Source organism: Mesobacillus zeae, from assembly GCF_003570705.1.
Lineage (GTDB): Bacteria > Bacillota > Bacilli > Bacillales > Cytobacillaceae > Mesobacillus_C > Mesobacillus_C zeae.
This window is the reverse complement of sequence record NZ_QWVT01000008.1, coordinates 345168-445025: the sequence shown is the minus strand read 5'-3', so window position 1 is coordinate 445025 and position 99858 is coordinate 345168. Positions and strand designations below refer to the sequence as shown.

The following is a 99858-nucleotide window of genomic DNA, read 5'->3' as shown; positions in this document are numbered from 1 at the left end:
TCTAATGCTGGTAGTGTTCCCTAAATCGACTAGTAATCTTTCAGTCCGTCCATTTGCTCTAAAATAAGCATGGATCATTACTACCAATCTATCGTTCCCCATGTACGGCCACTATCTGAATCCATTTGTCCTTTATCAGTTTCTTCTCCTTCCCATGTTGTACCAGGTTTATCTTGTGGTGGTGTCCATGTGCCATGACTTGTGTTATTGCCGGAAGTTCTCCCGTTATTTGAAGATCTTCCTGAGCTTGTCTTAGGGGAACTTCCATTTTGATAGTTGTTATTACCTGAACTTTTCGGAAGAGAGGAACCGGTATTATTATTGGATATTGAACTGTTTGAGTGTGATCCTGAGGATGAAGAATTTGTATCAGATTGAGCTTCCTGGGATTGCTTTTGAACTTCTGTCGCTATTCTTTCAGCTTCTTCTTTTTCAGTTAAATATTGATCAACTTTATTTATCAACGTTGAAAGATTTCTTTTTGCTTTCTCTTGCCGAATTTCATTAACCAGGTTTTTAACCTTATTAAATTCACCACGATTTACCTCGGATTTGACCTCTTTATAATCGGCCCCAGCAAATAATTGATTTACTTTATTGGTAGCCTCTTCAATCTTTTTTACTTGTAACTTTGCATTGTCAACTATTTTTTGCTGCACTGCTACAAATTGAGGTTTAACTTCTTTCAGCTTAACAATTTTTTTATCTACCTCGTCGAAACGGGCATTGTCTACAACTGCACCTTTATCATCAAATAGATTTTTCGTTAAGTTTTGAAGCTCTACCATATTGGTTACATGTCCAAAATCCATGAGTGTAGTATTTAATTTTGCTGCAAGGTCTGCATTGAATTTTTTTCCTTCTTGTTTCTCAAGATCTTTTTTTATAGCATCAATTTTTTCTTGGGATGTTCCTTCTGCTAGAAGCTTTTTTTGCTTATCACGATATAATTTGTTTACTTTTTCTTGTATTTTATTTATCGTAGCTCCTTGCTTTTGATAAGCTTCAATCCTAGCTTGTTTATCTGCTTTCACTTTTTGGTTATAGGCGATGGCACTACTAGCACCGATTCCAACTACTGCTATAACTGTAATAAGCCAGAATTTTTTCTTTTTCATAAGTCACCCTCCTAAATATGGGGTATTATTCCTATAAAGTAATTATATCTTTCTTTTCCAGCACTTTATACCATACGTTATCATGTTCACAATTATTTAATTAAGAGGGTTGCTCCAGAAGAAAGGCAATTGGTCATCTTTGTGGTAAAATTGCAAATTAAATTTATACAATTTTAAGAAGTGGCCAGAAATACGACCCTAAAATACATGCGGCAGCTTGCGGAATAAAGTGGAATGAAGTATATGAATTAGAAGAAAAACAAGAGCCTGTATTATTGAGCTAACTGTACAGTTCCAAGAAGAAAAAGCTACACCCTCGATAGTTGAACAAAGGGTTATTCTCTTTTTGTAGCCAGTTTTAACTGATAAATTTTTTTCTTTATAGATCCCATTATTATCAAATATTGATAACTTCTCTTTGAATATTCCCCGAACCAATTAACTGTCTTCTATTTGTTAATTGGTCCTTTACTTATGTCTTCAAAAAATCAATTAACTTCTTTTATTACTTTTGAATTCAGTGTAAATATTACTGAAATGACCACGATTAAGATTCCACATAAAAGCATTATGTTTGAGATTGTTAGGTTCAAGACAAGAGCCAATGAAACAAAAGCGTAAGAGAGAGGAACAAGTCCATTAGACGAGGCATTAATAAGGCTCATCACTCTTCCCATTTTTTCTTCATCACTTTGCTCTTGAATAGTTGAGATGAGTGAAACATTAATAATGGATGAAAGTACACCCATCATTGAAAGCAAGACAATGCCTTGCCAAAGGAATCCGATTTGACCAAGTAGGGACAGGAGAATTCCGAGTAAAGTTATCATTACTAGGATGATCAATCCCCTTTTCTTTCTTAAGTTAAGTATCCCGACAATTATTGCCCCAACGAGCATCCCTCCTTGGTAAGAACTCTGTAAGAAGCTTAAATCTAAAGCCACTCCATGAATCACTTTATCCACTATGAGAGGTATGCCCATAAGTAGAGGACCAAAAAAGAAAAAGTTTATAATAACTAGAATAAAGAGCATATTTTTTAGAAAGGGCATCTTCCAAACATAGGTTAATCCTTCTCTTAATTTCTCTTTTGTCGAACCCTTTTTTTGTGGAATTGTATTTACATCTTCTTTTATTAAAAACGAGAGAATGAAAGTCATAGTCAAGAAGATAGCGATGATTGAAAACAAAAGGCTAAAAGATCCAACAGTAAGCACCCACCCACCAATCATTGGTCCAGAAAACATAGCAATTTGATTTGAACTCTGTATAAATGAATTTGATCGTGTAAGTACATCCTTTGAAACTAGGGATGGAAGTAGTGATGTGTTAGCTGGAGAAAAGAATGCATCTAGAACACCAAACAATAATGCGAAGCAAATTAGCGGCCATAATTCGAGAATACTCATTTGAAGAAAAAAGATCATAACCACAACCAATATACATCTTATTAGGCTTGAAACAAGCATGATTTGAGACCTTTTATAACGGTCAGCCCACACCCCGCCAATAGTCATAAAGATTACACGTGGAATCATAGTCACCATCATTACAATCCCCAGAGCACTTTCTTTATTTAGAACTGTGATGATATACCATTGCTCAGCAAACAAATAAGTAGATAACGCTAAATAAGATGTTGTACTCGATAGCCATAAAAAAACAAATGCCCGATTTTTTAACAAACTTGAAGAAACAACGTCATTCTTCGTTTCTATTAACGCTTGGTCTCTACTCAATAGAATTCCCTCCCTCAAAATCATTACTTGTTTTTAAAAAGAGGCTCTTCGATTTGAAAAGCAGTGGTCATTAAATAGTAATTTTGCTTCTCTATATCAGTATCTTTTTCTTCAAGTTTTTCTAAGAGCTCTCTATACTTACGCGTAAATTCCTGAAATTTTTCTTTACTTACTTTAAATTCTTTTTGAATAGAGAGTTTAGGCCATTCTTCTACATTTGATGAATTTAATTCAAAGGAATTATCAGGAGCTGTTAACACTCTTGTTTTAGCATGATCAATCACTTCTAAGTATGATTGTCTAGTAGCGTCTTTTGATTCCACATAATTTAATAAATGATTCGCCGGAATGAACCCCCTAGCTACAGCTTGGTAAAACTTTAATATATTTCCTCCTCGCTCTTCTTTTCTTACGAGCTGAATGATTTTGTGTTTCTCCAGTTCACGAAGATGATAAAGAATTTTTGCTCTAGATAAGTTAAGCTCTTGAGCAAGCATTTGGCCTGTATGGGGCTGTTCGACCAAAAAAATCAACATTTTAGTACGTAAGGGATCACTAATAACCTTTAACTGTTCATAACTTTCAATAATGAATATCGACTTTTGCTGCACAACTCATTCTCCTTTTTAACCGGTTAATATTTATTAACTATAGTTCGAAATTTAAAAAATGTAAATAAAAATAATCCATTTTGAGAACAAAATGGATTATTTTCTTAGTTTACAATTTCCATAAAAAGTTTAATTTCGCTCTCTTCAACTAAACTGCGCCGTTAGCACAAGAAGAAAGCTACCAAAAATGGCATATGGATTTTAAACTCAAGCACCTGTTAGTTGAATATCAATTTATTTATTCTTGATACCATCTTTCATTAAACTCAAGTTTTAAAGCATTACCAAAATATTTTCCAAATTTAATAAACCCTCTTCCTCTTGCAGTAATTACGTTTCCGTCCTTCACAACTAATTCTTCTGAATAATTTTCTTTTTCAAAGATGCCTGAACTCTCCATATTTTCCGGAGTCATTCCAACCGTATATTTTTTTCCCTTTAAGATTCCTGCTTTTGCTAATAAAAATGGAGAACTTGATATACTTGCAATAATTGTTTCCTCTTTAGCAACTTTCCTAATAAAGTTAATAATTTTGTCTTCATTTGTTAATGAAAAAATATCCATACATCCTGTTAATAATAGACTATCAATTTCATCAAAATTAACTTCATCTACTGTTGTATCTGTTACTACTGATAAACCAGACTCACCTTTTATAGGTTGATTATTTACCCCGATTGTAACTATTGGTTTATTTCCTTGCATTAATATAGATAATGCAACACTAAGTTCGTACTCGCTGAATTGCGGATATAATAAAACTGCTGTTTTTTTCATCATAATTATTCCTCCATTTACAATAATAAGATAAATGAATCCTTATTCAACTATTCTGCCTAATAGTAAAATAGGAACCGATCACCGGCTCCCAAACGTTATATAACTATCGCACCCAGTTCGTAATATAAGGTTAGCCAGATTTTTCTGGTTGACCTTTTTGTTTATGGTCTTATTATTACGGTAGTCGGGGTAGAACGTCGCACCCGTGGAACTCGATTCCGTCAGCTAAACTGTTCACCCCCTACTTGTATAAACATGTTTCAGGCTGGTTGGGACCATGATCCCGTTTAACAAGCGAAGCTGTGACACTGCAAGGAGAATAAGGGGTACCGGGCAAATTTAAAAATTAGGAGATGATTGTAGTGAATCCAGTCGTTGGTCTGGATATTTCTAAAGGGGAAAGTCAGGTTCAAGCTTTTGTCGATAAAGGCAAACCATTCCGTAAGAGCTTCAAAGTTACTCATACTCTTCAGGGTCTTGCTTTCCTTGTAGAGTTTCTAGAGGTAGTACAAAAAGAATCAGGTCTAAAACCTCCGGTTATTCTTGAAGCAACTGGACACTATCAAACAGCAGTAGTTCAATATTTAGAGGAACGTGGGTATTTATTAATTATTATTAACCCTTTAATTTCCTACAAGGCGAAAAGTTCAAGTTTAAGGAAAGTAAAGACTGATGCCGTGGATGCTTACCACCTCTGCGAGTTGTTTTACAAGGAAGAGTTAGAGCCGTATAAAAAGCGAGGGGTTCATCTTTTAAACCTTCGTAACCTTACAAGACAACACGAGAATATTACAGGAGTGATGATTCAGACAAAGCTTCAGTTCCAGGCTATTCTAGATCAAGTATTCCCTGAATATCGAGGAGTGTTCGGTGATTTATATTCTGTGGTATCACTCTTAACGTTAAAGGAGTTTCCGTCATCTGAAGACATATTAGAGGCTAGTGATGAAACACTATCAAATAGGATCAATGAATTATGTAAAAGTCGCTCAATCAGATGGGCCAATGAAAAAGCCTTACAACTAAAAGAGGCGGCAGCTCGCAATCCCTTTGAAAAGACAGTCTATCAGAGTCATATCTTAAGCTTAAGTATGTATATTAACATTATTCTTCAATACAAAGAGCACCTATCCACGTTGGAGTCTGAGATAGATGCCCTCGCTAAAGAAGTTGAAGAATATAATATTATCAAATCTATCCCTGGTATCGGTGAAAAGATCGCGGCAACGATCATTTCTGAAATTGGGGAGATAGATCGATTTACTGACCCTAAAAAGCTGGTGGCTTTCGCTGGAGTAGACCCTAGTGTTTTCGAATCTGGCAAGTTTACTGCCACCAAAAACCGAATCACAAAAAGAGGATCTAGCAGGCTTCGTCACGCCTTATATATGGCTGTTCGTTGTGCTATACGTGATTGTCGCAAGAGCAAAACAAGCGATGAGATCATTCCTTGAAATAAGAAATTACGAGAGTTCTATGATAAGAAACGCGAGGAAGGAAAACCATTTAAAGTAGCTGTAATTGCTTGTGTAAATAAGCTCTTACACTGGATATTTGCCTTATTAAGAAACAGAACAACTTTCCAAGATATAGCATAGAAACAACACCTAACTAAATAACGAAAAACCTTCCAGTTCAGAGAGAATAAGAAGGTTATTTGGTATACCCTTTTTTAGTATAGCACGATGGATTTCGAGATTTTAATGAAAAATATTGACAAACTATTAGCTGGTTTAGCTGAAGAAGAATTAAAGATTTTATGTATTTAATTCAAGAAACGTTCAGTGTCATTAATATTCGATACTCATTTGTCACAAAGCCATTTTTCCTGAAAAATAACTCAGGTTTACCTTTGCCTCTCGCGGTTGATAAATATGCCAAATCGACTTTTCTCTGTATAAGGATATTCCCTAAATATTTTAGTAAACTCGTACCAACCCCGTTTTGTTGAATATTATTTAGAACACAGATTTCATTTATGTAAAAGTTTTTGCTATCAGCCCATTGCTCTTCATTTCCAACTAAAAAGCCAATCATTTGTTTATTAGAATTAAAATAACCTATTCCTATATAGCCAGGAGTCTTACTTATATCTAACAATCGTTTGTAAGATGTTTGAAAACTCCAAGGTTCGTTCCAAGGGTTGGAGCTAAAAACATTGGTGAAAATGTTTGATGCTTCTTCTAATTCTTTTTCTGACAATACTCGAATTGTATTCTGCATTAATAATCCTCCTTCCAATCAACCCTATCACAAATTTTTGTTTAACATACTAACTATTGAATTAGCTGGTTTAGTGAATGAAGAAAGGCTGCCAAACTGACAGCTTGATCTGGAACTCTTGCACCTGTTAGTTGACTAAGATTTAAACAATCCTTGCTCTTTCCATTGGTCGAAATACTTTTGATAACCCATTTCCCCAGCAGTCATAGTGTATTGCGTATCTTCCAATTTAAAAGTATGAGATCCCGACAAGGCTTCATAAGTCGGATTCCCTTTTACATCCCCGAAAAGCATTTCGAATGTATTTACATCCACTGATTGTGTTGTTCCATCCTCATAGGTTTCAAGAAGAATGAAATCAACCTCTCCCTGATCTGTATGCCCCTTAAACATCAAGCCTGCTTCATTTAATGACAAATATAATTGATTCATATTCAACCTCTACTCTCTCTGGAAAATTTATTACCTTATTGCACTAAACTCCCCGATAGTTGCATAAAGAAAAAGCTGCCTTAAAGACAGCTCTGGTAAGCTAAGTTTAAGTATATCTTTTCACAAACTTAAGTGATTTTGCTAATAAAGTGTGATGTATTTAAATCTTTTTTTCAGTTTTAACGCTTATTCATTTGAGCTAATTTTATGATATAAAGATGATTTTACATACTAAAAACACGAGTGATTGAATGATAAGGTTGAACAAGTTAATTTTTATGAGAAGCTCTTATAATTCAAACTTCAATTAATACTTTACCTTCATAATTACGACTTTCAACTAGTTTATGAGCAAGTGCTATATCACTTAAATTGAATACCCGTGCAACAGGAAGAGTTACTTTCTTCGCAACAAATAGCTCCAAAACTTTTTCTGCAACAGGTGCTAATCGCTCTGGATAGTGCTTTCTCGTTGTCCCTAAGCTAAAGCCTTTAATATTCCTACAACTACTATGGACATCGCTTGTTTTAAAAGTACCAGCTTTTCCACTACTATTCCCAATTTGAACAAGTGTTCCATACAATGCTAAGCACTCTAAGCTTTTACCGGTAACTTCACCAGCAACCGAGTCAAAGATAATATTAGCACCAAAATTATTTGTTTCTTTTAATACTTCCTCTACAAATGTATCGTAGGTACAAACAACATTGGCTCCTAATGTTTTCACATAATTTTCTTTATCTAAATTTCCAACAGTTCCAATAATTTTTTGAACACCAGCTAATTTTGCTAATTGTACGAGCATTGAACCTACACCACCAGCAGCACTATGTATTACAATAGTATCAGGTTTTTGGACTTGACCGATTTCGTAAAGAACCATATAGGATAAAATAGAAACCGTTGGCATTGATGCAGCTTGTTCAAATGATAGGCTATCAGGAATTTTAAAAACTAATTGTTCATTTGCTACTACATATTCTGCATAGGCACCATCTTTCGGGAAAGCAATTACCCGTTCTCCTTTCGAAAAGTTTGATTTAGGAGAGACCTCTTCAATTGTTCCTGCGACATCCAACCCAAGCATTAAAGGAAAATTACCTTTCCCTTTATTCCCTCTACGTTTTTTAATATCTGCATAGTTAACACTCGTATATGCTACTTTTATCAACACTTCATTTTTCCCTATTTTCGGAAAAGCAACATCTGTATATGTAAGGACACTAGCATCACCAAATTCATTTTGAATTACTGCTTTCATTCTCTCTCTCCCTTCTAATCATTTCAAGCCTATCACATTTCTTTTAATTAGAAAATTTAATCAATTTTACCGAAGGTTATAAGTTTATCTAATCAGTTAATCCCTATTTTTATTAGATATTTCTTGTAATGAGCTAGAATCCTTTGTTACCAGCTGCCCCAATAGTACTATAAAAATATCAAAACACGGTTAAGAAAACTAACTTTTTTAACATAAGCACCCCATTAGTTGGAAAAATTTAAAGGTTTTTCAATAAACTATTTAATTTAACCAAAGCTTCATTTACTTCTTTTCTTAGTTGCTGTTCGGATATTTCAAAGGCAGTTTCTTGTCCTGGAAGACATTCGTGCCAATAACAATCAACTGCTTCAAAACTCCGTTTAAGATTTCGAATAATGTGTGCCCATTCTTTCTGTTTCATTTTTAAAAGTAATTAGATACTCACGTTCAAAATCATCAACTGTGATTACTTCGTTTATAAAATCCTCCATTAAGTCCGGTTGAATATAAACTTAAGCTTCTTAAGAAAATTGTCTAGTTTAGTGTTGACAATCCAATTATAGAATTCACCCCCTTGAGGTAGTGAACGGAATAATTGATCAAGATGGAAAAATTATAAGTTACAGTAATAAAAATATTGGGATAGTAACTGGTTTGGTTTCAAATTGTTTTGTATTAGATGTTGATAATCTTGCAACATTAACAAAACTAGAAAAAATGGGAGATTTACCTTTAACTTGGAGGGTTCGTTCAAACAGAGGAGTTCATCTTTATTTTAAATACAACAACACTATTCCTTCTACGAAGTTATGGGATAGCATAGATATTCTATCCGATAATAAACAAGTAGTAGCTCCACCCTCTATTCACCCAAGTGGTACTGTATACCAACCATCTCCGACATTGTCAACGCATGATCGGTTGCTGTACCTCGCTTATACTTACGTGCTAAACCTTTTCGCAAAATAAAAATCCCCTTCCGCATATTTAATAGCGTAGGGGACAAACAGTAACGGTTTTAGCCGACTATACAAACGGTTTTATTCGCCAGTCTCACACGGTCTTTCCTTAGACCGGCCGAAAACCGTGCGGGAGAGCGGCTCAATCAGCGCACTCAATCACCGGTTCCCTTGCGGGAGTAAGAATTTTGGCGGGACTGCGTGGGAATCGAACCCACCTGACCTGGCACGCAGGTCACAAGCGGTTTTGAAGACCGTGGAGGACACCAGTACCCCATTCAGCCCCGTGTTTAGGACTTCTTTATTATACTCTATTTTTGTTTTTTTTCAAGGTGTTGTCTTTAGTTCCTTTAAACACGTTGCTTGTCTTATAATGGAGGGTGATACTATAATAGATTAAGATAATAGTTTGGGTTGGGTGAATGCTATGCTGGATGGTTGGTTTTTGGTATTTATTTTGTTCTGGGTGGTTGTGATGGCGGGGCTTTTCGCGATTGGCGGTTTCTTTATGTTCCGCAAATTTTTGAAAAAGCTTCCGAAAGAGGACGGCCGGTCGGATATGGACTGGGAAGAGCATTATGTGCAGGAGACGCGAGAGCTTTGGCCTGCTGAGGAGAAGGCTTTCCTTGAGGACCTTGTAAGCCCGGTTCCCGAATTGTTCCGTGATGTGGCGCGGCATAAAATTGCCGGGAAAATTGGTGAACTTGCACTGAAGGAAAAAGCTTCGTCCATTACACAGGATTTGGTCATTCGCGGTTATATTCTGGCTACACCTAAACGCGATCACAAGTTCCTTCGCAAGAAGCTTGCTGAAAGCCAGATCAATATCGCACCATATGAACATTTATTCTAGGCTGCCGTTATCCGGCAGCCTTTTGCTTTTCTTTGAAAGAGATAGGAAAACTCCCCGAACCATATGCCCGGGGAGCCCTTATCCTATACCATCTCAGGATTTTTGTATTTGCCAAGGTCGTGCTTGAGCTTTGTGTATTGCCTATACATAGCAATTCTCCACGGCACAATCATGCCAAATGCCAGGATCCAGAACATGCCGCTCAGTTCGCCGACATCAATGCTGTGGCTAAGCAACGATTTACCGACAAGCCTTACTATAAGCAATCCGACAAGAATGAACACAAAGGCTTTTGACCTTTTCAGATAAATGTCGCCTTCGCGGATTTCAAACTTTGACGTCTTGATCAACAGGATGGAGAAAATCATTCCGACTCCGGCAGCTTCAACCACTTCCATGAACGTCACATGAAACATCGGGAACAGGAACATCAGCGCCCCCGTGCTCATAAAAATTGGCGGCAGGATAATTTTTTTCACTGAGGCCGGTTTCTTGGCAGCCTTCATACGTACAAACATGACAAAGGTACCCATGAATACGGCGCCTATTGTGGATAACAGAACATAATTCATTCTTTCAACCTTCTTAAATGAGATTTACATGGTTACTAAAATAAATGAAGCGGAAAATACTCCCGCCTGTTACCCCTTTATAGTACACGATTGATAGTATCTAACACGACCGCTTCGCCGAACGGCTTAACGATAAAGTCCTTTGCCCCCGCCTCAATCGCTTCCACTATGATCTTTTGGTGCCCCATGGCCGAGCACATAATGATTTTGGATTCAGGAAATTCCTCCCTGATTGCTTTTACAGCTTCAAGGCCGCCCATTTCAGGCATCGTAATGTCCATTGTCACAAGGTCTGGCTTTAACTCACGGTACAGGCCTATGGCAATCCTGCCATTGTCGGCTTCACCGGCTATTTCATGACCCGCCTGCTTCAGGATATTGCTCAAGGTGATTCTCATAAATTTTGCATCGTCTACAATCAATATTCTGGCCATCCCAGTATCCCCCTGACAAACACAGCAAAAATAATAAGGTATAAATCCCCTTCCCAGCCATGGCCAAAAGCACATACTTAATCAAATGATAACTTATCAGGTCAAGAGCTGGCAATTGGGAAATTTTTAATGCGCAAGCCCCCAGAAAAATTCCAGATGGCACGAACCACTATATCGTATTAAAAACCAGTGAAACCGCCAAACAGCATTGTAAAGAATGAAATGATGGTATTCATCCAGTTAAAGAACAACATAATCCCCATCAGGATCATTAAATAGCCGCCAACTTTCATGATCACGACATTGTTCTTGCGAATCCAGTTCATCTTGCCAATAAAGAACGAAAGGACGAAGAATGGAATCGCAAATCCAAGCGTATAAGCTAGCATGTAAACCATACCGGATCCAGGGTTGGAACCTGCAAGCAGGATGACCGAACCGAGGATAGGACCGGTACAGGGTGTCCAGCCTGCAGCAAACGCCATACCAATCAAGATAGAACCTATGTATCCCGACGGACGGTTTTTAAATTCAATCCGTTTGTCAGACATCAGCCATTCAGGCTTCACGACACCTACTACCATCAGACCGAATAAGATAATGAAGATGGCACCAATCTGGCGGATGATATCATTGTACTCACTGAAAAACTGTCCGATGAATGAAGTGGTAAATCCAAGCGCAACAAATATCAATGAAAACCCTAAAAGGAAAAAAAGTGTATGCAGCATGCTGCGTCTTTGAAGCATTGCGTTTTCGCTTTTAATTTCGCCGACTGACATCCCGGTAATATAGGAAAGGAATGCAGGATAGAGTGGCAGGCAGCACGGCGAGATAAAGCTGAGGAACCCGGCGCCAAGGGCAATGAACACGTTAACATCAGTCATTGTAACAACTCCTGTATTTACATCAATTCGTTATCATTCTAACAAAACTCTAACAGAAAAGATATGAAATAGACTGTGAACAAATCAATACTTATTCCCTTTAATTAATTTATTAAACTTACAAAAAGGTTAATCATAAAAATTGTCAATGTCGGAATATTTCTTTTGAATATTTTGGTTGATTCTATTATACTAAACAGGACCTTTGAAATATTTCCTATTTTTTAAATTAGTTTACATATATGTGTATATTATAACAGAGGAAGGAATCGAGTTTTGTGTCTAAACAAGAATTGGTCACCCTAATCGAAAAAAAACGGGCAGAACTCATCCGTGTTGCGTCCATGTATGGATTTACATCGACGCAAGCGATCCACTATAGCCAGGAGCTCGATAGTCTCCTGAATGAGTATAACCGTTCATATCTTCAACAAAGCTTTTCTGTACACTAAAAACCAGCTAAAGGCCAAAGCTTTTAGCTGGTTTTTCATATATATAGAACTTTAATGAACAGCATCCTCAAGCATGGCACCCATTCCGTTCTGTAGCAGAAACATCTTGTGGTACAACCCTTTTGCCTGAAGAAGCTCTTGATGCGTCCCCCGCTCAATGATTTCCCCCTGATGGAGGACAAGGATCAAATCAGCATCCTGGATAGTCGAGAGGCGGTGGGCAATGGCAATCGTTGTTCTCCCTTTTCGCATCTTCGACAGTGCTTCCTGAATGCTTTCCTCGGTTTGCGTATCAATATTGGCAGTCGCTTCATCAAGGACGAGGATTTTCGGATTTGCCGCGATTGTCCTTGCAAATGCGACGAGCTGGCGCTGGCCGCTCGAGAAAGTCGAACCTCTTTCCACCACTAGGCTGTCATACTTGCCATCAAGCTCGTTAATAAAATGATCAGCCTGCACAAACCTTGCTGCGTCCTCTATCTCCTCATCTGTCAGTTCCTCATTATACAGCCGGATATTGTCTCTGACGGTTCCGTAAAACAGGAAAGGATCCTGCAAGACAAGCCCCATTTTTGTGCGAAGTTCTTCATGGGGATATTTTTTCAGGGATATGCCGTCAATCAAAATCTCTCCTCTGTCATACTCATAAAAACGCATAAGCAAATTAATGATTGAACTCTTCCCACTCCCGGTATGCCCGACAAGGGCCACCGTCTCTCCAGGCTGGGCTGTGAAGGAAATGTTTTTCAGCACATTCCTTTTACCATCATACGAAAATGTCACATCCTGGACTTCGATTTTGCCATTCTTTATTCCCGCTTGTGAATTTAGCTCCTGCGGCGGGGCAAGCTCGGTATTATCAAGAAGCATGAATACTCGAGAAGCTGAAACGATCGCTTGCTGATACATCGAAAGCCGCATCATCATATTGTTCACAGGCTCAAAAAAGCGGTCAAGGTAATTGATGAACGCATATAGAACACCGATTTCAACAGGGCTATCAAAAGAAGCCACGCCAAAATAGCCGAGTACAAGAATTAAAGCAAATGTATACACAAGGTCGACTGCCGGCCGCAGGAGCAGTCCGTCTGCCTTGATGTTCTTCATGCCTGCCTGATAATGCTGTTCATTGATATCCCCAAACTCCTTACGGAAGCGCTCCTCCTGACGAAATACCTGGATGATGCCCATCCCCTGGATCGATTCACTGAGCTTTGCATTAAGTTGGCTCAGCCGTTCGCGCATATCCTGGTAAAAACGGGAACTGACTTTCCTGTAAGTATTCATGATGAACATAATCAACGGGAGAACTAGCAAGCAGAACAAAGCTAGCTTTATGTCAAGGATGAACATAGCTACAAAAATGCCGACAAGCAGAAAGCCGCTCTGGATGAATGTCGCGATGACCGTGACAAACATATCCTTGATGGCTTCCGTATCGTTGGTCACCCTCGAGACAATTGAGCCGGCAGGTGTTTTGTCAAAGTATTTCAGACCGAGCGACTGCACTTTGGAAAAAACTTCTACACGAAGCTGCTGGATGATTTTCAGGGCGATCTCTTGAAAGGTGAAAAGCTGAAAATAAGAAACAAACATATTAAGTACCGCAATACCAAGATATCCGCATGCAAGGAGCAAAAGAGGCTGCAGCGGAAAAGTGTTTGCCGCCAAATAGTCATCAATGAAAATTTTGACGAGGATCGGACCGGTTACATCCCCGATTGTCGCGAGCAGCAGGAACAGAAATGCCAGAAGTATTTTTTTTATATGAGGCTTGGAGTAGGACAGCAGCCGCTTTACGACTTTCCGCTGCTGCCTGCTGTCAAGAGCCGTGATTTCTTCCATTCAATCATCCCCCTCTCTCGACGAGTTCTTCAAGCTGCTGCCGCAAAAACATGTCTCGGTACCAGCCGTCCGCTTTCATTAACTGTTCATGGCTGCCCCGCTCGCCAATTTTTCCTTCATCAAGCACGAGGATCAGATCAGCATGTGCAATAGCGCTCAGCCGGTGAGCAGTAATGATGGTCGTCTTTCCTTTCCTGTTCTCCTTCAATGCCGAAAGGATGCTTTCTTCTGTCTTTGCATCAACCGCTGACAGGGAATCATCAAGGATCAATATTTCTGGATCTAGAATAACGGCCCGTGCAATGGAAATCCGCTGCTTTTGCCCACCGGATAATGATACGCCCCTTTCCCCGACAACGGTATCATAGCCGTTTGAGAACTGAAGAATATCCTCATTCACCATGGCCGTTTCCGCCGCTTTTTCTATATCTTCGCTTGAGGCACCAGGCCGACCGAAAGAGATATTTTTTCCGACTGTCGCCGAGAACAGAAAGTGGTCCTGGGGAACATAGCCGATTGATTCCCGCAGCCGGTCCATCTTGTATTGCGGCAGCTTTTTGCCGCCGATCTTAATTTCACCCTCATAGCCTTCAAACTCCCTGATCAATAGCTTCAGCAAAGTTGTTTTTCCCGCTCCCGTCTTCCCGGCAATGCCGAGTGTCCCTCCTTGTTCAAGGGTGAAGCGAATTTGTTCAAGGACAGGTTTCTCTTCGCCTGGAAAAGTAAAGCGCTCCACGTTGTATTCGATCTTACCTCGCGGAGCGATATCGATGGCATCCTTGCTGTCTTCGATATCAACCTTTTCGCTAAGCAGGAGTGACACACGCTCATAAGACGCCCTGCCCCGCTCGACGATATTGAAGAACCAGCCAAACGCAAGCATGGGCCAGATAAGGAGTCCCAGATATGCGGTAAAAGAAACGAGCTCCCCAATTGTCAGTTCGCCTGCTAGGACTAATTTCGATCCAAACACAATCGCCAGAAAAAAAGACACACCGATGATGATTGATATCGTTGGATCGAACAAAGAATCAATTTTGGCAACCCGCATGTTTTTCTCCACAACTTCTCCCGAAAGTCTCCGAAAATCCTCAATATCCTCTTTCTCCTGGCCAAAGGTCCTAATGACTTTAATTCCAGCAATGCTTTCCTGTGTCTTGTCATTCAAGGCGGAAAAAGCTTCCTGTGCCACCCTGAAACGGAAATGGAGCATTTTTCCATACCAGCCTGTCAGCAGCGCCATCAGCGGCATGGGGATCAAGGTAATCAGCGTAAGCTTCCAGCTGATCGTGACTGCCATTGCCACAATGACGAATCCTCCTATGGAAAGGGAGTCAAAAAACGTCAGAACTCCTGCCCCTGCTGTCATCTGGATAGCCTGAAGGTCGTTTGTTGCATGTGCCATCAAATCCCCTGTCCGCCTCTTCTGGTAAAAAGCCTGTGACATTTCGGTAAAATGGCTGAACAGCCTGTTGCGCAGCAGCCGTGAAAGCTTGACCGCCGATCCAAAAATCAAAATGCGCCACACATAGCGAAGTCCGTACATGACAAGGCCGGAAACTATCAGCACGCCAATCCATTTCAGCAAGGCCATCCCAGTCAGTGTCCGTCCCTGAATGCCATCGACGACAATCCCGATTACTTTTGGGGGAACAAGCTGAAGCAGGGCAACAAGGATCAGCAGGAAAATTCCTGATATGTATGCCTTACGTTCCTGTTTAAAAAACCACATCAAATCAAGATAAACCTTCATTTATTTCTTCCCCCAGTACCTGACATAACAGTTTTTCCCTTACCTATTCTTTATTGAGGGCAAACCTTCCCATGTAAACCATCTCCCATGTCCATCGGTTTTTCCGATAGTCCGGGCGACTTCTTTCCCACTAATATAGGAATCAAGATGAAGATTCCGGTCCTGTATGTTGTTATATATGTGGAATATATCCCTCTCCTTTCCAATCTCACTAACTGTTTCAAGCAAGCCAATCTTTGATTTCAACGACATTTGGTTGGCAACGTGCGTATGAAATACACAAAGTGCCTCATCCTTAGGCACCTCTCTGGAAATTTCAAGAAGCAGTTCCACCCCATTCCCTTCAATCAATTTCAATTCGTGCTCCTGGACAATCTTCGCTGCCTGTTTGAATAACTTTCGCCTCTCTTGGTGTTCCGGCCATATGAGCGATTCTAGCCAAAGTTCATCTTCATCCGACGAGAAATCATTCACGCGGAGATCAACGCCTATTCTTGACGCAACCTGCGGGGTGCTCATTCCAAGAATGGGCCTTCCTTCCCCTTTTATTTCGGAAGTAATCATGACATTTGAGGATGGATTTCCATAAGTCTCTCCACAATCATAAGAGTACTTGTATTGATCAAACAAAAGCTGAAACCCTGCGCTTGTTCCAATCTCAATCAGTGCCAAAGGCTGGTCTATCAGTGACTGGATATAGCAGAATATAGGGTAAAGATATGAACACCGCCTTACCTCATTTGTCTGGACTAGCTTTGTCTGTAGAATCGTCCTGACATCTCCTTCATTTTTCATGCAAAATTGTTTAAAATGATGGAACGCTTGGCCGTCAGGTGTCCGCGGATTTTCGGTTAGGCTGCCAAAGTACTCTCTTAGTGGGCTTTCTGAACCTTTCTGCAAAAGGAAATGGACAGAACCAAATAGTAAATTTGGAACAGGCTGGCCTCTTCGGGCAGACGAAGCAAACTGGAGCATTTCCCTGTCAGCGGATATATCGATGGAAAGCCGTTCATATAAAGGGCTAGAACCTTTACATTCAATTTCCGCAAAGTTCCTAAACGTTTCCGACAATTTGCTAATATTCATTTTCTACCTCAACATAATTAAGTTTAGAATTTTCACAATTTTATTTTAACACAAATCCCCAATAATTGTTATTTACGCACAAAAAAATGAAGCCGCACACATTTCTGCTGCTGCTTCATTCATTGTATTTATTGTATCCTGCTCTTTGTCCTGTCAGGCTTGCTTCTTGGTTTTCGCTCCATTGCTCTTTTTTGGGGTGCAATCAAATAGGTGCCCAATTCATGAGCGAGTTGTTCCTCAGATTTATATTGAATAAGCTTCACCACCTTTTCAATAGTATGGTTTCACAAAGGTGCCTTCTGCATTCAATAGTACACTCACACCCATAGTTGCCAAAAGCCCTGTTATTGCTTAGTTCTCCTATACCTTCAGCTTTTTCCTGTAAACAATTCAAGTATTAAATCTTGATGACAGCATATTACGATACGGGCAAAAAAGTCAGAATTGCACGGGGCTTTATCAGCTCCTACCACTAGATGCAGTCTTCCATACTCATGTTTTCTTTTGTATCCTCCGAGATATCAAAATAAAGTCGGAATCCCCTGCCCGTTTTCCCTGAAAAAGAAGCAAGGGAAAAGAACGTGGCATTGATCCTTTGGAGCTGGCTGTTAAAGAAAGTGAACTTCTTTCCCTCTTTAAGCTCAAAATTTTTAATAAAAAGGTGCATCTCCATTGCTGTTCCGAAAGTTTTCTCCCTAAAAATCACATTGGTATTTTGGTCGATAAATTCTATCCTGAACATGGTAACACCTCCACATGAATCCATATTAAATGGAATCGGGGGACAGCAGCGGCTCTAATTGTGACTATTCAAGGACAATCCAAATTTATGGAAGGCAAAAGAAAAAGCACCCATCGGCTGGGTGCTTGTCCTCTTTATTTCATCTGCTTGTTCATTGCCTGCATCATCTGATTGATTTTCTTCTGGGATGGTTTCATTCCCATCTGCATCATCATCATCTTAAGCATTTGTTCGTTAATTGGCGGATTTTTCTTCAGATAGCTCATCATATATTTACGAGCAATGAAAAATCCTAGCGCTACACCGACAAGAAGTGCCAGTATACCAACTAGAATGAGTTGCCACATACAATATTTCCTCCTTCATGTTGTCTACATACAGTGTACTAAACCACTCGTTATTATACAATATTCTCAAATTTTTTGCCTGTCTTTTAGACAAATTTTCTTTCTTTAATTGGTTTTAGCCAGCCATACTTGTTAGATTCGAGGTCAACTGCCAAAAAAGAAGTCTCACACTTCCTCAACACCTCGAAAAAAATGGTCTCAGCATCGACATTCCCTGCAGACTCCACTTTTAATACACGTTCGTCCACCATCAGACCAGCGGTGCTTTCCGACTTCTTTTTTTCCAGATAGTAAACACCCCGGTCCGCCCTGAATCCGTTCATTTTCGAAAGCTGCTGGTGAAGCAGCTGGTGGACTCTAAGGACAGGAACAGGCCTTGTTATATAATTAATCTGTTTTTCGAGGATTACTTTCATTTCCCCTTTTGATTCTCTAAAATCTTTGAATAAATGATAAAACATTTGCTCCCTGCCAAAATAATGGGCCGCAAATTCATCTTTTATTAGGTAAAGCTGATAGGATCTCATGCTGATCCCCTCCTCTTTAGACAGCTATTATGGCTATTATAAAAAATGACAGGCTTTATCGTTGTCTAAAGCTGTTGAAAAAATAAACTATTTTTGTCATATTTAAACTTTTCTTACTATTAGTATAAATGTGTTTGAATGCTGTGTCACGGGAAATAATTGATTGCGAGGAAATTGTCAACAGTTTTTTATGTCCTTTAAAGGGAATAATAAGCTTTATTCACCCAAAGGGGAAAGGAATGGTCTTATGACAAATATGTTATACATTACTGCGAATCCCAAAACACCCGCTGAATCTTTCAGCCTCTCGGTTGGGGAAGAATTTTTAAAAGCCTACCGTGAGAGTCACCCTGATGATGATATCACTGTACTTGATCTTTACAGTCTAGATATCCCCTATATCGATACCGATGTATTCAATGGCTGGGGTAAGCTGCAGCAAGGAAAAGCATACGAGGAGCTTAGCGATAGTGAAAAGAACAAGACAGAGGCGATCAGCCGGCTTACCGACCAATTTGTGAACGCAGACAAGTATGTATTCGTAACACCCATGTGGAACCTTGCTTCACCTCCGATGCTTAAGGCGTATATTGACTGCATCGCGATTGCTGGAAAAACGTTCAAGTATACAGCTGAAGGCCCTGTTGGCCTCCTTACAGAGAAGAAAGCCTTGCACATTCAATCAAGGGGCGGATATTATTCTGACGGGCCAGGTGCTGATTTTGAATTTGGCGACAGATACCTTCGCGCCATTTTGACATTCCTGGGTATACCGACGATTGAAACCATTGCAATCGAAGGGATGGCTGCGGAGCCTGACAAAGCAGAGCTAATCAAGGAAGAAGCGATCCGGAAGGCGCGGGAGCATGCAAATAAATTTTAAATTACAAACGCTAAAAAGGCCGGTACTTATTGTATCGGCTTTTTTGCGCCTTTAGGATTGTGCATATTTTTTGGGGAATGATTTTTTCCAAGAAACTCACAAAGTTAAGACCAATGATCTTTTCCACTAAACATGGTACTCAAATCAGTGGGTAGGAATGGCCTGGGTTGATATATCGGGTTTGTTGGTTGATAAAGTACGATGTTTGGCTTATACATCATCTCGGCTTGTCGAGATCGTTGGTCGAAATATCATGTTTGTTGGTCGACATCACGATTCTGCTGCGACTAAAATCAGCAGCTGAACTCCCTTCCAGGCCGCGATGCACCGTTTCTACAGGTGACTTCATCAAATTAGACGCACTTCAAGCTCAAACCAATTTAAAACGCGGTTATAAAAACAGGAAACGACCTGCCTTATGCAAAGCCAATCACAAATCATCATTCTCTCCACAAAAAAGAAGAACAGGCTAGGCCTGCTCTCCTTTATTTATAGATTTATTACAGCATTGCTTTTACACGGGCAACGACATTTTCAACTGTAAAGCCGAATTCTGCCATGATTTTTTCGCCAGGAGCAGATGCGCCGAAGTGATCGATTGCAATGACTTCGCCTTCATCGCCTACATAACGGTGCCAGCCTAGAGAAGCGGCCATTTCGATGCCTAGGCGTTTCTTAACAGACTTAGGAAGTACTGATTCTTTGTATTCCTTGGACTGTGCTTCAAAACGATCCCATGCCGGCATGCTGATAACCGAAACGTGAATTCCTTCTGCTGCCAATGCTTCCTGTGCCTTAACAGCAAGGCCTACCTCTGAACCTGCTGCAAGCAGAAGTGCATCTGCTGTTTCTTTGCCAGTTGGGGAAATTACGTATGCTCCTTTGGAAACACCTTCGTACGCATTCTTGTCAGTACCTTTGATTGTTGGCAAGTTTTGGCGTGTCAGCACCAAAGCTGTTGGTTTGTTTGTTGACTCAATTGCGACTCTCCAAGCAGCAGCCGTTTCATTGCCATCTGCCGGGCGGATGACGGAAAGGTTTGGCATAGCGCGCAATGCCGGAAGCTGTTCGATTGGTTCATGTGTCGGGCCGTCTTCGCCGACTGCAATACTGTCATGCGTGAAGACGTAAGTCACAGGAAGACCCATCAAAGCAGCCAGACGGATCGCAGGGCGCAGATAGTCGGAGAATACGAAGAATGTACCTCCAAACACCTTGACGCCGCCGTGCAGAGCCATACCATTCATAGCAGCACCCATTGCAAATTCACGAACGCCGAACCAGATGTTCCGGCCTTCATATTGTCCTGGGAAGAAGTCACCGCTTCCTTTGATCATTGTTTTGTTGGAACCAGCAAGGTCTGCCGATCCTCCCACAAAAAATGGAACGGATTGGGCTGCTGCATTCAGCGCTTCACCAGAGGAAGCACGGCTTGCAAGGCTTTTTCCTTCTTCGTATACAGGCAGGCTTTGTTCCCATCCTTCAGGAAGTTCACCTTTGATAGAAGCTTCCAATTGAGCTGCAAGCTCAGGGAAGTCTTTCTTGTAGCCTTCAAAAAGTTCGTTCCACTCTTTTTCAGTTCCCTGGCCTTTTTCAACGATTTGCGTATTGAAGTGACTGTAAACTTCCTCAGGTACATGGAAGTCTTCTTCGAATGTCCACTTATAGGCTTGTTTTGTAAGCTTAAGTTCATCTGCGCCAAGCGGAGCGCCATGGACATCAGATTTACCAGCAAGGTTAGGTGAGCCGTATCCGATAACTGTTTTTACTTCAATCATCGTTGGGCGGTTCAGGTCGGACTTTGCTTCTTCGATTGCTTTTGCAATCTCATCAAGGTTGTTGCCGTCTTCTACACGGATATATTGCCATCCATAAGCTTTGAAACGGTCAGCGACACTCTCGGAGAATGACTTATTAAGCTCCCCATCCAGTGAGATGTCATTTGAATCATACATAACGACAAGGCGGCCTAATTGCAAGTGAGCGGCAAGTGAAGCAGCTTCGGCAGAAACGCCTTCCATCAGGTCACCGTCTCCACAAATGCTGTATGTAAAATGGTTGATGACTTCATACTTATCTTTATTATAGACAGAAGCCATATGGCGCTCTGCCATCGCCATGCCAACAGCCATTGCAACACCTTGGCCAAGAGGACCTGTTGTTGCTTCGACGCCGACAGTGTGCCCGAATTCTGGATGTCCAGGCGTTTTGCTACCCCATTGGCGGAATTGCTTTAGATCGTCAACAGAAAGTCCATAGCCTGAAAGATGAAGAAGGCTGTAGAGGAGCATTGATCCATGTCCTGCCGACAGGACAAAGCGGTCACGGTTAAACCAATCGGGATTTTTAGGGTTATGGTTCATGAAACGAGTCCATAAAGTATACGCCATTGGTGCAGCCCCCATCGGCATCCCCGGGTGGCCGGAATTAGCTTTTTCAATCGCATCGATTGACAGTGTACGGATGCTGTCAATGGAAAGTGCGTCAATTTTATCAAACATGTAATACATCCTTTCTATATTGAGCTGACTACAACATTAATATTATAGTGACAACAAATGATATACAACACAATGTACCTAAGGGCAACAAAAAATGCAAGCTTGTTTTATATTTTGACACAAAACAAGCACTCTATTCAGTGAAAAATCAATACTTTTTTTCATCCTCCGGTGTCTAAAGGAGAAAACAAAAACAAAAAAAAGGATACATACAGCCATGTATTCCTTGATTTTCACCCAAATTTAATGTAGGTCGTTTTTATCTTTATAGCGTTTTAGTTTTTCAGGTGTCACATCATTGCCAAGCGGATCGACCACGGTAACTCCTTTTAGCGTGTTCAGCATGGAAGAACGAAACGACTGAAGGTACTCTGCTCGCAGCTTCGTCTGCTCTTTCGCTTCATCTTCGGTCAGCTTGGACTGTTTTGCCTTATTAGCCAGTTCGTTGATTCTGGCAATCTTATGTTTTGGCAGCATGGCAAGGCTCCTTTCCAAAGTATGTTGGACACATGACATCATACTAGAGTTCCGGCATTATTTCAAGAACCAGGCATAGCCATTTCGACAGCAAAAAGGAGGGCAACGGACAAGTCTATACATCGTCCTGCTGTTCCTCCTCGTATTCTTTGAAACGGCGGTGAACCGTTGCTTTTGAAACATTGTAGCCAAACCCCCGTAGCGTGGCGGCTATTTCAGCAAATGTCAGTCCATTGCTTCGGAGTCGGACGATTTCCCGGATAGGAGCTTCCTTCCGCTCCCTGCCTGCATGTTCTCCCTGGTTCTTTAAATTCTGTTGGGGTTTGTACCCTTGCTTGACGGCACGGCGCATTCCTCGCTTGATCTTTATATTGTGCAATTTACGCTGATATTCCTCTACCATCGATATGATTTGGAGAACCATAGAATCCGCCTCGGAAAGCTGAAGCTCACCGCGGCTGGAAATGCTGTAAAGTTTAACACTTTCCTTCAGGATGCAGTGCAGCAGTGCAACCCTTGCATTGCCGCGACCCAGCCGGGTCTCATCCTGAATAAGCACTGCCTCAACACCATCATCCTTGATCATGGTAAGAAGGTCAAGAATCCCGTCTCTTTCAAGGTCATATCCGCTCGCCTGTTCCCTAATGGTTTTCGCTACCTCGAACCCGTAAGATGCGGCAAGGGCGGATAATTCTTCCTCCTGACGTTCCAGCGAAGATTCCTGCGTTTCCTTTGTCGTGCTGACACGGCAATAAATCACTGCCTTCATGCTGATCTCTCCTGATTTTCTCAATTGTGTATGCTGTCATTCCGAGCTGGCAACCTGCCCTTTATATCTGTCTGCCGCTACCGGAACAACTAGTTTGTCTCCTGTGCGAATGATCCCTCCGGCAATGCCGTTCTTTCTTTCAATCACTTTGATAAACTCGGTAGTTGTTAGACTCTGCCCTTCGGAATATTCCTGTGCAATGGCCCATAGTGTTTCCCCTTGTTTTACCGTAACGGTTATGTACTCATCTTTTTGGCCGGCCTGGGCAGCAAAAACGATGAAAAAAAACATGCTGACTGCTAAAAGTATAATGGCATAGGTGTAAGTTTCCCATATTTTCTTCATAAAAAACACCCTCTTTTCGAATATATGTTCGCATTACCTTAATTCCATTATAGAGCGAACACTTGTTTCGTGTCAACCTGTTTATTCGAACTTATGTTTGTACCATACGAACATACGTGTTATAATGAACGAAAGAAAATAGACGAGGTGCTGAATTATGGCAAAGCTATCGAAACGGCAGCAGGACATCCTTGAATTCATAAAAAAAGAAGTAAAGAAAAAAGGCTACCCGCCTTCCGTCCGGGAAATCGGCGAAGCAGTCGGACTGGCATCAAGTTCAACAGTCCATGGACATCTTGCCAGGCTTGAGAGCAAAGGATTGATTAGACGGGATCCGACAAAACCAAGGGCGATCGAAATCCTTGACCTCCAGCAGGAATCACATATCCCTAAATATAATGTCATTAATGTGCCTGTGGTCGGTAAAGTAACGGCAGGCCAGCCGATTACAGCGATTGAAAATGTTGAAGAGTACTTTCCGCTCCCGGATAGGCTGGTCCCTTCCGACGAACAGGTTTTCATGCTTGAAGTCATGGGGGACAGCATGATTGAAGCCGGCATTCTCGATGGGGATTATGTTATCGTCAAGCAGCAAAAAACGGCAAACAACGGGGAAATTGTAGTTGCAATGACAGAGGAAGACGAAGCGACTGTCAAAAGGTTTTTCAAGGAAAAAGAGTTCGTCCGGCTCCAGCCGGAAAATCCGACGATGGACCCCATCATTCTACGAAATGTATCCATCTTGGGAAAAGTTATCGGCGTATATCGCCATATGCACTAATTTATCAGGGGAATATTGGAAGCAAAAGAAAGCAAGCATACTCCTGCTTGCTTTCTTTATTTGTCAGGGTTGGGAAACTTTTCTATAAAAAGTTATCTTTGCAATAACAATAGACAAATTATGAAAATTCTGTGAATTATCCTATACTATTATAGGAGTATTTTTTATATAATGGTAACACATCAAGATTTAACCTGAAGTCGCTCCAACCAATAAATCGACTTTAGGAGTGTGAGAAAATGCTGACGAATATTATTTGCGCTTTTCTGATTGGCTCAATTGTCGGATTGGCTGGCCACGTTCGCAAAAGGGGGAAAATTGTCAAGCCCAGAAAAACAAAGCAATATATATACCTGGGCTTTCTAGAGGATGTGCTGATGGCAGCGTTAGCAGCTGTCCTGCTAGTCCTTGCAGCTGATGCAGACTCGGCTCTCAGGGTCGTACTTCTATCTGTAACAGCTGGTTTTGGGGGAGATGCCGTTCTCAGGGGTATCGAATTGTTAAAGACAGGGGCTGCGCCGCCACCCCCTAATGATCAGGTAAATGAAGAAAGCAAAAAAAAACATGCACAGTAATGTTGATACCCCCCGAGAAGATTGCTTCTTCCTTCAAGCAGCTTCTAACGTGCTTGATTTTCTTTTGTCTCCAATCCGCACAACGGCTTTGGCCCTTCAATCTTTCTCTCATTGGATGCACGCTTTCCGCCCCAGCATACCCTGCATGATCACCAGTTGCCATTCCCGCATTGTCCCAAAGTTTAAAGACGAGTAAAACAGGGTAATAAATAATAACTAACCCTGCATATTCTAAACATGACAGCAAGAAGGAGGAGTAATAAATGGAATCATTAGCATGGATTATCCCAACTGTCCTTGGTGTTTCGTTCGCAGCAACACTTTGGGCGATCACAAAAAAACCTGGATACATCATTTCAAAGAAACGCAACCGTTCAACGGACTAACTACAACCATCGTCCCCCATCATGTATTTCTCATTCAATCCCATCATCAATGGAATATAGTAATAAGCCCCCCCGGGCTTCCGGGGGGGTATCATGTACATCAAACAAGCTTTATATCAAGTATATTACGCATATATCATGCTACCAATCTCGCAGACATCTAATCAATTACTCAAATCTTTATTAACTTGATTCTGCAGTCTTTGCTGTTTAGATTTTCTAAAATGTAATAATTCGTATACACATGGGATAACAATGAGTGTTAACAGCGTTGCCGCAGACAGCCCGCCAATTACAACTACTGCTAAACTCCGGGAAACGAGGTTTCCAGTTTCTGCTTCTTTCATTAACAGTGGAAGCATTGCACAGATTGTTGCTACCGCTGTCATTAGGATTGGACGCATTCTTCTTACAGATGCTTCCTTTATTGCATCCCGAATGCTCATTGTCTTTTCATTATGCTTTACTCGATCCAATAAAACAATTGCGTTTGTTACGACTATCCCTATAAGCATTAATGCCCCAAGTAAAACAGTTACATCAACGGATATTCCACTGACCAAGAGCCCCAATATTGAACCAATTGCAGCGAGCGGGAGAGAAAAAAGTATAGAAATTGGCGCCCTGAACCCTTTAAATGTAACAACTAAAATCAAGAATACTATGCCAATCGACACAAGCATCGTAATGAATAAATCATTAAAATCTTCAGCCTGTTGAACACTGGCCCCTCCTACATGGACGTCAACGTTGTCGGGGAAGTCAATTCCTTTCATCTTCTCGCCGCCAAAAATGGCCGACTTTATCCTGGAATTTATTTCCGAAAGCTTTGTTGGATCCACTTTTGCCGTTACTTGCAAGTATGGATCTCCATCCTTATGAAACTGAGTTGTTGAAGCTTGTTCACTTCTTAATTTAGCGACTTGGGCTATTGGTGTACTGCCCGATTGAGTCATGACTGGTATTGCTTTTAGATCCTCAGGCGTTTCTGTATTCATTACTGGCTCAAGTATAATTTCAGTCTGCTTGTTATCAAGGGTGATATTACCGATTGGTGTTTTATTTAACATAACGCCCAGTTGTGATGCTACTTGTCCAGTGTTTCCTTTCGACGGGTCAACAAGAAAAGAATATACTGTTTTCTTTTCATCCTGGTTAGTTGAAACCCTTTCAATACCTTCTATATTCCGAATTTTATCCTTAATTTGATTTGTCGCTGTTTCAAGGTCTTTTAAATCATCACCAATCACATCAATTGTGATGTTCGTATCTGTAAAACCTATAAATGAAGAAGCTAAAACAGTTAATTCGGCATTAGGAAAATTTTCTTTTTCAATCTTTTTTATAACCTTTTTGTAATCCTCTTTGTCTTTTAGAAAAACTCTGAATTGCGCCTCTGTTGGGGAACCAACAGCTCCATATTCAGCAGAGGAAGCAGAGTTGCCTAAATACGTAAAAACACTTTTCACTTCATCAATCTGTTGAATAGCCCCCTCCAGTTTAAGGGCATTCTCAGCTACTTCCTTAACAGGGGTATTATTGGGATAATTTAAACTAGCTTGAATATAGTCAGGACTCGAATTATCCACAGCTCCTTTTGGCATCGTAAAATACGCCCCAATGGAACCTGCGAACAACAAGAAAGATAGCGATAAAACAATCCATTTATGATTCAAGGACCAACTAACTAATTTTTCAAAACGGACAGGAGGTTTATGCTCTTTCAGCTTTGCTTTCTTCAATAAACCTGCGCTCATTACGGGTACCACTGTTATCGCTACTAGCAGTGAAGCTAAGAGTGCATATGTGACAGTTAAGGCGAAAGGCAATAAAAACTCTCGTGTACTTCCATTTACAAGTCCTATTGGCAAGAATACAGCTACAGTAGTTAAAGTAGAAGCTGTAATCGCTACACTAACTTCCTTGGTTGCATCTATTACCATATTTACCGAAAACTTTTCTGTCTGCATTTTCCGATAAATATTTTCAATGACTACGATACTATCATCTACTAAGCGGCCGACTGCAACGGCTACTCCACCCAAGGTTAAAATATTTAAAGTTACACCCGATTTTGACAATAAAATCAGGGTGATGCAAAAAGACATTGGTATAGATACAATCGTTATAAAAGTGTAGCGAATATTCTTCAGGAATACCATGATGACAATCGTTGCAAATAAAGCGCCCAGCAGCACTTCCTTAACCATCGATTGCACAGAAGTTTCTACCATATCTGCAGTTGATAAAAAAACATCAGCATTTACATTGTCATATTTCTTGTTGATATCATCAGTAACTTTTTCGATATCCTTATTAAGTGTCACCGCATTTGATTGCCCATCTTTACTGATTGCCAGCTCGATGCTATCTTTGCCGTTAAAGCGATTGATAACACCTTCAGACCTCGTTTCTTTTATGGATGAGATATCACCAAGCGTTGCGTTTCCCCCAACCCTTAAGTTCTTTAATTCTTTAAGACTCGAGAGATCGCCTACCACTTTGATATTGCTCGTTTTTCCATTAATGAGGTCCTCACCTACAGCAAATGCCCCATTTTGGCCTTGAAGAGCTCCAACAATACTTTGAACCGGAATTTGTTTTTCCATTAGCTTCTCAGTATCAAGTTTTACAGATACAAAGGATTCTTCGATTCCGGTTGTTTGAACCTGGGAAACGCCCTTCACGTCTTTGTATATTGGTTCTAGTTTTTCTTTTGCTAACTGGATGTTCTTAGGTGTGATCCCATCTTTAAAGGTAATGGCAACAAATGAAACAGGAATCATTGATGTATCAAGTTGAGTTATAAATGGCTTTGAGACGCTTTGCGGCAAAGAGAGAGTACCAAGTGATTCTTGAACATCTTGTTTAGCCTGTTTCATATCCGTGCCTGCTTCAAAAAATAAATCTATCTTGGAAAAACCGTCTCCTGTTGTTGAGAGAGTTACACTCTTCCCTTTTATCGCAACAGTTGCACGCTCTATGGGAGATGTAACCTCTGACTCCATCGTTTTGGAATCAGTTCCTTGCCCCATAACCACAATCGTAACCTGCGGGTTATCTGCTTGCGGCAAGAACTCCATTGGCATTTGAAAGTAGCTGACAATTCCCAAGGCTATAACGAATACTGAAATTAAAGCAATCGCAGCCTTATTAGCAAATGACCATTTTGTAAACCAAGACATTTCTAGTTCCCCTCCCCATCTACTCAGAAATACACCTGCAATTAATTTTATCTTAATTTTCAAACCGGCGAAATGAGTGCTTTCCCTCACTTCCTCATGAAACCAAGTAAACATATTTCTATTTTTCATATACCATCTTGGTATAGTTCTTACTTATACCGATATAAAAAGCGATCATTACAATAACAAATAGCCCTATTCCATAAATAAGCGGCAAGGTAAAGCTCATACCCATTATCTGTTCCAGTATGTTTATAGCCACTGCACTATGGATGATTCCTACAATACCTGGCAGAAGAAAGGCTATTCCCACCTGCAAATAAATTGATTTCCCGACCTCTTTTTTACTCATTCCAACTTTTTTCAGAATCGAATACTGTTCTTTGTCGGCAAGCGCATCGCTTAATATTTTAAAATATATCGTGCTGAAGGTTGCCAGCATAAATATGATTGACATAATCAGCCCCAAGAAGAAAAATATGCCTAAAGCATAATACTCCCAAATATATTGGTGAAGTAAACCATTTACGTTAGCGGCCCCACCTGGAACAGTTTCAGTTATTTTTTTGAGAAGTTCCTTGCTTTTTTCTTCTTTTGTGATTCGCATTCCATATAATATAATCTCAGGGGACATTTTCTTCAGATTTTTATAATCAACATTATTTAGGACATATATATTTTGCATGCCATACTTAGTGATGTTACCGGTAAAGGGAACCTGTGTGGATTCGCTAATACGAAACTTCTTCCCGCCTAAGCTTATCTTTTCGTCAAGAACATTTATCGGAGAAGCTAATGTATTAGCATTTAAAATAAATACAGCTTCATTCGGACGTGGCTTAATTTGCTTTAAAATACTCTTTTTTTTTCATATTCCATAAACTCCAATGTTTTTTCCACCTCGGAATATCCAGTGATCATCGCCTCGTCATTGTTGTCTACCTTTTTGTTCTCCTTAAGGTAATCAACCTGCCCGATAAAGAAATGGATTTCATTGATCCCCTTTAATTTATGGCTGGATTTCCGAATGACATTTTTCACCTTTTCCTGTGTATTACGAGAAACTCCCACAACACTCATGCTATATGGAGATTCAATAACCGCATGTCCCTCTGCGAATTGTTTAAAGGAAATGCTTACACTAAAAGCAGTGACAGTCGCTGCTGCCAAGATTGCTGTCATTGCCAGACTTCTATAATTAGCCTTTAACCTGAAGAAAATATTGCTTATACTAACCAGTCTCACATCTTTATAAATCCATCTTTTCGATTTTGTCAGTCTGCTAAATATAATAGTCATGGAACTCCCAAAGAAGAAATACGTTCCTAAACTGACCAGAACCAATATTGACATGGAAGCTATCAATAGATCGAGATTCCAATGTTTGAAGTTAAGTGCAAGTACATATCCGGCCGCAATAAGAATGACACCAAGAACTCCTTTCTTATAACTAAACCTGGGCTTAGAAGGCTTTTCTTTAGCGGCATTCAACATATTGATAAGTTGGGCTTTCTTTACGATCCGATAGTTTCTTAATCCCAATACGGCAAATACAATTCCAAAAACGATTACCAGATTTAGAATAGCCTCTATCGATACGTTAAATGGCAGTTCTGTTTCCAGAAACATTGCTTTGCTTAATAACATGAAGAATAATTTTGAAAATAATATTCCTGCGGTTAACCCCATCAACAAAGATAATCCGCCTATGAACGCACTCTCTATCGCAAACACTCTTCCAATCTTGGATGTGCTTATTCCCATCAGCATATATAATCCTGTTTCTTTTTGCCTTTGTTTTAAAAAGAATCCATTTGCATGCCACATAAAAAACACGACTGTACAGATCAGGACAAATCCAGATGTCGTACTTGCAACAGCAGCTGATTGGATTCTTTCTGACAAATGAACGAACGTTTCATTGTACTGTATTGCTATGAAGTTGTAATATGTAGCTACTGTTACGGAAAGAACCAAAAAATATAACCTGTAAACCTTCAAATTGTTCTTAAGAAGCTTATAGGCGATTTTAAAGGAGTTCATTTTCCGTCCCTCCCATTATGGCAAGCATATTAAGAACTTTCCTGTAAAGCTCTTTCTTGTTTCCGTCACTGTCTAGTCTGCCATGTATTTTTCCATCCCTAAGGAACATGATTCTGTCACAATAGCTGGCTGCATTTGCATCATGGGTTACCATGATGATTGTGGTCCCCATTGTTTTATTAATATTCTTTAAGCACTCTAGAACTTCAGATGAAGACTTGGAATCAAGCGCTCCGGTTGGTTCATCCGCAAAAATTACCTTTGGCGAAGTAATAAGCGCTCTGCATATAGCAGCCCTTTGTTTTTGTCCACCTGAGAGTTCATAAGGATATTTATCCACCTGATGGGAAATTCCTAATAGTTTAGTGAGCTCATCTATCTTATCTAAAATAATCTGGTGTTTTATGTTATTCAAAGTAAGAGGTAAAGCAATATTATCCCTTGTTGTCATATTATCCAGCAGGTTGAAATCCTGAAAAATAAAACCTACCGCATCCCTCCTAAACCTTGCCAATTCATTGTCTTTAAGGTTATTAACCGGTTCACTATCTATTAAGATTCTTCCTGAAGAAGCTTTATCAATGGTGGACATAATATTCAATAAAGTTGTCTTTCCCGAGCCGGAAGGTCCCATAATACCGACAAATTCTCCTTTATATATATCCAGGCTTACATCTTTCAATGCCCTGAATGAACTCCCGACTTCTCCATACTCTTTCATGACATTTGATACTTCAACCATTTTCTTCATGGCGCAACCTCCTTTAACAATTTCTTTAATACAAGGAAAATTTTTTAATTCCGCATCGTCCCTTGTATCTCTATGGTAATTTATTAAATAAGCCAGCAGCTATCGATTTTGGTTACATTTGTAGGAACCAAAGTTACATTTTTGTTAGATTGCAATACAAGTAATGAATAGCATCAAAAACAAAGGGAAATGGAGCATCCTCCATTCCCCCTCATTTCGATTTACTCGTTCTGTTACAAATCCAAAGGTTACAGTGATGACACGTGATAATAATCTGATAGTTTGTAAAAAACAATCGTAAATTCGGTATATTTTGCTTCTTCACTTTTAATGTCCATTCCAATGCTGAGTACTCCTGCCATTTTTCTCGCATAATAAAGTCCCATACCTGTGGATTTTGTGCCTACTTTTCCATTTTTGCCTGTAAAACCTTTATCAAAGATTCTGGTAATTTCCTCTTTAGGTATGCCAATCCCGTTATCTTTTATGTGAACATAGTGGGCTTTTTCATCTTCTCTTATGTATAAATGAAGTGTTCCTCCATCGGGTGTATATTTACTGCTATTATTAAGGATTTGACAAAAAATATAATAAATCCACTTTTTATCGCTTACAACATTAAAGGGCTTCAAATCTGTCTCTATTTCTATATTTTTATTAATAAAGAAAAGTGCATTTTCCTTGATAGCATTCCTTAGCAGCTCGCAAACATCAACCTCTTCTGCAGTGATATCCTGATCATAATGAGAGGCCCTTGTTACATGAAGAATGTGGTTCACCCTAAATTTGATCTGCTCTATTTGGCTTCGAAATTCCTTACTGATCCCAACTTCCATTTCATCAAGCAGTAAATCGCACACGGCTAAATTGACTTTCATATCATGCACCCATTGGGTTGTATAATCCTGTATTTCATTAATCCCTTTCTTATAGCCCTCCTCAATTTCAAGAAATCTATTATGCTGTTGTCTTGATGCTCTTAATACCCTATCGATAAAGAAGTCTTGTCCATTAGCGGCTTTTTTATCCAACGTTTCAATGGAATCTGAAAAAATGTCCCCATATTTTCTTTTGTGCTTAATGAATCCATAGTACATAGTAAAAAGCTGTATGGTGATGGCCAGCAGGTCCATATATAAAATATCCGTAACGCCTCGATTAATAGGTACACTGCTAAACAAAATGGCATTTATGATAATCAGGATAAACGCACTGCTGAGGATCCACAATTTATGAATTTTCAAGTAATCCCGTAATTTCATTTGATTATGTACCCGATTCCTTTTTTCGTCTGAACGAAATCATGCACCCCGATCTCTTTTAGCCGGTTCCTGAGCCTGTTAATATTAACGGAAAGCGTATTTTCATTCACGTAAATATCATCATTCCAAAGTTGTTTCATCAGACTGTCTCTTGTAACAACCTTTCCCTTGTTTTCCATCATAGTTTTAATGATTTTAAATTCATTCTTCGTAAGCTCCAAGTTCTCGTTTTGATAATAAATCTTTGTATCATTTAAATTTAAAAATACATCATTGCATTCGATCAGAGGGGTCTCCACTGTTCTGTATTCATAAGTCCGTCTAACCATTGCCTGTAACTTGGCAATAAGCACATGGCTATCAAAGGGTTTCTGTATGTAATCATCCCCTCCATTATTAATGGCCATCACAATGTCCAGATTGCTGTCTCTTGAAGAACAAAAAATAATGGGGACACTTGATAGTTCCCTTATTTTCTTACACCAGTAAAAACCGTCAAAGGCCGGAACGTTAATATCCATCAGAACAATATGCGGAGCTTCTTCTTCAAATGTTTTCAATATATTTTCGAAGTCCCTGCATATCACACTATTAAAACCCCATTTCTCAAGGAGTTTTTTCAAAGCAGCGGCCATATCTTGATCATCCTCGACAATCAATAACTTATATATGTTCTCCAATCTCTTCACTTCTTTCATCAGCTTCAAATCAAATACAGTGGAAACTCAATAAAATAGTAACGTTCTCTGAAGCTATCGTCAAACGCTTCCAATAATGATGACTATTTGTATAATCATCAAAAAATAATAATTCACGGTATTCTATATTGTTTTTCAAAAGATGTGGTAACAAACGAGGACCAGGATATTACTGAATTTGTGAAGGAATATGATGTGTAGGAAAAATTAAAAGCCTTTTACAGCATGCAAATCACTACTGGTGTGTATTCTCATATCAGTACAAACCTTGAAAAAGACTGGATGGACAAGTACGAAGAGTATGTGAAAAAAGTGTAGGAGTAAAATTTTTTTGAAATAAAACCGGGCAATAATCGGGCATGCTACATAAAAAGTAATTTACAACCCAAATTACCCGAAAAATAAAACCCCTTGAAGCTATACAGCTCAAGAGGTTTAGCATTTTAATACATAGACATGTATTGCTCGCGCTCCCATGGATGAACTTGGGTACGGAACATATCCCATTCGATTTCCTTTGCTTCTAGGAAGTGCTCAAGGATGTGTCCGCCAAGAGCCGCGGTGATAACTTCGTCTTTCTTCAGTGCATCAAGTGCTGCAGCGAGGGTTGGCGGCAGATCAGTAATGCCGGCTTCTTCGCGTTCATCTTTGTCCATGACATAAATATTGCGGTCAACAGCAGCCGGCGGCGTCAGCTTGTTCTTGATTCCGTCCAGGCCTGCTTTCAACAGCACTGCCATTGCCAAATAAGGATTTGCTGCCGGATCGACACTGCGGACCTCTACACGGGTACTCAGGCCGCGGGATGCAGGAATACGAACCAGCGGTGAACGGTTACGAGCGGACCATGCGACGTAGCACGGAGCTTCGTAACCCGGTACAAGGCGCTTGAATGAGTTAACAGTTGGGTTGGTGACAGCAGTGAATCCTGATGCATGTTTGATGATTCCTGCGATGAACTGGTATGCTGTCTCGCTCAGTTCCAGCGCTTTATCCGATGTGTCATAGAATGCATTTTTCCCATTTGTGAACAGTGATAGGTTGCAGTGCATACCGGATCCGCTCACTCCGAACAAAGGCTTCGGCATGAAGGTTGCATGCAGTCCGTGTTTACGGGCAATCGTTTTAACGACAAGTTTGAAGGTTTGGATGTTATCGCACGCAGCAAGTGCGTCAGCGTATTTAAAGTCAATTTCGTGCTGGCCTGGAGCCACTTCATGGTGGGATGCTTCGATTTCAAAGCCCATTTCTTCAAGTTCAAGCACGATATCACGGCGGCAGTTCTCGCCAAGATCAGTTGGAGCTAAATCGAAATAGCCGCCATTGTCATTCAATTCGAGGGTAGGCTCTCCGTTGACATCAAGCTTGAATAAGAAGAATTCTGGCTCTGGTCCAAGATTGAAGTTCGTGAATCCCATTTCTTCCATTTCCTTCAGGACGCGCTTCAAATTGTTCCGAGGATCTCCTTCAAATGGAGTGCCGTCAGCATTGTAAATGTCACAGATTAGACGAGCCACTTTTCCTTTTTCAGCTGTCCAAGGGAATACCACCCATGTGTCAAGGTCTGGAATCAGGTACATATCCGACTCTTCAATCCGGACAAAGCCTTCGATTGAGGAACCGTCAAACATCATTTTGTTGTCAAGCGCTTTTCCAAGCTGGCTGATGGGAATTTCCACGTTTTTGATTGTTCCAAGGATGTCGGTGAATTGGAGACGGATGAACTTTACATTCTCTTCTTTTGCTAAACGGAAAATATCTTCCCTCGTAAATTTCGACAATTTGTTCTCCTCCTGAATAATTTAATTTCTTATTAATGAAAAAATCTAGACATATCGCCATGCTGGGCCGTTCGGTTAAACCGCCCTGCTTGTAGCAGTTCTTTACGGAGCAACTTGCGTAAATCCGCATCTGACAGCTCACGGCGAGACCTCACCGCATGCTTAGTTTCCTCGGCAGATGACGCCTGCTGTCTCATTTGGTAAATCTTTTTAATGCCTGCCATATTGACTCCCTGATCAATTAAATCCTTAATCTCAAGGAGTTTGTCGATATCGTTCAAGGAAAAAAGACGCTTGTTGCCTTCTGTTCTTGCTGGAGAAATCAAGCCATGCTCTTCATAATAGCGAATTTGCCTTGCCGTCAGGTCCGTCAGCTGCATCACGCTTCCGATTGTCAGCAGCGGCATGCTCCTTCGGATTTCACTTCCGCCCATTCGATTTCTCCTCCTTTCCCGATTGATTAATTTTATTATATGCTGTGTTAACTTATATGTCAAAACAATGTTAGGTTTTCTAACATAAAAAAATAAAACAAAAAAACAGGACGGGAATAAGAGTTCCGTCCTGTTTATAGTTTCCTATTTTACTTGGATTAAACCTTTTTCAATCATTCTGTCCAATGCGATGCAGACAGCCATTTTTACGTGGGAGTAAGTTAAGCCTCCCTGAACGTAAGCAGTGAACGGCGGTCTTGCCGGACCATCTGCCGTAAGCTCAATGCTTGCCCCCTGGATAAAGGTTCCCGCTGCCATGATTACATCGTCTTCATATCCCGGCATGTAGGCTGGATATGGAGTGACATGCGAATTGATCGGGGAAGCAAATTGAATTGCCTGGCAAAACTCAACCATTTTATCAAGATTACCAAACCGGACAGCCTGGATTAAATCCGTCCTTGGCACGTTCCAGGCCGGCAGCGAGTCCATGCCGAAATGAGAAAGCATAGCTGCCGTGAATACAGCCCCTTTTACCGCCTGACCGACTGTATGCGGAGCCATGAAAAAGCCCTGATACATTTCCTGCAGGGAATAAAGTGACGCACCTGCTTCCGCGCCTATACCCGGTGAAGTCATCCGGTATGAACATGATTCTACGAGCTCGGTTCGGCCGACGATATAGCCGCCTGTTTTCGCAAGGCCTCCCCCCGGATTTTTTATGAGAGAACCTGCCATCAGGTCTGCCCCCACTTGACAAGGCTCTCTTTCTTCCACAAATTCGCCGTAGCAGTTATCAACAAACACAATAACCTCTGGCTTGATTTCTTTGACAAATGCGATCATTTCGCCTATCTCGTTAACAGAAAACGAAGGCCTGTCTCCATAGCCCTTTGAACGCTGGATTCCGATCACTTTTGTATTCGGTCTGATGGCGTTTTGCACGCCGGCAAAGTTAACCTGTCCCTCGGCTGTCAGATCAACCTGGTTATATGAAATTCCGAATTCTTTCAGGGAACCGTTGCCGCTGCCGCTCGTACCTACAATTTCCTGAAGCGTATCATATGGCTGACCTGTTATGTATAGAAGCTCGTCACCGGGACGTAGGACACCAAACAACGCGATTGAGATAGCATGCGTGCCCGAAATGATTTGCGGGCGAACAAGCCCAGCTTCAGCACCAAAGACATCCGCATAAATTTTCTCAAGCGTATCCCGGCCATTGTCGTCATAACCATAGCCAGTCGTTGGGTTAAAATGCGAATCGCTGACCCTGTGTTTCTGGAAACTGCTTAGTACCTTGTATTGGTTCGAATCGATTCGTTCTTCAATCTCTTTATGGATGCTGGCAACCTGTTCCTCAATCTTCTTCACAACAGGCTCCAGCACAGGGCCGTTCTTTAACTTCGAAAACATGTTATTACTCCTATTCCACTGTAAATTTCTTTATTTGCCCGGAAATGTGGTGGTCTTCCAAGGCATAGCCCATACAGACATAACCATCATGCTCCTCGTCAAAAGACAACTGGCGAAGTATGGTTTCGTTTTTAAGCTGCGACAAGAGCTTCCCTTCACCCGATGGGACCATGACATGGAAAGGCTCCATCATGCTGATGACAGTTTCTTCAAGCTTTTGTTTCAGGATGGCGCGATCCTCACCGTCAAATGCACTGATAAAAACTGTTTCAGTTTTTGCTGTCGGCACGAAATCAGGATGTGCGATATCCCTTTTGTTATAAACCGTCAGCTGGGGAATCTGCTGGACTTCAAGATCTTCGAGCAGCTTGTTGACCGTTTTCTCATGTGAAAAATAATCCTGGTTGGACATATCGACAACATGCAGCAGAAGATCGGCTTCCCTTACTTCTTCGAGCGTTGAGCGAAATGCCGCAATCAGGGCTGTAGGAAGATCCTGGATAAACCCGACCGTATCGGTCATCAATGCCATAAAGCCGCTTGGCAGGACCACTTTTCTTGTCATTGGATCAAGCGTCGCGAACAGCTGATTTTCCTCAAATGATTCCGCTTCGGTGAGCCTATTGAAAAGCGTAGACTTGCCCGCATTCGTATACCCGACCAGCGCAATCTGGAAGGTTTTGTTCTTCTTGCGCCTCTCACGGTAACGGTCGCGGTGATGAACGATTGTATCAAGCTGACCCTTAATTTCATCAATCCTTCTGCGAATATGCCGCCTGTCGGATTCAAGCTTCGTCTCCCCAGGGCCTCTTGTCCCAATCCCCGCACCGAGCCTCGACATTGCCGTCCCCTGGCCCATTAGCCTCGGCAGTAAGTACTGAAGCTGGGCAAGTTCAACCTGCAGTTTACCTTCCTTAGAACGTGCACGGCGGGCAAAAATATCAAGGATGAGCTGAGTCCTGTCAATAATCCTTATTTCAAGGTCTCTTGAGAGGTTGCGCATCTGGCTTGGTGAAAGCTCGTCATTGAAAATCACCAAATCCGCTTCGAATTCGTCAATGAGGGTCTTTAATTCATCCACTTTTCCTTTTCCTATATAGGTGGACGGATGGATTCGGTCCCGCTTTTGAATCACAGAAATCAACGCAGTCCCCTGCGCCGTTTCAGTCAGGGAACCAAGCTCCTCCATCGAATACTGGAACCTAAGGTCATCATTATCATAAGTCTGGCAGCCAACCAGTATCGCTTTTTCCAGCTCTGCTTGATGTTCCATGCAATCCCGCCCTTTCCGGTTGTCTTGTATAGACCATCATACCAAAAATTCAGCCCAAACTAAAATTTTCCCCAAAAGAGTCATACTGCTGCCTTTTTTGACGTTAGTTCAAACAAAAAAGACCGCCCTTATAAAGGACGGTCCCGGCATAAACTCATTCTATTTCCGGCTTATGGACTGCTATTACTTAAGGTGTGACTTAATCCTCTCAGGATCGAATCCAAGTACCCATTCCCCGTTAATATTCGTTTGCGGGACACCCATCTGCCCTGTTGTTGCAACGAGTTTTCTCGCTGCTTCCTGATCTTTAGCAACGTTGACTTCCGTATAAGCAACCCCCTGAGCTGAAAGATAATTTTTCACCATATCGCAATATGGGCAAGTACTTGTTGTATAGACAGTAATTTGATTCATGATTTTTCCTCCTGTAATTTTTAGTTAATATACCTATACGGGTATATTAACGCTTCGAAAAAATAATGTCAACAAAGATGCTGACATTATTAAAATACACTAGTTTTCGGAAATAACGAGGTCATTGCTGCGGATTGTCACAAGGTCGTGGCGGTCATATTGATTTTGGAGCAGGAGCCTCATCGCCTGGGCCCTGATTGATTTTTCGATGACATTACGGATATAGCGGCCATTTGAAAAACCGGCAGGGCCAAGAGACGCTTTAACGAAACCAAGATGGTCCACGAGCTTTCGTTCAGCCTCATGGCTCAAGTTATACTCCCTCTCCATTAACATCCGCCTGCCAATTTCCATAAGCTGCTCAATGTTGTAATCAGGAAAATCAATTACTAGCGGAAATCTGGAGTGGAGTCCCGGATTCAGGGAAAGGAAATATTCCATTTCACGAGAATAGCCTGCAAGGATCAGAATAAATTCATGCTGCTTGTCTTCCATATGTTTGACAAGGGTATCGATGGCCTCTTTCCCAAAATCCTTTTCGCCCCCGCGCCCGAGTGAGTAGGCTTCATCGATGAACAAAATCCCCCCAAGCGACTTTTTAATCAAATCGCGTGTTTTTTGGGCCGTGTGCCCGATATATTCTCCAACAAGGTCCGCCCGCTCAGCTTCAATCAGATGTCCTTTAGCAAGGACATTCATTTTTAGAAAAAGCTTGCCAATCAGTCTTGCCACCGTTGTCTTCCCAGTACCCGGATTACCCTTGAACATCATGTGCAAGGCCTGCTTACCCGCCTTCAGTCCTATTTCTTCCCGCTTTTTATTCACATAGATCCAGGCGTATATTTCTTTAATCATGCGTTTCATTTCATCCATCCCGACCAATGTGCCGAGTTCTTCTTCAATTTCTTTCAAAGCGGCATGCTCTGTTGTAATGGCTGATGGCATTGCAGGAACTCCGGGAAGATCTTTCATCAGTTCTTTCCTTTTTTCGCCATTCAGGACTATGCTGATCTGGCCGTTGTTTTTCATGCGCATCGGCTGGTCCAAGCTATCACCTCTGTTCAAAAAAGCGCTGCTGTGGTATTTCGCCATGCCTCTCAATGCACCTGGATTTTCTTCCATCAGCAGGAAAGGCTCCTATAACTATATGCGAGGACAGCTCGAACCATTCCCAAACTTCCTTGCAAAGGCTAAAAAGACAGGAAAAACCCGCTCTGGATTGAGCGGGCCTGGATTCCGATTATGAGTTTATTGCTGTCCTTCAAGGTCAATCTGGACGTTTTTCTGCGGTGCGAATGTGGAGATTGCATGCTTGTATACAAGCTGCTGCTTTCCTTCGGATTCGAACATCACAGTAAAGTTGTCAAAGCCTTTTATCTGCCCGCGGAGCTGAAATCCGTTCAGCAAAAAGACTGTTACATTTGTGTTGTCCTTACGCAGCTGATTTAAATATTGATCCTGGATATTAATCTGTTTCATTGCAAGTCCTCCTTTTTATCTCTGTATTATGTATTCGCCTTTATTTTAAGCTTTCCTTCAATGTATATTGAAATTTCAGCGAATTTTTTTCCCATATCTGTCCCTGCCGACATATCAAACCATTCCACTTCCATCTTATTTCGAAACCATGTAAGCTGTCTTTTGGCATATCGCCGGGAGTTTTGTTTCAATTGATCGGCTGCCTGATCCAAAGACACTTTGCCTTCAAAATAGTCATAGATTTCTTTATAGCCAATAGCCTGAATCGACTGGCAATCCTTTAATCCTTCATCGTAGAGTCCCTTCACTTCATTGACAAGTCCCTGATCCAGCATAAGGTCGACTCGCCGGTCAATCCTTGTGTAGAGCTGATCTCTGTCCATTGTCAAGCCGATCACCGCGGTATCGTATAACACTTCAGGCGTTTGCTTTGCCTGATATTCTCCTGCGGTCATCCCAGTACTATGGTGGATTTCAAGTGCTCTTATCACCCTTCGTACATTGTTCGGGTGAATTTTAGCCGCGCTTTCCGGATCGACTTTCTCCAGCATCTCATGAACACTCGCCGTTCCTAATTCATCCGCTTCCCTCTCCAGCTTCTGCCTGAATTCTGGGTCACCCGCAGCCTCAGAAAACTGATAGTCATAAATAGCCGATTGTATGTATAGTCCAGTTCCACCAACAATCATAGGCAATTTACCTCGTGCAGCTATTTCCTCAATCTTTTTCCTGACTAATCCCTGAAATTCGGCCGCAGAGAAGGAATCTTCCGGATCTTTGAAATCAATCAAATGATGAGGAACTCCTTCCATTTCTGAAGGAGTGATTTTCGCGGTTCCGATATCCATTCCACGGTATATTTGCATTGAATCACCGCTGATGATTTCGCCAGAAAACCGTTTGGCGAGCTTGATGCTTAAGTTTGTTTTACCTACAGCAGTAGGGCCGATCAATACGAGTAATTTTTGTTTTCCTGCCAAACTCTTCACACTGCCTTTTCATTTTACGCTTGGCTGTCACAGCCTTTCTACCATTGTAGCTTATTCTCTTCATTGATAAAAGCGGCACCTATCTAATTATGTTTCCCCGAATCTTGGCTGCCCATTCCAAATTCCCCATAATTTTACCACCATTTTTCCGCTTTATATATATATTTCCTTTGATTTTTACAATTGAATAACGTTTTGATAACAAACACAAGTTGACCCCCTTAATTATGGTAGGTTATATAGAAGCTTATGGTGTTAATTATACCGAAACAGGATAGGGTGAAAACATGTTATCACAATCAGAAATTGGAATTGACCTAGGAACTGCTAATACTTTAGTCTACAGCAAGAATAAAGGTGTCGCCCTTAACGAGCCATCCGTTGTGGCAATTGATACAGAGACAAAGAAAGTCCTTGCAGTCGGCAAGGAAGCGAAAGAAATGATCGGGAAGACACCTGGAAAAATTGTAGCCATCCGCCCGCTGAAGGACGGAGTTATCGCGGATTTTGACGTAACAACAGATATGCTCATCCAAATTATGAAAAAAGCATCGAAAAAAGCTGGTTTCACCATTCGAAAGCCAAATGTTGTTGTTTGCACACCGTCCGGCGCGACAAGTGTTGAACGGAGAGCCATTCATGACGCTGTCCGTAATGCAGGCGCGAAAAAAGTACACATTATTGAAGAGCCTGTTGCAGCTGCGATTGGCTCAGGCCTTCCGGTAGACGAGCCTGTCGCCAATGTTGTAGTGGATATTGGCGGAGGGACTACTGAAGTAGCCATCATCTCATACGGAGGAATCGTCGCTGCCCACTCCATCCGGGTGGCAGGAGACAGGCTGGACGAGGATATCATCCAGTATATACGCAAGGAATACAACGTACTGATCGGTGAGCGTACAGCCGAACGAATTAAAATGGAAATTGGCTATGCGCTTGTTGACCATGAAAAACTTGAAACCGAGATTCGCGGTCGCGACCTCGTGACAGGGCTGCCGAAAACCGTTAAGTTGAACTCTTATGAAATCCAGGAAGCTATTAAGGAGTCTCTCCTGCATATTCTAGAGTCAATCAGGGCGACTCTCGAGGAATGTCCGGCTGAACTAAGCGGCGATATCGTTGACCGAGGCGTAATCCTAAGCGGCGGCGGAGCCCTTTTAAACGGAATCCAGGATTGGCTGAGCGAGGAAATTGTCGTTCCAGTACACCTGGCTCCAAACCCGCTCGAATCCGTAGCGATTGGCACAGGTAAGGCACTTCAGTATATCGATCGACTGCACTCGCTGGTAAAATAGCTTTTTACAGGACTGGAAAGTTCGATATTTTAAGAAAGGGAAGGAGAGGCGGATAAATTTCGCCCAATCCTTCCCTTTTGTCATATTTTTTCCCTTGTGCACCTCAACCCTATTCAACCAGCCGCTTCCTTTGCTTGTTGAAGTATAGAAAAACAGGCAATGGGATTACGATAAAGCCAAGGCTTTTAATAATTTGATTTACCGCGTTTTCTTTCGTGCGTGCCTTTTCTTCTATTATCATTTCATCATAGGATTCCCGAAGTTCTTTCTCACTGATTTGTTCTTTCTTGACCTCGTCTTTTCCGTCATACTGGGTCGTCTCTTTATACTCAGCATAGCTTTGATAATAACCACTAGGACTGACAAAATCCGCCGCAGCCATAAAAATTGAAATTCCTCCGCCAATCACCATCATCAGCGTTGCAAACAGGACAAGGTACGTGTAAATGTTCCTCACGATGAGCTCTCCACCTTTCTCTTTGTTCTTCACAGCATAAAAAACAATAAAAATGATAATGACCATTGGTAAAAAAGACGTTAAAAGTGAAAATACAATCAACTAATCACCCCCCATATACTTCTACTTCTAATATACTCCACCGAGATAAAAGGATTAAGGTAGAGATTTTGATTTTTCTTACTATAAGATATGCGGAAAAGGCACTTTTAATCGTGTCGCATATGCAAAATCCATTAGACCTCTGAAAGGCCAGGAATAAATACAGTCTCTATGCCGCGTCGGTTGATATGACGCATTGTTTGGTTGATTTAGCTCAATGGCTGGCTGATTTAACTTATAGGTTGATTGATATAGATCGAAACTTGGTTGATATCTCTCCAGACTTGGACAATATCTGCAAAACCTCTGATATTAAGTCCAATAAATAATCAGCTTAACTCAGCTGTCTTCCCCTGTAAGCGCAGGCAGCAACCTAAAAAAAAGCAAGAGGCGCCCCGTTTTTGGCGGGAATACCTCCTACTTTTTTCACATGACTCTTTTAAACATTTTTTCAAGTTCATATGTTGAATAATGAACGATGATCGGCCTTCCGTGCGGGCAGGTAAATGGATCTGACGAGCTTCTGAGCTCATCAAGGAGCGCCTGGATTTCATCGTTACGTAAATGGCGGTTTGCCTTGATAGAGGCTTTGCAGCTCATCATGATTGCTGCTTCTTCCCGCAGCTTGTGAATGTCGACTTTTTTCATCGCGAGGAGCTGCTCGATCATTTCTTCTATCAATTCTTTTTCTTCACCGCGAGGCAGCCACTGCGGATGGGAGCGCACGATAAAGGCGTTATGGCCGAATGGCTCAAGAAAAACGCCGACTTTCTCCAGCTCATGAGTATATTCCTCGATTTTCAGACATTCATCTGCAGAGTATTCGAAAGTGAGTGGCACGAGCAGTTCTTGAAGCTCGTCTGCTACCATTCCGACTCTTTCCCTAAAATATTCGTACTTGATCCGTTCTTGTGCAGCATGCTGGTCAATGAGATACAATCCTCTTTCATTTTGGGCAAGGATATACGTACCATGCATTTGGCCAATCGGGTATAACGCCGGGACCCGGGAAGGAATACTGTCTGCCACCTCACCCGGCAAACGCGAAGTGCCAGCATCAGAGCTTGATTCCTGTATCGCCTTTTCCGTGTCAAAATGATCCTGACCCGTTTCCCTGACTTCTTCCACTTCAAAAGCAGACGAACTTTCAATCTGGTCCGCTGTCGACCAAGCATTGCCGGAGAAGTCATTGTACTGTGTCATATCTCCTCTGGCGGTTTCATCATGCCTTGTGCTCTCCACTTCTGGCCTGCCTGGTGGAGTGCTATGCTCATACCTGGTTATCACTGCTTCCCCACCCGTGCCCGGGACATGCCGATAGGGGGGGGGCGGCACAGGCATAGGCACAGCATCGCCTTCTGCATGATCGAGTTCAAGATACGCCTGTTCCGTTCTCTCTTTTTCGCGGGCTTTGGCAGTAAAACCAGCCGGGATCAGCTCACGAGTTTTAAAAGCTGCGGCAACAGACTCCGAGACAAGCCTTGTAAGTTCTTGTTCCTTGCTGAGCCTGACCTCCAATTTTGCTGGATGGACATTTACATCGACAAGGATAGGATCCATTTTAATATCCATCATGGAGACAGGAAAGCGGCCGATTGGCAGCAAAGTATGGCACCCTTCCTGGATTGCTCTTACCAACGGGTAATTTTTGATAAAACGTCCATTGACCATCGTCGTAATATAATTCCGCGAAGCCCTTGTCAATTCAGGCAGCGTAATCCACCCACTAATTGAAAAATCAAGTGATTCGGCGGTAACCGGCACCATTTTCCGGACGATATTCATGCCGTAAATCGCTGCAAGGACTTGGCGCACGTCTCCACTTCCGTTCGTCTGGAGCAGCTTGCGGCCATTATGCACGAGGCGGAAGGCCACCTCGGGATGGGCGAGCGCAAGGCGGTTGACAACATCAGTGATATTACCCAGCTCTGTATGGACGGTCTTCATATATTTCAGCCGTGCGGGTGTATTGTAAAAAAGGTCCGTGATTGTGATGTCCGTTCCTTTTCGGCTATCGGCTTTTTCGAAGGAAGATACTGTTCCTCCTTCAATCATGATTCTGTTTCCGGCATCCATGCCCGTAGATGTCTTCATTTCAAGCCTAGAGACTGAGGCGATACTCGGCAGCGCCTCCCCTCTAAAGCCCAGTGTCCGGATCCGGAACAAATCGTTTTCATCTTTGATTTTGCTTGTGGCATGGCGATAGAAGGCCGTGGGAACATCTTCTTCCATAATTCCGTCCCCATTGTCGGTAATCCTGATTTTAGCCAGGCCCGCTTCTTCGACTTCTATTTCTATCACGGTGCTGCCGGCGTCAATGGAGTTTTCAGCCAGTTCCTTGACGACCGAGGCTGGCCGTTCCACGACCTCCCCGGCCGCAATCCTATTAGACAAACCATCGTCAAGCTGTCTGATTTTCCCCATATCTCCACCTCATTTCATCTATTTTCTCAAAGTTCGCTGCAGTTCATAAAGCATATTCATCGCCTGAAGCGGCGTCATATCCAAAATATCAAGCTGGTCCAGCTTTCCAAGAACCCGTTTCTCCTGTTTACCGAAAGTCTCTTTTTTTACTATTGGCTTTTCGTCATCAAAGAAGGATAACTGCACTTCGGCAGCCTCGGTGGTTTCCTGAATTTCGGGCCTTTGTATTTGCGGCTCAGCGAGTTTGGACTCTGTTACTTCAGGTCCAGACATTTTAGGCTTAGCAACTTCGCTGCCCGTACTGCTGACATTCTCGCTCATCTCGAGGGCTGCCAGGATTTCCGCAGCCCTGCTGATAAGGTCGGCCGGAAGGTCTGCTAGCTGCGCTACATGGATGCCATAGCTTTTATCCGCTGCTCCATCTTTTATTTTATGAAGGAAAACAACCTTCCCATTTTGTTCGACTGCACTGACATGGACATTTTTCAGATGGGAGAGCTCCTCATCAAGTGTCGTCAGTTCGTGATAATGTGTTGAGAACAATGTCTTTGCGCCAATTCTGTCATGGATGTATTCAATGATTGCCTGGGCAAGGGCCATCCCATCATACGTGGAAGTGCCACGGCCGATTTCATCAAACAAGATCAGGCTGTTTTCCGTTGCGTTGGCGATAGCATTGTTCGCTTCAAGCATTTCGACCATGAACGTACTTTGCCCGGAGACAAGATCGTCCGCAGCGCCAATTCTTGTGAACACTTGGTCGAACACTGGGAGGACTGCTTGGGTTGCCGGTACAAAACAGCCGATTTGGGCCATGATGGCTGTCAGGGCAATTTGCCGCATATATGTGCTTTTACCAGACATATTCGGACCTGTAATCAACAGTAATTCGCGGTCGCTGTCCATGAAACAGTCATTTGGCACATACTCCTGAGCATCCATTACTTTCTCGACTACAGGGTGGCGTCCATCCATAAGCACGAGCTTCCGTTCGGCAGAGAACTCCGGCCTCATATAACGGCGCTGCTCGCTAAGTTCAGCGAAGCCAAGCAGCACATCGAGTTCGCTGACTGCCTTGGCCAAAGACTGCAAGCGAGGTATGTACTCCTTCACACGCTCTCTGATTGAAACGAAAATCCCATATTCCACTTCAACGATTTTTTCCTCAGCCTGTAAAATCAGTTCTTCCTTTTCCTTCAGCTCGGGGGTAATAAACCGTTCCGCGTTCGATAGTGTTTGCTTTCTCTCATACCTGCCTTCCTCCAGAAGGTGAAGATTGGCTCTTGTCACTTCAATATAATAGCCAAAAATACGGTTATAGCCGATTTTTAGCGATTTAATTCCAGTCTTTTCGCGTTCCTGCCGTTCAAGGGCCGCCATCCATGCTTTTCCGTTCCTGCTCGCATCCCTGAATTTATCAAGCTCACTGTCGTAGCCATCCCTGATAATGTTGCCTTCCTTCAGGGAAATCGGCGGATTTTCAACGACAGCCTGTTCAAGGAGGGTGGATAGTTCTTCACAGGGGTCAAGCCTCTCAGCAAGCATTTTGGCTTCCTCATTATTCAATGTTAAAAGCGTCCGGCTAATGGCAGGAACCTGAAGAAGCGACTTTTTCAGCTGGACGAGGTCCCTTGCATTCACATTCCCAAATGCGACGCGGCCTGCCAGCCGTTCAAGGTCGTACACTTCGCGCAACTGTTCACGAAGGTCATGGCGCTCAAAGTAGCTCGTGATGAAAAGCTCCACGATTTCCTGACGTCGGCCAATTTCCTTCGTGCTAATTAGCGGACGGTTGATCCACTGCTTCAGCAGTCTTGCGCCCATCGCTGTTTTGGTTTCATCAAGCAGCCAAAGGAGCGACCCTTTTTTCGACGTCGAGCGGATGGTTTCTGTAAGCTCAAGATTCCGTTTTGAATAGTAATCAATTTTCATGTATTGCTGGATTTCATATACAGCGACAGGCTGCAGGTGGTCGAGGCTTCTTTTTTGTGTGCGGTGAAGATAGTTTAAGAGCCTGGCCGCAGTGATCCTCAGCCTTTCATCTTTAAGATCTGATAGAAGCGGAGCGTCACCTTCACGTGTGCTTAAATCATCCTCGCAGGAAAAAGCAAGAACAGAACGCTCCCTCATTTTTTTTGTCAGAATTTCAGGCATTGAGCTGGACAAAACCACTTCCCTGGCTCCGGCAATCGATAGTTCATTCAGAAGTTCTTCAGGACTTTTCACAAGAGTCATCCTGCTTTCTCCTGTTGACAAATCGGTTGTTCCAAAACCATAACAGCCGCCTTCAAATTCGGTAACAGTGGCGATGAAATTGTTCTCTTTTTCATTTAAGCCGCGGCCTTCCATCATCGTCCCTGGTGTGATCAACTGGACAACTTCCCTTCGGACGACTCCCTTGGCCGCCTTCGGGTCTTCCGTTTGTTCACATATAGCCACTTTGTATCCTTTGGCAATCAACTGGTCAATATATCCAGCAGCTGAGTGATAAGGCACCCCGCACATCGGGATCTTTTCTGTCCCGCCACCGTCCCTGCTCGTCAGAGTGATTTCAAGCTCTCTTGAGGCATTCAGGGCATCATCAAAGAACATTTCATAAAAATCTCCAAGGCGGAAAAATAAAAAGGCATCCTGGTAGTCTGCCTTAATTTGTAAGTATTGCAGTATCATAGGCGTATAAGCTGCCATAAAATCCTCCATCATCAACTGTATTCATAGGTTTTTCTAAGAATCTATTATAACATATTTACGCTTTTTCGAGAGACGCATAAAATCACGCAGGGTTTCTTTTCCTGCACCACAATTTATGCAATTCGATAACATGTTTAGCGAGGATTGATTCCTTTGCACATCCTTATTGGGATGTCATTCTATCTTGGTGTTTGGAGCGTTTTAAGCGCTTAAAGGAATATTTTCGAACTAAAACCCGCTTAATTACGCTAATAACACAAAACCGGCAGCCCTCACAAGGAATGCTGCCGGTTTTTTCTTCATCAAATTATTTTTAAAAAAAGGATGTCTTCCTCCGCAACTCTACACGCTGAACAATTGGTATTTTCTAGCAGTATCAACCCAGTCGTAACGCTTGTGTGTACCAAGTTTTTCACCAATGTTTTGGCGGTGGTTCTCGACCGTCTTCACGGATATGTCCAGCTTTTCAGCGATATCTTTCTGTGAATAGCCCATTACCGTCAAAATGAATACTTCTTTTTCACGCTTCGAAATGGGAAGGTCTAAATCAATGAATGTCCCCGCACCAGTATCTTCATCGAGAACTGTGCTGCTGAACACTTTTCTACCCGCAAGGATTTGGTCAAGGGAATGGATAAGTTCTTCTCGCTTCAGCTGTTTGACAAGATAGCCATCTGCTCCCTTTTCATATGCCTGCCGCTGGCAGCCAATATCATCATGCATGGAAAAAATGGCAATTTTGGCATTTGGTAAGAGCTGCCTCATTTTCTCAAGCGTTGAAATACCATCAAGGCCGCCGGGCATGGAAACATCCAGTAGGACAAGATCCGCCGAAAATGTTTCGGCAAGCTTGATGGCTTCATAGCCTTCCGAGGCATAAAGGATCGAATCAATGCAAAAGGATTGCTCCAAAAGCAAAGACAAACCATCCCGGACAATTTCGTGGTCATCCACTATCATCAAGTTCATATCTTCATCCCCCATCTACTTTTTCGATTGAGACGTACCCGTCCACTTTTGTTGGTCCGCCTTCCTTGCTGGACCACCTGATATCGCCCCCGAGAATCCTACTGCGCTCATACATATGCCTGAGACCAAGCCCTCCCGATTTCCCGATGAGCGTGTCAAAGCCTTTTCCGTTATCATAAATATAGAAGAATACTTGGCTTCCAAATGATTTAAGCTCAATGGAAATCTGGCTAGCCTCTCCATGCATAACTGCATTCCGCACACCTTCCTGAAGGATTCGAAAAAACTGAAAAATCTTCTCCCGGTCAAAATGTTCCTCTCCCTCGATGTCCAGTTCGAGTTCAATTTCAATTCGGTATAATTCCATCCAATCAACCACAGCCTCGCGAAGTGCATCCTTTATCCCCAAGTGATTTAGCGTATCGGGTCTCAGTGATTTAGTCATGCGCTTAATATCAGACAAGGTTCTGTCCATTACATTAACCATGTTGTCGAGATGGTTTTCATAGCGTTCATGGTCAAGATGATTCCTAATTCCCTCAAGACCAAGAAAAATACTGTAAACACTCTGCCCGATATGGTCATGGAGCTCGCGAGCAATCCTCTTCCGCTCCGCTTCCTGCGCAAGCATTGTCTCCTGCACAAGCAGTTCATGAAATTTTGCTTTTTCACTATTTTCATTCTTAACTGGGCGACTCAGACGAAGAAAGAAGAATTTCTCTTTTTCGTGCATGATTTTTTTCAACGACATTTCAAATTTTTCTTCACCTGAAGAAACGGCCAAGTTTGAATAAAAAAAAGGAATTGGGTCATCTGCCGTCATGATGCAGAAGTCTTCATCCGTACTTGTCATCCGTTGCTGGCAGTACGCACAGTATGGAACACGCTCTCCTTTTTTCCAGCCTGTCATATTTTGGGCTGACTCGTTCATAAAAAGGATAGTCCGAGCTTTATCCATAATAATAATCCCCTCGGGCAAGCGGCTGATAATTTCTTCAAATAACATAACAGGAAATTCCATGTAATCTACTCCGCAACGACAAGTGGTCGTTCAATTTGTGTAGCTCTCTACTTATTTTAGCGTGTAATCAACCCATTTCCCGGCATAGATTTTAACATTGAGTGAAAACGTCGACATGTTTCCAAGTCTTTTTCACACACAAAAAAGAGGCAGTCTCAGTATTCTTGAGACTGCCTCTCGTTTTTCGGGATTTTTATAAGAAAGGAACAGGGACTGCTGCCGCCAGCAGGAGGAATCGAAGGATGAATCCGCCGACAAGCACTGATGATTCGGTTACGAGGGTTCCGGCTATTCCACCTTGCCCTGCTGCTGCCATCATGATGCCAGCTTCTGTCTCTTTCATTTTTTTATCATTGTATAACTCAAAAGATTCTACTGCAATTGGCAGAACGAGTCCGACAAGAATGAGACCTATCCAGAAAATGGTGCTGTATTCGCCTGACACAAGCGTTGCAACCGATTCAGCCGCAGATTCATTCGAGTAGGATGTGACCAAAAACATAGTGAAAATCAGGAATACTTCAGCACTGAGCAATCCAAGGTGAATTTTCTTCACTCCAAGCATCCTGTGCACAGCTTTGCTATCGTAAAATGAAGCTACAAGCATGGTTCCTGCAATTCCTGTTGACATCGCCGAAACAACAAACAGGATTGGCAGGATGGCTGTATTCCAGATCGGCACGGCAGCTACAACACCAATCAGGAAGCCTGTGTAAATGGCTGTTGCTACAGCAAACAGCATACCTGCATACTCAACATATTTGTTTGTTTCCTTTTTCAAAATTTCCATCAATGCTGTGTATGCTGCTGCTAGCATGAAAAAGCTGATGAAATAAGTACCGATTGTCATCACTGAATTAAAATTTGTGAACAGGTAAATAAAGCGGAGGGGATGCTTTAAACCTGCTTCTGCATCCAGGATCAGCAGCAGCAGTCCGATTGCCATTAGCACAGGGCTGATGATCCTGCCGGTAATCCTCACTGCTTTCGCCTCCGGATACTTACGGGCTACATACGACGATGTCAAATAGGCCCCTGCACTTAAACCCGCCAAAAACAAATAAGCGGCAATAATGGTTCCCCAAATCATCTGAACTCACCTCACGTAATAGATTTTTGATTTACCAAGATCTGGTCTTAATGGTTTGGCATTATACTTGACAATTGCTTTGGATACATCGCTGTTCGGGTCATCAAGATCACCGAAGATCCTTGCATTGCTTATACAGGTGCTGACACAGGCTGGCTGTTTCCCTTCTTTGACAAGCTCGGCGCAGAAACGGCATTTCTCCACGACGCCGGTTTTGTGGCTCTGTGTCCTCGCACCGTAAGTGCAGGCTACCATACAGTATTTACAGCCAATGCATTTATCCTCATCGACCAGAACGATTCCGTCCTCGGTTGTATACGTAGCTTTAGTTGGGCAAACGCTCACACAAGGGGCATCCTCGCAATGCTGACACTGGACCGGGATGATTTCATTCTTTACGTTAGGAAAAACACCGGTTTCTTTTTCATAAAAATGTATGAAAGATTCCTCGACAGGAAGCTCATTCTGCATCTGGCAGCTTACCCTGCAGGCATAGCAGCCCACGCATTTCCTTGTGTCTATCATCATTCCATAACGTGCCATTAGCTTCTCACCTTCCTCACTGTTACGATCACCTCATGGATGTTTCCCGCTCCGCTCCAAGCTTCAAAATCGAACGGTACGTGCTCCATAAAGCCAAAGCCTATGCCTTTTGCCGTTTTCAAATAGCTCGATGTGATACCGTAGTGGCTTGGGACAAAAATAGCCTCGGGATGGATCCTCTCGGTTACCTTTACGCGTACCTTGCTTGTTGCCTCACTCGATTTCACTTCCACCATGTCCCCGTCCTTGATGCCAAGCTTTTTCGCACGGGCAGGGTTCATCCATATCCTCTCGAGATCGTAATCCTTTGAAATTTGCATCAGGATAGGAACATTGGCAGTCTGAGTATGACTGTGGATAGCCTGCTTTCCGGTAATCAAACGGAACGATTCCCCGCTTGGGCTTACCTTAGGTTCCACCCAGCGAACGACTGGCGAGAAACCTGCTTTTTTGAATGTTTCGCTATAGAATTCCACTTTTTTCGATGGAGTCTTGAGCTCAGGCATCGTTCCCGGTACAATCGCTTTATCCTCGAACATGATGACACCTTTTTCACGAAGCTCTTTATAAGATACCCCTGTAGGTGCAAGCATTTGTTCATTGAGCCCGTCGAGAGTGAAATTGAAATACTGGCCAATGCCGCATGCTTTAGCAAGCTCGGTGTAAATGATATCGATTGGTTTTGTTTTCGGATGAACTTTCTCCACCATTTGCTGTCTCAAAGCCAATCCTGGAGTTTTGCCAGATAAACCTTCAACTGCTTCATCTCTTTCAATATAAGTCACATCCGGCAGAACATAGTCTGATAGAAGTGCAGTCTCTGACATTTGGACATCGATCGTAACAACCAGATCCATTTTCGAGAGCGCTTCCTTCATGTATTTAGGGTTACCGTAGCCGAGAGCAGCATTGGAATGGTTGTAAATGGCTGCCTTCATTTTCCCTTCCATTGCTAGTTTGGCAACAATGGTGGCTACACCCTGCTCTTCGTAGGCGAGAGGAAATTCATCCTGCCCTGCCTTTTTGAATTCAGGCTCTTTTGGGCTTGGATGCTTTACAGGATCCAGCTTTCCAAGCTCCGGTTTTGTCGTAATAATACTGCCGCCTTTTTGCTGGATATTACCGAGCATGGCATTGAATAAAGCTACGGCCCGTCCTGTTTCAGTACTGTTTTCGTAGTTGCACCCAAATGCTCCGCGCCATGACTGTTCTATCAATGCCTTTGGTTTTGCTTTTCCCATATCGATGGCAATCCGTTCAATCGTATCTGCAGAAATGCCGGTCAGTTTTTCTGCCCATTGCGGCGTATATTTTTTGAGTTCTTTGCTGTACTCTTCGAACCCGATGCTGTAATTTTTGATAAATTCTGCATCGTGAAGGTTCTCCCGGATAAGGACATGCGACATAGCGAGCACCATCGCCAGATCCATACCTGGGCGAATGGCAAGCCATTCTGTCGCGAGGTTGCAGGTGTTATTCAGCCGCGGGTCGACCATGACGATTTTCGCGCCGTTCTCCTTTGCTTCTACAAGAGATTGCACCGAGCTAGGCCTGATTGCGTCACCATAGCTGCGGCCGATGAACATGATATATTTGCTTGAACTGATATCGGCGCTTGTTGAAGTTACGCCAAGGGTATGGAAGAACCCTGCGTCCCTGGAGTTGGAACAAACAACATGGTGTGTGTAATAGTTTGGGGAACCTAGCGCATGGAGAAATCTTGGTGAGTAAATTTTCCCAGAAGCGCGCGGGTCTTCAGTCAAGGATATAGCTTCAGGCCCGTGTTTTTTGATAATGGCATTTAACTTTTCACCAATTTCCTTGTAAGCCTGTTCCCATGAAATGGGTTCGAACTTCTCGCTTCCCACTCTTTTTAGCGGCTGAGTGAGCCTTTCCTTCGAGTAAACCAGAGTGGCATACCCGTGTCCCCTCGCACATATCTTTCCTTTCGCATAAGGATGGTCAGGATGGCCGCTCAATTTCCACAGACGGCCGTTTTTTACATGGCCAATGATGCCGCACTTGCTGGAACATCCATTGCAAGTACTCGGTATTTCGGTGATTTTTGTTTGGCCGCCAGCCTTTACATATTCGCTCGTCCAGCTTTGGAAACCCACTGTCCCCGCTGATGCCAAGGCAGCTGTAGTGGCTGATGCCTTGATAAATCCACGCCTTGATATTTTTGACTCTAGCATTGTCGTATTGCCCTCCTTTGAACTGCTGATATATATGGATCATTTCCTGCAAAAAAATTATTGCTGGATAAGTGCAAGCATCCTATTAAGCCATAATTATATACTCTTTCCTGACAGCTTCCAGCAACCTTTCAAGCATCTTTGTCATCTGATAATAAAAGGGGCTGCTATTGGTTTCAGCAAGCCGTAGCAAAAATTCCTCGAGCCAGTCAAAATGGTCGTCCATGAAATGAAAAGTAAATTCATCTGGAGCGTGAAGGATAAAATATGAAAGCAGCTCCAATAAAACGGCCAAATGGTCTGGTGTGCTTTTATACTCCTCAGGAATCTCCATTTCGAACTCATTCAGTATGAACTTTACATGCATAGCCGGATCACCGAGCAAATACCCTTTGCTCTTTGCAAACGGAAGGGTGCACGACGGATCTGCCGTCCACTGCTTGTAAAGAGATTCAACAGGGATTGCCACACCTTGACTGCCAAGGCTGTCAGCATACATTTTTTTCAATGAGGAAAATTCTGTCGGTATATCGGTAACTTCCCATTGGGCTGTTTCACCGTATAGGCTTAACTCCTCCTTAATTTGATCCAGAAGCTTGTTATTGCAAAAATCATTCCAAAACTCCATGTCTGGATCTTTGTATAGTTCAGCAAGCATGCTAAAAAGATTGGCGGTGTGAAGCTTTTTTTCATCCTGCTGGTCCATTTATACCACCCCCTTAAGCGACCCTATAGTCACAATATAGGTGATATAACATTGTTAAACAATAAACAAACGGTGTATATTCACAAGCAATGAAGTAAAGGATTTCCCCTAAAACATTCTGACTTTTTATGGATTTTCACATTTTTTATAATGAAAACCAGCTTCAAACCTATACCTAATCAGGAATAGGTCCTTTGGCATACTGTTAAATTTGTGAACTTTTTTTTAAAAATGTGTGTATATTTGGGGAACTCCCCCTCTTTCATTGTTATAAACCATACAATAATATTAGTATGCTCTGAAAGTGGGTGACTCGTATGTCGCTATTGTCCAATTGGCTGGAAAGCCTAGGATACGAACTTGAAGTTGGTGATCATTGCCTGCAAAAAATCAGTCCATTCAGCACATGTTCTATTTGTGTTGACAGCTGCCCGGAACAAGCGATTGTGCTAAAGAACGGCGTTCCTGAAATTATTGATGGTGCCTGCAACGGCTGCGGTCGCTGTGTAACAATATGTCCTGTCTCTGCTCTAAAAGGACAATCCCCTTCAAGGAAAACCATTGGCAAATGCCTCGTTCTCGATGAAGGACCAGCTCCGACAGAAAATGAGCTGCTGTATCTATATAAGCGTGGAATCCGTACAATCTATATGGAGCCAGACCAGAATGATAAAGAGTGCACAATAGAGTCTGCCGAAGTTGCAAACAGCTTACTTGAAGGGATGAAGCTAGCTCGTCTACAGTTCACTACCGCCCTTCCACAAGAAACACTTCTGCAGGAAGAAAGGCTGTCACGCCGGGGGTTTTTTGAAAAGATTTCCCTTGAAGGAAAAAAGCTTGCCTTATCAACAGTAACGCCTGCAAATTGGCGCTTTAACCAGGATTGCTTCAAGCGGCCTGGCCTATTTCCCGGATGGTCCTTTTTTGACATTGCTCTCGACGTTGACTCTTGTACAATTTGCGAGATTTGCATCAAGCTCTGTCCGGAACAGGCATTTGCTATCGAAGGAGACAAATTGGTCGTCGATAACGGAAAATGTTCTGGCTGCTTGCTCTGCACCGATGTTTGCCAGGATGAGGGAATTTCTGTCGTTCCATCGTTGCATAAGAGTGAAACGCTAGAGTACAGCCTGACAACAAACATCTGCAAAGAATGCGGAACCAGCTTTTATGGCTGGAACGATGCTGATAGCTGCATTGTCTGCAGCAGTAAAAAGAAGAATGGGTTTTTGTTCTAATTCATAATTCGGCCGGCCAATTGCCTGGCCGATTTTTTTTCAAAAAAAAAACTAGGAAGGATCCCTCCTAGTTGACGCCTATTCTTCTTCCGCTTCCACCAAAAAGTCTGGATTAAGCTCCTCAAACTCTTCGTCGGAAATATCGTTTCCCCACTCTTCTTCTTCATCACATTCGCAGCCTTCAGGGTGGATGGCGACACATACCTTCGTCTCGCCGATTACCTCGACAAGGAATTCCCTTTCAACATGAACGATGATTTTGTTGCCATTTGGAGAAATGACAGCCTCGATGCAGTTAGGCTGCTGAAGCACTTGTGCGATAACCTCCTGGTCATCCAGGCAGTCAGGGTCCCGGTACTTCAGTTTGATGACATCGGTGTAAGTCACTTTTTCCGTAACGACTTCTGTCTTTGTATTATCATCATAGGAGTGCCAGACGTTGATATCATAGGAGCCTATAATCTCAACAGTCTTTCCCGATTTCCTGGCCTTGTATTTGTGGTTTATCACCCAGCAGCCAAGGATGCTGCATGGATGGTGCGCAGGGCAAATCGTATGATGGGACTGCGTGAACTTACGTCCTTTCGCTACGACGGCTTTCGTTATAATCTCTCTGTATATTCCCATTGCTCAGCGAAACCTCCTCAATCATTTTCCTTTCATCCTATGCGGGTCATTAGACTAGTGTGCGATTATTTTTGGGATGCAGGGCTGCTTAAAAGGTATATTTCATTGTATGCCCATCGGCGGATTATGGTGCGGAGATTGAATATCCATGCGCTGCTTTTGCAGTGAGCCCAAAAAAACACGGCCACTGCCATAACACAAAAAAAGGTCATCATCACCCAGCTTAAATTAGCTGAGTAATGACGACCTATCCCTTACCTAACCGGACTTTCTATCAATTAATGGCTGTGGCAGCTGTCTCCATTTTTCACTGCTGCTCCGGTTTCTCCGCGCAGGATATCCCCGCCGGTTGACCTGATTACTTCGTCGGTAACTGTATTGGAAATGGCAGATGCAATGATCTGGAGAAGATCATTTACCTCCATTTGTGATTGTTTGAATTCCTGGACAACCGGAATTTCATCGAGTTCCTGTTCAAGTGAGGCAATTTTTTCTTCCGTCTTTTTCAGTGCTTCCGTTTTATCGTAGTGCTGGAAGTTTACCGCCTGCTTCTGAAGGCCCTTTATGGAAGAAATAAGCATTTTCACTTTTTCATTTTCCTGGATTTGCGATTCTGCTCTTTTAAAGAAATCTACTTCCTCTGTTTCCGCGATCATGCGGGCAAGATCTTTTGCACGTGCGATAATATCATCTTTAGTATATTTAGCCACCATTATTCCACCTCTGCTGGTTGTAATTCTTGAATCATTTCCCCGTTTAATGACCAGGTCTTAGCGCCTGTAATCTTGACTTTAACAATTTTCCCGATTGCTGTTCGCGGTCCGATAAAGTTGACAAGCTTGCTTTTATCGGTGTAGCCTGCGAGCACATCCGGGTTATTCTTGCTTTCCCCTTCAACTAGTACTTCTACAACCTGACCTTCGTATTTCTTCAGCGCCTGTGCGGAAAGCTCGTTTACAACAGCATTAAGCCGCTGCAAGCGCTCTTTCTTCACATGCATTGGGACGTTATCCAGCATTTTCGCTGCAGGGGTACCTTCCCTCGGTGAGTAAATGAATGTATACGCCGATTCGAATCCAACTTCGTGAAAGAGAGACAATGTTTCTTCAAACTGCTCTTCCGTTTCGTTTGGATAGCCGACAATAATATCAGTAGTTAGCGCGGCATCCGGAATTGCTGCTTTAATTTTGCGGACAAGCTCAAGGTATTGTTCTCGCGAATATTTCCTTGCCATAATTTTGAGAACATCGGTTGACCCCGATTGCACAGGCAAGTGGATATGCGAAACAAGGTTCCCTCCTTTTGAAAGCACCTCTATTAAATGGTCGTCAAAGTCTCGCGGATGACTTGTTGTAAAACGAATACGCGGAATATCAATCTTCCTGATTTCTTCCATCAAATCGCCAAGGCCGTAATTAATATCGGCGAAATCCTTGCCGTACGCGTTGACATTCTGCCCAAGCAAGGTGATTTCCTGATAGCCCTTCGCAGCAAGCTGGCGCACCTCTTGGATGATGTCCTCAGGCCGGCGGCTTCTCTCCTTGCCCCGTGTATAAGGAACGATGCAGTATGTGCAGAATTTGTCACAGCCATACATAATGTTAACCCACGCTTTAATGTTGCCTCTCCGCACCTTCGGAAGGTTCTCAATGACATCGCCTTCCTTTGACCATACCTCAATTACCATTTCCTTTGACATATAAGCTTCATGCAAAATGTTCGGCAGGCGGTGGATATTATGCGTTCCGAAAATGATATCTACATGCTGATGCTTTTGCATAATCCGGTTGACGACCGATTCCTCCTGGGACATACACCCGCAGACAGCCACCAAAAGGTCTGGCTTCTCCATTTTCAGTGACTTCAAATGGCCGATTTCACCAAACACTTTGTTTTCGGCATTTTCCCTGATCGCACAGGTATTAAGCAGGATGACATTCGCATCCTCCACTGTTTCTGCCGGTTCGTATCCAAGGCCCATAAAAATTCCAGCCATGACCTCTGTATCGTGCTCATTCATTTGGCAGCCGTATGTGCGAATATAAAACTTCCGGCCAGTGCCCATGCCACGAAATTCTTCCTGGATATCGAAATCCTGATGGTAAGAGACTTCTTCTTTTCCGCGTTTTTTTGCCTCCTTCAGAGACGGCGGAGTATATACTGTCTCAAAGTACTTACTGTAATCCTTGGCGGATTTTTTGTCCGAAGAATTTACAGTCTGCACTTGCTGGCTTTCGAGCCGTTGTTTTTCATTCATAAGCTATATCTCCTTTCAAGGATGGACCATCCTTACGTTCATCAATAAGAAACATACAATTATTAATTATAAACTGTAATGGCCGGACAAACAATAACGGAACATTGGACCGAGGGACCCCTTTATAAAACAAAGCCCCCAACCGCTTGATTGGGGACTTTATTATACAAAAATGAAGAATAAAAATTATATGTTGCAGTAACGGTCTAGTGCCTTGTAAACACGCTTAACGGGCGTTTTTGCTTTACTTATTGGCCAGCTGCAACGCCCCTGTACAAGTCGTTTTCGCTTTTCTTATTATATGAACTCTGTTACTAGTTTGTCGAAATACTGCTGGTCTAGTGTCAGGTCAGCTTGTGCAAGCGGTGTTTCGGAATATCCGCTGATTAGCTGCTGATAGGATTTGCGCTCTGTGTCCTGATAAATCAGACCTGTTACAAGGCTGTTATGCTTCATCAGTGTCTGCATTGCAGTTTCCCTGCTTGAAGAATCGTAGCCTTCAATATCACTAAGCTTTGTAAGGTTTTCCTTGAACCAGTCGTATGTGTTGACTTTATTGTATGTGACGCAAGGACTGAAAACGTTGATTAAAGAGAAGCCTTCATGCTTGATGCCAGCTTCAATCAATGCAGTCAAATCCTTCAAGTCTGTAGAAAAGCTCTGTGCAACGAAAGTTGCTCCGGCTGTCAGTGCCATTTCCATTGGTGAAATGGCTTGTTCGACCGAGCCCATCGGAGTGGATTTCGTTTTGAAACCCGCAGCCGAACGCGGAGATGTCTGCCCTTTGGTCAGGCCATAAATCTGATTGTCCATGACAATATAGGTTACGTTGATATTTCGGCGGATGGCATGGATAGTATGGCCCATTCCAATTGCGAATCCGTCCCCGTCGCCGCCTGAAGCAATGACAGTCAAATCACGGTTTGCCATCTTGACGCCCTGCGCAATCGGAAGCGAGCGGCCATGAATTCCGTGAAAACCATAGGAGTTGATATATCCCGAAATCCGGCCGGAACAGCCGATTCCAGAAATGACAGCAAGGTTCTCCGGCTGAAGGCCGACGTTTGCAGCTGCTCGCTGAATGGCTGCCTGCACAGAGAAATCGCCACAGCCAGGGCACCAGTTCGGTTTTACACTGTTACGAAAATCTTTGAATGTAGCCATTTAGAACAACTCCTTGCATTTCGAGTGAATTTCATGCGGCAAAAATGGATTTCCGTCATATTTGAGCAACTTGTAAATTTTCTCTGCATGCCCGACATTCATCTTCATAATATTTGCCAGCTGTCCTGTTGCATTGTTTTCAACAACTGCGATTTTCTTCGCCGATTTAACAAGCGGCAGAATGTCATCGACAGGGAATGGGTGGATAAGGCGTACATGTGCATGGTTGACCTTCAAGCCGTCTTTCTCCAACCGTCCAATCGCTTCCTCAATCGCACCTCTTGTCGAGTTGAAACCAACAATCAGGAGGTCTGCTTCCTCGTGTGGAGCGTTCTTGTAAACTGGTGTATTAAACTTAATATTGCTTACTTTACGGAACCGCTTATCCATTTGGGCTATGCGGTTTGCTGCTGATTCTGACGGTTTTCCTGTTTCTTCGTGTTCTACGCCTGTGACATGGTGAATACCATTCTTCATACCAGGGATTACACGCGGTGATACGCCGTCTTCCGTTACTTCATAGCGCTTGAAGTAGCCTTTTCCTTCAATTTCAGGAAGTTCTCCAGTTTGAAGTTTACCGCGGCGGATTTCCACCTTGTCGAACTCAAGCGGCTCGACAGTTTGTTTTCCAAGAGAAAGCTGCAGGTCTGTCAATACGATAACCGGGCATTGATACTCTTCTGCAAGATTGAATGCTTCGGCTGTGTCGTAGAATGCTTCCTGGACTGTGCTTGGCGCCATTACGATTTTTGGAATTTCACCATGTGTTCCATAAATCATCGCCATCAAGTCAGATTGTTCCTGCTTGGTTGGAAGACCTGTCGACGGACCACCGCGCTGTGTATCAATGATTACAAGCGGAGTTTCAGTGATTCCGGAAAGGCCGATTGCTTCCATCTTCAATGAAAGCCCAGGGCCTGCAGATGCGGTTAACGCCCGGACTCCTCCGTAGTTAGCACCAATTGCCATTGTTACAGCAGCGATTTCATCTTCTGTCTGGATGACTGATCCTCCAAGCGCTGGAAGCTTCTTGATCAGATATTCCATGATTTCTGATGCGGGTGTGATTGGGTAAGCAGCCATGAAGCGGCAGCCGCCGGCGAGGGCTCCAAGAGCAATCGCATCATTTCCGATCATGAACAGGCGTTTCTGCCCGTCCGCTTTTTCCAGCTGCATTGTTTCAATGCTTCCGCCAAGCTTTTCTTTCATATATTCATAGCCAGTTTTGATGGCTTCCATATTCTTCTCAACAACTTGCTGTCCTTTTCGTCCAAAAATTTCCTGGACAACTTCCTCGAATACATTGATATCAAGGTCCAGTACAGCGCTTGTCGCACCAATTGCGACCATGTTTTTCATAAGGGAAGTACCAAGCTCTGTTGCAATTTCAGTAAATGGAACCGCATACAAAGCTGCTTTTGAATCTTCTGGACTTTTTGGTCCGAACCTGGCATCTGCCATGATAATTCCGTGTTCGTTCAGCTCTCGGTAGTTTACATCAATTGTCTCCTGGTCGAACGCAACAAGAATATCCAAATCGTCTGAAATAGAACGAACCTGCGTCGTGCTGACACGAATCTTGTTATTAGTATGGCCGCCTTTAATTCTTGAGGAAAAGTGGCGGTAGCCATATAAATAATAGCCAAGTCTGTTCAAGGCAATTGAAAATATTTCTCCAGTACTCTCTATTCCTTCTCCCTGTTGCCCGCCAACTTTCCATGAAAGTTGATTGATCATCTTCTACACCCCTTTAGGTACGTTAAAAAGAATATGTAAATCATTTCCTTACTCAGTGTAGCACTTTTCCTAGGTCTTCACGAGAAATGAAGGGTATTTAAAATGACGTGAATCCTAATTGGTCGGTACTAAACGCTTTCAATTCTAGACCTATGACATAAAAATTGCAACCCTTTACGTCGAATTATCGACGAAAAGGTGAATATTTTTTTATATTTTTATTTGAACGTCCGTCTCTTTACTCTCTCTCAAAATTTAGAGAGAGGAAAACATTGATATATCAGGCGTTTTATAGGTTTGTATCCCAGCTGAAATCCTGGATTCAGGAAAAAGAACTACCTATTCCTTATATCAAAATAACATTTGTGTGTTGATTTTTAGCAAACATGCAAAAAAACCACCCTTATGCACCACGCATAAGGATGGCTTCCCCCCTCTAACCCGTTTTGACTAACGGCCTATCTCGGTTCAATAATAAGTTTGATTGCAGTCCGTTCCTCGCCGTCGATAAGAATATCCGTAAATGCCGGGATACAAATCAGGTCAACTCCACTGGGTGCTACAAATCCTCGTGCGATCGCTACTGCCTTGACGGCCTGATTCAATGCACCCGCACCGATTGCCTGGATCTCTGCTGCCCCTCTTTCGCGCAGAACCCCTGCAAGCGCACCAGCTACAGAATTAGGGTTAGATTTTGCTGAAACCTTTAATATTTCCATTCCTGGCTCCTCCTTATATTATCCCGCCCCTGAATGGCGTTCCTGATAATAATCAGGTTAGTTTGTTCCACTCTACTATATTCGAGAGAAGCCTGGCATATGCCAGCCTGTATCAAAAATCCAGACAGTTTTGAAAAAGAGGTTTTTGCCTAGCCGAAAAATGGATGGTCATTATTAATTAGGATTGGCTGTATTTTTTGGGCACGTCCGGTTTTATTGTTGAATTCAACCAGCGCACCGGAGAGCTGGTTCCCCCCCTCTTCCGTAATCTCAAAGCGTACAGGAAGTGAAGTTAAAAACCTTTTTAACACAGCGTCTCTGTTAACGCCCAAAATCCCGTCATACGGACCTGTCATACCTGCATCTGTTATATAGGCTGTTCCACCTGGAAGGATTCTTGCATCTGCTGTCTGGACATGGGTATGCGTACCAGCTACAAAGGTAGCCCGGCCGGCAAGATACCAGCCCATTGCCAATTTTTCGCTTGTCGCTTCTGCATGGAAGTCGACAAAAATGTTTGGAGTTCGTTTGGATGCTTCTTCTATCAGTTCATCCGCTTTCCGGAACGGACAGTCAATCGCCGGGAGAAAGGCCCTTCCCTGAAGATTGATGACAGCGATTTCATCCTCGTTCACTTTCAGATAGGCGATTCCGCTGCCTGGCGTTCCTTCCGGAAAATTCGCAGGCCTGACAAGGTATTTAGCTTGATCAATAAAACTGAAGACTTCCCGATTATCCCAAGCGTGATTTCCAAGGGTTACAGCCTGGCCCCCCCATTCAAGGAACTGCCGGTAGATCTTTTCGGTGATTCCTTTACCCCCAGCCGCATTTTCTCCGTTAATCACGGTCACGGTCGGTCGATATTTTTCCTTCAGCTTAGGCAGATACTCCTTGACCATATCCCGCCCCGGCGACCCTACAACATCGCCAATAAATAAAATTTTCATATTCTTCACTTTCCTGTCCATTTATAGTTTGAAAACGTATTTGTCCATTCTAACATAAAAGTCCACCTTACCATTCTGCTTGCAGCTTACTGTGAAGGCCATTATAAAAAGCGGTGCTGAATGCACCGCTTTATTTTTATTTCGCGTATTCAACTGCTCTTGTTTCCCTAATGACCGTTACCTTGATATGGCCCGGATAGTCGAGTTCTTCCTCGATCTTCTTCCGGATGTCACGGGCAAGACGGTGGGCTTGCAAATCGTCAATTTGTTCAGGTTTCACCATGATTCTGATTTCCCTGCCTGCCTGTATGGCAAATGACTTCTCTACACCCTCGTAGGACTCTGAAATTTCTTCAAGCCTTTCAAGTCGGCGAATATAGTTTTCAAGCGCTTCGCTTCTCGCACCAGGCCTTGCTGCTGACAGGGCATCTGCCGCTGCAACAAGAACCGCGATGATTGATGTTGGTTCGGTATCGCCATGGTGGGAGGCAATGCTGTTGATGACAACCCGGTGTTCTTTATACTTAGTTGCAAGCTCAACACCAATTTCAACATGGCTTCCTTCCACTTCGTGGTCAATTGCCTTACCGATATCATGAAGCAGGCCTGCACGGCGGGCCAATGTCTCGTCTTCTCCTAGCTCTGCAGCCAGCAATCCTGATAGCTGCGCAACCTCCATAGAATGCTTGAGTACATTTTGACCATAGCTTGTACGGTACTTCAATCTTCCCAGGATCTTGATTAAATCCGGGTGAAGTCCGTGGACACCAACTTCAAAGGTAGTCTGCTCGCCAACCTCGCGAATATGTTCATCGACTTCGCGCCTTGCTTTCTCCACCATCTCTTCAATTCGTGCCGGGTGGATTCGTCCATCCTGCACAAGTTTTTCGAGTGCCAACCTTGCCGTTTCACGGCGGATTGGATCAAATCCTGACAGAATAACGGCTTCCGGCGTATCATCGATGATCAAGTCGATACCTGTCAGTGTCTCAAGCGTCCGGATGTTTCGGCCTTCACGGCCAATGATACGGCCCTTCATTTCATCGTTAGGAAGGTTTACGACCGATACCGTTGTCTCAGCCACATGATCTGCAGCACAGCGCTGGATGGCCAGGGATAGAACCTCTTTCGCCTTCTTGTCAGCTTCTTCTTTTGCCCTGTTATCACTTTCTTTGATCATGACTGCGACATCATGGGCAAGTTCCTGCTCAGTGCGTTCTAAAATGATGGATTTTGCCTCGTCACGCGACAGGCCCGAGATACGTTCCATTTCTGCCTGCTGCGATTTTACCATCTCGTCCACTTTGCTTTCCATCTGTTCAATATGCTGTTGTCTTTGGTTTAGAGAGTCATCTTTTTTCTCCAGAAGAATTTCACGTTTGTTCAATGATTCGTCCTTCCGGTCAAGATTCTCCTCCTTTTGCAGTAAACGATTTTCCTGTTTTTGCAGTTCGTTTCTTCGCTCGCGAACTTCACGTTCCGCCTCTGTGCGAAGCTTGTGAATTTCATCCTTTGCTTCAAGCAGGGATTCCTTCTTTAATGCGTCAGCGTCGCGTTTTGCATCCTCAAGAATTTGTTCTGCGGCATTCTTTGCCCCTGCTATTTTTGCTTCCGCAACGGATTTACGATAAAAATAGCCAACAACTGCACCGACGATTAGGCCAAGCAAAATGGAGATGATCGTTAATTCCATCATTTTCACCTCCTCTTGCTATCAACTTTTTTTACTGTTAATTTTTTCCATGTCGGCATGTATATTGTTCCAAGCATCAACATACAGCACAAAGACTTTCAAAGGTACTAATTGCTGTAAAAAGTAAAAATATACATATTTAATTGTAATTGCGACCTTTTTCATTGTCAAGGGTTTGTCCTACGAAAAGCGGAAGCACCCGTTAAGCGCCGTATGGACTGGAGCACACCTGCACGAGATAAAGGAAAATGAAAAGCGGAAGCGCCTTGCTTAGGGGCGACAAGCATAAGACGAGACGGCGAGAAGGTCGTTCTTTGACCTTCTTGATGGATTGGCTTATGACTCGTGCCACTAGGCGCTAAAGCTGATAACCTTCTTACTCTATTAACAAAGTTATCCCTTTCCCGAAAAATGAAGAAAGCAAAGCCTGTTTCCAGACTTTGCTCAGAATTATCAGTCAAGAAGGTCAAACTCTTCTTGCCCTTCTTCTGTTTCAGTTACAATTTTTTCTCCGTCAAGTCCGTAATGCTCACGGATTTTTTTCTGAACTTCGAGACGAATAGAAGGATTCTCCTTCAGGAACAGTTTCGCGTTTTCGCGTCCTTGTCCAAGACGTTCCTCATTGTAGGAATACCATGAACCGCTTTTCTGCACGATATCAAGCTCTGAACCCATGTCGATGACTTCTCCTTCTTTGGAGATTCCCTCACCGTACATAATATCCACTTCGGCTACACGGAACGGAGGAGCAACCTTGTTCTTAACAACCTTGATTTTTGTTTTATTCCCAACCATGTCATTGCCTTGCTTTAATGCTTCAGCACGGCGGACCTCAAGACGCACACTTGAATAAAACTTGAGGGCACGTCCACCTGGAGTTGTTTCCGGGTTTCCGAACATAACGCCAACTTTTTCACGAATTTGGTTGATGAAAATGGCAATCGTTTTCGATTTATTAATTGCTCCAGACAGTTTCCTAAGCGCCTGGGACATAAGACGTGCTTGAAGACCAACATGGGAGTCTCCCATTTCACCTTCAATTTCCGCTTTTGGAACAAGTGCCGCTACGGAGTCAATGACGATGATATCAACAGCGCCGCTACGGACAAGGGCTTCTGCAATTTCAAGCGCCTGTTCGCCGGTATCCGGCTGGGAGAGAAGTAGTTCATCAATATTGACACCGAGATTTTGAGCATAAACAGGGTCGAGTGCATGCTCGGCATCGATGAATGCAGCCTGGCCTCCGCTTGCCTGTACTTCTGCAATCGCATGAAGCGCAACAGTAGTTTTACCTGAGCTTTCAGGACCATATATTTCAATTACACGCCCGCGCGGATATCCGCCAATTCCAAGCGCCACATCCAGGGCAAGGGATCCACTTGGAAAAGTAGAAATTTTCCGGTCTGTCTGTTCCCCAAGCTTCATGATCGAACCTTTGCCAAATTGTTTTTCTATTTGTTTCAATGCCATATCTAGCGCAGCCTGACGGTCACTCAATGCATTTCCTCCTTTTATATCAAAACGAACTCAGCTAAAACGCCTGTTCGCCAGTTTCTCATATTGAAAACCTATCATTACTATACCGTTTTTCAGACCATTTGTACAGCAAAAAGTCGAACATTTATTCGTTTTTTTCTTGAGCATAATACAATTAAAAAACGGTTTTTCCTTGGTGGAAAACCGGAATCCCAGGGCTTTTATGTTGAGAAAACAGCATTTCCGCCCATTATCTTTCTTTTTGCAGGAATGCGTCCGGAGTTAACTTACTGAATCCCCCCAAAAAAAGGACAATACCAACCTTGTACTCTAGCAAAAATGAAAAATCTCTCCCTACAGTTTTCAAAGGAAAAGCGCAGATTGCCTAGGCATCCTGCGCTTCTTTCAAGTATTTAAGCAAAATATGCGAGCCATTTTTCACCGTTCTCAGCCTGTTCAGTTTCCTAGAACCGCTGAGAGTGATTTTTTTGGACCATGTACGCCCGCCTGCTGCGATTCCGATGAATACAGTACCGGGAGGATGGCCTTCTAAATCGTCAGGGCCTGCCACTCCCGTGAAGCTGATGCCAATGTCGGCTCCGAGCAGCCTGGCGGCATTATCCGCAAGCTCGCACGCACATTGTTCACTGACAGCTCCATAGTTGTCAATCGTCTCAGCATTCACACCTACAACGTTGATTTTTGCTTCATTCGTATAACAGACGAAGCCGCCTTTAAAGATTTTGCTCGCTCCTGCAAGCGAGGTCATTTCCTGCTGGAACATTCCGCCTGTGAGGCTTTCGGCGGCTGCCAAGGTAAGCCCCTGGCTGGCCAGTAATCCTGACAGCTCTTTCATCAGAGAAGTGTCATCATAGCCGTAAAAATGTTCTCCCGCAATCTCCATGATATCAGTTTCTATCCCATCAATCAGCTGCCAGGCCAAATCATCTGATTCAGCTCTTGCAGTCAACCTGATTGTTACTTCTCCTTCACCTGCGAGCGGCGCGATTGTCGGGTTAGTCTGCTTGTCGATGAGATGTTCAAGGCGCGTTTCAAGCGCTGCTTCACCGATGCCGAAGAACCGGAGTACTCTTGAAACGATTTTGGCACGGCCGTCCATTTTCCCTGCCAGCGCAAGAAGTCCATATTTCGCAAACATCGGCTCCATCTCGGATGGAGGTCCCGGCAGCAGCATATAATGATGCTTTCCTTTGCTGACCAGCATACCAGGAGCCATGCCATGCTCATTCTTCAACACGTCCGCCCCTTCGAGAATCAGGGCCTGTTTGCGGTTATTTTCCGTCATTTCCCTGTTTGCCCGTTTAAAGAACTGTTCGATCGATACCATTGCCTCGTCGTCGAGCACAAGGCGCATCCCCAGATGCCTGGCAATCGTCTCTTTCGTCAAATCATCCTTTGTAGGCCCAAGTCCTCCTGTGAAGATGACCAGGCTGGAGCGCCCTTCTGCAATCTCTAGCGCTTTCTTAAGCCTCTCTGGATTATCCCCTACCACTGTATGATAAAAAACATTTACACCGATCCCCGCAAGCTGTGCTGAAAGGAACCGTGCATTTGTATTGTTGATCTGCCCAAGCAGCAATTCAGACCCTACTGCGATAATTTCTGCATTCATCCCATCTCCACCTATCTTTCCATGTCCTACTTGGAGTTTTTGAAAGCATGTTTGTTTTGATTAAAATAATCCCATCCAGACCAAATCGTAAAGAACATGGCTACCCATAGCGCAATGTCCGCAAATGGAATCGAGATCATTTCAAAAATGATATTGTGGAGCAGTAGCGCCGAAATGGCAATAATTTGCGTCCATGTCTTGATTTTTCCGAGCTGGTTAGCTGCAACCACTTCCCCGCCGCCTGCCAAAACAAGGCGCAAGCCTGTAACAGCAAACTCCCTGCTGATGATTACAATTACGATCCACGCAGCTGCATACCCTAAATCGACTAAAACGACTAGTGCCGCTGAAACAAGGAGCTTATCAGCAAGGGGATCTAGGAATTTCCCCAGGTTGGTAACAAGATCGTATTTACGTGCATAATAGCCATCCACCCAGTCCGTTGTTGAAGCAATGATAAATATGATTGCACCAACCAGATGGGTAACAGGCATATCAGCGCCAAGCAGCGAAACGTTTCCCCAATTAAAATTCGCAAGCATGATCAACATGAAAACAGGAATCATGAAAATTCGGGAAATGGTGATTTTATTAGGTAAGTTCATATCTCTTTCCTCCAAAAAAATTATGGCCTCCCGGGTGCGGAAAGCCCAAATAAAGTGCCTTACCCACTTAAACGGGGGCCTCGTTTCTCTATGGCGCGCGAAAAAATAGCCACCTTAGTGATGACTATTATTCGCTTTTAATATATCTTACGGTTACATCCTGTCTTCCTGTGTTCTCCTTAGGGAAAGCATCTTCCACTTTTTCCCCGTTGATATACAGTTCGGTGGCAGGAGAAAATCCCGCAATGATGCTGATTTCGGTTTCCTTGCTGAGATCGAAAGTCTGGCTTTCATTGCCTTGTGCTTTGTTGAGCGTGCCCTGATATATGGACTTTCCCGACCCGCTCTCAATGCTTACCCATGAAGCTTCAGTGGTGGCGAGCTTCACCTCAAACTTGTCGCTGTTTTTCAAGTCATAGACCATTTTGTTGCCGCCATTCTCAACGACAGAAAGCTCCTGTACTGATTTGGTTTTATCTTTCTTTTTACCTTTTTCTTTGTCCGCATTATCTTTATTTTCGCCAGTTTCATCAGCCGGCTGCTTGTCAACAATGTCCTCAGACTCTTCGTACTTCACGCTCTCGCTTTCTTGCGATACAGGTTCCTTGGCTGCCTCATCTCCATTGCTTTTGGCAAAGAACCACCAAATAAGAACGACCAAACCTACCGCAACAACGCCAATCAGAATTTTAGGCAGGTAATCCATTATCCGGGAATCTGCCGGGGAAAAGCTTTTTCTGGATTGTACCCTTGAAAGCTGCTCGGGGATATCCTCATTATATGTAGCTGGAATCTCGCTTTTATGCTGTTCAAACACTTCCTCCGGGTCAAGACCAACCGCTTCCGCGTATTGTTTGATAAATGCCCGAACGTAAAACTTACCAGGCATCATATTGTAATTGCCTTCCTCAATCCCTACAAGATAGCGTTTCTGGATTTTTGTTGCCTCCTGAAGTTCATCGAGGCTAAGCCCTTTGGCTTCACGCGCTTCTCTTAATCGAATTCCTAATTCACTCACGATAACACCTTCCAATACTGTTAAAAATCAAAGCCTCCAAAATCGGAATCTGAGAACATGTTGTTTTGATGCACAATGTCGTAAAGAATTTCTTCCTCCTGGTCGTTCCGGAGTTCAATGATATAGTCAAAATCCTCTAGCGTATATTCTGTGTTCTGGACAAACACATCAGGGTGCTCCACAACTTTGACGGACGGCATCCGCATTATTTCCCTAACAAGCTGCCAGTGCCGTTCATTCGCCCTCCTAGTCGAGACAATCCCATCAATGATATACAGGTTGTCAGCATGGTACTCATCCTCAATCAGCTGGTTCCTGATGGTTTGCTTAAGCAGGGTGGAGGAAACAAAAAGCCATCTTTTGTTGGCACAGACGCTTGAGGCGACGACCGATTCGGTCTTGCCTACCCTCGGCATTCCCCTGATGCCAATTAGCTTATGCCCTTCCTGCTTGAATAATTCTGCCATAAAATCGACCAGCAGTCCAAGTTCATCCCGAACAAACCGGAATGTTTTTTTATCATCGGCATCCCTCATTATATAGCGCCCGTGGCGGACCGCAAGACGGTCCCTCAGCTTCGGTTCACGGAGCTTTAATACCTTTATGGTGTCCATTGTATTTAAAATTGACTCCAGGCGCACAATTTGTTCATCGTCTTTTGCCAGGATAAGAAGCCCTCTTCGCCCTTCATGTACGCCGTTGATTGTTACAATATTGATAGCGAGCATGCCGAGAAGGGAAGAAATGTCTCCAAGAAGACCGGGCCGGTTCTTCTGAATTTCGTATTCCAAATACCATTCTTTCTTCTCCATCAAAACCAATCCTCCGATCTCATCCTCTTTTTCCGGACTATTTTGTTTGTAAAAACCGCCAAAACTTAAATTCCATCAGGTTTTCGACAGATTTCATCTAGCTACTATAATAAATGATTTTGTACAAAGATGAAAGGAAAAACAAGGAACATATCTTCACTCTTGTTTAGATGGCTCTAGATAGCAGGATAAAACAAAAAAACTGCCGGGTTTTCCCGGCAGGAACAAAGAAAGTGATCCCTTGAAAATAAGTCAATCTAGGGACTATCCATTTTTTTGGACCAGCCTGACCATCATGTTCGCGATAGCATGCTGGTCGTCCGGGGTAGCCACTGACCATAGATCAGCAAGAACTCTCTCCTGCTCGTTTTTAGGGTCAACGTTCTTCGCCAGGTAATCGCCAATTTGATAGGCCATATCCCCGATGACTTCCCTGTTCATTCCATCATTCTCTGCTTGGTCAAGTCGAGATCCAAGGAACTCTTTCCATTGATTCCAATTATCCAGTACAGACATATTTCCAGCCTCCTTTAAATTGGTACACAATTAGTGTGCATAGGAGGAACCAAAAATATACATAGAAACAAGAAAAGCGAAAGCTCCTTGCGCAGGGGTGACAAGCATAAGACGAGCCGGCGGGAAGGTCGTTCTTTGACCTTCTTGACGGATTGGCTTATGAATCGATCCCCTAAGCGCTGTAGCTGGACAAAGAAAAGCGAAAGCGCCCGTTAAGTGCCGTATGAGCTGGGGCATACCGGCACGAGATAAAGGAAAATGAAAATCGGAAGCACGCGGCCTAATTACATATGCCAGCCGCCATTAATGGATAAAATATGCCCAGTGATGTAGGAAGCCCTGTTGGATAAAAGGAATTCAACTCCGTCCGCCACTTCTTCAGGCAATCCGAGGCGCCCTAAAGGAATGTCTTCGGAGATTTGAGAGAGCTCCTCCAAGGAGAACCCTGCCATCATGCTTGTTGAAACTGCTCCTGGCGCCACGGCGTTTACTCTAATGCCTGAAGGGGCAAGCTCTTTGCTTAACGCTTTAACAAAGGAAATCTGCGCCCCCTTAACCATGGAATAGGCTATTTCGCAAGAAGCACCTGTCTCTCCCCATATTGAGGAAACAGTTACAATCGCTCCGGATTTCTTTCTGATTAGCTTCGGCACAAGAAGCTTTGTCAGCAGCAAAGGCGAGGTTACATGGACTTGAATCAGCTTCTCAGCTTCATCTTCATCAAGGTCTTCCAGGAGCCCGGAAACCGAATGCCCGGCGTTATGGATGATGGCATCAAGATCGAACACTTGCGATGCCAAGACTTTGTAACCATCCTTGGAAGCAAGGTCGGCCTGTACGGGAATATATTCTCCCCCAAGCTTCTCAAGTTCTTTCAGCAGTCCATCGACCGCCTTTCCATTTTTGTTGTAATGAAGATACAGGGAATATCCTTTTTCCGCAAGCTTTGTCGCAATACACTTTCCGATTCCCCCGCTCGCCCCTGTAATTAAAGCAAAGTGTTTCATTTTCTCACACTCTCGTCTGCATGTTTATTTTTATTCATTCCTGATGGCAATCCATTTATAAAAGTGAGTCATTGTTTTTCGGCAATACCTGGCATACCGTGATTCTTTCCTTGGCAATTAAGCCTGAAGCCGCCTTCTGGATGTCCTCCACTGTCATTCCTTCAAGTACCGGAACAACATCGAACAAATCCATTCCGTTAAAAGCATAACGTGTAAATTGGTTGGCGATATATTCAGGAGAGTTCACTGCGCGAAGAAAGGTGCCAATCTTCTTTTTTCTCGTCCTGCTCAGGTTCGTCTCATTGAAAACCGAGCCTCCCTTAGCTTCGAGCAGCATTTCTGTCAGTCTTTCCGCAAGCCTGTCAGGGTTGCGGGTATCCCCTCCAGCCATAGCAAACCCGAATCCTTTTTCCTGAGTATAATCATACGAGAAGGAGTCATCAATTAACCCTTCATTGTATAACTCCATGTAATTCGCAGAGCTTTTCCCAAAGAGGACATCGAGGATCACATTTATGGCCAGCTCCTGCTTCAGCATTTCACGGCCCTGGATTCCAGTATCAGCAGCCTTTATCCCCACAAGGCATTTAGGCGTCTGAACATTCATTTCCAGCACTTTTTTCTTTTCAGAGGCTTCCATGATTTCCGTTTCAAACTTCCTCTGTATTTCAGGCATTTCTTTGTAATCCTTTTTGGCCTGGTTCTGTCTCACCTGTTCCATAATTTCATCGGGATTGACGGGACCCACAACAAACAACAGCATATTGCTCGGGTGATAGAATGTTTTATAGCACTCATACAGCATGTCTTTTGTTATATGCGCAATTGATTCGACTGTCCCTGCTATATCAATTTTCACCGGGTGACATTGATACATGTTCTCTATTAGTCCAAAGTAGAGCCGCCAGTCAGGGTTGTCATCGTACATGTTGATTTCTTGGCCAATAATGCCTTTTTCCTTTTCCACCGTCTTTTCGGTAAAATAAGGATCCTGGACAAAATCAATTAATGTTTCAAGGTTGCGTTCTACATTGGAAGTGCTTGAAAACAAGTATGCAGTCCTGGTAAATGACGTGAAAGCATTAGCTGACGCCCCCTGACGGCTGAACTGCTGGAATACGTCTCCATCCGCTTTTTCAAACAGCTTATGCTCAAGAAAATGGGCAATCCCATCAGGAACCTGCACATACTCCTCTTTGCCTAAAGGCTTAAAGGCATTGTCAATCGATCCGTACTTTGTTGTAAATGTAGCGTACGTTTTGTTGAATCCCTTCTTAGGAAGGATATAGACTTCGAGTCCATTGGCCATCCGTTCATGGTAGAGCTCTTCCTGGAGTTGATCAAAGGTGAGTTTCTCCATCATACCGCCCCCTTAGTTCCCGTTAAAAAGTAGATCGTATCGATTTTCACTTTATTAGCGACAGCGATGATGTCTTCCCTTGTTACCGCCTTCATTCCACTTAGCCATTCATCAACGGAACTTTGCGATTCTGCGATGACATTATGGTATAGGATATCAACGAGACCCCTTGCAGTATCCATCGTCTCAAGCATTTGGTTCTCAATCACCAGGATCGTCTGTTGGATTTCTTCAGAAGTAAACTGGCCGTTGCGCATTTCATCTAGCTGTTCTTTAATAATGGTTACCGCACGTTTATAGTTCGCGGTTTCTATTCCTGCCATTACCATCATGAGGCCCTTATGGCTTTCAAGCCTGCTCGCTGCATAGTAGGCGAGACTCTCTTTCTCACGAACGTTCAGAAAGAGCTTCGAATGGGAAAAGCCTCCGAAAATGCCGTTGAATACTTGCAGTGCCGCATAATCCTTCTCGCCGTACAGAATGTTTGTCCTGCAGCCTATATTTAATTTTCCCTGCTTTATGTCCTGTTCCTCGGTTACAACTTTCTCTGCTTCCGGGGCCGGGCTGTTCATTTCTTTCTTCTCGGGAATCCTAGAATTGAATGACAGCATGGACGCTGCTGCTTCTTCAACCTCAGCCTCCGTCACATCTCCTATCACATACAAGTCCATTTCGTCATTTGAGAAGGCTTGCTTGTAATACTCATAAAGCGAGCTTTCATCGATCAACGCCACGTCCTCCAGGTCACCGTTGACATGAAGTGCGTAAGGCTCATCCTTGCACATTTCCTGGATCAACCTAAAGCCAGCGTATCTCATTTTATCATCATAAACAGAATGGATTCTTTGCTCTAGTGTTCTTTTTTCTTTTTCAACTGTTGATCGATCGAAGGAACCGCTTTCCGCAAGCGGATTTACGAGGATTTCCGCCAAGAGCTCCATCCCTTTTCTTAAAAGAGGTTCAGGGTCCCCGAGGAATTTCTCGTTTGCAATGTCAAGCGTGAAACTAAGGACCTGGTATTCACCTTTTTTCGCCACATCCACATAAAGACTGGCTCCGTACAATTCATCAAGGTAAGATCTAAGCACAGTTGTATCAGGAAATTTCCTGCTGCTGCTTTGAAGGACGTACGGTAATAGGGCACGCTTTGTAGCCGTTTCCTTTTGAAGCGGCGCTTTCATACGCCATACGATTGTATTGGTCTTGAATTTTCCGGTCTTGACAACATGCAGTTTAAATCCGTTCATGTCTTTTACAGATTGCGATATCACACCCATTTGGGAACCTCCTTTTAAATAGCCAACAAGCTTTGCTAAGCTAAGTCCGGCATTGCCGGAAACTTCCTAATCTTATCTTAATGTATCACTGGTGAGGGTTATTTTCCGCTAAATGGAATAACTTCTGTTACTACCGCTGCGGTAATCCTGCCACTACTATCATTTCCACCTGCTGGCAGCCTATTCCTACTATAACCTTGCAGTTCCAGCGTTATCAAGCAATGATGCCCCGCTATACTTCTCTTTATAAAAAAAAGCGCTCGCCATCATAGCAACAAGCCTTTCAGGAAATCCTGCCTTCCCCTGGATCACGAGAACAGTTTATTGTTTTGATATAAACAAATCCGTTCCTAAAGTGCACCCTGTTTTTACCGGCTGCCTTGGCATCAGCTGGTCTGCCAGACGTAAAACATTGTCTGCAGTATCTTCGGGATGCTTCCCTGCCGCTCCGAAGCTCATTGTAACTGAGCGTTCAGATGTGAACGTTTTCACGGACAGAGTTTTGTACAAATCTGAAAAAAAGGCAGCAAGCCTTGCTTCATCCGTTTCAGGCAGCAAAAAGGCAAATTCCTCTCCGCCATAGCGAAAAGCCTGTCCATTGTACCGCTGTGCCAGTACCTGGAACAATAGCCCAATCTCTTTTAGCACTTCATCTCCGATCATATGCCCATAGCGATCATTGACATATTTGAAGTGGTCAATATCCCCAAAGACCAGGATAAAGCCATCAGAAGCCGCCGTAGACAATCGGAGCTGCTCCTAAAAAAAAAAAACGGTGATTGTAAAGACTTGTAAGTTAATCGATTTAAGCTGTTCCTGGAAAATCTCCTCCTGCTTCATATGCTTCCGTTCCCTGATGACAATCATGGAACCAAGCATACCGACAGTCCAAATGAAAAAAAGGTGCAGGATAAAAGTGAAGACCGTTCCGAATGCAATTATATGCCTCCATCGCAAGCATGACTGCAAATCCTCCGGTAAACGTAGCTGACGAAAGAAGCGCTCCTTTTGTCCTCCAATAAATCGTGGAATACATAATGACAAGGAAAGCGAGCGGGACAAGCGGGCTTTGGATTCCCCCGCTTATTAACAACAGCCACACGACGGAAATATAATCAAAAAGGATACCGGACTTAGCGATTACAGAGAAAAATTTGCGAGTGGAATTTTCACGTTTAAGCGCTATCTGGGCCGCTGTCATATACAACAAACCTATGCTTATAAGGATAGGGAAACTTTCTTTATCAAACTCAAGTCTTGAGTCTAGAGGGGGAAAATAGAAAAAAACACACTGGCAATCTTAAAAATCCATCTTAAGTAAGAAAAGATTCTTTCAGTCTGAAAATCATCCATATATAAAGACAGCTTACATTTTACTCCCCTTAACCCAGCTTCTATTTTTACCCATATTATCCCTATTTTATTATATTAGCCAAATATTCCATATAGAATATTTTTACTTTTTCATGAATGACACGAGTAAAAAAACAATAAAATATCAAGGGAGGCTGCCTAAAAAAAACCTGGAAACGCAAGCGTCCCAGGGTTTGGTTTGAATGGTTTATCTTTTTCCTTTGACATAAGGAATACCTATTGCTTTCGGAGCATCTGCACGGCCGACGAATCCTGTCAATGCCAGAATGGTCAGAACGTATGGCGCAATAATCAAGAACACAGAAGGGATATCCTTCAGGAACGGAATTTGTGCGCCAGTAATGCTGAGTGACTGAGCAAAACCGAAGAACAAAGCAGCGCCCATCGCACCAAGCGGATGCCACTTACCAAAGATCATTGAAGCCAATGCCAGGAAGCCTTGTCCTGAAATCGTTCCGCCGGTAAAGTTACCGGAAATCGACAGTGCGTATATCGCCCCTCCGATACCTGCAAACACTCCAGACAAAATGACGCCAATATAACGCATTCTTGTTACATTGATCCCCATAGTGTCTGCAGCCATTGGGTGCTCCCCTACAGAACGGAGCCTCAGGCCAAACGGCGTTTTATAAATCACGTACCAAACGACAATTGCTGCCAAAATGGCAATATACGAAGTATAGGGAATCCTTGAAAAGAAAATATCTCCTATAACCGGAAGATCCGACAATCCAGGCACGTCCACTTTATTGATCCGAAAATCAACAAAATCAGTCTGCCCTTTTCCATAGATTTTCTTGATTAAAAACAAAGAGAGACCTGCAGCCAAAAAGTTAATGGCCACACCGCTGACAGTCTGGTCTGCCCTTAAGGTGATGCTCGCTACGGCATGAAGCAGAGAAAAAATCCCGGAGGCTAAAGCGGCAACGAGGATCGCAACCCATGGAGATGCAGCGCCTACACTGTCCTGAATCGTTAATGTTGTGATAACACCTGTAAAAGCTCCAAAAAGCATAAGTCCTTCAAGCCCAATATTGACAACACCGGAACGTTCACTGAATACCCCGCCAAGGGCTGTGAAAATGATAGGGGCAGCCGTATATAGGGCAGCTGGAATGATAAGTGCCAAAATTTCCAAAATGCTCATGCCTATTTCCCCTCCTTGCTAAACCGGGCAGCGATGACTCGGATGATATATCCTGATGCGACAAAGAATATGATCAGTGCAATAATAATTTTAATCAATTCTGATGGTACGTTTGCGTCAAAGTTCATTTGAGGTGCAGCTGTGTTCAATCCCCCAAACAGAAGTGAGGAAAGGATGATTCCAAACGCGTTATTCGCGCCAAGAAGGGCAACAGCAATTCCGTCAAAGCCAGTTCCTGTGAAGGATGAAAGAACGGTCATGTTCTGGAATGTACCAAGTCCTTCCATGGCTCCAGCCATCCCTGCAAATGCTCCGGAAATCGTCATTGAAAGAATGACGTTTTTAGAGACATTCATACCTGCATACATCGATGCATGCTGGTTATAACCAACAGACTTTAACTCGTAGCCTGTCGCTGTTTTTTCAAGTATGAACCACATGATTACTGCGGCGATAAGGGCAATCATAATACCCCAATGGAGCCGCGATCCTTCCGTGATTTGTGAAAGGAAAGGCGAAGAAAGCGATGCGGATTCATGAATTCTGTAGGACTTTTCATTTCCCGCATACAAATATCTCTTGATGAGATCTGCGGTGACATACAATGCTACATAGTTTAGCATGATCGTCACAATAACTTCGTGGACCTTGAATTTAGCCTTCAAATATCCCGGTATCATTCCCCAAAGGCCCCCTGCAACTGCTGCTGCCAGGATTGACAGTGTAACATGAAGGACAGCAGGAAGCTCAAACGCATAGCCGACCCATACGGATGCAAGCCAGCCGACGAGCAGTTGCCCTTCGACACCGATATTGAACAATCCTGTTTTGAAAGCAAAGCCGACAGCCAAACCTGATAGAATCAATGGTGAAGCTGCACGAATTGTTTCCCCAATGGCTTTAGGTGTACCAAACATGCCGCTAAACAGAGCTTCAAAGCCTGCGACAGGATCATAATTACCCAATACCATGATGATGGCTCCTGCCAGCATGCCAAGAATGGCAGAAATGACAGGGACCAATATGTTGAATAGTCTTTCATTTTTTAAAAGGTTCTGCATCACAACACACCTTCTCTTTCCCGCTTGCCGCCTGCCATTAGCAATCCGAGCTCTTGCTCGCTTGTTTCCTTCGGATCGACAATGTCCACGATCCGACCTTCATAGATGACGGCGATGCGGTCACTGACATTCATGACTTCCTCTAGTTCAAATGAAATGAGCAGCACGGCTTTGCCGTTATCGCGTTCTTCAATCAGCTTTGAATGGATGAACTCAATCGCTCCAACATCAAGACCCCTTGTAGGCTGTGCAGCGATGAGGAGGTCAGGGCTTCTGTCCACTTCACGGGCAATAATCGCCTTCTGTTGGTTTCCGCCTGACAGTGCCCTTGCAGGAGTGAATTCTGAAGGCGTCCTGACATCATATTCCTCTATCAGTTTTCTCGCCTTCTCATATATTTTGCCGTAGTTTAATATTCCGGATTTGGAAAATGGCTTTTGATAATAGGTTTGCAATACCATGTTGGCACCGATTGAATAATCAAGGACAAGACCGTGTTTATGCCTATCCTGAGGGATATGGCCTAGACCTGTTTCGGTAATCTTCCTGGCTGGAAGGTTAGTGACATCCTTGCCATTAATCTTGATGCTGCCGGACTTTACTTTTCGAAGGCCGGTGATCCCTTCAATCAATTCCGTTTGTCCGTTCCCGTCAACACCGGCAATTCCAAGGATTTCCCCAGCCCTGACATTGAGGTCAAGTCCGTTGACACTGGGAATATCCCGCGCGTCATGGACGACAAGCTGATCTATTTCCAAAACAACATCTTTAGGTGTTGCTTGTTGTTTCTCGACTTTAAAATGCACCTCGCGGCCAACCATAAGGGCTGCAAGTTCATCAGGATTTGTCTCCGAAACGTTCACTGTACCGATACCTTTTCCTTTGCGGATAACAGTGCAGCGGTCGCAGACTTCCATAATTTCTTTTAGCTTGTGCGTAATTAAAATAATCGATTTTCCTTCTTGGACTAATTTTTCCATAATCTGAATGAGTTCTTTGATTTCTTGTGGAGTCAGTACTGCTGTTGGTTCGTCAAAAATCAGAATTTCAGCACCGCGGTATAGAGTCTTCAGAATCTCTACCCTTTGCTGCATCCCTACAGAGATATCTTCAATTTTCGCATGCGGGTCTACTGACAACCCATAACGCTGAGAAAGTTCGGACACTTTCTTTGCAGCATCTTCAATGTTGATTTTTCCGCCTTTTGTCGGCTCGCTGCCAAGAATGATATTTTCAGTGACGGTAAAATTGTGGACGAGCATGAAGTGCTGATGCACCATCCCGATTCCAAGGCGGTTCGCGACATTGGGATCGGTAATCTTAACTTCCTTGCCTTTTACTTTTATTTCTCCCTTTTCCGGCTGGTAAAGTCCGAACAAGACATTCATTAATGTAGATTTTCCGGCGCCATTCTCTCCCAGCAGTGCGTGAATCTCACCTTTTTTCACCTGCAGGGTAATGTTATCGTTCGCCACGATTCCCGGAAATTCTTTGCGAATGTTATTCATTTCAATAACATATTCTTGCATCTTAATCACTCCCAAATCGCAAAGGTAAAATCGGTCATGCATTGTGCGTATTGCAACACTGCGCCCATAATGGTAACGCATATGTTTACTTTAAAGCTCTATTTTTAGAGAAAGCGAAGGCTAGCAATAGGATCACTAGCCTTCAGTGTTTCTATTATAGAGATTTTTCAAATTCAGCGAATTCTTTATCTGTCTTAGGAACTTTGATTTCGCCTTTAAGGATTTTTTCCTTATATTCGTCAACAAGCTTAAGGGACTCTTTACTTACATTTTCTTGGCTTTCAGCAATGCCAATGGCGTTTTCTTTAATACCGAACAAAGATTCTTTGCCGCCAGGGAATTTTCCGTCCATTGCCATTTTGGAGATTTCATATACTGCTACGTCAACGCGCTTAACCATTGAAGTAAGGGTAACATTTTCAGGCATTCCTTCTTCGTGCTGGTCACGGTCAACACCGATTACCCAAACATCTTCACCGTTCTTCTTGCGGTTTTTCGCTTCTGTGAAGACACCGTTTCCTGTACCGCCGGCAGCATGATAGATGATATCAGCGCCTTGTGTGTACATAGTGGAAGCAATGCTGGATCCTTTTTCAGGTTTGTTGAAATCTCCAGCATATTGAGCGATTATTTCCATATCAGGGTTAACGGATTTAACGCCTGCTTTAAAACCGTTTTCAAATTTCTTGATCAGCGGTGAATCAACTCCGCCAATGAATCCTACTTTACCTGTTTTGGATTGTTTCGCTGCAACTACACCTACAAGGAAAGATCCTTGATGTTCTTCGAATGTTACAGCAGCAACGTTGTCAAGGAAGACTGGTTTGAAATCTTCATCCATCAGCAGGCTATCGATAAGGGCAAAGTTTGTACCAGAGTTTTGCTCTGCAGCTGTTTGGACAGCATCTTCAAGCAAGAATCCGGCAGCAAAAGTCAGGTTAAATCCGCCGTCAGCAAATTTGCCTAGGTTTGGAATATAATCTGCTTCTTTTTCAGATTGCAGATAGCGGTAGCTTTTGCCTTCCTCAAGGCCAAATTCCTTACCGAATTTTTTAAGGCCTTCCCAAGAAGATTGGTTAAAGGATTTGTCATCAACGCCGCCTGTATCAGTAACAAGACCTACTTTAAAATTCTCTGTTTTCTTTTTCTCGTCGCCTTTTTTGCTGTCGCCTTCGTCAGATCCGCATGCACCAAGAATCGTACCTGCAGCCAACACTAGTGAAAGCGCCAAACCAAATTTACGCTTTTTCAATGCTTGTACCCCCTATTACTTCGTTATGGATTGAGTAGAAATGAAATGCAACGTTAAAGTTAGCGTTTACATTCACCGCAAAAAAATTATATTCTTTTCCGCAGTACGTGAAAGCTGAACTTGTCCGCCCTGAAAAAGTTGACCGAATAGAGGATAGGTTCGTCTGACTCGTCGAAATGCATCTGTTTCAGTACCAGCAGTGCAGTTTCCGGATCACACTCCAGGATTGGAGAAACCTTTTCGTGATAGCCTATTGGCTCTATTTGAGCCACTGCGTAAGTGATCTTCCGATTGGACTTTTGTTCCAGCATCTGAAAAATCGACTCATCTCCACAAGTGAAGGTTCTCGATAACACATTCGCTGGAATTTTGTCGATACAATAGACAACTGGCTGGCCATTGGCAGTCCTTACGCGTTCGATCACGATAATCTCATCTTCCGCTTCGCAGGAGAAACGACGGATATCATCTTCGGTCGGCGCGATTGTCATTGAATTCAGAAAAATGGTTCCAGGCGACATCCCTGCCTGTTCAATCATGTCTGTGACGCTGTTAAGCTGTTCGATACCTGAGGTGAAAAGCGGCTTCGAGTTGACGAACGTGCCGACTCCATGCCTGCGAACGATTACATTTTCCTCCTCGAGAATCCTCAACGCTTCACGAAGCGTTGCCCGGCTGACGCCCAGCAGTTTTGCAAGATCGAATTCAGACGGAAGTTTTTCTTTCTCTTTGTAGACTCCCTCCTGAATATCCTGCTTCAGGCGGTCAATTACTTGTAAATAAAGGGGCCGGCTATCTGACTTGATTGACATTGGGAAGTTCCTCCAACCGTTTTTCTAAAGACATCAGACATCTGATGTATTATCATTCCTACTAATCGAAAATACTATAACACTTTTCTTTCTATAAATAAATAGTCTTTCAAAAAATTGTCGAAAAAAGCTGTTTAATTAAGATATATAGGTGACAATACTTGCAGGCATCCTTTTTTTGGTACAATAGTAATATGTAAGCGCTTTATTTGAGGAATTCCCCTAGTCCCCTTATCCTATTTCAGCTAAAAAGACAAGCCTAGCAAAACAGTTTGCCAGGCTTGTCTTTTTTATGTTTACCTCTCCTTGATCAAGAGCTTGCTTCTTCTGTCTTTGCCACAAGGACGGTCCTCGGCTTGCTCCCTTCATATGGGCCGACAACGCCTCTCTGCTCCATCTCGTCAATCAGACGGGCCGCGCGGGAGTAGCCGATGCGGAACCTGCGCTGAAGCATTGAAACGGAAGCGGTCTGCATATCTACCACAAGGTCGACTGCATCTCCGTACAATTCATCGTCAACTTCTGACGTGTTTTCCGGTATATCCTCCGGAATCATTTCACTTTGGTACTGGGCTTTTTGCTGGCCGATTACGTACTCAACAATATCCTCGACTTCCTGGTCGGAAAGAAAAGCTCCCTGCACCCTGACAGGCTTGGAAGCCCCTACAGGCAGGAAGAGCATATCTCCTCTTCCCAGAAGCTTTTCAGCACCCCCCATGTCAAGAATTGTCCGCGAATCAGTCATTGATGATACTGCAAAAGCAATCCTTGAAGGAATGTTCGCCTTGATCACACCTGTAATGACATCGACTGACGGTCTTTGGGTGGCTATGATCAAGTGTATGCCTGCTGCCCGGGCCATCTGCGCCAGCCTTGTGATTGAATCTTCAACATCAGATGAGGCAACCATCATCAAGTCGGCGAGCTCATCTACAATGACCACGATGTACGGAAGGAGAGGCTGGTTTTCTTTTTCCTCTGCATTGTACCGTTTTATGTAATCATTATATCCTTCAATATTTCTTGTTCCAGTATGCGAAAACAGCTCGTAGCGCCGTTCCATTTCACCCACGACTTTTTTCAGCGCCTGAGATGCTTTCTTTGCGTTTGTGACTACTGGTGCCAGGAGATGCGGAATTCCGTTATACACATTCAGTTCGACCATTTTAGGATCAATCATCATCAGCTTTACTTCATGCGGCTTTGCCCTCATCAGGATGCTTGTGATAATTCCGTTAATGCACACACTTTTACCGCTTCCAGTCGCCCCTGCTACAAGCAGATGGGGCATTTTGTTCAATTCCGCGAGAACAGCATCGCCGGTAATATCCCGTCCAAGTCCGATTTGCAGCTTAGCGGAAGGCTTGTCATGCTTCTTTGCCTCGAGCACTTCCCTCAATGAAACCATGGCTACCTCGGAATTCGGCACTTCAATTCCGATGGCTGATTTACCTGGAATTGGAGCCTCTATCCTTATATCCTTAGCAGCAAGCGCGAGGGCCAAATCATCGTGAAGGCTAACAATCCTGCTGACCTTCACTCCCACATCAGGATGGACCTCATACTTTGTTACTGCTGGGCCAAGATGTACCTGTGTGACCCTTGCCTTTACACCGAAACTCTGGAAGGTTCGCTCAAGCTTGGCTGCATTTGCATGGATCAACTCATACTCACCGCTTTGGTCCGTTTGGCTTGGCGGTTTTAACAATGTAATTGGCGGCAGCTCATAGGCTGCGTTTTCCACCTCGGTGAAAGTAATCGGAGGTGCCTGCTCCTCTTCGGACTGAGTCTCGGAAGTGCTGCTGGTGTTTTCAGCAGGAGCTGATTTATCTGATGCTTCACCAGGTTCGGTGTAAGCACGCTCTGCAAAGCTTGAAATGATTGGTTCATGATTATTATCTATTTCATGTTCCAATTCAGCCCCAGGAGCTTGCTCTGGGACCGATTGTGATTTTTGTGCTCTCCCTCTGCCTGATTTCTTTTTTTTCGGCTTCCGTTCAGCCCTCTTTTCCTTCCACTCCTGAAAATCATCAAGGAAGGCTGACCACTGGCTTCTGAAAAAACCGCTGAAACCCATAATGACTCTTCCTGCCACATCACCAAAGGTCCGTCCCGTTATAAGTACGGAACCGATGATAATCAGCACAAAAGCAATTAGCTGCGTACCAGCCGCATCAAACAAATAATAAAACATAGCGAAAAGTACTGCACCAATCATGCCTCCGCCTAGTCCCTGGGGATTTGGCTTCCCTCTCGCTTCAAGTTCAAAAAGCTTGAAGGTATTTGAAATCACGCTTGGATCACCTGTTTTTCCCCCTTGGAGGAGAAGGTCAATAATCGTTACGTGGCTTAGAAGGAGAATGGCAGCGACAATAAAGTATGTACCGACCAATTTGACCTTCAAGAGGTCCGGAATCGTCCGCTTCCACATGATATAAATGCTGAATGCCGCAAGCCCCAGAAGAATAAGCATGTACCATTGCCCCATGAAAAACCTGAAAAACAATACAAGTACTGTTCCTGCTTTTCCGAGCCCTGCCATTGCAATGATGGTCAGCGCAAGTATAATCAATCCTGCCAATTCGTATTTGACGGTGGACTTCATTGTATTTTTTTGGTTTGATTTCCGCCGTTTCTTTTTTGCCATTCTATCACCTTATTTAATAGTTTCCTTAAACATTGTTCAATCTAGCTATTTTCCGGATCTGCAGGGAAGAAAAGAAGCAGCCTTTTAGGCTGCCTGCAATTGTTTATAGCTTATTATAGCATAGTTGTTTCCAACAAGGTTCACAAACATTCGTTCTGTCCCCATGAAATTTTCGCTCCTGGCGCGCATTCGGGAATAAGAAAATGGCCAGGATCTGTGCTCAGGATGCGAATGACCCGGTATTCCATCATTTCTGCCTTCTCAGCGACAAGCGGGATTCCTTTGTATTTTATGATGACTTGTTCTGCCTGTGATGTATCAGGCGGATAGACCAGTTCATGTGGCATCATCGTATATAGGATCATTGCACGGGTCCATCCCTTTCCACCTTGCTCGCATCTATCAATTCGTTCAGTTTTTTCATGGCTTGCCCTATCCCGCCAACGTCATCGATCAGTCCACAGGTAACTGCCTCCCTGCCCACTACGTTCGTCCCAATGTCCCTTGTCAGATTCCCTTTTGCAAACATTAGTTCCTTAAAGTCTTCCTCTGATACATGAGAATGCCTTGTTACAAACTTGATGACTCTTTCCTGCATTTTATCAAGGTACTCGAATGTCTGCGGCACCCCGATCACGAGACCGGTCAGCCTGATTGGATGGATGGTCATGGTGGCCGTTTCAGCTATAAATGAATGCTCGCATGACACAGCAATTGGCACACCGATTGAGTGGCCGCCACCAAGTACAAGCGACACAGATGGCTTTGAAAGAGATGCAAGCATCTCAGAAATGGCCAGCCCTGCTTCGACGTCGCCTCCAACTGTATTAAGGATAACAAGAAGCCCTTCGATATTCGGGTTTTGTTCGATGGCAACGATTTGCGGAATTAAATGTTCATATTTGGTTGTTTTATTATGCGGAGGCAGCTGCATATGGCCTTCTATCTGTCCCACAATCGTCAAACAGTGTATTTTTGAGTCCTGCGAGAGCTGTGGAACATTCGTCTGGCCGAGCTGCTGTATTTTTTCGAGGAGTCCGGATGATGGCTTTTCTTCTCTTTCCTCCTCTTGGTTAACCGGAAAATTTTCATTCTTTTCCATGCTGATGGCTCCCTTCAGGCATAATCCTGTTTAGTATGAGCCAATTTTTGGATTTCATTCAGCGACAGTCCCGTTTTTTTGTTTAAGTTTTTATTTAAGAAGACAAGAAAAAGCTGCAGGATGTGTTTCTGCAGCTTTACCGCCTAACGCCTCGTATTTACTTCCATCAGGATTGGCATAATCATCGGCCTGCGTTTTGTCTTTTCATATAACTGCTGGCTTAGCGCATCCCTCATATCCTGCTTAAGGCCTGCCCAGTCAAACGAAGGCTTTGCAATGACTTTCTCGACAATCCCCTTGACGATGTCGGACGATTCCTCCATTAGCTTTTCGGATTCTCGTACATATACAAAGCCTCTGGAGATAATTTCTGGACCCGCGGCAATCTTTCTTTCCGCCTTGTTCAAGGTAACAACGACGATTAATATTCCATCCTGCGATAGAAGCCTGCGGTCACGGAGAACGATATTGCCAACATCTCCAACTCCGATTCCGTCAATCAAGATATTACCCGCTGCCACTTTTTCAGTGGAGCGAATCTTCCCTTTTTCTAAGGTTATAACATCCCCGCGGTCGGGGATATGAATTCTTTCTTTTGGAATCCCGCATTCCATTGCCAACTGGGTGTGTGCCTTCAGCATTTTATATTCGCCATGCACTGGAATAAAGAACTTTGGATTCATTAAATTAATCATAAACTTCAATTCTTCCTGGCTGCCATGGCTTGAAATGTGGACTGCCCGTTTACCGGCGAATACATTGGCGCCTGCCCTCTCTAGTATGTCAATGGTTTTGTTGACAAAGACCTCATTTGCGCCAAGCGGGGAAGCCGCAATGATGACAGTATCACCTTCCTTAATGTTCACTTGAGGATGGCTCTGTCTGGCCATCTTTTGCAGTACCTCGATAGGCTCGCCCTGATTTCCGGTTGCAAGTATGACAACTTCATCTTCGGGATAGTTTTTGATTTCCGGAACTGAAATCAACACTTCCTCGTCCACTTCAAGATAACCTAGCTCAATCACTAGATCATATATTTTCTTAAGGCTTTTTCCGACAACGGCCACTTTACGGCTGCTGTCTCTAGCGCTGTCAAAAACGTGCTGGATACGAATCAAGTCTGAGGCGAAGCATGCAGCAATGACCCTTCCTTTCGCATGTGAAAACACACCGTTCAATTCACGTGCCATGATAGCTTCAGAAGCAGTATAACCTGGCTTCTCGGCTTCCATGCTGTCAGAGAGCAGGCAAAGGACACCCTCTTCGCCGATCCTGGCCATTTTCCCGATTTCAGGTTTGTACATCCTTGAGGCAGCCTGGTCGAATTTAAAATCACCAGTATGGACAATGGCCCCTTCAGACGTATGTATGGTTATACCGATGGAATCAGGAATGCTATGGTTCGTTCTGAAGAAAGAAACGTAGGATGATTCAAATTCAACTACCGTTTCTGAATCAACCAGCCTGAAATCTGCAGGGCCATAGTATTCCTGCTCTTTCATCTTTGCCTTCGCCATTGCCAGCGTCAGCCTTGTCCCATAGATTGGAACCTGGATTTCCCTAAGGATATAGGAAAGCGCTCCAATATGGTCCTCATGGCCATGCGTAAGAAAAATCGCCCTGACCCTGTCTCTGTTTTCCTTAATATAAGTTAACTCAGGAATCACAATGTCGATTCCAAGCATTTCATTCTCCGGAAACATGAGCCCGGCATCGATAATGAAAAGATCATCGTCAACTTCTGTGATGTACATATTCTTTCCAAGTTCCCCTACACCGCCCAAAGGGATTAATTTAATAGTTTCATTTATTTTCTTTTTCAAATCATGTATCCTCCTATGCTGTATTGGGCCGACCTTTGACCAGTTAAGGCTATTATACTTGATAACGGAAAATCATGACAACTAGAAGCATGGAAATGCGAAATGCAGCCCAATCATGCATGCACTAAAAAAACGACCGATCCCTTAAAAGGACGGTCGTTTTATGAGAGTTTATGATATGTTTATAAAACCAATTTGGCAAGCGCTACTCTCTCTGTTTCCGTGAGCGGCACAAGCGGAAGCCTGACTGTACCGACATCCATGCCTTGCATCTGGAGAGCCGTTTTAACAGGCGCTGGACTTGGTGCTGTAAATAGTCCTTGCATGACTGGAAGAAGTTCCTGGTGCATCTTGGCCGCACTCTGGATATCGCCTGAGAAAAAGGCTTGAACCATTTCCTGCATTTGATTGCCAATGATATGGGATGCTACAGACACTACACCTACACCGCCGATAGACAGGATTGGCAGCGTCAAGCCGTCATCCCCGCTGTAAAGAACAAAATCGTCTGGCGTTTCTGCAATAATCTTCGTCATTGCATTAAGGTCCCCGCTTGCTTCCTTGACGGCAACGATATTCGGGATTTGTGAAAGCCTGATGATCGTTGCCGGAAGGAGGTTGACAACCGACCTGCCGGGAATATTATAAACCATGACAGGAAGACTCGTACTCTCGGCAGCAGCCTTGAAGTGCTGGTAAAGCCCTTCCTGGTTCGGCTTATTATAATACGGAGCAACGATCATAATGCCGTCTACGCCAATTTCTTCCGCTTTTTTCGTCAATTCAATTGTTGCGTAAGTATTGTTGCTGCCCGTTCCGGCAATAACCGGAATCCGCTTGTCAACCGTTTTGACAATATGCTGGAACAAAGCAATTTTTTCTTCTTTTGAAAGGGTTGGAGATTCGCCTGTCGTTCCGGCAACAACCAGGGAATCTGTCCCGTTTTCGATAAGATGGTTAACTAGCTTGGTTGTTTTGGCAAAGTCAATATGACCGTTTTTGTCAAACGGTGTAACCATCGCGGTCGAAATGCGTCCGAAATGGACCATGTTTCCCACTCCTTTTTATCAATCCTGATGTGTTTCCTGTTGTTCTTTTTCTAATTCAAATGCATCGTGGAGAGCATTGACGGCTGTGACGAGGTCATCTTCCTTCACAAGTACCCAAATTGTCGTATGGCTGTCCGCTGATTGCAAAATGCGAATCCCTTTATCCGACAAAGCCGTAACAATTTTTGAAGTAACGCCAGGAACACCCGCCATTCCTCCCCCGACAACAGAAACCTTCGCGCAGTCCCGTTCAATCTGAGGATTGTGGCCGAGGTTTTCCAGGACAGCTTGCGCTCTGTCAGCAGCACCATTTGAGACTGTGTACACGACAGCGGTTGGCGATATGTTGATAAAATCGACACTGATTTCCTCATTGGCCATTGCCTTGAAAACTTCTGACTGAAGATTATACTGATCCTTTTTTGCATTCACTTTGATTTGGGTGACATTGGACATATGCGCAATCCCAGTGATAAGACGCTCTCTTATGTCGCTTCCTTTGCCATTTCTGCTAATGGAGGTGACAAGCGTTCCGTTCGAATCGGAATAAGTAGATCTTATCCTGATCGGGACTTTTGCCTGCATGGCAATTTCCACTGCACGCGGATGGATGACTTTCGCTCCCTGATATGCCATGTTGCACACTTCAGTATAGGTAACAACCGAAAGCGGGCGTGCATTCTCTGCAATCCGCGGATCGGCGGTCATAATACCTTCCACATCCGTGAAAATATCAATCCATTCTGCATTCAGCGCAGCGCCAAGAGCTGCAGCGGATGTATCGCTGCCTCCTCGGCCAATTGTCGTTGTATCCCCGTTAGGGCCTGCTCCTTGGAAGCCAGCAACAACCACAGCGTCAACATTTTCGAGTTCTTTCAGCAAACGGTCACATTTCATTTCTACAATTTTCGCATTGGTATGATCACGGTTTGTGCGGAATCCTGCCTGCGCACCTGTTAGGGCCACTGCATTAATTCCATGCTCGAGCAGCTTGTTTGTAAAAACCACACTCGAAATTGTCTCGCCGCAAGAAAGAAGGAGGTCGTGCTCCCGCTTGCTCAGACCGTTCTCGTTTCCTCCTACCAGATCAAGGAGCGTATCAGTTGCATACGGGTCTCCCTTGCGCCCCATTGCCGAAACTACTACCACTGCCTTGAAGCCCTGCGAGATTGCCTGCTGGATATGTTTGATGGCATGCGCCCGGCTATTGTCATCCCGGACGGAAGTTCCGCCAAACTTTTGAACGATTATCTTCATTATTAACACCTCTATAATATCACTCTCATACGATGAATCCTGTACCCTCTAACTACACAAGCTCAAGCTTAACCAGGCTTTCGGCAATCTGGACGGAGTTCCAGGCTGCACCTTTCAGCAGGTTGTCGGAAACGACCCACATATGGAAGCCTTTTTCATAGTCAAGGTCCTTTCGCATTCTTCCGACAAAAACCTCGTTCTTGCCGACACAGTTTGCAGGCATTGGATACAATTGCTGTGAAGGGTCATCTTCAAGAATGACACCAGGAGCGTTTTTCATCAAATCTTTTGCTTCGTCAATGGTGAGGCCTGCTGTTTCTGTCTCAAAATAAACCGACTCTGAATGCCCGATGGCTATCGGAAGGCGCACGCAGGTGGCTGCAACCTGCAATGACGGCATATGCATTATTTTCTTTGTTTCATTAATCATCTTCATTTCTTCGAACGTAAAGCCATTATCCTGGAAAGTATCAATCTGCGGAACTGCATTAAAAGCGATTTGGTAATGCTTGCTCGCGGATTTAACCGGAAGGATCTTCGGTTCCACCTCTTCATCGTTCATCAAGGCTTTAGTTTGTCTTTTCAGTTCATCCACTGCCGCAGCCCCTGCACCTGACACAGCCTGATATGTCGATACAATCACTTTGCCCAGGCCAAATTTCTGGCGGAAAGGCTCGAGTGCAACAACCATCTGAATGGTAGAGCAGTTAGGATTAGCGATAATGCCATTATGGTTTTTCAAATCCTCTTCGTTCACTTCGGGCACGACAAGCGGCACATTTTCATCCATTCTGAACGCGCTTGTATTGTCTACGACAATGGCACCCCGCTTGACTGCTTCTGGTGCCAGTTCTTTCGACACGCTTCCCCCTGCGCTGAAAAGAGCTATCTGCACACCTTCAAAGCTTTCAGGCAGCGCTTCCTGAATAGTAATTTCCTGGCCTTTAAAAAAAGCTGTTGTGCCTGCGGAACGCGATGAAGACAATAACGTTAACTTAGAGATTGGAAAATTTCTTTCTTCAAGCGTCTTGATCATCTGCTGGCCAACAGCCCCGGTTGCGCCTACGACAGCAACGTGGAAACCTTTTTCTTGCGGCATGGTTCGTTTCCCCTTCCAAAGTGAATTTACAATCCGGAATCCCGGTTTTTTTAAGTATCAAGCGGCAGACAGGGAAAATGCCTAAACTATCTGCCGATTCTTAATATCATTTATTTTATCATATTCATTCATGAAGGAAAGGGCCATTTTGTCTCTCTGTCTGAATAAAGGATAATAGTGCCACGCAGTGTTCAAATTGGAAGGGGACAAATTTTCCTATCACTTAAAATCATATTTCCTGTTTAGAGGACTACGCATCGTCGCGAAACCGCTCCACAATCACTGGCTGCAGCTGCTGGCCGCTAATAGCACTGATGATGGTCTCGCGGAGCATACCCATTCTCGCCACCATGCTGTTAGGTTTACTTTCAGGATCATCCTGGCCAAAAGGAATAAAATAAACGTTTTTTGCAGACATAAGCCTCATGAGGTTTACACCGTTTAACCCTAGGGCATCGTTCGTTGATATACCAAGAACTACCGGTTTTTGATTCCTTAACGTTGCCTTGGCTGCCATCAGTACGGGAGAATCATTCATGGCGTTAGCAAATTTGCTCATGGATACACCAGTCATTGGGGCGACAACCATACAGTCAAGCGGCATTTTAGGCCCCAAGGGCTCCGCTTTTACAATTGAATCGATCACTTTGTTGCCTGTCAGGGTCTCTATCCTTTCGATCCAGTCCTCACCTTTGCCAAAACGGGTATTCGTCGTCTGGACAGTGAACGTAACAACAGGAACTACTTCTGCCCCTTCGTTGACAAGCTTTTCTATCTCCGGCATAACAGCGTCATACGTACAATGCGAACCTGTCAAACCAAAGCCGATCCTTTTTCCTTTCAGACTCATTGCCTATATCCCCTTTCTTTCGGTATATTCATCCCCGATTAGTTGTGCAAGAACGTTGGCAAGTATCTGTCCGGCTGTTTTTGGGGCAACGATTCCAGGCAGCCCTGGAGCGAGAAGCGCTTTGATTCCTCTCTTTTCAGCATAGCGGAAATCTGTGCCTCCCGGTTTGGATGCAAGATCAATGATTAGTGTATGGGAAGGCATTTTGGAAATGATGGACGCGGTTACGACCGGGTGGGGAATCGTATTGATACATATATCGATATCCCCGACCATACTCCCTAGATTATCAAGGTGAAATGGGGTCAAAGCCATTTCTGCTATTCTGGCAAGGTGTTCGCTTTTTCTTGCCCCTACTCTCACTTTTGACCCCAAAGCATGGAAGCTCCGCGCGACACTTACCCCTACTCTTCCTAGCCCAAGAACAGCAACATTCGATCCATGAATTGTAAAGTCTGTGTGCTGGATCGCCATCATAATCGTCCCTTCAACGGTTGGGATAGAATTGTATATAGCGACATCATCACGTTCAAACAAGAGAACAAGCTGCCTTTTTGCCTGTTCGGCAATACCTGTGAGGTAGGCGTTGCTGATTCCCGAATAAATCATGCAGTGTGATGGGGTTTTCTCAACCATTTCTTTTGTCAGGATGACCTTTTCGCTTGAAAAAATCGTTTCCACCTGGCCCTCGATACTAGTCCCCGGTACTGGAAGGATCAGCGCATCCTGTGCGGCGAAATCCAGTTCATCCATTTTTTCTTTTGCTGCTCCTGTAAACGCATGGTCCAATTGTTCAAAGCCAATAAGCGATAGCTTGGCGTCAAGCTCCGTCAGCTTGCGGATAATCTCAAGCTGCCTTGCATCGCCCCCAAGCACAGCAATCTGCATTCCTGTCAGCATAGGAACCATCACCTTCTTTTCAATTATCGAACAGGAATCCTTACAGTATTTACTCCAACATCATATGTCAATTAAACCGTTGTGGTGAGTTTTACTCTAGCTTCCGGAAAAAAAAGAGAGCAGAATACGACTTCACACCCATAAAAATTTGCCCCAACACAAAAAGATCGCCTCTTTACCCAGCTATTGGCTAGCTAAGTAAGGACGATCTTTTACTGAGGCAGGCTTCTGCCTCCTATTCTTCAGGAATGTCGATCATGACCATATCAGGACCGATTTTTTTGATATGCTTCCAAGGGACTCGCAGCTCGTTTCCTTCCCGCTTGAAACCGAACCACTTTAATGATGGGATGACTAGGGCCTCCACCTGTCCTGTTCGCTCATCGATCTCAAGGTCAGTCTGCCCGAGCACACCAAGCCTTTCTGCTTTTTTTACATCAACGATTTCTTTTCCGCCAAGTTCACTTAAACGCACTTTCCACCCTCCTCTTTACTCTCCTTAATAAAGTGTATCATCAGAGCTCTTTTTTTAGACGAAGGAAATGTAAAAACAGCCCACATCAGAGGGCTGTTAAAAAAGATGTATATTTAAATTAAAACTTCGGCAAAACTCCATCCGGGCTAATAAGCGAAACGGAGAAATTGTCTGTAAAAATGGATTTGCCCAGGCTGTCAACGCTGTGTTTGGTGACCTGGTCAATCTGCTCGACTATTTCATCGAGCGAACGATGGCGGCCGAGAAGTAGTTCGTTTTTCCCGTTCCTACTCATCCGGCTGTTCGTGCTTTCAAGGCTTAGCATCAGGCTGCCCTTCAGCTGTTCCTTGCTGTTGTTCAATTCTTTTTCAGTGATTCCATCTGCCGTTAGCTTGGAAAGCGTTTCATGCACTGTTTCATATAGAACATCCAGCTGTTTCGCGCCCGTTCCTCCATAGATGGTCACAACCCCGCTGTCAAGATAAGCGGAATGGTAAGAGAATACAGAGTAAGCCAACCCTCGCTGCTCCCTTACTTCCTGGAAGAGACGGCTGCTCATGCTTCCGCCGAGCACATTATTCAGGACAATCAGGCTGTATATGTCTTTATGACCGATTTGCAGCCCTTCAAAGCCGAGACAAAGGTGAGCTTGTTCCGTTTCCTTTTTGCGGGAAACCCTGTTCGAATGGAAGGAAGGTTTTGGCTGTTCTGCATGGCCTTTCCCGGCTTCATACGATCCAAACAGTTTTTCTGCATCGGAAATAAAGGTTTCTGGTACATTCCCGGCAATTGAAATAACGACATTTTCAGGAGTGTAAGTGTCGTGCATATATTGTTTAAGCGTATCACCAGTAAACGTTTCGAGTGTTCCTTCAGTCCCAAGTATCGGATATCCGAGGGAATGGTCATTATAGATGGCTTTCCCCAGCAAGTCATGCACAATATCGTCAGGCGTATCTTCATACATTTTGATTTCTTCGTTAACGACATTCTTTTCTTTATTCAATTCTTCTTCCACAAACGTAGAATTGAAGAACATGTCGGCAAGCACATTCAGTGCAAAAGGTGCATGGTTGTCGAGCACCTTTGCATAGTAGCAGGTATATTCCTTTGAAGTAAAGGCATTGACCTGGCCGCCGATGCTGTCAAAAGATTCGGCAATGTCCCTTGCAGATCTTGTTGTCGTTCCCTTGAAGAACATATGTTCAAGGAAATGGGATATCCCGTTATTCTCGGGATTTTCATTTCTTGAACCTGTACCGATCCAGACACCAATAGCGACAGAACGGACTGTCGGAATTTGTTCAAGAATAATTCTTACTCCGTTTTGGCATGTGTATTTCTTAATCAAATAAATTCCTCCTCTGGAACCTGCTGCTAAAACTACTCCTGCATTAAAATAGTATATTTCATTCTCGGCACTTTTTCCAAACAGAAGGTTATTTTTTTGTTATTTTTGTCATAATGCGTTCTTCATCCAGCAATTCCGACACCGTTCCGATTTCAAGATTCCTCTTTTCCATCTCCGTTATCAGCCGGTCGAGCGACTTTGCTGTTGATTCGGTCGGGTGCATCAGAATGAGTGCGCCGCTATGCACTTTTGTAGTCACCCTGTTGATGAGAGTCTGCGGATCAGGCTTTTGCCAGTCAATGGTATCCACACTCCACATTATAGTGCCAAGGCCGTTCGCAGCAGCAACCTTCACTGTTTCATCCCGGTAGCCGCCGCTTGGCGGAGAAAACCAGCGGCAAACCTTGCCTGTTGTTGTCTCAATGATTGCATTCGTTTTCTTTATTTCTTCATTTGCCTTAGCGGCCGACAACCTCTCCATTTTAGGGTGTGAGAACGAATGATTTCCTGCCTCATGTCCTGCACTAACAATCATTTTTGCGAGACTCGGATTATTTTTTACCCAGCGCCCTTCCATAAAAAAAGTTGCCTGTACATTATGTTTTTTCAAAGTGGCAAGCATGTCCGACAGATACTCATTTCCCCAGGCAACATTGATGACAAAACTCACCATTGGCTTTTCCTGGTTTCCTTTGTATATGGCTGCAGGGGGGAGGTTGCCCAAATGCACTTTGGGGCTAACCTGTTCCAGGACCAGCTTGTCTTGTGAATACTTTCCGGACTTTTTCATTTTCCTGTAGGATTTTTCAAGATCCACCTTGAGACCATTATAGCCTGGAATCGCCTTCCAAACCGGGTCGATTCTGGCGTCAATCGGGGCTGTTTCATATTTTTCGGCCTTTCTTTCTATTTCCCTATACAAGTGATTTTCATGCATGGATACAGGAATCGTATCACTTTTCAGTTTTGCCACATAAAATTGGGAATATGTATTATTCACCAGCAGCCAACCAAGAATGATTGCCGCGCCCAGAAATAGTTTTCGCATTATGCCTTCCCCCTTCCCTAAAAATTATGAGGGAAACGGACAGGGTAGAACATCCGGACGGTGAAAATCAAGTATAACCAGCAAAAAACCAGGGTTCCCCCTGGCTTAAAAAAGATCTATTTCTGCTCGGCCTGTTCTGCCTTTTCACGCTGTTCCCTTAACACGGCTTTGCGGGAAAGGTTAACACGGCCCTGCCTGTCAATTTCGGTTACCTTTACGAGCAATTCATCGCCAAGCTTCACTACATCCTCAACCTTGCCTACACGTTCTTCAGCAAGCTCGGATATATGGACGAGACCATCTTTGCCATTGAAGATTTCAACAAATGCACCGAATTTTTCAATTCGTTTCACTTTTCCAAGATACATTTGTCCAACTTCAACTTCACGGACAATATCTTCAATGATCCGCTTCGCTTTTTGGTTCATTTCTTCATTGATTGAAGCGATAAAGACGGTGCCATCCTGTTCAATGTCGATCTTGACGCCAGTTTCCTCAATAATCTTATTGATTTGTTTTCCGCTTGGCCCGATGACATCACGGATTTTGTCTGGGTTGATTGTCATTGTCATGATTTTTGGCGCGTACTTGGAAAGCTCTGTTCTTGGCTCTGCAAGTGTATTCAGCATAGATTCAAGGATTTGCATTCTTCCTTTCTTCGCCTGCTGAAGGGCTTCCTCAAGAATTTCACGGGACAGTCCGTCAATTTTAATGTCCATTTGCAAGGCTGTAACACCTTTTGCTGTACCAGCCACTTTAAAGTCCATATCTCCTAGATGGTCTTCCATCCCCTGGATGTCTGTCAGGATTGAATAGTGTTCGCCTGATTTTATAAGGCCCATGGCAATCCCGGCAACCGGAGCTTTCAATGGAACACCTGCATCCATCAATGCCAGCGTGCTGGCACAAATACTTGCCTGTGATGTAGAACCATTAGATTCAAGTACTTCTGATACCAAACGGATTGTGTAAGGGAAATCCTTCTCCGATGGGATAACCTGTTCAAGTGCGCGTTCACCCAGTGCGCCATGACCGATTTCTCGTCGGCCTGGACCGCGGATTGGACCTGTCTCACCTACGCTGAACAGCGGGAAATTATAATGATGCATAAAACGTTTCTCTTCTTCAAGGCCAAGTCCGTCAAGAATCTGGACATCCCCCATTGCGCCAAGTGTACAAATGCTGAGCGCCTGTGTTTGTCCCCTTGTAAACAAGCCCGAGCCGTGCGTTCGCGGCAGCAGACCAACTTGTGAAGAAAGTGGGCGGATTTCATCCACACCGCGCCCGTCAGGACGTACTTTTTCTTCAGTAATCAAGCGGCGTACTTCGCCTTTGACGATTTTATCAAGAATTTGTTTAATTTGTTTAAGGTCAGAATCATCGGCTTCTTGTTCCTGGTATTGCTCGATGATTTTATTTTTGATCACTTTAATTGCAGCCTCGCGTGCATGTTTTTCCTTCACCTGAATCGCAGCAAGCATATCCTGTTCACACAATTCGCGAACTTCTGCTTCAAGCTTAGGGTCAAGTTCGAACAAAGTGATGTCCATCTTCTCTTTGCCGACTTTAGCGGCGATTTCCTGCTGGAATGTAATCAGTTTCTTGATTTCATCATGCCCAAACATGATGGCTTCAAGCATGACTTCCTCAGGCACTTCCTCCGCGCCTGCCTCAACCATGTTAATCGCATCCATTGTACCCGCGACAGTCAGATGCATGTCGCTTTTTTCCGTTTCTTCGACAGTTGGGTTGATGACAAACTTTCCATCTACTCTTCCGACAATTACTCCGGCAATCGGTCCTTGAAATGGGATATCAGAGACAGTCAAAGCAAGGGATGAACCAAGCATTGCGGCCATTTCAGATGGGCAGTTCTGATCAACACTCATAACGATTGAAATAACCTGAACATCATTCCTGAAACCATCTGCGAACAGTGGGCGGATAGGACGGTCAATCAGACGGCTTGAAAGGATCGCTTTCTCGCTTGGACGGCCTTCTCTTTTAATGAAGCCTCCAGGTATTTTACCGACTGCATACAGTCGCTCTTCATAGTTGACAGTCAAAGGAAAGAAATCGAGATTTTTTGGCTCCTTTGAAGCAGTTGCAGTGCTGAGCACCACTGTATCTCCATAGCGTACCATAACGGCGCCATTGGCCTGTTTAGCAAGCTGTCCGATTTCAACGGTCAGTTCGCGTCCGGCCCAGTTTAATGAAAACTGTTGTTTTTCTTGTTCCATTCAAATGCCCCTCTCTAACGTGGATCATTATGGCATTTGCCAATTGGCAAATGCGTGATAGCAGTTCATGTATGTTTGCAGCATAATTGCTGTTCTTATCACAAATATACCTTATTAAGGAAAAATAAAACCCGAAAATGGGCCTGTCCAGCAAAACAAAATGCTTTCCATACAGTTATATTATGTACAGAAATCAAGCTTTCTACAAGCTTTGTCAATATGTACGCAAAAAATACGGGCAGTACAAAAAGCGGGAAACTTTCCCCTGAAAAAATTGCCTAATAAAAAAGCGGGAAAAATCCCGCTTCTGCAGACTATCTACGTAAACCAAGACGGTTGATTAGTTCACGGTAACGTGAAACGTCTTTGTTACGAAGGTAAGTCAAAAGGTTACGACGCTTACCTACCATTTTCAAAAGACCGCGACGTGAGTGATGGTCTTTCTTATGAACGCGCAAGTGACCGTTCAAAGTATTGATTTCTTCAGTAAGGACAGCGATTTGAACTTCTGGTGATCCAGTGTCGCTTTCATGAGTTCTGAATTCAGCGATCAGTTCGTTTTTACGCTCTTTTGTGATTGCCATCCGTATCCACCTCCTGTAATTTATCCCCATTTACCGAGCAAGCGTCGGTGACTCGACTTGCCAAGCAAAGGTTCCTTTTTTGGTACGTTTATAAGAATACATCTTTTCACCCTAAAAAGCAAGTCTAACCATGGTAATTTTCAAAGTAGACAAGGGCTTCCTGCCTGTCTTTCGCGATTTGGCCGACGAGTTCATCAATTCCGGAAAACTTCTTTTCTCCACGAAGCCTGGCATGCCATTCAACTTTGACATATTCATCGTAAATTTCTTCTTCAAAATTGAAAATATGCACTTCGATGGAAGGCTTGGGTTCCCTGTTTTCCTTGAATGTAGGCCGGTACCCGATGTTGCAGACACCGAAGTGCCAATCCCCCTTAACATTGATCCTTACTGCATAAACTCCTGTCGGCGGGATGATATATTCTTCAATATTGACATTTGCTGTCGGGAAACCAATTGTCCTCCCGCGCTTATCACCGTGTATCACAGTTCCGCTCGTTGAATATGGGCGACCGAGAAGAGAAGGAAGTTCTTCCATCCGTCCCTCCCTCAGGCAGGAACGGATAAGTGTAGAACTGATTTTTTCCCCTGATGAGGCAAGCTTGGGGACAACGGCATAATCAAACATCCCTCTGGAATGAAACGGGATTGTTTCCATTGTTCCTTTTCCCATTTTCCCATAGGTGTAATCGAAGCCCGCGACTACTGTTCTAACATTCAGGTCAATCACATATTGGTCAATAAACTCCTGCGGAAGGAGGTTGGAAAATTCCTGGGTAAAATGGACAACAAACAGATAATCCACACCCATTCCCCTTATATATTGGATCTTATCTTCAATCGGAGTGATATATTCAACATGCTGGATGCTTTTTCCAAGAACGACTGAAGGATGCGGATCAAATGTCATTACAGCGCTTTTCATCCCAGCTGAATCAGCCGTTCGTTTCGCTTCGGCGATGACTTGCTGGTGTCCAAGATGCACACCGTCAAAATAGCCAAGCGCCATGGCAATGGGCGGGAAGTCATCATTTTTGTATGAATGAGGATGCTGCAGCTTAATGTATTCCACGTTACTGTTCACCTTTTCTGTCAAAGCCTGAATGTTTATTCCGGCTCGTTCCTAATTACTTTATCCGGCTTGATCAGACCTGGTTTGGCCGGATGCTTTCGATAGATTGCAAGTACGGTTCCATCGTTTAGGCAGACTGAAATTGGCCCTTCTTCTTCAAGAAGATTCTCTGGAATCTCGAGCACTGCACCGTTCCTTACTTTCTCTGCTACTGTATCATTTATCCGGAATTTCGGCAAATGAGATACCCCTTCATCAAGCGGCCGCAAAAGTTCTTGAACCCTGCCTTGTTCGGCTGCTTCTTCTATCTCGGCAAATGTATGGCAGTCCTCCAGCAGAAATGAAGCGGACTGATACCTTTGCAAATAAGACATGTGCGCCGGATAGCCAAGCATATCGCCGATTGTAACGGCGAGTGTCCTAATGTATGTACCCTTGCTGCACGAGACCCGAAAACGGAAGGAAACAAGATCTCCCTCAAAAGTTTCGCGGTCGTCCAGGAGTTCAATGCTGTATATATTTACTTTCCTCGATGGCCTGTC

General features: G+C 43.6%; 93 protein-coding genes, 1 tRNA gene and 2 pseudogenes (1 of these 96 cut by a window edge). 11 read left to right on the top strand and 85 right to left on the bottom strand.

The genetic code is table 11. The features are described 5' to 3' along the window. Window positions 1–80 precede the first annotated feature (80 nt). Complete coding sequence (locus tag D1970_RS04640; RefSeq protein WP_119111689.1) at window positions 81–1118, bottom strand: toxin Cry1Ac domain D-VI-related protein; 1038 nt, start codon at window positions 1116–1118, stop codon at window positions 81–83. 104 nt (window positions 1119–1222) lie between these two features. Here D1970_RS04640 and D1970_RS23550 point away from each other — a divergent pair. Continuing rightward, window positions 1223–1402, top strand: a pseudogene (locus D1970_RS23550) (IS110 family transposase); the annotation flags it as partial. 204 nt (window positions 1403–1606) lie between these two features. On the opposite strand, the gene D1970_RS04630 reads toward D1970_RS23550, so the two are convergent. From D1970_RS04630 to D1970_RS04620, 3 genes are all read right to left on the bottom strand, one after another. Then, a complete protein-coding gene (locus D1970_RS04630; protein ID WP_246370086.1) occupies window positions 1607–2857 on the bottom strand; it encodes an MFS transporter in 1251 nt (416 codons plus the stop codon). Window positions 2858–2880: 23 nt separating this feature from the next. After that, complete coding sequence (locus D1970_RS04625) at window positions 2881–3468, bottom strand: ArsR/SmtB family transcription factor (RefSeq protein ID WP_119111687.1); 588 nt, start codon at window positions 3466–3468, stop codon at window positions 2881–2883. A gap of 238 nt (window positions 3469–3706) precedes the next feature. Then, a complete protein-coding gene (locus D1970_RS04620; RefSeq protein ID WP_246370087.1) occupies window positions 3707–4249 on the bottom strand; it encodes a DJ-1/PfpI family protein in 543 nt (180 codons plus the stop codon). Between the two features lie 362 nt (window positions 4250–4611). On the opposite strand from D1970_RS04620, the pseudogene D1970_RS04615 reads away from it, so the two are divergent. Beyond that, a pseudogene (locus tag D1970_RS04615) lies at window positions 4612–5847 on the top strand (IS110 family RNA-guided transposase). 172 nt (window positions 5848–6019) lie between these two features. On the opposite strand, the gene D1970_RS04610 reads toward D1970_RS04615, so the two are convergent. From D1970_RS04610 to D1970_RS04595, 4 genes are all read right to left on the bottom strand, one after another. Then, a complete protein-coding gene (locus tag D1970_RS04610) occupies window positions 6020–6472 on the bottom strand; it encodes a GNAT family N-acetyltransferase (RefSeq protein ID WP_119111686.1) in 453 nt (150 codons plus the stop codon). Window positions 6473–6607: 135 nt separating this feature from the next. Then, window positions 6608–6904, bottom strand: a complete 297-nt coding sequence (locus tag D1970_RS04605; RefSeq protein ID WP_119111685.1) for a hypothetical protein — start codon at window positions 6902–6904, stop codon at window positions 6608–6610. Between the two features lie 296 nt (window positions 6905–7200). Continuing rightward, window positions 7201–8166: a quinone oxidoreductase family protein gene (locus tag D1970_RS04600; protein WP_119111684.1), complete on the bottom strand. Its 966-nt coding sequence runs from the start codon at window positions 8164–8166 to the stop codon at window positions 7201–7203. 238 nt (window positions 8167–8404) lie between these two features. Next, a complete protein-coding gene (locus D1970_RS04595; RefSeq protein WP_119111683.1) occupies window positions 8405–8587 on the bottom strand; it encodes a colicin immunity domain-containing protein in 183 nt (60 codons plus the stop codon). A gap of 161 nt (window positions 8588–8748) precedes the next feature. Between D1970_RS04595 and D1970_RS04590 the strand changes: the two genes are divergently transcribed. Then, the gene (locus tag D1970_RS04590) at window positions 8749–9135 is read left to right on the top strand and encodes a bifunctional DNA primase/polymerase (RefSeq protein WP_181213274.1); all 387 of its coding nucleotides are present in this window, start codon (window positions 8749–8751) and stop codon (window positions 9133–9135) included. A gap of 179 nt (window positions 9136–9314) precedes the next feature. Here D1970_RS04590 and D1970_RS22195 read toward each other — a convergent pair. Continuing rightward, a tRNA-Sec gene (locus tag D1970_RS22195) sits at window positions 9315–9411 on the bottom strand. 141 nt (window positions 9412–9552) lie between these two features. Here D1970_RS22195 and D1970_RS04585 point away from each other — a divergent pair. Then, window positions 9553–9978 carry a DUF2621 domain-containing protein gene (locus D1970_RS04585; protein ID WP_119111681.1) on the top strand — a complete coding sequence of 142 codons (426 nt, stop codon included), beginning with the start codon at window positions 9553–9555 and terminating at the stop codon, window positions 9976–9978. 83 nt (window positions 9979–10061) lie between these two features. Here D1970_RS04585 and D1970_RS04580 read toward each other — a convergent pair whose 3' ends face one another. The 3 genes from D1970_RS04580 to D1970_RS04570 form a co-directional block, all read right to left on the bottom strand. Further along, window positions 10062–10550, bottom strand: a complete 489-nt coding sequence (locus tag D1970_RS04580) for a CcdC family protein (protein WP_119111680.1) — start codon at window positions 10548–10550, stop codon at window positions 10062–10064. A gap of 77 nt (window positions 10551–10627) precedes the next feature. Beyond that, window positions 10628–10984 carry a response regulator gene (locus D1970_RS04575; protein WP_119111679.1) on the bottom strand — a complete coding sequence of 119 codons (357 nt, stop codon included), beginning with the start codon at window positions 10982–10984 and terminating at the stop codon, window positions 10628–10630. 179 nt (window positions 10985–11163) lie between these two features. After that, window positions 11164–11871: a cytochrome c biogenesis CcdA family protein gene (locus tag D1970_RS04570; RefSeq protein WP_119111678.1), complete on the bottom strand. Its 708-nt coding sequence runs from the start codon at window positions 11869–11871 to the stop codon at window positions 11164–11166. Between the two features lie 278 nt (window positions 11872–12149). On the opposite strand from D1970_RS04570, the gene D1970_RS04565 reads away from it, so the two are divergent. After that, the gene (locus tag D1970_RS04565; RefSeq protein WP_119111677.1) at window positions 12150–12323 is read left to right on the top strand and encodes an aspartyl-phosphate phosphatase Spo0E family protein; all 174 of its coding nucleotides are present in this window, start codon (window positions 12150–12152) and stop codon (window positions 12321–12323) included. A gap of 51 nt (window positions 12324–12374) precedes the next feature. Here D1970_RS04565 and D1970_RS04560 read toward each other — a convergent pair whose 3' ends face one another. The 6 genes from D1970_RS04560 to sirA all read right to left on the bottom strand — a co-directional run bounded on the left by D1970_RS04560 (window position 12375) and on the right by sirA (window position 18623). After that, complete coding sequence (locus D1970_RS04560; RefSeq protein WP_119111676.1) at window positions 12375–14168, bottom strand: ABC transporter ATP-binding protein; 1794 nt, start codon at window positions 14166–14168, stop codon at window positions 12375–12377. A gap of 4 nt (window positions 14169–14172) precedes the next feature. Continuing rightward, window positions 14173–15921 (bottom strand): ABC transporter transmembrane domain-containing protein, encoded by a 1749-nt coding sequence (locus D1970_RS04555; protein ID WP_119111675.1) that lies wholly within the window; start codon window positions 15919–15921, stop codon window positions 14173–14175. 39 nt (window positions 15922–15960) lie between these two features. Further along, a complete protein-coding gene (locus D1970_RS04550; protein WP_119111674.1) occupies window positions 15961–17007 on the bottom strand; it encodes a DUF2332 domain-containing protein in 1047 nt (348 codons plus the stop codon). 472 nt (window positions 17008–17479) lie between these two features. Beyond that, window positions 17480–17749: a hypothetical protein gene (locus D1970_RS04545; RefSeq protein ID WP_119111673.1), complete on the bottom strand. Its 270-nt coding sequence runs from the start codon at window positions 17747–17749 to the stop codon at window positions 17480–17482. Between the two features lie 134 nt (window positions 17750–17883). Next, a complete protein-coding gene (locus D1970_RS04540) occupies window positions 17884–18096 on the bottom strand; it encodes a YneF family protein (protein ID WP_119111672.1) in 213 nt (70 codons plus the stop codon). Between the two features lie 86 nt (window positions 18097–18182). Continuing rightward, window positions 18183–18623 carry a sporulation inhibitor of replication protein SirA gene (gene sirA, locus D1970_RS04535; protein ID WP_119111671.1) on the bottom strand — a complete coding sequence of 147 codons (441 nt, stop codon included), beginning with the start codon at window positions 18621–18623 and terminating at the stop codon, window positions 18183–18185. A gap of 247 nt (window positions 18624–18870) precedes the next feature. Here sirA and D1970_RS04530 point away from each other — a divergent pair, with 247 nt between their 5' ends. Next, window positions 18871–19506 (top strand): FMN-dependent NADH-azoreductase, encoded by a 636-nt coding sequence (locus D1970_RS04530; RefSeq protein WP_119111726.1) that lies wholly within the window; start codon window positions 18871–18873, stop codon window positions 19504–19506. Window positions 19507–20006: 500 nt separating this feature from the next. On the opposite strand, the gene tkt is transcribed toward D1970_RS04530, so the two are convergent. From tkt to yneA, 4 genes are all read right to left on the bottom strand, one after another. Further along, window positions 20007–22007, bottom strand: coding sequence for a transketolase (gene tkt / locus D1970_RS04525; protein ID WP_119111670.1), 2001 nt, complete (start codon window positions 22005–22007; stop codon window positions 20007–20009). A gap of 243 nt (window positions 22008–22250) precedes the next feature. Next, complete coding sequence (locus tag D1970_RS04520; protein WP_119111669.1) at window positions 22251–22484, bottom strand: DUF896 domain-containing protein; 234 nt, start codon at window positions 22482–22484, stop codon at window positions 22251–22253. 115 nt (window positions 22485–22599) lie between these two features. Then, window positions 22600–23253: a YneB family resolvase-like protein gene (locus tag D1970_RS04515; protein ID WP_119111668.1), complete on the bottom strand. Its 654-nt coding sequence runs from the start codon at window positions 23251–23253 to the stop codon at window positions 22600–22602. A gap of 36 nt (window positions 23254–23289) precedes the next feature. Continuing rightward, the gene (gene yneA, locus D1970_RS04510; protein ID WP_119111667.1) at window positions 23290–23598 is read right to left on the bottom strand and encodes a cell division suppressor protein YneA; all 309 of its coding nucleotides are present in this window, start codon (window positions 23596–23598) and stop codon (window positions 23290–23292) included. Between the two features lie 157 nt (window positions 23599–23755). Here yneA and lexA point away from each other — a divergent pair, with 157 nt between their 5' ends. The 3 genes from lexA (at window position 23756) to D1970_RS22765 (ending at window position 25340) form a co-directional block, all read left to right on the top strand. Further along, complete coding sequence (gene lexA, locus D1970_RS04505) at window positions 23756–24379, top strand: transcriptional repressor LexA (RefSeq protein WP_119111666.1); 624 nt, start codon at window positions 23756–23758, stop codon at window positions 24377–24379. Between the two features lie 239 nt (window positions 24380–24618). Then, window positions 24619–24954 (top strand): DUF4257 domain-containing protein, encoded by a 336-nt coding sequence (locus tag D1970_RS04500; RefSeq protein ID WP_119111665.1) that lies wholly within the window; start codon window positions 24619–24621, stop codon window positions 24952–24954. 263 nt (window positions 24955–25217) lie between these two features. Continuing rightward, entirely contained in the window at window positions 25218–25340 is a 123-nt protein-coding gene (locus D1970_RS22765; RefSeq protein ID WP_259339550.1) for a hypothetical protein, read from the top strand. Between the two features lie 164 nt (window positions 25341–25504). On the opposite strand, the gene D1970_RS04495 is transcribed toward D1970_RS22765, so the two are convergent. The 14 genes from D1970_RS04495 to miaA all read right to left on the bottom strand — a co-directional run bounded on the left by D1970_RS04495 (window position 25505) and on the right by miaA (window position 41056). Beyond that, entirely contained in the window at window positions 25505–28525 is a 3021-nt protein-coding gene (locus tag D1970_RS04495) for an efflux RND transporter permease subunit (protein ID WP_119111725.1), read from the bottom strand. A gap of 118 nt (window positions 28526–28643) precedes the next feature. Next, a complete protein-coding gene (locus D1970_RS22760; protein ID WP_259339549.1) occupies window positions 28644–28982 on the bottom strand; it encodes an FtsX-like permease family protein in 339 nt (112 codons plus the stop codon). 392 nt (window positions 28983–29374) lie between these two features. Continuing rightward, complete coding sequence (locus D1970_RS22755) at window positions 29375–30568, bottom strand: FtsX-like permease family protein (RefSeq protein WP_246370089.1); 1194 nt, start codon at window positions 30566–30568, stop codon at window positions 29375–29377. Next, window positions 30555–31319, bottom strand: a complete 765-nt coding sequence (locus tag D1970_RS04485) for an ABC transporter ATP-binding protein (RefSeq protein ID WP_119111664.1) — start codon at window positions 31317–31319, stop codon at window positions 30555–30557. Before D1970_RS04485 ends, D1970_RS22755 begins: the two co-directional genes overlap by 14 nt. 248 nt (window positions 31320–31567) lie before the next feature. Continuing rightward, entirely contained in the window at window positions 31568–32563 is a 996-nt protein-coding gene (locus tag D1970_RS04480) for a sensor histidine kinase (protein ID WP_259339548.1), read from the bottom strand. 14 nt (window positions 32564–32577) lie between these two features. Next, window positions 32578–33279 (bottom strand): response regulator transcription factor, encoded by a 702-nt coding sequence (locus D1970_RS04475; RefSeq protein ID WP_209796878.1) that lies wholly within the window; start codon window positions 33277–33279, stop codon window positions 32578–32580. Window positions 33280–33722: 443 nt separating this feature from the next. Beyond that, window positions 33723–35060, bottom strand: coding sequence for a type I glutamate--ammonia ligase (gene glnA, locus D1970_RS04470; RefSeq protein ID WP_119111662.1), 1338 nt, complete (start codon window positions 35058–35060; stop codon window positions 33723–33725). Window positions 35061–35092: 32 nt separating this feature from the next. Continuing rightward, the gene (locus D1970_RS04465) at window positions 35093–35494 is read right to left on the bottom strand and encodes a MerR family transcriptional regulator (RefSeq protein ID WP_119111661.1); all 402 of its coding nucleotides are present in this window, start codon (window positions 35492–35494) and stop codon (window positions 35093–35095) included. Window positions 35495–35638: 144 nt separating this feature from the next. Further along, complete coding sequence (locus D1970_RS04460; RefSeq protein ID WP_119111660.1) at window positions 35639–36910, bottom strand: methionine gamma-lyase family protein; 1272 nt, start codon at window positions 36908–36910, stop codon at window positions 35639–35641. A 10-nt stretch (window positions 36911–36920) separates the two neighbouring features. Then, the gene (gene hflX / locus D1970_RS04455) at window positions 36921–38183 is read right to left on the bottom strand and encodes a GTPase HflX (protein ID WP_119111659.1); all 1263 of its coding nucleotides are present in this window, start codon (window positions 38181–38183) and stop codon (window positions 36921–36923) included. 183 nt (window positions 38184–38366) lie between these two features. After that, complete coding sequence (locus D1970_RS04450) at window positions 38367–38597, bottom strand: glutaredoxin family protein (protein ID WP_119111658.1); 231 nt, start codon at window positions 38595–38597, stop codon at window positions 38367–38369. 99 nt (window positions 38598–38696) lie between these two features. Beyond that, window positions 38697–39644 (bottom strand): stage V sporulation protein K, encoded by a 948-nt coding sequence (spoVK, locus tag D1970_RS04445; protein WP_119111723.1) that lies wholly within the window; start codon window positions 39642–39644, stop codon window positions 38697–38699. A 201-nt stretch (window positions 39645–39845) separates the two neighbouring features. Further along, window positions 39846–40076: an RNA chaperone Hfq gene (hfq, locus tag D1970_RS04440; RefSeq protein ID WP_119111657.1), complete on the bottom strand. Its 231-nt coding sequence runs from the start codon at window positions 40074–40076 to the stop codon at window positions 39846–39848. Window positions 40077–40102: 26 nt separating this feature from the next. Next, window positions 40103–41056 carry a tRNA (adenosine(37)-N6)-dimethylallyltransferase MiaA gene (miaA, locus tag D1970_RS04435; RefSeq protein WP_119111656.1) on the bottom strand — a complete coding sequence of 318 codons (954 nt, stop codon included), beginning with the start codon at window positions 41054–41056 and terminating at the stop codon, window positions 40103–40105. Between the two features lie 296 nt (window positions 41057–41352). On the opposite strand from miaA, the gene mreBH reads away from it, so the two are divergent. Continuing rightward, entirely contained in the window at window positions 41353–42360 is a 1008-nt protein-coding gene (gene mreBH, locus D1970_RS04430; RefSeq protein ID WP_119111655.1) for a rod-share determining protein MreBH, read from the top strand. Window positions 42361–42469: 109 nt separating this feature from the next. Here mreBH and D1970_RS04425 read toward each other — a convergent pair whose 3' ends face one another. The 9 genes from D1970_RS04425 to D1970_RS04385 all read right to left on the bottom strand — a co-directional run bounded on the left by D1970_RS04425 (window position 42470) and on the right by D1970_RS04385 (window position 54558). Beyond that, a complete protein-coding gene (locus D1970_RS04425; protein ID WP_119111654.1) occupies window positions 42470–42919 on the bottom strand; it encodes a hypothetical protein in 450 nt (149 codons plus the stop codon). 426 nt (window positions 42920–43345) lie between these two features. Continuing rightward, window positions 43346–45343, bottom strand: a complete 1998-nt coding sequence (mutL, locus tag D1970_RS04420; RefSeq protein WP_119111653.1) for a DNA mismatch repair endonuclease MutL — start codon at window positions 45341–45343, stop codon at window positions 43346–43348. Between the two features lie 18 nt (window positions 45344–45361). Beyond that, window positions 45362–48031 carry a DNA mismatch repair protein MutS gene (gene mutS / locus D1970_RS04415; RefSeq protein WP_119111652.1) on the bottom strand — a complete coding sequence of 890 codons (2670 nt, stop codon included), beginning with the start codon at window positions 48029–48031 and terminating at the stop codon, window positions 45362–45364. Window positions 48032–48376: 345 nt separating this feature from the next. Next, window positions 48377–49003 (bottom strand): response regulator transcription factor, encoded by a 627-nt coding sequence (locus D1970_RS04410; RefSeq protein WP_181213276.1) that lies wholly within the window; start codon window positions 49001–49003, stop codon window positions 48377–48379. Between the two features lie 4 nt (window positions 49004–49007). Then, window positions 49008–50024, bottom strand: coding sequence for a sensor histidine kinase (locus tag D1970_RS04405; RefSeq protein ID WP_119111650.1), 1017 nt, complete (start codon window positions 50022–50024; stop codon window positions 49008–49010). Between the two features lie 193 nt (window positions 50025–50217). Beyond that, a complete protein-coding gene (gene nrfD, locus D1970_RS04400) occupies window positions 50218–51114 on the bottom strand; it encodes an NrfD/PsrC family molybdoenzyme membrane anchor subunit (RefSeq protein WP_119111649.1) in 897 nt (298 codons plus the stop codon). A 6-nt stretch (window positions 51115–51120) separates the two neighbouring features. Beyond that, on the bottom strand, window positions 51121–51657 hold the full coding sequence (locus tag D1970_RS04395; RefSeq protein WP_119111648.1) for a 4Fe-4S dicluster domain-containing protein: 537 nt from the start codon (window positions 51655–51657) through the stop codon (window positions 51121–51123). Beyond that, window positions 51657–53852 (bottom strand): molybdopterin-containing oxidoreductase family protein, encoded by a 2196-nt coding sequence (locus D1970_RS04390; protein WP_119111647.1) that lies wholly within the window; start codon window positions 53850–53852, stop codon window positions 51657–51659. The genes D1970_RS04395 and D1970_RS04390 overlap by 1 nt, the downstream gene beginning before the upstream one ends. An 85-nt stretch (window positions 53853–53937) precedes the next feature. After that, the gene (locus D1970_RS04385) at window positions 53938–54558 is read right to left on the bottom strand and encodes a TorD/DmsD family molecular chaperone (RefSeq protein ID WP_119111646.1); all 621 of its coding nucleotides are present in this window, start codon (window positions 54556–54558) and stop codon (window positions 53938–53940) included. 317 nt (window positions 54559–54875) lie between these two features. Here D1970_RS04385 and D1970_RS04380 point away from each other — a divergent pair, with 317 nt between their 5' ends. Continuing rightward, window positions 54876–55796, top strand: a complete 921-nt coding sequence (locus tag D1970_RS04380; protein WP_119111645.1) for a 4Fe-4S dicluster domain-containing protein — start codon at window positions 54876–54878, stop codon at window positions 55794–55796. 78 nt (window positions 55797–55874) lie between these two features. Here D1970_RS04380 and D1970_RS04375 read toward each other — a convergent pair whose 3' ends face one another. The 40 genes from D1970_RS04375 to truB all read right to left on the bottom strand — a co-directional run. Further along, window positions 55875–56423 carry an outer spore coat protein CotE gene (locus D1970_RS04375; RefSeq protein ID WP_119111644.1) on the bottom strand — a complete coding sequence of 183 codons (549 nt, stop codon included), beginning with the start codon at window positions 56421–56423 and terminating at the stop codon, window positions 55875–55877. A gap of 278 nt (window positions 56424–56701) precedes the next feature. Next, window positions 56702–57133: a YlbF/YmcA family competence regulator gene (locus D1970_RS04370; protein WP_119111722.1), complete on the bottom strand. Its 432-nt coding sequence runs from the start codon at window positions 57131–57133 to the stop codon at window positions 56702–56704. Between the two features lie 2 nt (window positions 57134–57135). Continuing rightward, complete coding sequence (gene miaB, locus D1970_RS04365) at window positions 57136–58680, bottom strand: tRNA (N6-isopentenyl adenosine(37)-C2)-methylthiotransferase MiaB (RefSeq protein WP_119111643.1); 1545 nt, start codon at window positions 58678–58680, stop codon at window positions 57136–57138. 297 nt (window positions 58681–58977) lie between these two features. Then, entirely contained in the window at window positions 58978–59844 is an 867-nt protein-coding gene (locus D1970_RS04360; protein WP_119111642.1) for a 2-oxoacid:ferredoxin oxidoreductase subunit beta, read from the bottom strand. Beyond that, window positions 59845–61581, bottom strand: a complete 1737-nt coding sequence (locus D1970_RS04355; protein ID WP_119111641.1) for a 2-oxoacid:acceptor oxidoreductase subunit alpha — start codon at window positions 61579–61581, stop codon at window positions 59845–59847. 458 nt (window positions 61582–62039) lie between these two features. Next, window positions 62040–62300 (bottom strand): stage V sporulation protein SpoVS, encoded by a 261-nt coding sequence (gene spoVS, locus D1970_RS04350; RefSeq protein WP_029281188.1) that lies wholly within the window; start codon window positions 62298–62300, stop codon window positions 62040–62042. Window positions 62301–62449: 149 nt separating this feature from the next. Beyond that, window positions 62450–63247, bottom strand: coding sequence for a TIGR00282 family metallophosphoesterase (locus D1970_RS04345; protein ID WP_119111640.1), 798 nt, complete (start codon window positions 63245–63247; stop codon window positions 62450–62452). 136 nt (window positions 63248–63383) lie between these two features. Then, window positions 63384–64943 (bottom strand): ribonuclease Y, encoded by a 1560-nt coding sequence (gene rny, locus D1970_RS04340; protein WP_119111639.1) that lies wholly within the window; start codon window positions 64941–64943, stop codon window positions 63384–63386. A 450-nt stretch (window positions 64944–65393) separates the two neighbouring features. After that, window positions 65394–66437, bottom strand: a complete 1044-nt coding sequence (gene recA / locus D1970_RS04335) for a recombinase RecA (protein WP_119111638.1) — start codon at window positions 66435–66437, stop codon at window positions 65394–65396. 364 nt (window positions 66438–66801) lie between these two features. Continuing rightward, on the bottom strand, window positions 66802–68049 hold the full coding sequence (locus D1970_RS04330; RefSeq protein ID WP_119111637.1) for a competence/damage-inducible protein A: 1248 nt from the start codon (window positions 68047–68049) through the stop codon (window positions 66802–66804). Window positions 68050–68075: 26 nt separating this feature from the next. Continuing rightward, on the bottom strand, window positions 68076–68654 hold the full coding sequence (pgsA, locus tag D1970_RS04325) for a CDP-diacylglycerol--glycerol-3-phosphate 3-phosphatidyltransferase (RefSeq protein ID WP_119111636.1): 579 nt from the start codon (window positions 68652–68654) through the stop codon (window positions 68076–68078). A 127-nt stretch (window positions 68655–68781) separates the two neighbouring features. Next, window positions 68782–69672 (bottom strand): helix-turn-helix domain-containing protein, encoded by an 891-nt coding sequence (locus D1970_RS04320; protein WP_119111721.1) that lies wholly within the window; start codon window positions 69670–69672, stop codon window positions 68782–68784. A 20-nt stretch (window positions 69673–69692) separates the two neighbouring features. Further along, a complete protein-coding gene (locus tag D1970_RS04315; RefSeq protein WP_119111635.1) occupies window positions 69693–70484 on the bottom strand; it encodes a DUF3388 domain-containing protein in 792 nt (263 codons plus the stop codon). A 264-nt stretch (window positions 70485–70748) separates the two neighbouring features. Beyond that, window positions 70749–71000, bottom strand: coding sequence for a DUF3243 domain-containing protein (locus D1970_RS04310; protein ID WP_119111634.1), 252 nt, complete (start codon window positions 70998–71000; stop codon window positions 70749–70751). Window positions 71001–71284: 284 nt separating this feature from the next. Further along, a complete protein-coding gene (ymfI, locus tag D1970_RS04300) occupies window positions 71285–72007 on the bottom strand; it encodes an elongation factor P 5-aminopentanone reductase (RefSeq protein ID WP_119111632.1) in 723 nt (240 codons plus the stop codon). Window positions 72008–72062: 55 nt separating this feature from the next. Next, a complete protein-coding gene (gene yfmH / locus D1970_RS04295) occupies window positions 72063–73367 on the bottom strand; it encodes an EF-P 5-aminopentanol modification-associated protein YfmH (RefSeq protein WP_119111631.1) in 1305 nt (434 codons plus the stop codon). Next, window positions 73367–74644, bottom strand: a complete 1278-nt coding sequence (yfmF, locus tag D1970_RS04290; protein ID WP_119111630.1) for an EF-P 5-aminopentanol modification-associated protein YfmF — start codon at window positions 74642–74644, stop codon at window positions 73367–73369. Before yfmF ends, yfmH begins: the two co-directional genes overlap by 1 nt. 321 nt (window positions 74645–74965) lie before the next feature. After that, window positions 74966–75391, bottom strand: a complete 426-nt coding sequence (locus D1970_RS04285) for a GGDEF domain-containing protein (RefSeq protein ID WP_119111629.1) — start codon at window positions 75389–75391, stop codon at window positions 74966–74968. Window positions 75392–75449: 58 nt separating this feature from the next. Next, window positions 75450–75845: a hypothetical protein gene (locus D1970_RS04280; protein ID WP_119111628.1), complete on the bottom strand. Its 396-nt coding sequence runs from the start codon at window positions 75843–75845 to the stop codon at window positions 75450–75452. A gap of 360 nt (window positions 75846–76205) precedes the next feature. Further along, complete coding sequence (locus tag D1970_RS04275) at window positions 76206–77165, bottom strand: ABC transporter permease (RefSeq protein ID WP_119111627.1); 960 nt, start codon at window positions 77163–77165, stop codon at window positions 76206–76208. Window positions 77166–77167: 2 nt separating this feature from the next. After that, window positions 77168–78226, bottom strand: coding sequence for an ABC transporter permease (locus D1970_RS04270; protein WP_119111626.1), 1059 nt, complete (start codon window positions 78224–78226; stop codon window positions 77168–77170). Next, a complete protein-coding gene (locus D1970_RS04265) occupies window positions 78226–79755 on the bottom strand; it encodes an ABC transporter ATP-binding protein (protein ID WP_119111625.1) in 1530 nt (509 codons plus the stop codon). The genes D1970_RS04270 and D1970_RS04265 overlap by 1 nt, the downstream gene beginning before the upstream one ends. A 154-nt stretch (window positions 79756–79909) precedes the next feature. Further along, window positions 79910–81007: a BMP family lipoprotein gene (locus D1970_RS04260; protein WP_119111624.1), complete on the bottom strand. Its 1098-nt coding sequence runs from the start codon at window positions 81005–81007 to the stop codon at window positions 79910–79912. Between the two features lie 86 nt (window positions 81008–81093). Then, window positions 81094–81819, bottom strand: coding sequence for a GntR family transcriptional regulator (locus D1970_RS04255; RefSeq protein ID WP_119111623.1), 726 nt, complete (start codon window positions 81817–81819; stop codon window positions 81094–81096). Window positions 81820–82129: 310 nt separating this feature from the next. Next, on the bottom strand, window positions 82130–84466 hold the full coding sequence (locus D1970_RS04250) for an FtsK/SpoIIIE family DNA translocase (protein ID WP_119111622.1): 2337 nt from the start codon (window positions 84464–84466) through the stop codon (window positions 82130–82132). Between the two features lie 140 nt (window positions 84467–84606). After that, complete coding sequence (locus D1970_RS04245; RefSeq protein ID WP_119111621.1) at window positions 84607–84831, bottom strand: YlzJ-like family protein; 225 nt, start codon at window positions 84829–84831, stop codon at window positions 84607–84609. Continuing rightward, on the bottom strand, window positions 84828–85568 hold the full coding sequence (locus tag D1970_RS04240; protein WP_119111620.1) for a ClpP family protease: 741 nt from the start codon (window positions 85566–85568) through the stop codon (window positions 84828–84830). The genes D1970_RS04245 and D1970_RS04240 overlap by 4 nt, the downstream gene beginning before the upstream one ends. A gap of 143 nt (window positions 85569–85711) precedes the next feature. Continuing rightward, window positions 85712–87391, bottom strand: coding sequence for a ribonuclease J (locus D1970_RS04235; protein ID WP_119111619.1), 1680 nt, complete (start codon window positions 87389–87391; stop codon window positions 85712–85714). A gap of 182 nt (window positions 87392–87573) precedes the next feature. Further along, window positions 87574–88440 carry a 4-hydroxy-tetrahydrodipicolinate synthase gene (dapA, locus tag D1970_RS04230; RefSeq protein WP_119111618.1) on the bottom strand — a complete coding sequence of 289 codons (867 nt, stop codon included), beginning with the start codon at window positions 88438–88440 and terminating at the stop codon, window positions 87574–87576. Between the two features lie 18 nt (window positions 88441–88458). Then, the gene (gene dapG / locus D1970_RS04225) at window positions 88459–89697 is read right to left on the bottom strand and encodes an aspartate kinase (protein ID WP_119111617.1); all 1239 of its coding nucleotides are present in this window, start codon (window positions 89695–89697) and stop codon (window positions 88459–88461) included. Window positions 89698–89749: 52 nt separating this feature from the next. Further along, window positions 89750–90796: an aspartate-semialdehyde dehydrogenase gene (gene asd, locus D1970_RS04220; RefSeq protein WP_119111616.1), complete on the bottom strand. Its 1047-nt coding sequence runs from the start codon at window positions 90794–90796 to the stop codon at window positions 89750–89752. A 250-nt stretch (window positions 90797–91046) separates the two neighbouring features. After that, on the bottom strand, window positions 91047–91646 hold the full coding sequence (dpaB, locus tag D1970_RS04215; RefSeq protein WP_119111615.1) for a dipicolinate synthase subunit B: 600 nt from the start codon (window positions 91644–91646) through the stop codon (window positions 91047–91049). A 3-nt stretch (window positions 91647–91649) separates the two neighbouring features. Then, complete coding sequence (dpaA, locus tag D1970_RS04210; protein WP_119111614.1) at window positions 91650–92546, bottom strand: dipicolinic acid synthetase subunit A; 897 nt, start codon at window positions 92544–92546, stop codon at window positions 91650–91652. Window positions 92547–92781: 235 nt separating this feature from the next. Then, complete coding sequence (locus D1970_RS04205; protein ID WP_119111613.1) at window positions 92782–93021, bottom strand: YlmC/YmxH family sporulation protein; 240 nt, start codon at window positions 93019–93021, stop codon at window positions 92782–92784. 118 nt (window positions 93022–93139) lie between these two features. Further along, complete coding sequence (locus D1970_RS04200; RefSeq protein ID WP_119111612.1) at window positions 93140–94372, bottom strand: M16 family metallopeptidase; 1233 nt, start codon at window positions 94370–94372, stop codon at window positions 93140–93142. A gap of 88 nt (window positions 94373–94460) precedes the next feature. Next, window positions 94461–95420 carry a polysaccharide deacetylase family protein gene (locus D1970_RS04195; RefSeq protein ID WP_119111611.1) on the bottom strand — a complete coding sequence of 320 codons (960 nt, stop codon included), beginning with the start codon at window positions 95418–95420 and terminating at the stop codon, window positions 94461–94463. A gap of 116 nt (window positions 95421–95536) precedes the next feature. Continuing rightward, a complete protein-coding gene (pnp, locus tag D1970_RS04190) occupies window positions 95537–97660 on the bottom strand; it encodes a polyribonucleotide nucleotidyltransferase (RefSeq protein WP_119111610.1) in 2124 nt (707 codons plus the stop codon). Window positions 97661–97974: 314 nt separating this feature from the next. Beyond that, window positions 97975–98244, bottom strand: a complete 270-nt coding sequence (rpsO, locus tag D1970_RS04180) for a 30S ribosomal protein S15 (RefSeq protein WP_119111608.1) — start codon at window positions 98242–98244, stop codon at window positions 97975–97977. Between the two features lie 124 nt (window positions 98245–98368). Further along, entirely contained in the window at window positions 98369–99316 is a 948-nt protein-coding gene (ribF, locus tag D1970_RS04175; RefSeq protein ID WP_119111607.1) for a bifunctional riboflavin kinase/FAD synthetase, read from the bottom strand. Window positions 99317–99351: 35 nt separating this feature from the next. Next, window positions 99352–99858 carry the 3' portion of a tRNA pseudouridine(55) synthase TruB gene (gene truB, locus D1970_RS04170; RefSeq protein ID WP_119111606.1) on the bottom strand. The gene runs 414 nt beyond the window's last position, so 507 of the gene's 921 nt are visible here — the last part of the coding sequence; the start codon falls outside the window, past its right edge; the stop codon is at window positions 99352–99354.

Coding starts and splice junctions, on each gene's coding strand:
- D1970_RS04610 (WP_119111686.1), bottom strand. CDS start 6,472: ATGCAGAATACAATTCGAGTATTGTCAGAAAAAGAATTAGAAGAAGCA.
- D1970_RS04390 (WP_119111647.1), bottom strand. CDS start 53,852: ATGCTAGAGTCAAAAATATCAAGGCGTGGATTTATCAAGGCATCAGCC.
- dpaB (WP_119111615.1), bottom strand. CDS start 91,646: ATGAGTCTGAAAGGAAAAAGGATCGGCTTTGGTTTGACAGGTTCGCAT.
- D1970_RS04345 (WP_119111640.1), bottom strand. CDS start 63,247: ATGAAAATTTTATTTATTGGCGATGTTGTAGGGTCGCCGGGGCGGGAT.
- dapA (WP_119111618.1), bottom strand. CDS start 88,440: ATGGTCCATTTCGGACGCATTTCGACCGCGATGGTTACACCGTTTGAC.
- D1970_RS04560 (WP_119111676.1), bottom strand. CDS start 14,168: ATGGAAGAAATCACGGCTCTTGACAGCAGGCAGCAGCGGAAAGTCGTA.
- D1970_RS22765 (WP_259339550.1), top strand. CDS start 25,218: ATGGAATCATTAGCATGGATTATCCCAACTGTCCTTGGTGTTTCGTTC.
- hfq (WP_119111657.1), bottom strand. CDS start 40,076: ATGAAACAGATTAATATCCAGGATCAATATTTAAATCAGCTGCGTAAG.
- D1970_RS04540 (WP_119111672.1), bottom strand. CDS start 18,096: ATGTGGCAACTCATTCTAGTTGGTATACTGGCACTTCTTGTCGGTGTA.
- D1970_RS04495 (WP_119111725.1), bottom strand. CDS start 28,525: ATGTCTTGGTTTACAAAATGGTCATTTGCTAATAAGGCTGCGATTGCT.
- D1970_RS04450 (WP_119111658.1), bottom strand. CDS start 38,597: ATGAATCAAATTACTGTCTATACAACAAGTACTTGCCCATATTGCGAT.
- lexA (WP_119111666.1), top strand. CDS start 23,756: ATGGCAAAGCTATCGAAACGGCAGCAGGACATCCTTGAATTCATAAAA.
- D1970_RS04410 (WP_181213276.1), bottom strand. CDS start 49,003: ATGAACTTGATGATAGTGGATGACCACGAAATTGTCCGGGATGGTTTG.
- D1970_RS04310 (WP_119111634.1), bottom strand. CDS start 71,000: ATGTCTGTACTGGATAATTGGAATCAATGGAAAGAGTTCCTTGGATCT.
- spoVS (WP_029281188.1), bottom strand. CDS start 62,300: ATGGAAATATTAAAGGTTTCAGCAAAATCTAACCCTAATTCTGTAGCT.
- D1970_RS22755 (WP_246370089.1), bottom strand. CDS start 30,568: ATGAACTCCTTTAAAATCGCCTATAAGCTTCTTAAGAACAATTTGAAG.
- D1970_RS04240 (WP_119111620.1), bottom strand. CDS start 85,568: ATGGAAAAGAATGAAAATTTTCCGGTTAACCAAGAGGAGGAAAGAGAA.
- D1970_RS04595 (WP_119111683.1), bottom strand. CDS start 8,587: ATGAAACAGAAAGAATGGGCACACATTATTCGAAATCTTAAACGGAGT.
- D1970_RS04585 (WP_119111681.1), top strand. CDS start 9,553: ATGCTGGATGGTTGGTTTTTGGTATTTATTTTGTTCTGGGTGGTTGTG.
- D1970_RS04245 (WP_119111621.1), bottom strand. CDS start 84,831: ATGATCCTATATACGATGATGCCACATGAACTGGTCTATCCGCCTGAT.
- mutL (WP_119111653.1), bottom strand. CDS start 45,343: ATGGGGAAAATCAGACAGCTTGACGATGGTTTGTCTAATAGGATTGCG.
- D1970_RS04500 (WP_119111665.1), top strand. CDS start 24,619: ATGCTGACGAATATTATTTGCGCTTTTCTGATTGGCTCAATTGTCGGA.
- D1970_RS04195 (WP_119111611.1), bottom strand. CDS start 95,420: ATGCGAAAACTATTTCTGGGCGCGGCAATCATTCTTGGTTGGCTGCTG.
- mreBH (WP_119111655.1), top strand. CDS start 41,353: ATGTTATCACAATCAGAAATTGGAATTGACCTAGGAACTGCTAATACT.
- ymfI (WP_119111632.1), bottom strand. CDS start 72,007: ATGAAACACTTTGCTTTAATTACAGGGGCGAGCGGGGGAATCGGAAAG.
- rny (WP_119111639.1), bottom strand. CDS start 64,943: ATGATGGAATTAACGATCATCTCCATTTTGCTTGGCCTAATCGTCGGT.
- D1970_RS04275 (WP_119111627.1), bottom strand. CDS start 77,165: ATGAGCATTTTGGAAATTTTGGCACTTATCATTCCAGCTGCCCTATAT.
- D1970_RS04385 (WP_119111646.1), bottom strand. CDS start 54,558: ATGGACCAGCAGGATGAAAAAAAGCTTCACACCGCCAATCTTTTTAGC.
- D1970_RS04520 (WP_119111669.1), bottom strand. CDS start 22,484: ATGCTGCCAAAACATAAGATTGCCAGAATCAACGAACTGGCTAATAAG.
- dapG (WP_119111617.1), bottom strand. CDS start 89,697: ATGAAGATAATCGTTCAAAAGTTTGGCGGAACTTCCGTCCGGGATGAC.
- yneA (WP_119111667.1), bottom strand. CDS start 23,598: ATGAAGAAAATATGGGAAACTTACACCTATGCCATTATACTTTTAGCA.
- mutS (WP_119111652.1), bottom strand. CDS start 48,031: ATGGCAGCTTATACGCCTATGATACTGCAATACTTACAAATTAAGGCA.
- pnp (WP_119111610.1), bottom strand. CDS start 97,660: ATGGAACAAGAAAAACAACAGTTTTCATTAAACTGGGCCGGACGCGAA.
- D1970_RS04550 (WP_119111674.1), bottom strand. CDS start 17,007: ATGAATATTAGCAAATTGTCGGAAACGTTTAGGAACTTTGCGGAAATT.
- D1970_RS04485 (WP_119111664.1), bottom strand. CDS start 31,319: ATGAAGAAAATGGTTGAAGTATCAAATGTCATGAAAGAGTATGGAGAA.
- D1970_RS04575 (WP_119111679.1), bottom strand. CDS start 10,984: ATGGCCAGAATATTGATTGTAGACGATGCAAAATTTATGAGAATCACC.
- D1970_RS04265 (WP_119111625.1), bottom strand. CDS start 79,755: ATGCAAGAATATGTTATTGAAATGAATAACATTCGCAAAGAATTTCCG.
- D1970_RS04605 (WP_119111685.1), bottom strand. CDS start 6,904: ATGAATCAATTATATTTGTCATTAAATGAAGCAGGCTTGATGTTTAAG.
- D1970_RS04555 (WP_119111675.1), bottom strand. CDS start 15,921: ATGAAGGTTTATCTTGATTTGATGTGGTTTTTTAAACAGGAACGTAAG.
- pgsA (WP_119111636.1), bottom strand. CDS start 68,654: ATGAACTTACCTAATAAAATCACCATTTCCCGAATTTTCATGATTCCT.
- D1970_RS04315 (WP_119111635.1), bottom strand. CDS start 70,484: ATGGAGAAGAAAGAATGGTATTTGGAATACGAAATTCAGAAGAACCGG.
- D1970_RS04360 (WP_119111642.1), bottom strand. CDS start 59,844: ATGGCTACATTCAAAGATTTTCGTAACAGTGTAAAACCGAACTGGTGC.
- D1970_RS04530 (WP_119111726.1), top strand. CDS start 18,871: ATGACAAATATGTTATACATTACTGCGAATCCCAAAACACCCGCTGAA.
- sirA (WP_119111671.1), bottom strand. CDS start 18,623: ATGAGATCCTATCAGCTTTACCTAATAAAAGATGAATTTGCGGCCCAT.
- D1970_RS04620 (WP_246370087.1), bottom strand. CDS start 4,249: ATGATGAAAAAAACAGCAGTTTTATTATATCCGCAATTCAGCGAGTAC.
- rpsO (WP_119111608.1), bottom strand. CDS start 98,244: ATGGCAATCACAAAAGAGCGTAAAAACGAACTGATCGCTGAATTCAGA.
- D1970_RS04640 (WP_119111689.1), bottom strand. CDS start 1,118: ATGAAAAAGAAAAAATTCTGGCTTATTACAGTTATAGCAGTAGTTGGA.
- D1970_RS04330 (WP_119111637.1), bottom strand. CDS start 68,049: ATGAATGCAGAAATTATCGCAGTAGGGTCTGAATTGCTGCTTGGGCAG.
- D1970_RS04375 (WP_119111644.1), bottom strand. CDS start 56,423: ATGGGAATATACAGAGAGATTATAACGAAAGCCGTCGTAGCGAAAGGA.
- hflX (WP_119111659.1), bottom strand. CDS start 38,183: ATGGAACATCAAGCAGAGCTGGAAAAAGCGATACTGGTTGGCTGCCAG.
- D1970_RS04515 (WP_119111668.1), bottom strand. CDS start 23,253: ATGAAGGCAGTGATTTATTGCCGTGTCAGCACGACAAAGGAAACGCAG.
- D1970_RS04600 (WP_119111684.1), bottom strand. CDS start 8,166: ATGAAAGCAGTAATTCAAAATGAATTTGGTGATGCTAGTGTCCTTACA.
- nrfD (WP_119111649.1), bottom strand. CDS start 51,114: ATGATTTGGGGAACCATTATTGCCGCTTATTTGTTTTTGGCGGGTTTA.
- yfmF (WP_119111630.1), bottom strand. CDS start 74,644: ATGGGTGTGATATCGCAATCTGTAAAAGACATGAACGGATTTAAACTG.
- tkt (WP_119111670.1), bottom strand. CDS start 22,007: ATGTTTGATAAAATTGACGCACTTTCCATTGACAGCATCCGTACACTG.
- D1970_RS04255 (WP_119111623.1), bottom strand. CDS start 81,819: ATGTCAATCAAGTCAGATAGCCGGCCCCTTTATTTACAAGTAATTGAC.
- dpaA (WP_119111614.1), bottom strand. CDS start 92,546: ATGCTGACAGGAATGCAGATTGCTGTGCTTGGGGGCGATGCAAGGCAG.
- D1970_RS04570 (WP_119111678.1), bottom strand. CDS start 11,871: ATGACTGATGTTAACGTGTTCATTGCCCTTGGCGCCGGGTTCCTCAGC.
- D1970_RS04580 (WP_119111680.1), bottom strand. CDS start 10,550: ATGAATTATGTTCTGTTATCCACAATAGGCGCCGTATTCATGGGTACC.
- D1970_RS04465 (WP_119111661.1), bottom strand. CDS start 35,494: ATGGGCGGAAGTGAAATCCGAAGGAGCATGCCGCTGCTGACAATCGGA.
- D1970_RS22760 (WP_259339549.1), bottom strand. CDS start 28,982: ATGTCAATCATATTTATGCTGGCAACCTTCAGCACGATATATTTTAAA.
- D1970_RS04280 (WP_119111628.1), bottom strand. CDS start 75,845: ATGACAGCGGCCCAGATAGCGCTTAAACGTGAAAATTCCACTCGCAAA.
- asd (WP_119111616.1), bottom strand. CDS start 90,796: ATGCCGCAAGAAAAAGGTTTCCACGTTGCTGTCGTAGGCGCAACCGGG.
- D1970_RS04380 (WP_119111645.1), top strand. CDS start 54,876: ATGTCGCTATTGTCCAATTGGCTGGAAAGCCTAGGATACGAACTTGAA.
- D1970_RS04395 (WP_119111648.1), bottom strand. CDS start 51,657: ATGGCACGTTATGGAATGATGATAGACACAAGGAAATGCGTGGGCTGC.
- D1970_RS04250 (WP_119111622.1), bottom strand. CDS start 84,466: ATGGCAAAAAAGAAACGGCGGAAATCAAACCAAAAAAATACAATGAAG.
- D1970_RS04405 (WP_119111650.1), bottom strand. CDS start 50,024: ATGGAATTTCCTGTTATGTTATTTGAAGAAATTATCAGCCGCTTGCCC.
- miaB (WP_119111643.1), bottom strand. CDS start 58,680: ATGAATGAAAAACAACGGCTCGAAAGCCAGCAAGTGCAGACTGTAAAT.
- D1970_RS04460 (WP_119111660.1), bottom strand. CDS start 36,910: ATGTTTTCGAAGTTAAAGAACGGCCCTGTGCTGGAGCCTGTTGTGAAG.
- D1970_RS04355 (WP_119111641.1), bottom strand. CDS start 61,581: ATGATCAATCAACTTTCATGGAAAGTTGGCGGGCAACAGGGAGAAGGA.
- D1970_RS04545 (WP_119111673.1), bottom strand. CDS start 17,749: ATGTTCAGGATAGAATTTATCGACCAAAATACCAATGTGATTTTTAGG.
- yfmH (WP_119111631.1), bottom strand. CDS start 73,367: ATGGAGAAACTCACCTTTGATCAACTCCAGGAAGAGCTCTACCATGAA.
- D1970_RS04270 (WP_119111626.1), bottom strand. CDS start 78,226: ATGCAGAACCTTTTAAAAAATGAAAGACTATTCAACATATTGGTCCCT.
- D1970_RS04475 (WP_209796878.1), bottom strand. CDS start 33,279: ATGAAAGAAGTGAAGAGATTGGAGAACATATATAAGTTATTGATTGTC.